The sequence below is a fragment of the Rhodoferax sp. SPJ21 genome (assembly GCF_058216335.1).
Genome location: NZ_JBYZMO010000001.1, coordinates 740,120 through 850,191, shown reverse-complemented (window position 1 = coordinate 850,191; position 110,072 = coordinate 740,120). Strand labels below are relative to the sequence as shown.

Genomic DNA, 110,072 nt, shown 5'->3' with positions numbered 1-110,072 from the left:
GGACGGTGCCAGCTTTTGTAATACCGCCCAGATGCTACAGTTTCGAGAGCTGCTTGCGCAGAGTCTGCTTGCGGCGTGGCCCGATTTGGTGTTTAACGCCGAGTGGGGCAATACGCTGCCAACCACGCTGAATTTCTCCGTTCCCGGCCTGCCCAGCAGCCTGGTGGTGGACTTGCTGGATGCCGCTGGCGTGCGCGTCAGCGCGGGCAGCGCCTGCTCGGCCAAGAAGGCTGCACCCAGCTATGTGCTGCAGGCCATGGGGGTGCCGGAGTGGCAGGCGGCATCGGCGGTGCGGATGTCGTTCGGGGCGCTGGCCGACGCGGCCTTCATTGCGGAGGCCTGTGCCCGCATCCATCGTTGTGGTGACGCATTGCGTGCCCAGCGCCCGCCGGTGGACGCGCTGCCAGAAGACGACCTGGAGCCCTTGCGTCTGGGCGCAGCCCTGGCGGACAACCCTGCCAGCCATTTGCCGCCTGCTGCTGTGGCGGATTTTTGGCAGCGCTACCCAGATGCCCTGCTGGTCGATGTGCGCGAGGCCCATGAACATGCCGCAGACCTGCACCCGCAGCGCTTTGGCCGTGCGGCCTGCAATATTCCTTTGGGGGAGTTGGGCGCGACTTTGGCAGATTGGCTGCAGCGGCCGCGACCGGTGCTGCTGTTTTGCCGCACCGGCCAGCGCAGCGGCCAGGCTTTGCAGCGCATGCGCCAGCTGGGCTATGCCCAGGTCTGGCAGGTCGCCGGAGGTGTGGTCGCCGCTGCCAGCGAAGTGCTCTAGTATTTATAGCTGCTAGCGCAGGTAATACCTGCGCTAGAGGGTAGTTAGAACGGGTAAAGCTGGCCGTTGCTCATGCGCACGCGGTCGCCAATACGCAGCTGCGTCTGGGCCGGCACTTCGAATTGGCGGTAGGTGCCGTTGTCCGCCTGCACGGTGACGCGGTAGCTGATGCGCACCTGGGCCGCCTGGTTATTGCTCTCGACCTGGTTGCCGGCTACGGCGCCGCCCACCGCACCCAGTACGGTGGCCAGGTCTTTGCCCGAGCCACCGCCGATCTGGTGGCCCAGGACTGCGCCCGCTATGCCACCGATGACCGCGCCTGCGCCACTGGGGCCCTGGCGTTGCGGGGTTTGCATTTGCTCGATATTGGTGACCCGACCCACCTCAGAGTGCGGTACCTGCTGCGCGACTGGGTAGGGGGCCGGTTGCTGCTGCACGGGGTAGGCTGCGGGCTGCGCCTGCTGGTAGGGCGCGACCACGCAGGCTGTGAGGCTGCTGGCCAGCACGACAGCGGAAAAAACGTAGGCAGCGGAGGCAATGGAGCGCATGGGAACCTTGTAAATGTGAAACATGGTCATCCTAAGACGCGCTCGGCCCCTGCATGGTTGACAGCGCGCCAGTGCCATTGGGCCCGGCTTCACCATTTGTCACACAAAACTTGGACAATAAGGACTTCCCCCGATTCTGACCAATCAGCCTGCCCATTGCCCTGCAGGCTGTACTTTTTTGTGCGCCCGTACCGTGAAACTCAAAGACTTTCTCTCCAGCATTCCCTACCTGGCGTGGGTGGTGATCTACACCGCTTTCTGCGCCGGCATTTTTGCCGCCATCCTGGGCGCGGTGACACCCGAGTTGCGCGAGGAACTGGACAACTACCAGCAGCTGGGCGTGTTGATGATGGTCTGGTCGGCCGGCGGCGTGCTGGGCGCTTTGCAGGGCGGGCGCATGGCCCAGCGCTATGCGCCGCGGCTGCTGTTTTTGTCGTACACCGGCCTGGCCCTGGTGTCGATCTCGCTGATCGTGCTGTCGCCCAACTTCACGGTGCTGATGGCGGGTTTCTTTTGTGTGGCGCTGTGTGAGACCGCGCTGTTCACCCTGGCCCACAGCATTTTGGCGGACATCCACCCCCAGGCCGAGGTGCGCGCGCGCATGCTGAGCATGGTGGACGTGGCTTTCAGCCTGGGCAACCTGGTGTCGCCCATGGCGGTGATTGGTATCCAGCAGTTCAGCGGCAGCTGGCGCATGCCGTATGCGCTGTACCTGCTGCCGCTGCTGACGGTGCTGTTCGCCTTCTGGCCGCGCCGCCATTTTGAACATCTGGCGCCGCCGCACCATGCAGAGGAGCAGGGCACGTCCATGTCCTATCTGGCGCTACTGCGCCGCCCGGTGGTGTGCTGGGCCGTGGTGGGCGGGGTGCTCAGCGGCTTTCTGGAATGGGGGCAGAACTTCTGGTACGTGAGCTACGGCATCAACGCCCAGCAGCTAAGCCCGAATGCGGCACGCTTTGGCCTGCAGTTCTTTGTGGCGGGCATGGTGGGGGCGCGGCTGTGGCAGGCCTTTTGGCACAGCCACTGGCCGCTGCGGCAAAAGCTGTGGCGCCTGAATTTGCTGGCGTTGGCCGGCATGGCGATGAACGTGGTGCTGGCCGGCCAGGGCGGCTGGCTGGCGGCCGGGCTGGGCAACTTCTTGTTCGGCGTGGGGGTGGGCGTGGTGTTCCCGGTGCTGCTGGCCATCATGATCGACGACATGCCGGCGCAGGCGTCCAAGCTGTCGGCCCTGCTGATGATTGGCTACAGCGTGGGCTCGCAGCTGGCGGGCCTGCTGGTGGGTAGCTTGTCGGACGTGGTTGGCGTGCGCTGGGCCTATTCCAGCATGCTGCTTGTGGTGCTGGCCTTTACCGCCGTGGTCTGGCGCATCGTGGGTTTTGCCCAGCCGGCGGTGCTGAAGCCCCAGGCCTGATTTAAATAAAAAAGGCCGCTTGCGCAGATGTCATCTGCGCTAATAGCTATTCAAATGATAGCAGTGGGCTAGGTCGGGCATCGGGCGCCGGCATCGGCATCCAGCGCCGCCAGGGCGGTTGCCATGCTTTTCGCGGCACGCGCGGTCAGACGTTGTGCACCCTGGGCCAGGGCCTCGGTGCCCAGGCCCACGGGTTCGGACTGGCTCCACTGGCAGGCCAGGTTGCGGGCGTCGTCAGATCGGCGGATGGTCCAGCTGAAGCTGGCCTCAATACGGCTGTTTTCCACCGCCTCCCATTGGCGCAGCTGCACGGCGATGCGGTACACCGGCTGACCGGCCAGCCGGCCGCCGTTGGACACGTCAATGGCGCCCAGTGGCTGCGTGATGCCAGCGGCCAGCGCGTCGCGCAGCTCGGTGTTGAACGGTGCCGACCAGCGGTGCTGGTCCAGTATCTCCAGCTGCCCGCTGGCTGTGCGCACCACCATCTGCGGGCGCACCAGACGTTCGGGCAGGGCCAGCGGTGGCAGCTCGACCAGCAGCGGGCTGGTGCGGGCAACGGCCTGGGCGGGCAGGGCGGTGCTCAGGCTGTAGTAGCGCACTGGGGGGGCGCTGGCGCAGCCTGCCAGGGTGGTAGATAGCGCTGCTGCTATGGCCATCGGGGCCAGCAGGGTGGTCGTTTTCATTTCTTTTCCTCGGATTTGCCACGCAGCAGCGACTCGGGGTGGCGCTCCAGGTAGTCGGTCAGCACTTTCACGGATGCGGCGGCGCGGTTCACCTCCCGCAGGGTCTGGCGCAGGTCTTGTTGCAGCGGTGCGTCGTCGGACAGCGCGCGGTCGGCCGAGCCCAGCGCCTTGTTGGCGGTGGCCAGGGTGCTGCGCACGTCCTTCATGGCGGCGGTGATCTCGGGGGCCACGTCCTGGTTCAGGTTTTTCACCAGCTGCTCGGCATTGCGCAGCGTGCCGTCCAGGCTGGTCAGGGTTTTGTGCAGGTCGTTGCTCAGCTGCTCGAATGGCACTTTGTTGATCTTGGCGACGATTTCCGCGATCTGGGTCTGCAGTTCGTCCAGGCTGTTGGGCTGGGTCGGCAGTTCTACCGTGCCATCCACCACCCGCAGTCGGGCCGGCGCGGCCTTGGGGAAGAAGTCCAGCGCCACAAAGACCTGGCCGGTCAGCAGGTTGCCAGTGCGCAACTGGGCGCGCAGGCCTTTGTCCACCAATTCCTGCAGGCGCTTCTGGGAGTCGACCTGGGCGTCGGTGCGCAGCCGGTCGGGGTAGATTTCAATCAACACCGGCATGCTGAATTCGCGCTGGGCCTTGTTGAATTCCACACCTATGGACTTGACCTCGCCCAGCACTACGCCCCGGAAGTCCACCGTCGCGCCAGGAGCAAGGCCGCGCAACGACTGGTTGAAGTGCAGCAGCAGGGTTTGCGCCGGGCCGTCTGGTGCCTTCATGGCGTGGGTTTCGTCCTCGGCCAGGGCGAAGCTGGTGTTTTCGCTGGCCTGCGGGCCGGGTTGGTCGTCGGGCGCTTGCATGGCGATGCCGCCCGTCACCACCGTGGCCAGGGACTGGGTGCGCAGCTTGAAGCCGCTGGAGTTCACTTCCACATCCACACCGCTGGCATGCCAGAAGCGGGTGTTGGCGCCCACAAACTTTTCATACGGCGTATTCACAAACACCCGCAGCGTCACGCCTTTGCCGTCGGCGTCCAGTGCGTAGGCCGCCACCTGGCCGACCTTGATACGCCGGAAGTACAGCGGCGAGCCGACATCCAGCGAGCCGATGTTGCTGGCATGCAGCTCGAACTGCCGGCCCGCCGAGTCGCGGGTCACGATGGGCGCGGTTTCCAGCCCGGTGAACTTGCTGCTGGTGTCGTCGGAGGCCCCCGCATCTGCGCGGATATAGGCGCCTGACAAGAGTGTGCCCAGGCCGCTCACGCCAGCCGCATCCAGGCGCGGGCGTATTACCCAGAACCGCGTGTCGGTGGCGGTGAAGCTCTTGGCTTCTTTCTGCAGCTGCACGGTAACGAGGACCCGCGAGCGGTCTTCGGCCAGGCTGATGGCGGTAACAGCGCCGATGTCCACGTCTTTGTACTTGACCTTGGTTTTGCCGGCCACCAGACCCTCGGCGGTGTTGAAGCTGATTTCGATTTGTGGCCCACGGGCCAGGACGGTCTTGACCACCAGGGTCAAGCCGACCAGCGCGGCCACGATGGGGATCAGCCAGATCAGTGAGGGGAGCCAGTCGCGGCGGCGGCGGATCTCGGGCTTGGGCAGGTCGGGCGGTGTATCAGGACTCGGAGTGTTGGCCATGCGGTGGATTGTCTGCGGGGATTGGTTCTGAAATGTGTATCGCCGGGGCGTCCGTACCGTCCCAGATCAGGCGAGGGTCGAAGCTGAGTGCCGCCAGCATGGTGAGCACCACCACGGCGGCAAATGCAGCAATGCCTATGCCAGCTGTGACCTCGGCAAAGCCGTCGATGCGCACCACGCCGGCCATGAGTGTGACTACGAAAACGTCCAGCATGGACCAGCGGCCAATCAGTTCTACGATGCGGTACAGCTTGGTGCGCTCGTTGCGGCGCCAGCCGCTGCGGCGCTGTGCGCTGACTACCAGCAGCAGCAAGGCCACCAGTTTGAACAGCGGCACCATGAAACTCGCCACGAAGACCACCACCGCCAATCCCCAGGCTCCGGTAACCCAGAAGTAAATCACGCCGCTGAGGATGGTGTCGGTCTGGGTTTTGATCAGGCTGCTGCTGACCATCACCGGCAGCATGTTTGCCGGGATGTACATCACCAGCGCGGCCAGCAGCAGGGCCCAGGTGCGCTGCAGGCTATGGGCTTGGCGCCGGTGCAGAGCGGTGCCGCAGTGGCTGCAGCGGCTGCCGTCGCTGGCGTCCTTCCACACAGTACCGCAATGGTGGCAGGCGGTCAGGCCCAGGCTGCTGCCGGTGGGTGGTGTGCTGGGTGCGCTCATGCGTCCGGCTCCGGTGCTGCAGCAAAAGCCATATGCCAGAGATTGCGCGGCTGGAACGACAGCAGGGCGGTGAGCAGCACGGTCAGCGCCACAAACGCGCCCAGCGCCGGGCCGACGATCACCTCGGCCGAGCTGCTGAGCTTGACGATGGCTACCAGCACCCCGAGCATGAACACCTCGACCATGCCCCAGGGCTGTAGCGACTGCAGCACGCGCACCAGCCAGGCAAAGCCCAGGGGCTTGCGCTGCGCCGCCAGTGGCACCAGCACATAAATCAGGATCAGCAATTGCAGCAGCGGAAACAACATGGTGGTGGCCAGCACCAGCAGGGCCACGCTGGTCATTCCTTCGCCGGTGAGCACGGTGACTGCACCCAGCAGGGTGGTTTCGCTGTGTTGGCCGGCCAGCACCATTTCGACGATGGGAAACAGATTGGCAACGGCAAACATCACCAGCCCGGCAATCGCCAGGGGCAGCAGCCGCTGCGACTGGCTACCGGTATGGCGGTCCAGCTCGGTGCCACAGCGCGGGCAGTTGGCGATTTGCTGCGGCAGCAGCCGGGGATGGGGGTACGCAGCATCGCAGCCTTCGCATAGAACTACGTGGGGAACTTCATGCATGGCCTGTACTTTAGTCGGTTTGATTTGGCCCATCGTGAACACGCTCTTGGAACAATCCAGGTCTTTGGATAGGAGCAAGCAAGACCTTACAAACTGCGATGATCTTCCCTTTTGTATGACTCCCGCCTTTCTTCCGCCCTCCATCGCGAAGACACCTCGTTGCTCTCGCGCTGCAAGGGTGTTTGCACTCCTGCCTGCAGTGTGGACCAGGTTCTCAGTAAACTAGAGCGTTACCGCAAGATGGGTATCCGGGCATTTATTTTCCTGGGTTACCCGCACCGGGACGAACGTGAAATCTTCGGCCAGAAGGTCTTGCCCCAACTGAACACGCTTTCGCTGCCGCAATATTACGGGCGCATTCCACCATCCACACCGAAAACGCCCCTCGGGCTCGGAGAACGTCGTTAATGCAACGCATTGCCTTGGGGGCTTCGGGCCCCGAACTTAGCCGCCTGGTCTATGGCGTATGGCGCCTGGCCGATAGCGCCGATACCTCGGTGCAGGCCACCTTACGCAAGGTCCACGCCTGTCTGGACCAGGGCATCACCAGCTTTGACCATGCCGACATCTATGGCGACTACCAGTGCGAAGCCCTGTTTGGCGCCGCGCTGAAGGCCGCGCCCGAGCTGAAAGCCCGGCTGCAGACGGTTACCAAGTGCGGCATCATGCTGACCTCGGCCAAGTACCCGCAGCGCCGGGTGAAGCACTACGACAGCTCGGCCGCGCACATTCGCGCCTCGGTTGACGCGTCGCTCAGCCACATAGGCGTGGACGTGATCGACCTACTCCTGCTGCACCGCCCCGACCCCTTCATGGACGCGGCTGAAACCGGCGCCTGCCTGGACCAGCTGGTGCAGTCCGGCAAGGTGCGCGCGGTGGGCGTGTCCAACTTCCAGCCCTGGGACTGCGAGTTGCTGCAATCGGCCATGCAGACCCCGCTGGCCACGAACCAGATTGAACTCAGCCTGCTAGCGCAAAGCCCATTTACCAACGGCCAGCTGGCTTACCACCAGCAACGTCAGCAGCCGGTCATGGCCTGGTCGCCGCTGGCGGGTGGTGCTCTGTTTGGCGACGGTGCCGCCGCCCAGCGTGTGCGGCCTCTGCTGCAAAGCCTGGCCAGCCAGTACGGCGTGGGCCTGGACGCGGTGGCCGTGGCCTGGCTGCTGGCGCATCCGGCGCGCATCGTGCCGGTGCTGGGCACCAACGACCTGGGCCGCGTGCAGGCCCTGGGCGATGCCTTCAAGGTCCAGATCGACCGCGAGACCTGGTATCAGCTGTACAGCCTGGCCGCAGGCGTGGAAGTGCCATGAGCGCCGCCGCTACAGACCGCGCATTGCGCGACGCATTTGGCTGCTTTGCCACTGGCGTGACCCTGGTCACCACCCATTGGAACGGGCAAGACTGGGGCATGACCTGCAGCTCGTTCAACGCCGTGTCGTTGGACCCAGCCCTGGTGCTGTGGAACATCCGGCACAACGCGACCAGCCACCAGGCTTTTGTGCATGGCGGCGGCTACACCGTGAGTGTGCTGGGCAGCGAGCACCAGGAATTAGCCCAGGCTTTTGCCCGAGGCACGCAGGCCGATCGTTTTGCGGCGGGTGAATTTGTGCGGCTGGACAGCCAGCGCCTGAAGCTGGCGTCTGCCCTGGCCTGGTTCGACTGCAAGCTGTACCAGACCGTGCAGGCGGGCGACCACGACATTTTGCTGGGCCAGATCGAGCACTATGGCTCACGGCCCGGCAAAGGCCTGGTGTTTGAGCGCGGCCAGTTTGCGGTGGACACGCTGGAGACCGGTGCAGCCTCCACCTCGCCGTTTTAACTTCTAGATTTCGCCGGAGTGTGGTCCGGCTTAGAAATTGAAGATGAGAGAGGCGGCTTACAAAACCTCTTCTTCGGCTTCAGTTTTAGGCACGAACACCATGCGGGTCTTGGCGTTGCAGTCCATCAGGCCGGCGTAGCGGCCCCAGGCGATCATGGTCTGGAAGATGCGCTCGGGGTTGTCATAGGGCAGGGCGCTGCCGATGTCCTTGATCACCCGTTCGGCTTCTACTTCTTCGTATTCGTGCAGCAGCGCGATGATGATGTGGAACAACCGCAGCTTGAATACCTGCTCCGCAAAAATGGCACGTCGAGCGACGGGGTCCGCCGCCACAAAGCGCCGACCCAGTTCGGTGAACACCACCTTGTCTTTCGGCGTGTCGATCAGCTCCAGGATTTCCGCCGCCTTGACCAGTGCAATCGTTTCGCCAAACTCTCTGCCGATCTCGTCCGAGATGTCGTAGATGTTGGACAGCTCTGGCGAGTCGTTCAGGATGCTCAGCAAGCCCAGGATCTGGCCCACCGGCACCAGCGGGATCGACTCCATGCGGCTGCGTGCGCGCGAAATTGGCTGGCCCGCTACCTGCACCTCGGCCGGAATGTCTGGCAGCGTGGTGGTGGTGATGCACTCGTGGATCAGGCTGACCAGGCGCTGGAATTCGGGGCTCTTGGTGTCGCGCGGATACGGCAGCGGGTTCTCCAGCACCAGGCCCAAGCGGCCAGGGCGCGGGAACAGCACCACGATGCGGGTCGCCATCTCCACCGCTTCCTCGATGTTGTGCGTCACCATGAAGATAGAGCTCAGGCCGGTGCCGGGCGTGCGCCACAGGCTGATGAGCTCTTGGCGTAGATTCTCAGCGGTCAGCACGTCAAGTGCGCTGAAGGCTTCGTCCAGGCACAGCAGCCGGGGCTGCGACACCAGCGCCCGCGCAATGCCCACGCGCTGGCGCATGCCGCCCGACAGCTCGCGCGGATAGGCCGCGTGGTAGTTGCCCAGGCCGATCAGCTCGATGGCACGGTTTACGGCGGCGTCGCGCTCTGCGCGGCCGATGCTGCGCGCCATCAGGCCCACGGCCACGTTCTGCTCCACCGTCAGCCAGGGGTAAAGCGCGAAGGTCTGGAACACCACCGAGGCTTCATCGTTGATGCCATGCAGGCCTTCGCCCTTGTGCAGCACCCGGCCTGAGGTGGGCTCGATCAGCCCAGTCAGGCAGCGCAGGATGGTGGATTTGCCCGAGCCGGATTGGCCCAGCAGCGCCAGCAATTCGCCTTCGTGTACGGCCACGTCAATCTGGTCCAGCACCTTGAGCGCGTGCCCGCCCGCGGTGGTGAAGGATTTGGTGACGCCGCGCAGCTCGGCAATCGGCGGCTTGGTGCTGGTGGAAGTGTTTGGGGTGTGCATATCGAAGATCAATCGAGTCGGAAGCGGCGTTCTGCAAAGCCATACAGCCGGCGCCACACCAGCTTGTTCATGGCCACGACGAAGAGCGACATCACACCGATGCTGGCGATGATGAGCGGGGTGTCACCGGTTTTGGTGACTTCGGCAATGAAGGCGCCCAGGCCATCGGCCTTCAGCGTGGTGTCGCCCCAGGTGGCCAGTTCGGCGACGATGCTGGCGTTCCAGGCGCCGCCGGCAGCGGTGCAGGCACCGGTGACCCAGAACGGAAAGATGGCGGGCAAGATCAGCGTACGCCACAGCTTCCACTGGCGCAGGCCGTAGATGCGGGCCACTTCCTTCATTTCGTTGGGGATGGCCATGGCGCCGGCGATCACGTTGAACAGGATGTACCACTGCGTGCCCATGGCGATCAGCAGGATGCTGCCCCAGTTCATGGGCGTGCTGGTGGCGACAAACAGGCCGACCACGATGGGAAAGGTCATGTTGACCGGGAATGAGGCACCAATCTGCGCCAGCGGCTGGGCGAACCGCGCCACGCGGGGGTGAAAGCCGATCCATACGCCGATGGGTGTCCACACCAGGGTTGCCAGTACCGTCATGGCCAGCACCCGCAGAAGTGTCAGAAAGCCTAGCCAGACGATGTGTGCAAAGGTGCTCACCGTCAGCGCTCCGTGCAGCGCCGCAATCGCGGCAAACGCGCCGAGGATGGCCTCGTAGCCCAGCCATAGCGCTAGCACGATCCCGGCGATGCGCATGGGCCAGCCCACGGCATCGGGCCGCAGGCGCTTGCGTGCCGGCCGCCGGCGGTGCAGGCTGGCGTCCAGCGCATCACCCAGGGGCTGCCAGATGTGCTGATCCAGCCAGGTGAAGACGTAAGTGCCGCGCAACAGGTTGTAGACCCAGGAGGTGGGCGGAAGGGCCGACTCGGTGAGTTCGATCTTGAACTTGTCGGCCCAGACCAGCAGCGGCCGCCAGACCAGCTGGTCGCTGGCCAGGATCAGCACCAGCATGGCGACCACGGCCCATACTGCGGCTTGGTTGTCGCCTTTTTCAATTGCCGTCGCCATGTACGAGCCTAGCCCGGGCAGCTTGATGTCTTTGTTCATCACGCTGATGGCCTCGCTCTGCGCCACGAAGAACCAGCCGCCGCCGAACGACATCATCGAGTTCCAGATCAGGCTGTGCGCGGAGGCCGGCAGCTCTACCGTGCGAAAGCGCTGCCAGCGGCTCAGGCCGTAGGTGGACGCGGCCTCCTGCATGTCGGTGGGTACGGTGACCATCGAATGGTAGAAGCCAAAGGCCATGTTCCAGACCTGGCCGGTGAAGATGGCAAAGATGGCCGCACATTCCACGCCCAGCAGGCTGCCGGGGAACAGCGCCATAAAGCCCGCCACGGTGGCCGACAAAAAGCCCAGCACCGGCACCGACTGCAAGATGTCCAGCGCCGGCAGGATCACCGCCCGCGCGGCCTTGTTCTTGGCCGCCAGATAGCCCAGCGAGATGGCAAAAAACAGAGAGAAGCCGAAGGCAATCCACATCCGCAGCAGGGTTCGGCCGGCGTAATAGGGGATCTGGCTGACGGAGAAATCCAGCTCCGGCACGCTTCCCGGGTCGAAAGCCACCAGCATGCCGTGGCCGAAGTGCATCACGCTCCACAGCAGACCGAATACGCTTAGCAGTACCAGGCCATCGATCCAGCTGAAACCGCGCCGCTGTGTATCTACCTTCAATTGGGGCGCGGTGTTTTTCATCGAGGGGACGCAGTGGGCTGACGGGTAAACAGAGGCGGCGAAGCGGGTCGGCCCGCTTCTGTGTAAGGCCGCAATTCTCGTAACGCTGTGTGTAAATTAGATGAATTGATGTGTCAGTGGTGTGTAAATTTTTTATAAAGATGCCTCTGCAACTCGCAACTCGCAGGTCGATGGGGATATCCCTCTCTTGCAGGCAGGCAGGCAGGCAGGCAGGCAGGCAGGCAGGCAGGCAGGCAGGCAGGCAGGCAGGCCGGGCAGGCCGGGCAGGCGGCGTGCTGCAGCTAGGTATGGCACATAAAAATGAGAAAAAGTGCCTCTGGCGCCCACGTTATCTGCGCAAGTAGCTATTGAAAATATAGCAATACGGGCTGTGAAAGCTGGATTTGGAGCGACTGCAATGTATGCTTGGCGGCACCTACTTTCACGGCGTACGATCTTGAAACCTGAGACCCTTCCCAGCGACTGGCTGCTGCCCGATTGGCCCGCCCCCCGTTCCGTGCACGCGGTGTTCACCAGCCGTGCTGGCGGTGTGTCGGATGCGCCTTTTGATGCCATGAACCTGGGTGACCATGTGGGCGACGCGTTGCACGATGTGCAGCGCAATCGTGCTTTGTTGGGTGAGTTGCTGCAGGCGCAGCCTACGTTTTTGCAGCAGGTGCATGGCCGTGTCGTGGCACGCCTTCCTGCTACGGTGCCGGCGCCCATCGTGGCCGACGCCAGCGTGAGCAACCAGCCCGGCCAGGCTTGTACCGTGATGGTGGCCGACTGCCTGCCGGTGCTGTTCACCGACACCCAGGGCCGTGCCGTGGCCGCAGCCCATGCGGGTTGGCGCGGTTTGCTGGGCCAGGACGGGCAGGGCGTGCTGGAGGCTACTTATAAGGAAATAAGTGCTCTGGCGCAGGCAGGGTCTTCGCAAGAAGCTACAGAAATAATAGCGTGGCTGGGCCCATGCATAGGCCCGCAGAAGTTTGAGGTGGGGCCCGAGGTGCCGGCCGCCTTCATGGCCCAGCAGCCCGAGGCGGCTGCCTGCTTTGTGCCCCATGGGCCGGGAAAGTGGTTGGCCGATCTGCCTGGGCTGGCGCGTTTGCGCTTGCAGGCTTCGGGCGTGCGCGGCATTTATGGCAACGACGGCAGCCCCGCTTGGTGCACTGTTAGCAATTCGTTACGATTTTTCTCCTACCGGCGTAGCCCCATTTGTGGACGAATGGCTGCCAGTATCTGGCTGGGCAATTGACGCATCTGAAGAGGCTTGCGCCCGCTGCGCAGCTAGCTCTGACGCGGCTTGCGCCTTGATGGTACGGCGCCTGGCCGGGGCTCCCATGAGGTAAACCACCAACGCGACCGGCACCACGCCATAGAGTACAAACGTGAACACGGCACCGAGTACAGTGCCATTAGTATTGGTGGCCTCAGCCACTGCCATCATGAGGGCCACGTAAAGCCAGCCAATCGGAACGATGTACATAAAGATAGTGCTCTGTAGAGGGCGAGTTTTAGCCAATTGTTATTGCAGTCAATAACAAGCTTTGTGAGGAAGCACTATGCATTCTGAACCGGACTGGGCGCAAGCCGCCCGGCAATTCCAGCAATCCCTGGGCGACGGTTGGACCCGTGCCTGGGCCGATGCGATCAAGCCTCTGCAAGGCCTGGACATGGGCCAGGTCAACGGCGGTGCAACTCCCCCCAAGATTGCGTTTTCGCCCGACAAGCTGCAAGAGCTGCAGCAGCAGTATCTGCAAGAGGCTGCCGCCCTGTGGAACCAGAGCATGGACGCCGCCACCATCCGCAAGGACCGGCGCTTTGCCTCCGAGGCCTGGACCGAAAACCCCTTCACCACCTATTCCGCCGCCGCTTACCTGCTGACCAGCCGCACCCTGATGGGCCTGGCCGATGCGGTGGAGACCGACGAGAAAACCCGTGCCCGCATCCGCTTCGCGGTGGAGCAGTGGATGGCCGCGTCGGCGCCCAGCAACTTTTTGGCGCTGAATGCCGAAGCCCAGAAGCGCGCGCTGGAAACCCAGGGCGAAAGCATTGCCAAGGGCTTGAAGAACCTGGTGCATGACATGCAGCAGGGCCATGTGTCCATGACCGACGAGAGCCTGTTCGAAGTTGGCAAGAACGTGGCCACCACCGAAGGCGCGGTGGTGTTCGAGAACGAGCTGTTCCAGCTGATCGAATACAAGCCGCTGACGGCCAAGGTCTACGAGCGCCCTTTACTGCTGGTGCCGCCCTGCATCAACAAATACTACATCCTGGACCTGCAGCCCGAGAATTCGCTGATCCGCTATGCGGTAGAGCAGGGCTACCGCACCTTTGTGGTCAGCTGGCGCAACCCGGACGCATCGCTGGGCCACAAGACCTGGGACGATTACATCGAACAAGCCGCTATCAAAGCCATAGCGGTAACCCAAGAGATCACAGGCGCCAAGCAGATCAACGCCCTGGGCTTCTGCGTGGGCGGCACCATCCTCAGCACGGCGCTGGCGGTGCTGGCTGCGCGCGGTGAAAAGCCGGTGGCCAGCCTGACCCTGCTGACCACGCTGCTGGACTTTGCCGACACCGGCATCATCGACATCTTCGTGGACGAGGCCATGGTCAAGTACCGCGAGATGCAGCTGGGCAAGGGTGGTTTGTTGCCGGGCGGTGACCTGTCCAGCACCTTCAGCTTTTTGCGGCCGAACGACCTGGTGTGGAACTACGTGGTGGGCAACTATCTCAAGGGCGAAACCCCGCCCCCGTTCGACCTGCTGTACTGGAACAGCGACTCCACCAACCTGCCTGGCCCGTTCTATTGCTGGTACTTGCGCAACACCTACCTGGAAAACAAGCTGGTGAAGCCGGGCAAGGCGGTGGTTTGCGGCCAGAAGATCGATCTGGGCAAACTGGATATGCCGGCCTACATTTACGGCTCGCGTGAAGACCATATCGTGCCAATCGGTGGGGCCTATGCGTCCACCCAGGTACTGCCGGGCAAGAAGCGTTTTGTGATGGGGGCTTCCGGCCACATCGCTGGCGTGATCAACCCGCCGGCCAAGAAGAAGCGCAGCCACTGGACCAGCGAGTCCAGCCAGTTCCCGGCCAAGCCGGCGGACTGGATCGCCGGTGCCACTGAGCAGCCAGGCAGCTGGTGGACCGACTGGTCGGCCTGGCTTCAGGGCCACGCGGGCAAGCAGGTGGCTGCGCCCAAGGCCTATGGCAAGGGCGCCTACAAGGCCACCGAGCCCGCGCCAGGCCGCTACGTGAAAACCCGTGCCTCGTAGTTTTGCGTATGCAGAACTGCCATCAGCACCCCCTACACTGACATTCAACACGTAACAAATCAATAAACCAGGAGCTCAAAAATGGAAGACATCGTCATCGTTTCCGCCGCACGTACGGCAGTTGGCAAGTTTGGCGGCAGCCTTGCCAAAATCCCTGCGACCGAACTGGGCGCACACGTCATCAAGGAAGTGCTGGCACGCAGCGGCCTGAGCGCCGAGCAGATCGGCGAAGTCATCATGGGCCAGGTTCTGGCCGCAGGTGCCGGCCAGAACCCGGCCCGCCAATCCGTCATCAAGGGCGGCTTTAACCAGGGCACGCCCGGTCTGACCATCAACGCCGTGTGCGGCTCCGGTTTGAAGGCCGTGATGCTGGCGGCCCAGGCTGTGGCCTATGGCGACAGCGAGATCGTGGTTGCCGGTGGCCAGGAAAACATGAGCGCATCGCCCCACGTGCTGCTGGGCAGCCGCGACGGCCAGCGCATGGGCGACTGGAAGATGACCGACACCATGATCGTGGACGGCCTGTGGGACGTGTACAACCAGTACCACATGGGTATCACCGCCGAAAACGTGGCCAAGAAGTACGGCATCACCCGCGAGATGCAAGACGCCCTGGCCCTGGCCAGCCAGCAAAAAGCCGCCGCCGCCCAGGAAGCCGGCAAGTTCAAGGACGAAATCACCCCCTTCACCATTCCGCAGAAAAAGGGTGACCCCATCGTCTTCGCGGCTGACGAATTCATCAACAAGAAGACCACCGCCGAAGCCCTGGCCGGCCTGCGCCCCGCCTTCGACAAGGCCGGTGGCGTGACCGCAGGCAATGCCTCCGGCATCAACGACGGTGCTGCCGCCGTGATGGTGATGACGGCCAAGAAGGCTGCCGCCCTGGGCCTGAAACCCCTGGGCCGCATCGCCAGCTTTGCCACCAGTGGCCTGGACCCCGCCTACATGGGTATGGGCCCGGTGCCTGCGTCGCAAAAGGCGCTGGCCCGCGCGGGCTGGAAGGCCCAGGACCTGGACCTGCTGGAAATCAACGAAGCCTTCGCGGCCCAGGCTTGCGCGGTCAATAACGAAATGGGCTGGGACACCAGCAAGGTCAACGTGAACGGCGGCGCCATTGCCATCGGCCACCCTATCGGCGCGTCCGGCTGCCGCATTCTGGTGACCCTGCTGCACGAGATGGCCCGCCGCGATGCGAAGAAGGGCATTGCATCGCTGTGCATTGGCGGTGGCATGGGAGTTGCTCTGACCATCGAACGCTAAGCAATAGCGTATTTTTTTAACAAACTTAACCGTTCACAATCTACGCATCAGCTAGAACGTAAATCTTCCAGGGCATCCGTGGAACTGGCTTTGCCAGGCCACTGGATGCGCCCCCTGCAAGGGGGTGGGCGAAAGCGCTTGCGCTGTAGCCTGGGGGTGTACCAAGTAACAACGAACAGGAGATAAAAATGAGTCAAAAAGTAGCGTACGTCACCGGCGGCATGGGTGGCATCGGGACCGCCATCTGCCAACGCCTGCACACCGAGGGCTTTAAGGTTATCGCCGGTTGCGGCCCTACGCGCGACCACGCCAAATGGCTGGCCGAGCAGGCTGCACTGGGCTTCACCTTTTACGCGTCGGTGGGCAATGTGGGCTCGTGGGATTCCACGGTCGAAGCCTTCACCAAGACCAAGGCCGAGCACGGCACCATCGACGTGCTGGTGAACAACGCCGGCATCACCAAGGACCGCATGTTCCTGAAGATGTCGCGTGAAGACTGGGATTCGGTGATCGAAACCAACCTGAACAGCATGTTCAACGTCACCAAGCAAGTGGTGGCCGACATGGTGGAAAAGGGCTGGGGCCGCATCATCAACATCAGTAGCGTGAACGGCGAAAAAGGCCAGGCCGGCCAGACCAACTACTCGGCTGCCAAGGCCGGTATGCACGGTTTCTCCATGGCTTTGGCGCAAGAGCTGGCCACCAAGGGCGTGACGGTCAACACCGTGAGCCCTGGCTACATCGGCACCGACATGGTCAACGCCATCCGTGAAGACGTGCTGGCCAAGATCGTCGCCACCGTGCCGGTCAAGCGCCTGGGCAAGCCCAGCGAAATCGCCTCCATCATCGCCTGGCTGGCGTCGGAAGAAGGTGGCTACGCTACCGGCGCCGACTTCTCGGTCAACGGCGGCCTGCACATGGGCTAATGCCTTTGTGCTCCAGAAAAGCCCGCTTCGGCGGGCTTTTTTGCGCCCTCATGCCGGACTCGGGCGGTTGACAATGCCCGGCATGCAGAAACCCGTTCTACGCCCGTCCTTACTTTTCTCCGTGTTTCTAGCCATGGCCTTGGCGGCTGTGGCATGCAGCAGCCTGGCGGAAAGCGCGGCCGATGCCGGCCCCGTAGCGGGCCCCGTATTGGCCAAGCGTTTGCGTGTGGGCCTGGTGCTGGGCGGCGGCGGTGCCCGGGGTGCTGCGCACGTGGGCGTGCTGGAGGTGTTGAACGAATTGCGGGTGCCGGTGGACTGTATTGCCGGTACCAGCATGGGCGCGCTGGTGGCTGGGGCCTTCGCAGCCGGGCTGCCGCCGGATGCAATGCGCCGTGCTCTGGCCAAGGCCGATTGGAACGATCTGTTCCAGGACGACACGGCCTACCCCGAGACTAATTACCGCAACAAGATGCTGGTGCAGCGCTACCTGCCCGGTCTGGAGCTGGGCTTGGGGGCATCTGGCGTGGTGGCGCCGCCGGGGGTGTTGGCCGGCCAGAAGATCAAGTTGTTCTTCAACCGTCTGGTGCGCGCCGACCTGTCGGAACGCATGATCGAAAGCCTGTCGCTGCCGGTATCCATCATCGCCACCGACATCGGCACCGGCGAGCGCGTGGTGCTGCGCGACGGCAGCCTGACCCAGGCCATGCGCGCCAGCATGTCGGTACCGGCCCTGATGGCGCCAGTGCTCTACCGCTACCGCAAGCTGGTGGACGGCGGCCTGGTGGACAACTTGCCGGTGCGCGAGGTGCGCGCCCTGTGCCACCCCGACGTGGTGATTGCCGTGAACGTGGGTTCACCCCTGCTGGCGCCGGAGCAGATTGGCTCTGCGCTGAGCGTGTCGGCGCAGATGATCAATATCCTGACCGAGCAAAACGTCAGTCAGTCCATGGCCGAACTCACACCGGCCGACATCTACATCCGCCCTGCTCTGGAGGGCATTACCTCTGGCGACTTCGACCGCAATGCCGATGCGGTGGAGCGAGGCTACCAGGCTGCTGCGGCCTTGACGGACCAGCTGCAGACGCTGTCCATGCAGCCCGATGCCTACGCCGCCTGGACCCAGGCCTTGGCCGGCGCGCAGCGGAAAACCGCCATCGTCGATGCCATCGACATCGTGGGCCCCAAGCTGACCGATCCGCAAATGGTGGCCCAGCACATCAGCCAGCGCACCGGTAGTTTGCTGGACGCGGATGCGCTGTACCGCGACTTGGAGCGTGTCTATGGCGACGGCTACTACCAGAGCGTGGACTACACCCTGCTGAGCGAGCGCGGCCGCAACATTCTGCGCGTGACCCCGATGGAAAAGCCCTGGGGGCCAGACTATCTGCGCTTCGCTGTGGCACTGGAGAGCGACCGCAAAAACGGCTCGGACTTCAGCCTGCGCGCCGCCTACCAGCGCACGGCGCTGAACCGGCTGGGCGGGCAACTGCTGGTGAATGGGCAGATTGGCAGCGAACCCGGGGTGGACGCCGAGTACTACCAGCCGCTGGACCCCCGGCAGAACTGGTTCATCGAGCCCAGCGTGCACTATGCGTCGCGGTCGGCCCCGGCCTACCAGAACAACCGCAAGGTGGCGGAATACGACGTCAGCACCGTGCGCCTGGAGCTGGCCGGCGGTGCCAACCTGGGAAGCCTGGGGCAGGTGCGCTTGGGCGTATCCAACACCTTGGGACGGGCGACATTGCAGACCGGTTCTGCTGTGCTTGCAGACCAGTCGCAGCAGGTGCAAGGCAGCTTTGCCAGCCTGGATCTGGACCAGCTGGACCGGCTGTACTTTCCCACCCATGGCTGGGCGCTGCACAGCCGCTACTTCACCTCGCCTGAGCGTGGCTACAGCAAGCTGGATGCGCAGCTGCAGGGTAGTTTTTCATTGGAGCGTTTTGTCGTCAGCAGCCAGCTGGCCTACACCGGTTCCACCCGTGGCGCGCTGCCGGTGTTCGACGCGGCTTCACTGGGCGGTTTTCTCAAGCTGTCAGGCTATGCCCGTGGCCAGTTGCTGGGCGACGATATGCGCTACGGACGCGTCGGTGTAGAGCGCATTCTGGGTAACCTGCCTTTGGGCCTGCGTGGAGACATGCGTGCAGGCCTGGCGCTGGAGGCCGCACGCATGGGTACGCGCTATACCGAAACGCAGCGCACCGGCACGCTGGAGTCGGCCACGGTCTACCTGGGCGGCGAGACGCCGCTGGGCCCGGTCTACATCGGCTACGGCCTGGCCAGTGGCCACAGCAGCAATGTGTATCTGTTCCTGGGTGTGCCGTGATGCTATTGAATTGAGAGCTGCTGGCGCAGCTAGTGTCTACGCCAGAGGCATTTTTTATCTGTAAGTTGTGGCGGTGGCCGTGCTACAGTAAATCATGCACTCCCCCTCATTTTTTGCCCCTCGTTTGCGCCCACAGCCGCGGCGGTCACCGCAGCACTCCGCCTGAGCACCGCCATGGGTATCAAAAGCCTGGCCCAGGACCTGGGCCTGTCCATCGCCACCGTGTCGCGGGCGCTGAACGACCACCCCGAAGTCAGCGCCCAGACCCGCCTGCGCGTGCAAGCCGCCGCCCAGGCCCGTGCCTATGCGCCCAACCAGTCGGGCCGCAGCCTGCGCAAGGGCCGGCACAACACCATCGGCCTGATGCTGCCGCCCAAAAGCAGCCATGAAAACTACACCTGGTCGCTGTTCCTGACCCTGGCCGAGGGCATACAGACCCGCATTGCCTCCGAAGACCTGGAGCTGGTGCTGTTCCAGAACCGCGACGACGCCGACGAGCTGGCGCGCCTCAAGCGCGTGGTCGAGCGGCGCCTGGTGGACGGCCTGGTGCTGGCCGGCACGCGCCGCAAGGACGAGCGCCTGGACTACATCGCTGCGCAAGGCTTCCCCTACGTGGCGCTGGGCCGCAGCAGCTCGGGCGGCGAGCATGCCTGGATGGACCTGGACTTTGAGCTGGGCGTGGCCCAGGTGGTGGGCAGCCTGGTGGCGCGGGGCCACCAGCGCATCGCACTGTGCACGCCGCAAGACGACGCCATGCAAGGCCATCTGATGCGCAAGGGCTACCGCAGCGCCATGCGCCGCCACGGCCTGGTGGTGGGCGATGGCCTGATTGGCCGGGAAGAGCTTTCCGAGCGCGGGGGCCACCGCGAAATCCACCGCCTGCTGGCCTTGCCCGAGCCGCCCACTGCCGTGATTCTGCAAAGCGACTGCATGGCCATAGGGGCTTACGGCGGCCTGCACGAGCGTGGCCTGCAGCCGGGCCGGGACATGGCGATTTTTGGCGGGGTGCTAACGGGCGAATTGGCGCAGTACCTGTCGCCCCGGCTCAGCGGCTTCTCGGTAGACCTGCGCCCCCTGGGTGCGCGCCTTGCCGAGGCGCTGCTGGTGCGCATGGCGGCGGCAGACGCTGGTACGCCGGTTGCCGGCTTTCAGCAGCTGTGGCCGCTGAACATCCTGCAGGGTGGCAGCGACGTTGCTGGCTAGTACCGTGGTCTAGACGATGGCAGGGTAGCTGCCGTAGCCATCGGGCCAGGGCGTCAAGACTTCGAAGCCGGTTTCGGTCACCGCGACCATGTGCTCCCACTGGGCGGACAGCGAGTGGTCTTTGGTCACTACGGTCCAGCCGTCGGCCAGCTCCTTGGTTTCACGCCGCCCGGCGTTGACCATGGGCTCGATGGTGAAGATCATGCCGGGCTCCAGTTTCAGCCCCTCGCCACGCCGGCCGTAGTGCAGCACCTGGGGCGTGTCGTGGTAGATCTGGCCTATGCCATGGCCGCAGTATTCCCGGACCACGCTGAAGTTCTCGCGGTGCGCGACAGTCTGGATCGCATGGCCAACATCGCCCAGCGTCGCGCCGGGCTTGACCTGCAGAATGCCGGCGCGCATAGCCTCGTAGGTGGTGTCCACCAGGCGCTTCGCCAGCGGGCTGGGCTCGCCCACAAAGTACATGCGGCTGCAGTCGCCAAACCAGCCGTCCTTGATGACGGCCACGTCGATGTTGATGATGTCACCGCGCTTGAGCACCTTGGGCCCAGGGATGCCGTGGCAGATCACATGGTTGACTGAGGTGCACAGCGTCTTGGGGTAGCCGTGGTAGCCGATGTTGGCGGGTATGGCCTCCAGCACATCGACGATGTAGTCGTGGCATAGCTTGTCCAGCGCGTCGGTGGTCACGCCGGCCTGTACGTGCTCGCCGATCATGCGCAGCACGTCGGCAGCCAGATGGCCGGCGCGGCGGGCAAGGGCGACTTCCGCCGGTGTGCGGATGGTGACGGTTGCGCTCTTCATGCCTGGGCCTTTCGGGGGAGCTCCATCACCTGCGCTTCGGCGCGGATTTCGTCCTGGATCAGCAGCCGGCACAGCTCTCCGTAGTTCAGCTCGGGGTTCAGCTCACCCATCATGCCGATGCGCATCCAGTGTTCCGCCTGCGCGTTGATAGAACGGCCCAAGGCGGCGCTGGCAACCCGCAGGTTGTCGTGCATAGGTTCCGAGATTTTGACGAGGCCCAAGTGGATGTACTCCTGTATATGAAACGACTATGTTACGTATATTGCAATAACCTGGCGTGACGCTGGGGCTTGCTGGCGTGCTGGTTCGCGTGTTGTGTACGGCAGACCAAGGGTTTTCATGGGTTTCTTCTCGCTTGACGCACTTAGTTCGAGCATTGAATAATATGTTTCCGTAAACGTTTCCGGTAATGCAAATTACAGGAGACAACGGGCGATAAGAACGACGTGGCGCAAGGACGCGGGCGCTGGGCGCCCAGCCGCTGCACCACCGCAGGCCGGGCAACCCGCCTGGATGTGCCAACTACAAGGAGACAAAACCATGCATCGACGATTTGCCCTGCAATGGGCTACCGCGGCCATAGCCGCACTCAGCATCGGCGTCGGCGCCGCCCAGGCCGAGACCCTGAAGATATGGAGCTTTGGCGAGCAGGACAACTACACCGAAGCCATGGTGAAGGAGTTCCAGGCCAAGAACCCTGACCTGACCATTGAGGTGCGCCGCGTCGCGTTCTCCGACGTGAACGACGAGGCCTTGCGCGCCATCCGCTCCGGCACCGGGCCAGACATCATGCCCATAGACAACCCCAACGTCGCCTTCTTCGCCGCCAAGAAGGCGCTGCTGGAGCTGGACGACATGGTCAAGCAGTCCAAGGTCATCAGCGCCGACAAGATCTTCCCCGGCCCGCGCCTCAACTCCAGCTGGAAGGGCAAGCTGGTGGGCATACCGCGCGGTGCCAACACCATTGCGCTGTACATCAACGACGATATGTTCCGCGAAGCCGGCCTGGACCCCGACAAGCCACCACGCACCTGGGCCGAGCTGCACGACGCGGCAGCCAAGCTGAACAACCCGGCCAAGAACATCTACGGCTTTGCCTTCTCGGCGCGCGGCAACGAGGAGGGCACCTTCCAGTTCCTGCCCTACATCCAGAGCACCGGCGCCGACTGGGACAAGCTGAACAGCCCTGGCGCCATCCGCGCGGTGGAGTTCTGGCAAAAGCTGCTGGACGAAAAGCTGGCCTCGCGCGATACGCTGAACCGCGGCCAGTCGGATTCCACTGCCACCTTTGTCAACGGCAACGCGGCCATGGTGGTGTCCGGCCCCTGGGAGATTCCGGGCATCGACAAGAACGCCAAGTTCAAGTGGCGCGTGGCCTTGCTGCCGGGTGAGAAGGCCGACAGCCCACGCACCTCGGCCCTGGGCGAGCAAAGCTATGTGATCCCTAAGACGGCGGCCAACCCCAAGGCGGCCTTCCGCTTTCTGGAATATGTGATCTCGCAGCAGGGGCGGAACTGGAATGACTTCGGCATACTGCCCGCGACATCGGATGCGGTGTCCAAAGACCCGAAATGGCCGCAGGCCTACCAGGCTTTTGCCGAACAGATGAAGTACGCCCGCCCGCGCGGCCCCAACCCCGAGTGGCCGCAGATTTCCAAGGCGATTTCGGGTGCCATGCAGCAGGTGCTGACGCACCAGTCTGACGCCAAGACCGCCATGGCCGCCGCCGCAGCCCAGGTGCAGCGTGTCAGCAAAAACTAAGAGCGCGATGGCTCTACCATCCCTGCGGCCTGGCCGCGGAGATGGCGCCCTGCATCTGCCTCAACGCAGCTACGGCAGCTTCGAGCAATGGCTGCTGGTGTTGGGCCTGGCCTATCTGCTGGTGTTTGCCGGCATTCCACTGTTCTACAACCTGCTGATGTCTTTCCAGGAGGTGGATGCCATGGCGCCGGGCGCTTGGTGGTCGCGTCCCTGGGTGGGGCTGGACAACTACATCGACGTCCTGCAGCGCCCCGAGGCGCGTGGCGTGTGGCTGAACACCGGGCTGTTCATTGCGCTTTCGCTGCTGTTCCAGGTGGTGCTGGGCTTTGGTCTGGCCCTGCTGTTCCAGGAGGCGTTTCTGGGCGCCACGGTGATGCGTGGCCTGTTCCTGGCTGGCTGGATCATGCCCGGCCTGGTGGCCGGGGTGGTCTGGAAGCTGCTGTTTGCGGGCGACTACGGCGTGCTGAACCATGTGCTGCTGCAGCTGGGCCTGGTGCGCGAGTCCATCTACTGGCTGTCGGATGCGCGCTATGCGCTGTACGCCATCATCATCGCCAATGTCTGGCTGGGCGTGCCCTTCAACATGCTGCTGCTGTCGGCCGGGCTGGCGCAGATTCCGCGCGACCTGTACGAGGCTGCCGAGCTGGACGGCGCGAATGCCTGGCAGCGTTTCACCTCCATCACCTTGCCGATGATGGCCTCCACACTGGGGGCGGTGATTGCGCTGGGCGTCATCATGACCATCCAGCAGTTCGACCTGGTGGCGGCCCTGACCCAGGGCGGCCCGGCGAATGCGTCGCAGCTGGCGCAGCATTGGTCGTGGCAGCTGTCGTTCCAGACCTTCGAGGTGGCGTCGGGCAGTGCCATCGCCTCGCTGATGCTGGTCGTGGTGGTGGCCACGGCGGTGGTCTATGTGCGCGCCACCCGCCGCGAGCGGCTGGTGTAGAGGCAGGCCATGCGACGCAAGCTGCTGTTCTGCCTGGCGCTGGCACTGACCGCGCTGTACCTGTTCCCGCTGTACTGGATGTTCATTACGGCGTTCAAGAGCAACCCCGAGCTGTTCCGCCTGCCGCCCACCTTCTGGCCGGAGGCCGCGCAGTCGAATATCGCCCGCGTGTTCCACGACTACGCCATGGGCCGCAACCTGTGGAATTCGCTGGTGATTGCCAGCGGCGTGACGGCGGCCACGGTGCTGCTGGGCACCGGCGCGGCCTACGCCCTGGCCCAGGCGCGCAGCCGCTGGATCGAGACGGCGCTGTTCGCTGTGCTGGTGCTGCAGGCCCTGCCGCCCGCGCTGATGGTGACGCCCATCTTTGCGGCGTTTCAGGAGCTGGGCCTGCTGGGCTTTCCGCGCCTGTCGGTCACGCTGGCACAGATCAGCAAGACCCTGCCTTTCTACATGGTGCTGATGCGCTCGGCCTTTGTGCAGGTGCCGCGCGAGCTGCGCGAGGCTGCGCTGGTGGACGGCGCCACGCCGCGCCAGGCCTTCATCAACGTGGTGCTGCCGCTGGTGCGCAACAGCGTGCTGGTGACCGGCATCCTGGTCTTCTTGCAGACCTTGGGTGAATACGTGTTTTCGCGCTCGCTGATCCTGGACGACAAGTACACCACCACCACCGTGGCGCTGGCGGCTTTTGTGGGCGACACCAAGACCGACTGGGTCGGCATCATGACCTACGCGGCCATCTACACCACGCCGATTCTCATCACCTTCATGCTGCTGCAGCGGCGCATTGTCAGCGGCCTGACGGCTGGCGCACTCAAGTAGGTTCCCCATGAATACCATCGAAATCCAGGGCCTGGTGAAGGCCTTTGGCAGCACCGCCATCCTGCGCGAGATTGACCTCAACATCGCGCGTGGCAGCTTTGTGGCGCTGGTTGGCCCCTCGGGCTGCGGCAAGTCCACACTGCTGCGCACCATCGCCGGGCTGGAGGACATCACCGCCGGCACGCTGCGCATCGACGGCGCGGTGGTCAACCACAAACCGCCGCGCGAACGCGACGTGGCCATGGTGTTCCAGTCGTATGCGCTGTACCCGCATATGGACGTGGCGCGCAATATGAGCTATTCGCTGCGCCTGAAGAAGGCCACGACCGAGACGATAGGCAAGGCCCTGGACGGCGTGGCCAGCACCCTGGGCCTGCAGACCCTGCTGCAGCGCATGCCGCGCGAACTGTCGGGCGGCCAGCGCCAGCGCGTGGCCATGGGCCGGGCCATCGTGCGCCAGCCCAAGGTGTTTTTGTTTGACGAACCCCTGTCCAACCTGGACGCTGCTCTGCGCGTGCATATGCGCAGCGAGATCCGCAAGCTGCATCAGCGCCTGCAGGCCACCTCCGTCTACGTCACGCACGACCAGATCGAGGCCATGACCATGGCCGACCAGGTGGTGGTAATGCGCGCTGGCCGTATCGAGCAGGTGGGCACGCCGCTGGAGCTGTATGACAAGCCCAGCAACCGTTTCGTGGCGGGCTTCATTGGCTCGCCAGCTATGAACTTTGTAGCGGGCGTGGTGGGCGGCGATGGCCTGCAGGTGGCCGTCACCGGCGCTGCGGGCAGCGTGCTGGCGCTGGACCGCAAACGCCCCGCAGGCCGCGCGGTGTGGGTGGGCCTGCGACCCGAGCATCTGCGCATCCAGCAAGGCAGCAGCCTGCTGGGCCGGGTGGATGCGGTGGAGTCCACCGGCAGCATGACCTTCATCACTTTCGACCTGGCGGGTTGCAGCGTCACGCTGGCCCAGACCGGCCGGGTCTCTTTTGTTCCGGGCGACTGGGTGCCGCTGGGGATAGACCCGGCCCAGGTCCATGTTTTTGACCACTCCACCGAAGCCGCGCTGTGACCGCAAGGCCGTATTTCTGAACCACCTTTATGAAGATCAACGACGGTAACTGGCTCATCCGCAAGGGCCTGCAAGTGATGTACCCGGTGCATGTGCACGAGGTGCAGCAGCGCGGCAATGAACTGCTGGTGCACGCCGCGCCCAAGGACGTGTCGCAGCGCGCCTACCAGCTGGACACGGCGCTGTTCACCCTGCGCCTGTTTGCGCCGCGCCCCGGCATCATCGGCGTGCGCATGGAGCACTTCCAGGGAGGCGGCATTGCCAACCCGGCCTTCACGCTGTATGCCGATCAGGGCAGTGCGGCCAAGCTGGAGATGGGGCCCGAGCACGCCACGCTCAGCAGCGGCACGCTGTCGGTCCGCATTCCGCGCAGCGGCCCCTGGGCGCTGGACTTCTTCCACGGCGCGCAGCGCCTGACCGGCAGCGGCCTGCGCAGCGGCGGCCAGGCGCTGGAGGAGGCCACGGGCCGCAGCCATATGTTCGAGCGCCTGGACCTGGGAGTGGGCGAGAACATCTACGGCCTGGGCGAGCGCTTCACACCCTTTGTGCGCAACGGCCAGGTGGTGGACATCTGGAACCAGGATGGCGGCACCAGCTCCGAGCAGTCGTACAAGAACATTCCGTTCTACCTCAGCTCGCGCGGCTACGGCGTGTTCGTCAACACGCCGCGCCTGGTGTCTTTCGAAGTGGGTTCGGAGAAGGTCGCCAAGGTGCAGTTCAGCACCGAAGGCGAGGCGCTGGAGTACTTCGTCATCGACGGCCCCGGCCCCAAGGACGTGCTGGACCGCTACGCCCAGCTCACCGGCCGCCCGCCGCTGCCACCGCAGTGGTCGTTTGGCCTGTGGCTGACGACATCCTTCACCACCGACTACAACGAAGAGACCGTCAACCATTTCATCGACGGCATGGCCGAGCGTGGTTTGCCGCTGCATGTGTTCCATTTCGACTGCTTCTGGATGAAGGCCTTCCACTGGTGCGACTTTGAGTGGAACCGCGAGAACTTCCCCGACCCGGTGGGCATGCTGGCCCGGCTGAAGGCGCGCGGTTTGAAGATCTGCCTCTGGATCAACCCCTACATCGCCCAGCCTTCGCCCTTGTTCCAGGAGGGCATGGCCAAGGGTTACTTGCTGCGCCGGTCTGATGGCAACGTCTGGCAATGGGACCGCTGGCAGCCCGGCCAGGCGCTGGTGGACTTCACCAACCCCGCCGCCTGCGACTGGTATGCCGACCATTTGCGTCGCCTGATCGACATGGGTGTGGACTGCTTCAAGACCGACTTTGGCGAGCGCATCCCTACCGACGTGGTCTACCACGATGGTTCCGACCCGCAGGGCATGCACAACTACTACAGCTTCATCTACAACCAGCTGGTCTACCGCGTGCTGCAGGAGAAGCTGGGCGAAACCGAGGCGGTGCTGTTCGCCCGCGCCGCTACGGTGGGCGGCCAGCAGTTCCCGGTGCACTGGGGTGGCGACTGCAGCTCCAGCTACGAGTCTATGGCCGAGAGCTTGCGTGGTGGTTTGTCGCTGGGCTTGTCGGGCTTTGGCTACTGGAGCCATGACATCGGCGGTTTCGAGAACACCGCGCCTGCCGACGTGTACAAGCGCTGGTGCGCGTTCGGCCTGCTGTCCAGCCACAGCCGGCTGCACGGCAGCAAGTCCTACCGTGTGCCATGGCTGTTTGATGAAGAGGCGGTGGACGTGCTGCGCCACTTCACGCAGTGGAAGTGCCGCCTCATGCCCTATCTGTGGGACGCCGCCGTGCAGGCGTGCGACCACGGCACGCCCATGGTGCGGCCGCTGCTGCTGGAGTTTCCGCAGGACCTGAACACCCACACGCTGGACCGCCAGTACCTACTGGGCAGTCAGCTGCTGGTAGCACCCGTGCTGCGCAGCGATTCAGAGGTGGACGTGTACCTGCCCGAGGGCCGCTGGACCCACTTGTTCACCGGCGAGGTGGTGGACGGCGGCCGCTGGCGCCATGAGCGGCACGGCATGCTGAGCCTGCCCTTGTACGTACGCCCCGGCAGCCTGCTGGCCCTGGGCGCCCGTAACGACCGGCCCGACTACGACTACCGCGATGGCCTGGAGCTGCACCTGTTCGAGCTGGCCGACGGCCAGACCAGCAGCGTGCGGGTGCCCGATGCCCATGGCAACGCCGCATTGCAGATGCATGTGCGCCGTGACGGCCAGCACCTGCACCTGCGTTGGCAAGGCCAGCTGTGGTCGGCCGTGCTGGTGCTGCGCGGCCTGCATGCTTTGCAGCCCCCGTCGGCCGGGGTGCGGGTGGAGGCCAGCGCGCAAGGTCTGCGGGTGCATCTGCCGGACGAAGGGCAGACCCTGGACCTGCGGCTGGCATAGCGATATTTGCTATTAAATATGTAGCTGCTTGCGCAGGTATTACCTGCGCCAGAGGCCTATTTTCTGATTACGTACAGGTCTCAGAACTCAACCACGTCCCTGAAAAACCCCGTTCGCCCTGAGCTTGTCGAAGGGCTTGCAAACTGAGCCCTTCGACAAGCTCAGGGCGAACGGTTGTGGTGGTGTGTCTGAGGCATGTAGCTAACCAGGCTATTTTTTTATAAATGGCTTGCGCGCGTGCCAGCGTACCCAGCCTGGCCATGGCGGCCTCCATGCGCGCATCCCAGGGGTGGCCGTAGTTCAGCCGTATGCAGTTACGCAGGCCCTGGCGTGCGGAGAAGATCGGCCCTGGCGCGATGCCTATGCCTTGCGCCAGCGCCTGCTGGTGCAGGGCCAGAGTGTCGAAGCTAGGCGCAAAGGAAAGCCACACAAAATACCCGCCGCCCGGCTGCGATAGCTGCACATCGGCGGGGAAGTGGCGGGCTATGGCCGCGACCAGGCTGGCGTGCTGCGACTCCAGCGTGTGGCGCAGCCGGCGCAGGTGCTTGTCGTAGCCACCGCGCTGCAGATAGTCGGCCAGCGCGGCCTGGGCCGGCAGGCTGGCGCCCAGCGTGGTCATCAGCTTCAGCCGCTGTATGCGCTGGCCGAAGCGGCCGGGCGCCACCCAGCCCACGCGGTAGCCCGGCGCCAGGGTTTTGCTGAACGAGCTGCAGTGCATCACGAGGCCCTGTTGGTCATAGGCCTTGGCGGGCAGCGGTGCCTGGTGGCCGAAGTACAGCTCGGCGTACACATCGTCTTCTACCAGCGGTATCTGCCGGGCCGCCAGCAGCGCCACCAGGCGTTGCTTGTTGGCGGCCGACAGGCTGGCGCCGGTGGGGTTCTGGAAGCTGGTCATGAACCAGCAGGCCTTCACCGGGTGGCGCTTCAAGGCCTGCTCCAGCGCGTCGAGGTCCTGGCCGTGCTGCGGGTGTACCGGGATTTCCAGCGCGCGCATTTTTAGCCGCTCCAGCGCCTGCAGGCTGGCGTAGAAGCCGGGCGACTCCACCGCCACCAGGTCGCCGGGCTGGGCGACGGCGCTCAGGCACAGGTTCAGCGCCTCCAGCGCGCCGCTGGTCACGATGAGTTCTTCGGCCGGCTGCGCCATGCCCAGGGCCAGGTAGCGCAGCGCAATCTGCTGGCGCAGGTTGGCGCTGCCCTGCGGCAGGTGCTGCACGGTTTGCCAGGGTTGCGTTTGGCGGTTGCCGGCGGTCAGGGATTGGGCCAGGCGCTGCAGCGGAAACAGCTCGGGCGAGGGGAAGGCCGAACCCAGCGGCACGATGTCGCGCTGCTGCGCCGCGTCCAGCACCGAAAACACCAGCTCGCTGATGTCTACCTTGGCGGCAACCCGCGCAGGCGTCGGCTTGGCGGCGGCGAGCGCTGGGGTGTTGCTGGGGGCTGCCGTCACAAAGTAGCCGGAGCGTTCACGCGCCCGCACCAGGCCTTTTTCTTCCAGGCGGTAATAGGCCTGGAAGGCGGTAGACGGGCTGATGCCGTGCTGCGCCGTGAGCGTGCGGATGGACGGCATGCGGCTGCCCGGTGCGCGCAGGCCAGAGCGAATGTCGGCGGCCAGCAGCTCGGCCAGCTGTTCGTAACGTTTCATGCTGATTCCAACTGGTCCGTAGATTTTTGCATTTTTGGCATCTGGTATGGTTTTTTACACGCCAACTGCTGCTGTCCCTGGCGCGGCAAGTCCGGCATGATTGCCGCACTGTGAAAACTATTCTCCGCACCCTTGCCTTGCCCTTGCTGTGGGCCGCTGGCACCTGCCTGGCCGCACCGCCCGTGTTCGAGGACAGCATGGCCCAGCGCACCCTGGCCTGTGTGGCCTGCCATGGCAAAGAGGGCCGGGCGGCCAGCGACGGCTATTACCCGCGCATCGCCGGCAAGCCGGCCGGCTATCTGTACCACCAGCTGCTGAACTTCCGCGACAACCGGCGCCACTACGGCCTGATGACGCAGATGGTGGACCCGCTGAGCGATACCTATCTAATGGAGATCGCCCAGTACTTCGCAGCCTTGGACCTGCCATACCCCGCGCCCCAGCCCGCCAAGGAGTCGGCGGCGGTGTTGCGTCGAGGCCAGCAACTGGTGAGCCAAGGCGACTCCACCCGGCAGATACCCGCCTGCGCCCAATGCCATGGCACTGCTCTGACCGGCGTGGCACCGAACATCCCCGGCCTGCTGGGCCTGCCGCGCGACTACCTGAATGCCCAGCTGGGCGCCTGGCGCACCGGCCAGCGCCGCGCCCATGTACCCGATTGCATGGGCGACGTGGCACGCAAGCTGCCACCGGAAGACGTGTCCGCCGTCACCGCCTGGCTGGCCGCGCAGCCGCTGCCAGCCGATACCCACGCGGTGGCCGCTTTGCCTGCGCCCTTGCCAGGCGCCAAGGCCATCGTTTGCGGAAGTGCCCCTACGCCATGAAGAAGATCGCCTTCGGACTGCTGGCTGCCCTGGCTCTGTGCGCCCTGGTGTGGGCCTTGAATGTGCGTGATGAATCTGACGATGCTTCCGCTGCACCCACGGTCACGCCCGAGCTGCTGCAGCGCGGCGCCTATCTGGCGCGCCTGGGCAACTGCGCGGCTTGCCACACCACGCGCGGCGGCACGCCCTATGCCGGTGGGCGCGGCATAGACACGCCGTTTGGCACGGTCTACAGCAGCAATCTCACGCCGGATGCTGCAACCGGCATCGGCCGCTGGTCGGCCGGTGACTTCTGGCGCGCGCTGCACAACGGCCGATCCAAGGACGGGCGCTTGCTGTACCCGGCCTTCCCATACACCAGCTACACGGCGGTGACGCGTGCCGACTCCGACGCGCTGTACGCCTATCTGCACAGCCTGCCGCCCACCGCGCAGGCCGCTACGCCGCATGCGCTGCGCTGGCCCTTCAGCACCCAGCCGGCGCTGGCGGTGTGGCGGGCTCTGTACTTTCAGCCGGGTGTGCTGCAGCCCGACCCGCAGCAGTCGGCCGAATGGAACCGGGGCGCCTACCTGGTGCGCGGCCTGGGCCACTGCGGCGCCTGCCACACGGCGCGCAATGCGCTGGGTGCCAGCAGCGGCGAGCTGGACCTGGCCGGCGGCCTGATCCCGATGCAGAACTGGTACGCGCCCGCGCTGACCTCTCCGCACGAGGCGGGCGTCGCCGGCTGGCCGCGCGACGACGTGGTGCGCCTGCTGCAGACCGGCGTGGCTCCGGGCGCGCTGGTGCAAGGCCCCATGGCCGAGGTGGTGCGGCAGAGCACGCAGCACTGGTCGGCTGCCGACCTGGGGGCGGTCGCCACCTATTTGCAGGCCCTGCCACAAACCACGGCTGCGCCGCCGGTGCGTGACCAGCCACCCACACCGGGCCGCATGCTGGAGCGCGGCGCGCAGCTGTACGACAAACACTGCGCCCAGTGCCATGGTGCACAAGGCCAGGGTGTGGCCGGCGCCTACCCGGCATTGGCCGGCAACCGCAGTGTCACCATGGCCAGCACGGCGAATCTGGTGCAGACCGTGCTGAACGGCGGGTTTGCGCCCGCTACCGCCGGCAACCCGCGCCCCTTTGGCATGCCGCCCTTTGTGCTGGTGCTTGATGACGCCGACATAGCAGCCGTGCTGACGCATATCCGCAGCGCCTGGGGCAACCAGGCGTTGGGCGTCACCGAGCTGGATGTGAACCGGGTGCGCGCCAACCAGGGCCGTTGAGGGACTGGGCACATCCTACACATAGGGGATGTTCTTTCAGGGGTTAGAGGTTCACAATGCTTGCCCGACACACCCGCTGTCGAGAGGAGCACACCATGGGCATGCTTTGGGTTCGGGGTTACCAGGGGCCGGAGATTCCGGCGTTGCGTAAGGCGCTGGTCGCGGTCTTGGGCAGCGATGCCCAGGCATTTCCCAGCCTGGCCAAAGGTGCGCCGCCCGATGTGGTGGATGCAGATGTGGAGGCTGCGGCCCGGCGCTGGCAGTCGGGCGTAGGCCTGGTGGCAGATGGTGTGGTGGGGCCATACTGCCAGCAGCAGCTGGGTCTGGCCAAGGCCCCGGCAATGGAGATTGCGCTGACGCCGGACGCCGTGCGCCAGCTCTTCCCCGCGACCAAGCCCGCCAATATCTCCCGCTACCTGCCCTATGTGGCGGCGGCCCTGGGCGCGCTGGGCCTGACGGACCGGCCCATCATTTGTGCCGCGCTGGGCACTATCCGCGCCGAGACCGAGGGCTTTCTACCGATTTCCGAATTCGTGTCGCAGTTCAACACCGCACCCGGCGGTACGCCGTTCGGCCTGTACGACGGGCGCAAGGCGCTGGGCAATACCCAGCCCGGCGATGGCGCTCGCTTCAAGGGGCGCGGCTTTGTGCAGCTGACCGGCCGCAACAACTACCAGGTCTACGGCAAGGCCCTGGGCTTTGACCTGGCGGCCAACCCGGACCTGGCGAATGCGCCCGAGGTGGCGGCCCTGTTGCTGGCCCGCTTCATTGCCGACAAGGCCGATGCCATGCGGCAGGCTTTGGCCACGGGCGGCTACGCGGTGGCGCGCAAGCTGGTCAACGGCGGCGCGCATGGTTTGGACCGGTTCAAGGATGTGTTCATGCTGGCCGACACGGTCTGGCCTGTGGGTGCTGTGGCAGCCAAGGCGGGCGCTGCGGCTAAACGGAGCAAGAGCGCCAAGGCCAAGTCAGGGCCGGTGCAGCGCAAGCTGACCGTACGCAAGGACCCGACCGACCTGAATGACCGGCCCTACCAGCCGCCACCGCTGGGGCTGGACGATGTGTACCCCAGTGACGACGCCATCCGTAGCTTTTTGCCCGCCTATACCCAGGCAGGCCTGATCCTGGACCAGGGCAGCGAGGGTGCCTGCACCGGCTTTGGCCTGGCCTGCGTGGTCAACTACCTGCGCTGGCGCAAGGCTAGCAGCCCGGCCCAGATGGCGTCGGTCAGTCCGCGCATGCTGTACAACTTTGCGCGGCGTTATGACGAATACGCTGGCGAAAACTATAGCGGCTCCAGCTGCCGCGGCGCGCTCAAAGGCTGGTTCAACCATGGCGTTTGCATGGCCGATGACTGGCCCTATACGCAGCAGCAGCCGCGCTATGGCTATGCCAAGAAGGCGGTGCAGACCACGCTGGGCGTCTACTACCGCATCGACTTGAAGTCCATCACCGACCTGCAGGCGGCGATCCAGGCGGTGGGGGCGGTGTATGCATCGGCCTTCACCCACGAAGGCTGGCACAGCCTGCCGGCGCGCAAAAAGAACCCCAAAGGGCATGCCGATATTCCGCTGATTCCGTTCAATGGCCGTCCGTCGGAAGACAACGGCCATGCCTTCGCACTGGTCGGCTTCAACAACCAGGGTTTTGTGGTGCAGAACTCCTGGGGCGAGGGCTGGGGCGTGGGCGGCTTCGGGGTGATCGGCTATGCCGACTGGCTGGCCAATGGCATGGATGCCTGGGTGGTCGCCATGGGGGTGCCGGGCGTGGTGGTGGGGCGCGTCAGCGTGGTGGCATCGCAGGCCAACGCCGCAGTGGGCGATACCAATACCAGCCAGTGGTGGAGCGAGGACCAGGCCTACCAGCACAGCGTGGTGTTGGGCAATGATGGCCGCGTCAAGCGCTACCTGACCGAAGACGAGCTCAGTCGAACCCTGGGCCACCAGGTGTGTGACCTGCCTGACCAATGGTTCCGCAGCCCGGCCAGTGGTGAGGTCAAGCGCTTGGTGATTTACGCCCACGGCGGACTGAACAGCGAGGACGACGCCATCCAACGCGCCCGCGCCATGGGGCGGCACTTCATGGGCAACGGCTGCTACCCCTTGTTTCTGGTGTGGAAGACGGGCTTGCGCGAGTCGATTGGCGACATCATCAGCGATGCCTTTCATAAGCAGCCCACCTTGGCTGGTGGCTTGGCCGAGTGGATTACCGACAAGACCGATCTGGCGATAGAGAAGACCATAGGCCGCCCACTGGCCCGCCCCATCTGGAGCGAGATGAAGGAAAACGCCGAGCTGGCCTTTGGCGCCGGGCGCGGTGGCGAGTTGCTGATCAAGGCGCTGCAAAAGTTGATGGTCACCTGGGGTGACAAGCTGGAGATCCACCTTATGGGGCATTCGGCCGGCTCCATCATCCTGGGCCATATGCTGACTGCGCTGGCAAGCCGGGGCGTGCCGGTGCCAGCCATCAGCTCGATCCACTTGTACGCGCCGGCGTGCACTGTCGCGTTTGCCAACAAGCACTACGCCATGGACCCTGCTGTGATGGCGCGGCTACACCTGAGCGTGCTGTCCGACCGGGTGGAGCGCAACGACAACGTGGCGTCCATCTACCGCAAGTCCTTGCTGTACTTTGTGTCCAACGCGCTGGAGGTGGATCTGCGCACGCCCATCCTGGGCATGGACAACGTCTACAAAGAGGACTACACCGGCTGGGACGGCAGCTCCAGCACCGGCGATGTACTCAAGGACTGGCGGCGCGCGGTGGCCCAGGCGGGCCTGCAGCGGGATGGGCGACTTCAGATACTGGACCGCGACAAGGTCACTACGGCCCTGCAGGCCGATGGCAAGACGCCTTTGCAGCAAGTGCCGGCCAGCCATGGCGGCTTTGACAACGATGTGGACGTGGTTGGTCAAACATTGGGTTTGATACGGCAGGGCCTACTGCTGCAGCCGGTGGACGACTTGCGCGGCTTTTGACGTTGCAGCCCAAAGGGTTGTGGCAAAGCTTGTACAGTTCCTCGACCGTGTTTGCGATCTCTTCGTTTCAGGCTGCCCATGTCTACTCCTTTGCTCCAGGCCAATGGCCGCGCTTTTGCGCATATCGCGCAGTTTCACCCCGAGCTCACGGCCTTGCGCCGCGACTTGCACGCCCATCCCGAGCTGGGCTTTGAAGAGGTTTACACCGCTGCGCGGGTGACGCAGGCGCTCGAGTTGTGTGGTGTGGACGAGGTGCATACCGGCATTGGCAAAACCGGCGTGGTCGGCGTCATCCATGGCCGCACCGGCAAGTCTGGCAGCGGCAAGATGGTCGGACTGCGCGCCGATATGGATGCCTTGCCCATGACCGAGATGAGTGACATCGCCTGGAAGTCGTCCAAGAACGGGTTGATGCACGGCTGCGGCCATGATGGCCACACCGCCATGCTGGTCGGCGCCGCGCGTTACCTGGCCGAGACCCGCAATTTCGATGGCACCGTGGCTTTGATTTTTCAGCCCGGAGAAGAGGGCTATGCGGGCGCTAGAGCCATGATCCAGGACGGCTTGTTTGACCGTTTTCCGGTGCAAGCGGTGTTTGGCATGCACAACTGGCCGCAACTGCGCCCCGGCAGTATTGGTCTGAATCCGGGCCCAATGATGGCGGCCTCTGACCGCGTCACCATAGAGATCACGGGCCGAGGCGGCCATGGAGCGCACCCCTACCAAAATATCGATCCGGTGCTGGTGGCGGCGCACACCATCACAGCGCTGCAGAGTGTGGTGTCGCGCAACATCCGCGCTATTGACAGCGGGGTGGTCAGCATCTGCGCGGTACAGGCTGGCGACCTGAATGCCATGAGCGTAACCCCAGGTAAAGCCACGCTGGTGGGCACGGTGCGCACTTTCAACCCAGCGGTGCAGGACTTGATCGAGCGGCGCATCACCGAACTGTGCAGTGCGGTGGCTTTGGGCTTTGGTGCCACGGCCTCGGTGCACTATGAACGCATGTACCCGCCCACCATCAACTCGCGCTCAGAAGCCTTGTTTGCGATGCGGGTGGCTGAGGATCTGGTGGGGGCCGCCCAGGTGGTGCGTGACCTGGACCCGAGCATGGGTTCGGAAGACTTTTCCTTCATGCTGCAGGCCAAGCCCGGCGCTTACATGCGTATAGGGCAGGGCAGTGAGAATGGCCCGGGCAGTTGCGCACTGCACAACAACCGGTATGACTTCAACGATGCGATCCTGCCACTGGGTGGCGCCTTGTATGCCAGCCTGGCCGAGCAGTACATGCCAGTGGCCTGATTTTCCACCCGCTTGTCGCTAGGGATTAGATAGCTGCCTGTGCAGGTAGAACCTGCGCTAGAGGCTCATTTTCTTTGGAGGTTTTGGGCTGCCAGGCTCAGGCTGCGTAGAGATCGTCGATGTCGGCTTGCGGTGTTCTGCTGCGCCGGGCATTGGCCCTTTGCAGCAAGATGGTGACCAGCACAGCGGCGGCCGCAGAGCCAGTCACGACAGGCGAGGCTTTCAGCAGATGCGCCAGGTTGTCCACCACCTCCACGCTGACTTGCTGCACGTGGTCGACCAGCGCAACTACGTCGCTGGTATGTACTTTTTGCACGTCTTCCAGCCGTGGCTGTATGTCTTGCCAGCCATCACGAAAGCGCAGCTTGGCGAAGATGCCATTGGCCACTGCCACCAGTGATAGCAAGCCCAGCGGGCGTATCAGGTGGGCCAGCAGGCGGCGTTTCTCAGGCGCGGGTGCGGCCTCGAATACCTGGCCCACGAGCTCGGCGATGGCTGCGTCGGAAGCGGCAACCCGGGCCGTGGTGGTCAGAGTGGCTGGCTCTGTAGCGGATGTCTGTGGATGCATGGTGTTTGTCCCCATATTGGTCACTGTTTCCCCGGTGCGGGCCGCGCTTTTAGCGTAGTGCACATGCAGCAATTTCAGGTGGCTGCATCACATGGAAAATCGTAATCGGGCGGTATGTCCGCATGATGAACCGGTGGGTTGAGTGCGTAAAGGTCGCTTAACCAATTGTTACGAATTAACCATAATTTTGCGCTGCAACATGAGCCTGCAAGCTGTGCGTTGCCATGCCCAGGGTGGTAGATATTCAGCCTCGCAGCGCGCGGCACAGTTGCAGGTTGAATGCGTCGCCTGGCTGCAGCGTCAGCGTGTAGCCGCGGCAGACTTCACCCATGATGGCCGTGACCTGGTAGGTCCCAGCGGGCAGGTCCAGCACCAACTGCGGACCTGCATCGGCCACCGTGGCGACACGCTTGCCTTGCAGGTCGTCCACATGCAGCCGCAGCGTCGGCTTGGTTTGCGCCTGGCCCGTGCCCGGCAGGCGGCACCACTCGCGCAGGCGTTGCAAGGCATGGTGGTACTTGTCTTCTGTCGAGTTACAGACGATCAATTGGGCATCGGTGTCAGGGCTGGTGTCCCGGGGGCGCTCGGTGTTCTGCATGTACGCTGTGCTTTCAGGTAGACCGTGGGATGCGGGCGTTGCTAGTCGCGCGACGAGAAAACGCGGATACGGCTGTACACATTGCCTACACCCGCGACCTGACTGGCGACGGCACGGGCCTTGGCTTCCTGGTGCGGGCGCTGGGTCCAACCGTGCAGCGTGACATCGCTGTTGTGCACCGTTGCACTGAGGTCCTTGGCTTCATTGCCCATGCTGGCGGACAAGGCTGATTCGACAGCGGTGCCCAGTGCAGCGTCGGTGGCGCCTGCGGCGGCAGGCAGGCTGGTCATGAGGAGCAGCGGACCCGCAACGAGGGCGAGCACTGCAATTCGGCGATGGAGTCGGGTGGTCATGGTGGTTCCTTGGCGGCAGTCACAGCTTGGGGTGCTTCTGCAGTGCTTTGATCTTCTCGCCAGCCTTCTGCGACTTGATGACGTGACCCGCTGGCTCTATGACAGATGTAATCTTCACTTCCCTTCATCTGGTATTTATCTGGGCTTAACCCAGGGCTAACACCTACTTACAGAAGCGATTGCATCTGTCACGGGAGGGTGGATGCGCTGTCATGCGTGCGCGAAAGCCTACCTGCACCATGGTGTTGCAGGCATGTTGTTCCAGGGCTGGAATGGCGTGAGACCCGCATAGCTTTCCATACGTACAAGAGGTAGACCATCATGCAAAGCACATTTAACTCCCGGACATCCCGCACACTTCTGGCCGCAGGTTTGCTGTTCGGCGTGGCCGCTGCTCAGGCCGCCACGGGTTTCACGGTGGGCCAGCAGGACGAAGCCCAGATCAAGGTTGGCATGGACGCCGCTTCAGTGCAGCAAGCCCTGGGCCAGCCTGAGCGCGTAATACGTTATGGCAATGAGCCGGGCCCTACATGGGAGTACCGGGTACAGGGCTCTAATGCGACCTTGTTTGAGGTGGACTTCAGTGCTGACGGTAAGGTCGCTTCGGTAGACCAGCGCGACATCAATTTCAATTCCAACTGAGCCAACTGAACGCTTTTCAAAAGGGCTTGTCGATCAGCCAAGCAGGCTGATCGACAAGCCCTTTTTCCTTAGAACACCTTCTTAGCGCACCAACTCCGACAAGGCACGGGCCAGGTCGGCGCGTTGCAGCGGCTTGGTCAGCAGCCGGGATACGCCCGCTTCGGTAGCTCTTTGGGCCAGCAGTGCGCCGCCGTAGCCGCTAACCATCAGGATGGGAAGCTGGGGTGCGAACTGGCGCACAGCTTCTGTGAGCTGGATACCGGTCAGTGCGGGCATGACTTCGTCTGTCATCAGGGCCGAGAAACGCTCTGGCTCGTCGCGCAGAGCTTGCAACGCGGCCATCGGGTCGGTAAAGCCTACCGTGCGGTAGCCCAGGTTACCGAGTATCTCTTCGGCCATGGCGACCAGGCCGGGCTCGTCGTCCACCACCAGCAGCGTCTGCCCCGCACCGCAGGGGGCTGATGGCAGCAAGGGGGCGGCGCTGGCCAGCACATCGGTGCATTCCGGAAAGTACAGCGTGAAACGGGCCCCTTGCAGGGGTTTGCTTTTGACGTCGATCGCACCGTTAAATTCCGCCACCACGCCGTGCACCACAGCCAGCCCCAGGCCGGTGCCAGAGTCTGCGCTGCGGGTGGTGAAGAAAGGCTCAAACAGGCGTTCCATCACCTCCGGGCTGATGCCCTTCCCCTGGTCGGACACCGTCAACGCCAGGTAGTTGCCAGCGGGTAGTTGGGTGTGTGATAGCACCTGGGGCATGGTGACGGTCTTGCGCACCAGCTGCACACTGACCATGCCGCCTTGGGGCATGGCCTGGATGGCATTGGTGCACAGATTCATCACGGCCTCGAAGGCCTGGGTCGGGTCGCCGCGCAGCAGGGCGCCATGCGCCTCAAGGCCGCGCTGCAGCACCACGCCAGGGCGCAGGGTTGCGGCCAGCAGGGTCAGCACTTCTTCAATGATGGGTTCGAGTTCGAACACGGTCGAAGTGCAGCCGCCACCACGGCCAAATGACAGGATGCGCTCCACCAGGGATTTGCCGCGCAGAGCGGCTTGCAACACCTTGTCGAGATGCCGGGCCTGGGCGCTGCCGGGCGCGGCTGCGTCCTGCGCCATTTCGCCAAAGCCGACGATGGCCGCCAGCGCATTGTTGAAATCGTGCGCCACGCTGCCGGCCATCACGCCCAGCGACTCCAGCTTGCTGGCGCGCGACACCTGGGCCTGCAAAGCCTGTTGGGCGGCAATGCGGCGCTGGTCGGCGCGCTCGACCAGGAACACCGCGATACCCATGATGGCGAGCAGCAGCACAATGCCGGCCAGGGTAATTTTCACGGTGTCGCGCCATGGGGCCAATATGACATCCAGGTCCCGGGTAATGACCACGTCCAGCCCATAGTTGGGCAGTCGCCGTAAGGCCACCAAATACTTGCGCCCGTCCGGAAATTCGTGGATGGCTGTGCGTTGGTGGCTGGCCAGGCGCTGGGCAATTTCTTGCTCACTCAACGAGGTTTGCCGTACGTAGGATGCAGCCAGCAGCACGCCATCCTGGCGGAACACGGACATGTGTGCGTCTGGCGCCTGGGATGCCACAGTGAAGGCCCCCAGCAGGGCGTTCGATGGCAGGGCTGCATAAATCCAGCCGTGGTGCTGGGGGGTGGTGAATTGCGCGGCCAACGTGACTGCTGTAGTGCTGCGGTTCTGTTCGGGGTGGGACCGGCCTATGGCGGTCGTCTCGGTATCCAGTTTGTTCAAGGGCGGCGAGAAATCGGGCTGCTCCGGTAGCGGCATGTCGGTGGACGCCGCCAGTATCCGTCCATCATGGCTGACCAGCCAGAGCGAGCGCACCATGGTCATCAGCTCCGTGCGGGTGCGTAAGGCCTCTTCGGCATCGGGGCCGGTGAGCGGCACGCGGTTGTAGCGCAACTCGTCCTGCATGGCATGCATGCCACTTTGGATGCCTTGCAGCGTGCGGTGCATTTCGTCGCTCAGGGCCAGCGACAAGGTGTTCAGCTCCCGCGTCTGGCTGTCTATGGTTTCGCTGCGCAAATGCCACAGTGCAACACCCGCCACCAGGAGTATCGGCAAGCCCAGGCCTAGTGCCCAGGCCCAAATACGTGGTGCTATGGCTTTGCGGGTGTTTTCGGTCTCTTGCATCTGATGGAAACTCCTGTGGGCGGTGCTGGCCATAATCCCGCATACTCTGTAAAGATTTCCATCTTTTGATTTATGCAAACCTCGACTGCCCCACACATTCTAGTGATCGACGACGATCCCAACATCCGTGAACTAGTGGTGGAATACCTGGGGGATAACGATTTGCGCGTCAGTGCCGGGGCCTCGGGCCGGGAGCTGTTCGAGATGGTAGACCGCGAGGCTATTGACCTGGTGCTGTTGGATCTGAAGCTGCCTGGCGAGGACGGCATGCAACTGGCCCGTACTCTGCGCGAACGCGCCACCATCCCCATCATCCTGCTGACCGGCCGCGCCGAGGAGGCCGACCGCGTGATGGGGCTGGAACTGGGGGCGGATGACTACGTGACCAAGCCCTTCAGCCCGCGCGAGCTGCTGGCGCGAGTGCGTGCGGTGCTGCGCCGCTACCAGGTACAAGCCACTCTGCCGGAGCGAGACAACAGCCGCCGTGCGTTCCGCTTTGCGGGCTGGGAGTTGAACCTGCGTACACGCCGCCTGGTGTCGCCGGGCGGCGAGTCGGTGGAGCTGTCGAATGGCGAGTTCAGCCTGTTGTCCGCACTGTGCCGGGCGCCGCAGCGGGTGCTGTCGCGTGACCAACTCTTGTCGATGTCACGTCTGCATGAGGCAGAGGTCTACGACCGGACCATCGATGTGCAAATCCGCCGCCTGCGCATCAAGGTCGAGCTGGACGCCGCCAACCCACAGTTGATCGTTACCGAGCGGGGCGCTGGCTACTTGCTGGCCAGTGAGGTCGAGACTTTGTATTGACCCCGTGCAGTAAAAAAGCGGCTGGAGCTTGAGGCTTCAGCCGCTTTTTCAAAACAAGCTGGTTTTACTTATGGTCTGTAGACCAGATGCGCACCCGGCTGTAGACCTTCTTGGCGCCAGGCACCTTGGCTGCGACTTCGCGTGCTTGTGTGGATAGGTCTGAGTTGTTGATCCAACCACGAAGGGTCACAACCCCCTTTTTGGACGACACAGTGAGTTTGGCCGCATCGTCGCCCAGCGAAGTTTTCAATGCATCCATGACAGTCGTATTGAGTTCTTTGTCGGCAGTTGCGGCGGCCATGGTCGGTTTGTCGGTGGCGGCCATGCTTGGCGCCACCATGGCGGTGCCTGCAGCGAGTGCGAGAACGATGTTTGCGGCGAGGCGGTGGAATGCGATAGCCATGCTGACTCTCCTTCGGGTAATAGTTGTAGTGAACAAAGGAATGGGTCACATAGGTAGCCGGCCCACACGGCATAAAAAATCTATGTCGCGGTTCATGGTAGTCCGGATAAACACGTAAGCACCAGCGATATGCCAAGGAATTCCGGGTATTCCAACAAGAACAAACAACTGTTACTTCTAGCGGGGGATTGCTTGTTTGTCGGGAAACGTGGGTTGTTTGCGTCGCTTGCGCCGCTGGCTGTGTAGGGCCTGCAAGCTGTAACTCACTTGTTTCGGTGTACTCTTGATTAGCTATATAAATGATAGCTTGCTGCGTATATGTAGAAAGCGCTTGGGCCTTATTTTTTGTATAGGTGCGCAGTGTCTTTTGTGGTGACTCCACGGGTTATCATGGGTCGACAAACCTGCACTTTTGTTTAAGGAACCTGCGCGCAATGCAAACATCTACCCGTACCGTTTCCATCGAACGTACCGAACGCCCCTGGGGTTGGTATGAAAACATGCACGAAGCACCCGGCCACAAGGTCAAGCGCATTGGCGTTCATCCTGGCCAGCAGCTGAGTTTGCAAAAGCACCACCAGCGTGCCGAGCATTGGGTGGTGGTGGTCGGCACCGCCATCGTCACGGTGGGTGACAAGGTGGTCGAATTGCAGCCCGGACAACACGTGGACATCGCCATCGGCGAAGTGCACCGCCTGGCGAACAAGACCACAGGCCCGGTAGAGATCATGGAAGTGCAGTACGGCAGCTACCTGGGCGAAGACGACATCGTTAGATTACAAGACGACTACGGCAGGGAATAAGTACACCCCCAGGCTGCAGCGCTTCGCGTCTTTCGCCAACCCCCTTGCAGGGGGCGAACCCATCGGCCCGGCGAAGCCGGTTCCGCGGGTTCTCTGGAACGGGCTTCGCTGCGCTTGCCTCGAGGCTGCAGGGTTAAGTTAGCGGCGTTCAGCCAGTGGCCGCAGGTTCTTCAGCATGTCCTGCACCATCCCATCCAGATCGTATTCCGCCTTCCAGCCCCAGTCATTGCGGGCTGCGTGGTCGTCGATCGAGCGGGGCCAGCTGTCGGCTATCGCCTGGCGGAAGTCGGGTACGCATTCCAGGCTGAAGCCGGGTACGTAGCGGGCAATCGCCTCGGCGATGTGCACCGGGGTGAAGCTGGTGCCGGCCAGGTTGTAGGAGCCGCGTTCGCGTATTTTTTCTGCCGGTGCTTCCATCAGTTCCAGCGTGGCGCGGATGGCGTCGGGCATGTACATCATGGGCAGGGCGGTATCGGCGGCCAGGAAGCTGGTGTAGCGGCCGTGCTTTAAAGCGGCGTGGAAGATTTCTACCGCGTAGTCGGTCGTGCCGCCGCCGGGTGCGGTCTTCCAGCTGATCAAGCCCGGGTAGCGCAGGCTGCGTACGTCCACACCGTGGTTGCGGTGGTACCAGTTACACCAGCCTTCACCGGCCAGCTTCGAGATTCCGTACACCGTGCTCGGGTCCATCACCGTGTGCTGCGGGGTTTGGTCGCGCGGCGTGCTGGGGCCAAAGGCGGCGATGGAGCTGGGCCAGAACACCTTGTGCAGCTTGTGGGTGCGCGCCAGTTCCAGCACGTTCAGCAGGCTTTTCATGTTCAGGTCCCAGGCCCATTGCGGGTGCTGTTCGCCACGTGCCGACAGGGCTGCGGCCAGCAGGTAGATCTGGGTGATCTGGTTGCGCTCCACCACCTCGGTAAGGGCGCTGTTTTCGGTGGCGTCCAGCGTTTCGTGGTGCACGCTGGGCAGGCGGCCCAGCGGCGCCAGGTCGCTGGTCACGACAGCCTCCTTGCCATGGCGCTGCACCAGGGCTTGGGCGAGTTCGGTGCCTATTTGTCCGTTGGCACCGATGATGAGTATCCGGGTATCCATGCAAATTTCTCTCAAGGGATCAATCCAAGTTCCTTGCCCGCCTGGCAGAAGGCCTCTACTGCCCGCTCCAGGTCGGCCCGGGTATGGGACGCGCTGAGCTGCACGCGGATGCGTGCCTGTCCTTTGGGGACCACCGGAAAGAAGAATCCCACCACGTACACACCCAGCTCCAGCAGGCGCGCTGCCAGCTTTTGCGCCACCACTGCGTCATAGACCATGATGGGCACGATGGGGTGTTCGCCCGGCTTGATGTCGAACCCGGCCAGGGCGATTGCGTTGCGGAAGTAGGCGGTATTGTCAGCCAGGACATCGCGCAATTCGGTGGACGCCTCGAGTAAAGACAGCACCGCAATCGATGCGCCCACGATGCTGGGCGCCACGGTGTTGGAGAACAGATAGGGCCGCGAGCGCTGGCGCAGCAGCTCGATGACTTCGCGCCGCGCGCTGGTGAAGCCGCCGGAGGCTCCGCCCAGTGCCTTGCCCAAGGTGCCGGTGATGATGTCCACTTTACCGAACACGCCTCGGTACTCGTGCGTGCCGCGTCCCGTCGCGCCGATGAAGCCGCTGGCGTGGCATTCGTCAATGCCCAGCAGTGCGCCGTACTGGTCGCACAACTGGCGCATCACATCCAGCTGGGCAATGGTGCCGTCCATGGAGAACACGCCGTCGGTGAACACCAGCACATGGCGTGCGCCGTCGGCGCGGGCTTGCTGTAGCTGCAACTCCAGGTCGGCCATATTGTTGTGCGCATAGCGGTAGCGCTTGGCCTTGCACAGGCGGATGCCGTCGATGATGGAGGCGTGGTTCAGTGTGTCGCTGATGATGGCGTCCTGCTCGCCCAGCAGGGGTTCGAACAGGCCGCCGTTGGCATCGAAGGCCGCCGCGTACAGGATGGTGTCTTCGGTACCCAGGAACTTTGAAAGCCGGGCTTCCAGCGTCTTGTGCAAGTCTTGTGTGCCGCAGATGAAGCGTACCGAGCTCAGGCCGTAGCCCCGGTTTTGCAGTGCCTCTGCCGCTGCAGCCACCACCGCCGGGTGGCTTGACAGGCCCAGGTAGTTGTTGGCACACAGGTTGAGCACCTCGCGCGTGGAGCCATCGGCTGCCTGCGTCTTCACCCGCGCGCCCTGGGCGCTGGCGATAACCCGCTCGGACTTGTACAGGCCGGCAGCGCGGATGCCGTCCAGCTCTTGCTGGAGGTGGGCGTAAAACGGGGCAGTGGTGGTGCTCATGGCGATCCTTCCGGGTGGGTAGGGTATGGGTCGGGCACAATGGTGTGTGCAGTAAATTGAAATTGTGCTGTATATCGAACAAAAAATCAATATATTGGATTAGCGAAGAGACTGACCATGGCGCAACGCTCCCCTAAAACCACCCCTGCGCCGGCCGTTGCGGCCAACGCAGAGCCGCCCCGCGTGGGGGAAACCTTGGCTGCGCTGCGCCAGGCGCAGGCCTTGTCGCTGGATGCCTTGTCGCGCAAGGCCGGGGTTTCCAAATCCATGCTGTCGCAAATCGAGCGTGCCCAGGCCAACCCCACGGTGGCTGTGGTCTGGCGACTGGCGAATGCGCTGGGCGTGCCTCTGGGTGATTTGCTGGGCACCGCGCCGCCCCCGGCCGAGCCGGCCATCACCGTGGTGCCGGCGCATGCCACGCCGTCGCTGCGCAATCCGGATGGGGCATGCGAGCTGCGCATCCTGGGTCCTATCGAGTTGGCAGGTCAGTTTGAGTGGTATGCGCTGTCTTTACAAGCGGGAGGCGCGCTGGAGTCGCAGGCGCACGAGGCGGGTACGCGCGAGCATCTCACCGTGCTGACGGGAGCAGTGGAGGTGGTGTCGGGCGACGAGCGCCAGCGCCTGAAACCTGGCGAAACCGCCCGCTATGCGGTAGACCGGCCCCATGCCATCCGCAACCTGGGCAAGGGCGAGGCCACCGCCTGGCTGGTGGTGGTACATGCCGGATAAGCTATTAAAAGAGTAGCTTCTTGTGCAGACAATACCTGGGCTAGAGGCCTATTTCTATGTGGACAAATAGGGTCTAAGCGCCTATGTGCCGTGCGCTAGTAGCTGTAAGGATATAGCCAACCATCGCATCGCCAGCCAGGTACCCGATGCGCCCGTTGCCAGCCTCCGTTAATACCCGCGCGACAAGTCGATGCAGTCCGGCAGCATGCCCGTCTCGCGGTATCGGCGGATGTTTGCCGCAACAAGGGCAGAGGCGGTGCGCCTGTCCGTCGGGGCGGAGCAGTGCGGCAGCACGGTGACGCGCGGGTGCTGCCACTGCCATTGCGCGACCGGCAAGGGTTCGACCTCGAATACGTCCAGCACTGCGTGGTTCAAGCGCCCGCTGTCGAGTTCGGCGCGCAAAGCGGCATCGTCCATGATCGGCCCGCGTGCAAAATTAACCACCGCAGCGCCGTTTGGCAAGCAGGCGAGTTGCTCTGCATCCAGCAAGCCTCGGGTTGCAGCGGTCAGCGGCAACAGGCACACCAAAATGTCTGCCTTGGCCAGCATGGGTTTCAATCCGCCTCTGCCCGAAAACGCATCCACACCCGCAATGGCTTTGGCGCTTCGGCTCCAGCCGCAGACCTTGAAATCGGCCGCCAAAAGGCGTTGCGCCGCCGCTTCACCCAAGGTGCCGAGGCCAAGGATCCCCACGGTTCTATCCTCCGCACGCACGTACTCCAACGGTTTCCAGATGCGCAGCCGTTGTTGCTGGGCGTAGGCGGGCATATCGCGGTGCAAATACAGCGTCCACGCGAGTACGGCCTCAGCCATCGTCTGTGCCAGTTGCGGGTCTACCAGTCGGGCGATTTGCAGCTGTGTTTGCCCCAGATCCGCCACCAGCCGCTCCACGCCCGCCCACACGCTATGCACCCAGCGCAGTTTGGGCAAGCTCCGCAAATCTACTGGGTCGGGGTTGGCCACAATGGCCATGCTGCAAACGGCTTTGCTGGCTGCGTCCATTTGGTGGAATGGCACGATGGTTTCGTCCGGCATCGCCTTCTGCAAGGCCTGAACCCAGGCAGCCGTCAGCGGGTAATCCATGGCAGCGATGAAAGGGATGGGTGTTTTATGCATGTTACTTGGCCGTGTAGTTTTCGAGTGGCTTGTCGCTCGGGTTGGCCCAAGCTGCCTTGGTGAGTGCGAGCGCCACCGCACACAGCGCAGCGGCTTTCAATGGGTTGGTGTGGCTCATCGCAGATTCAAGTCGTGTTACTTGGCGAACAAGTTCTCGAGCGTTGCAAAAGCCTTGAATTCCAGGGCGTTGCCCGAGGGGTCCAAGAGGAACATGGTGGCTTGCTCGCCCGGCTCGCCCTTGAAGCGAATGTAGGGCTCGATCACGAAGCGGGTAGCTGCAGCGGTCAACTTATCGGCCAGCGCCTGCCATTGCGGCATGGGCAGCACAGCCCCGAAATGGCGCGTGGGAACGTCATGTCCATCGACTGCGCTGGTTTGCGTGTGGCCGCATTCGTCCGGTGCGAGGTGGGCCACGATCTGGTGTCCATAAAAATTAAAGTCCACCCATTCCGCTGCACTGCGGCCTTCGGGGCAACCCAGCAAATCGCCATAAAACTGGCGCGCCTGCGCGATGTCGTTCACAGGAAATGCCAGGTGAAACGGTGGAATGGCAGCGTGGGGTGTCGTCATGGTGCGTCCTTCAAGGCAGGCGTTTGTGAAAAGAGGCCCGACTATAGGAGTGCTTAAACATTTTAAAAAACGATATATATTTGACCTGAGTAGCCAAATAATCAATCATTCAAAGATGATTACAGAACTACGCACCTTTGTCGCCGTCACCCGCCACGGCACGTTTGCAGCAGCGGGCGAGCGCACTGGCCTGACCCAGTCCGCCGTCAGCAGCCAGATCAAGCGCCTAGAGGAGTCGCTGGGCTTTGCACTGTTTGACCGCACCCGGCGCACTGCTACCCTGAACGCAGCCGGGGCCACGACATTGGCGCGCGCCGAAGAAATCATCGCCCTGTTCGCGCAACTCGGCGACCTGCCGGAGGACGCCAGTGCCGATGGTCATCTGCGTATCGGGGCCGTTGCCTCGGTGCAATCTGCGCTGCTACCGCGCGCGCTAGGGCCGATGCGGCGCAAATATCCTAAGCTGCGCCTGAGCCTCGTGCCGGGCGTGTCCATGCATCTCATGAACCAGCTCGACGCTGGTGAAATTGATGTAGCCATCACCATCCGGCCACCGTTTGGCATGCTGCCTGAATTCAGCTGGCAGGCGCTGGTGAATGAGCCCTTCAAACTGCTAGTACACGCTGACCTGCCGGGCGATGACTGGCGCTCGCTGCTGCAAAGCCAGCCTTTCCTGCGCTATGACCGCAGGTCTTTTGGTGGGCGCATGGTGGAACGGTTTTTGCGCGACATGCAGCTGGTCGTGGCGGACTCTATAGAGCTTGACGAGATACAAGGCCTCATTCAGCTGGTATCAAATGGCCTGGGCGTTGCCCTGGTGCCGATGGTTGAAGCACATCTGCCCTTGCCCTTGAACGTACGGGCCATCGCACTTGGAGAAGATACTTTTTACCGCGAAGTGGGCATCCTCCAGGGCAGAGCCAAAGCCGTCCACCCACATGCCAGCCAGCTAGTGCAGTGCCTACGCGATGCTGCGGTGGTAACGCCTGCCTGATCGGAGTGTTGCGGCGTTTTTGTTTTAAACGGCTAAGGCCATGGAGCCTTAAATGCCCAGTTCCTTGAACACCTCCTTTGCGGTGCGGAAGCTGTCGATGGCGGCGGGCGCGCCGCAGTAGACGGCGGTTTGCAGAAAAACCTCCTTGATCTCGTCCTTGCTGACGCCATTGGTCAGCGCGCCGCGCAGGTGCAGCTTGAGTTCGTGCGGGCGGTTCAGTGCGGTCAGCATGGCCAGGTTGAGCAGGCTGCGCGTCTTGCGGTCCAGACCCGGGCGGTTCCAGATGTCGCCCCAGGCGTACTGGGTGACCAGCTCCTGCATGTCGCGGTTGAAGTCGTCGGCGTTCTGGATCGCGGCGTCCACATACTCGGCACCCAGCACCTCGCGGCGGGTTTTCAGGCCTTGGTCAAACAGCTCTTGGTTCATGGATGCTCCATTCAAAAGGGGAAGCTCCACTCTACGCGATGTGCTGCTGTAACCCCTCCACCAGCGCGTCAACGTTGTCGCGGTTGAACACGCCCTGTAAGGACTTGCCGACGCGGCGGATGAACGGGGTTTCGGTGTCGAAGCCGATCAGCGCGTGCTGCGCCAGGTCGGCCAGGCTGTGCGGAGTGCCGTGCTGCTGCATGTAGCTTTGGTGCGCGTGCAGGCCTAGCCCGACTGCTCCCATGCGGCGGGCGACCAGCAGCGCCTGCTGGGGGCGCAGCGGGCGCTCGGCGACGTCGGGCTCGGGGTGCAGCAGCTCAATCTTGAGTTCGGGGTACTGCGCGCCCAAGCGGGTAAGGATGGGCGGCAGCACCTCCACACCAATGATCTCGCGGGCTGTGGTCCGAACCGTTCCCAGTACCCCGGCGCCCTGGCTGGTAGCAGGGTGCTGCAGGGGGGGGGGCTGTGTTGGCCATGGCTTCGGCATCGCTATGCAAGGCCAGCAGGGCGCGCGGGTGCTGGTCAAGCCGGGGCGGGTGGCGCGCAGCGTCAGCAACCCAGGGCGCGTCGGCGTGGGCCACCAATGGGCCTATCTACCGGACGTGGCCCGCACCATGGTCGCCTTGCTGGCACGGCGAGACCCCTTGGACGCGTTTGCCACATTCCATTTCGGCGGCAACTGGGATGTCGGCGGTAGCCGGATGGCCCAGGCGATCTGTTGTGTGGTGGCCCGGCGCAGCGGCAAGACGCCGAGCATCGCCGCATTTCCTTGGTGGCTGATGCGGCTGGCTGACCCCTTCGTGGAAACGCTGCGCGAGCTGCAAGAGATGCGTTACCTGTGGCAGCAGCCGGTGCGCCTGGACAACGCCAAGCAGGTGGCTGTGCTGGGCCGCGAGCCGCATACCGGGCTGGATGCAGCGGTGGAGGCGACGCTGGAGGGTTTGGGCTGCCTGCCAGCGCAGCTGGTTCAACCCGTTTTGCTATTGAATCAGTAGCTGCCTGTGCAGGTAGATTCTGCGCTAGAGCCTGATTTCTTATAAATGCATGAAAGCGCTTGTTGAGCGCTTGCTGAGCGCTAGGTATAGCGTTTGTTGCGCAGATTGTTCTTGATCTCCTGCAGCTTGGGCTGCAGGTGTTCGCTGCCTATGCGCAGGGCCACGCAGGTGGCCAGGATGTCGACGATCATCAGGTGCAGCAGGCGCGACACCATGGGGCTGTAGCGCTCGAAGCCCTCGGGGTGGTTGGCGGCCAGGTGCACGTGGCCGGCCGATGCTAGCGGGGAGCCGCTGGTGGTGATGACGATGGTGGTGGCGCCGTTCTTGCGCGCGATGTCGCAGGCATCCATCAGGTCGCGGGTGCGGCCCGAGTTGGAGATGATCACCACGCAGTCGCCCGTGCCCAGCATGGATGCGCTCATGACTTGCATATGGCCGTCGCTGTAGGCGATGGCGTTCACGCCCAGGCGGAAGAACTTGTGCTGCGCGTCCTGCGCCACGATGCCAGAGTTGCCTGCGCCGTAGAACTCAATGCGTCTGCCGGTCTGGTAGGTGGCAGCCAGGATCTCGGCCGCCTTTTCCAGTGCGCTGGTGCTGGCTTCGTTGCGGTACTTCAGAAAGGCAGCGACGGTGTTGTCGATCACTTTGACCATCACGTCGCTGGTCTTGTCGTCGGTATCCACGCTGCGGTGGATAAAGGGCACGCCCTCACTCACACTGCCGGCCAGCTTCAGCTTGAAGTCGCTAAGCCCGTCATAGCCCATGCTGCGGCAGAAGCGCACCACGGTGGGCTTGCTGACGTGTGCCCGGTCGGACAGTTCGCTCACCGGCAGGTTGGCGAATGCACGTGGGTCGGTCAGCACCAGCTTGCCCACGCGCTGCTCGGCGGGGGCAAGGGAGGACAACGAGGCTCGGATGCGGTCAAGCATGGTGGTTCATTTCTACGACTCTTCGCTCCAGCAGAAGCCATCGCGCGCGATCATGGCGCTGGAGGCGCTGGGGCCCCAGGTGCCAGCGTTGTAGGGGCGCGGGCCGGCGGCGTCGTTCTTCCAGTGTTCGATGATGGGCTCTACCCAGCGCCAGGCTTCCTCTTGTTCATCACTGCGGACGAACAGGTTCAGGCGGCCGTCCAGCACGTCCAGCAGCAGGCGTTCGTAAGCGCCCACGCGTTCCGAGCCGAAGCGTTTGTCAAAGTCCAGGTCCAGCTGCACCGGCGCCAGCGACTGGCTGGCAGATCGGCTGCGGTTGCCTTGGGCCTGGGCCAACAGGTGCAGCTCTAGTCCATCCTTGGGCTGTAGATTGATGACCAGCTGGTTGGCTGCGCCCACTGGAGCGTTGAAGATGGGGTGCGGCGTGGGCTGGAAGTTCACCACGATATGCGCATCACGGCCGTGCAGGCGTTTGCCGGTGCGGATGTAGAAAGGCACGCCGGCCCAACGCCAGTTGGCGATCTCGGTGCGCAGGGCGACAAAGGTTTCGGTCTGGCTGTCGGGGCTGACGCCCACTTCTTCGCGGTAGCCTGGAACCGATACGCCGCCCGACGAGCCTGCGGCGTACTGTCCACGGATCACATGCTGGGACAAGGTCTCGGGCGTCCAAGGCTTGAGCGAGCGCAGCACCTTGAGCTTTTCATCGCGGATGGCATCGGCGCCAGAGTTGATGGGCGGCTCCATGCCGATCGCGCACAGCAGTTGCAGCGCGTGGTTTTGCACCATGTCGCGCAGGGCGCCGGTGTTTTCATAGAAGGCGCCGCGCTTTTCCACGCCCAGGTCTTCCGCAATGGTGATCTGGATGTTGGCGATGTGCGCGCGCTTCCACAGCGGTTCGAACAAGGCATTGCCAAAACGCATGGCAAACAGGTTCTGTACCGAGGGCTTGCCCAGGTAGTGGTCGATACGGAAAACCTGGTTTTCCTTGAAGCAGCGGCCCACGGTTTCGTTGATGGCGCGGTTCGAGGCCAGGTCGTGGCCCAGCGGCTTTTCCAGCACGATGCGGGTCTTGTCGCTGTTCAGCCCGGCGGCGGCGAGTTGCTCGCAGACCGTGGTGAACAAGGCTGGCGCGGTGGCGACATACATCACCACCGAGTCAGCGTTGCGGTCTTGCAGCACCTGGGCCAGGGTGGCGTAGTCGTCGGGCTTGGACAAGTCCATGCGCTGGAATTCCAGCAGGGCCGCGAAGCGTGCGAACTCTTCGGCGTTCGGGCGCTTGGCGCCTTCCACGCTGTTGAAGCGGGACTGGATCAGCTCGCGGTACTTGGCATGGCTCAAGTCATCGCGGCCTACGCCAATAATGCGGCCGCCTTCAGGCAGGGTGCCGTGGCGGAAGGACTGGAACAGGGCGGGCATCAGTTTGCGCCAGGCAAGGTCGCCGGTGCCGCCAAAAAGGACTAGGTCAAAGCTCATGGGGTTGCATCCAAAATGATTTCCGCAATGTAACTTAGTTTCATGTTTCTGCAAATGCGGATCTGAAAAATACTTTTCTGGGTGTTGCTGCTTGGTATTTTCCCGGTTGCGCAGCAGATAAACTGGGGTCTAAGCTAAGTTCGTAACCTTGTTACTCCACCTGGGCCGGGATTTGCCTGCCGCGTGGGTAAGCTCATGGGTAAGGTTTGGTAACTTAAAAGATGTCCCTGGCGGGCGCTGGGGGCGGTTTTGTTTGTACCATTCGGCTGTTGGCGTCGGCTGCGGCGCCCGCTGGTTCAGCGAATAGAGCCTGTTACCCGCAGGCACTGGCAATCGACGCGCATGCCTGGCCGGTACGCGTGCATTTCACCTTTAACGGCAACACATTCTTATGTCCCAACTCGATTCCCTCAAACAGTTCACTACCGTGGTGGCCGATACCGGCGACTTCAAGCAACTCGGCGTATTCCTGCCGACCGACGCGACCACCAACCCGTCGCTGATCCTCAAGGCCGTGCAAAAGGCCGACTACCAGCCGCTACTGGCCGAGGCTGTGGCCAAGTACCGTGGCCGTCCGCTGGACGAGATCACCGACCGCCTGATCGTGCGCTTTGGCTGCGAAATCTTGTCCATCGTGCCCGGCCGTGTGTCCACCGAAGTGGATGCGCGCCTGAGCTTTGACACCGCCGCCACCGTGGCCCGTGGCAAGCGCCTGATCGACATGTATGCGTCTGAGGGCATTGCCAAGGAACGCATCCTGATCAAGGTCGCGTCCACCTGGGAAGGCATCCAGGCCGCTGCCGAGCTGGAAAAAGCCGGCATCCGCACCAACCTCACGCTGCTGTTCAGCTTTGCCCAGGCTGTGGCCTGCGGCCAGGCCAAGGTGCAATTGATCTCGCCCTTTGTTGGCCGTATTTACGACTGGTACAAGAAGACCGCTGGCGCTGCCTGGGTGGAAGCCGACAACGCCGAAGCTAAAGACCCTGGCGTGATTTCGGTGCGCAATATCTACAACTACTACAAGCGCTTCGGCATCAAGACCGAGGTCATGGGTGCAAGCTTCCGCAACGTCGGCCAGATCACGGCGCTGGCCGGTTGCGACCTGCTGACTATCAGCCCCGATTTGCTGGCCCAGCTGGCCCAGGCCGACGCGCCACTGAGCCGCGCGCTGGACGCCCAAGCCGCCCAGGCTATGGACCTGCAGGAAGTGAAGCTGGACGAAGCGGCTTTCCGTTTCGCCCTGAACCAGGACGCCATGGCCACCGAAAAGCTGGCCGAAGGCATTCGCGGTTTTGTGACCGACGCCATCAAGCTCGACCAACTGCTGCAAGCCGCCTGAGCCTAGAAAGCCCCGAACATGGACGCATTGAACCGCCCCCGCTGTGACGCCGTGCCCGCCTGGACCCAGCTCCAGGCCCAGTTTGAAAAGTCTGGTGCTGCGCTGGACCTGCGCCAGGCATTTGCTGCTGACCCGCAGCGATTCGAGGCGTTCAGCCAGGACGCGCCCTATGTGTTTGCCGATCTGTCGAAGAACCGCATCGACTACGTGACGCAGAACCTGCTGTTCAACCTGGCGCGCCAGTGCGGGGTGGAGCAGTACCGCGACGCCATGTTTGCGGGCGAAAAAATCAACACCACCGAAGGCCGGGCGGTGATGCACTTTTTATTAAGAAAAAGTGCTCTAGCTCAGGGAGAGTCTGCGCCAGCTGCTATCAAAAATGATCTAGCCGAGGTGCACGCCACGCTAGACGCCATGCTGGGCTTTGCCGAACAAGTGCGGGCCGACGCGGCGATCACCGACGTGGTCAACATCGGCATTGGCGGCTCCGACCTGGGGCCGCTGATGGCCACGCTGGCGCTGGACTCCTTTGCCACGCCCACCAAGCGCATGCACTTTGTGTCCAACGTAGATGGCCACGAGCTGGCCGCGCTGCTGCCGCGCCTCAAGGTGGAGAGCACGCTGTTCCTCATCGCGTCCAAGACCTTCACTACCACCGAGACCATGACCAATGCCCGTTCGGCCAAGGCCTGGTTCGAGGCGCAGGGCGGGACCGACACAGCGCGCCACTTTGCGGCCCTGACCACCAATGTGGCGGCGGCCAACAGCTTTGGCATCAGCACCACCTTTGGCTTCTGGGACTGGGTGGGTGGCCGCTATTCCATGTGGTCGGCGATCGGCTTGCCGATTGCCATCGCCATTGGCGCGGGCAACTTCCGCGACTTTCTGGCCGGCGCACAGGCTATGGACGAGCATTTCCGCACCGCCCCGATGGAGCAGAACCTGCCCATCCGTTTGGGCTTGCTGGATGTGTGGTACCGCAACTTCCACGGCTTCACCAGCCGTAGCATCGCGCCGTACCACAGTGCGCTGCGCCGTTTGCCGGCCTATCTGCAACAGTTGGAGATGGAGAGCAACGGCAAGCAGGTCGATGTGCAGGGCCGTAAGCTGCCGTTTGACACCTGCCCGGTGCTATGGGGCGAGCCCGGTACCAATGGCCAGCATGCCTACTTCCAGATGCTGCACCAGGGTACCGACGTGGTGCCGGTGGAATTTGTCGCCGTGAAGAAGCCGCGCCACAGCCTACCGGGCCACCACAACATCTTGCTTGCCAATGTGGTTGCGCAGGCCCAGGCCTTGATGGTGGGCAAGGAAGATGCGGGCGGCCACCGCAACTTCCCGGGCAACCGCCCCAGCACCTTCTTGCTGCTGGACGACCTGACGCCCGCCAGCTTGGGCGCTCTGATTGCGCTGCAAGAGCACCGCGTGTTCGTCAGCGGCGCGCTGTGGGGCATCAACAGCTTCGACCAGTGGGGCGTGGAGCTGGGCAAGGTGCTGGCCAAGGACATCGAGCCTCGGCTGCTTTCGGGCGACGTGGCGGGGCTGGACAGCTCTACCGCCGGTCTGTTGAGCAAGCTGCGCTGAAGCTTCTGCCGTTAAGGCGTTCTAGACGCCTATGCCCTTGGCTGTTCCGGGCGCCCATGGCTTCAGGTTAGCTGTGTGAAATAGGCGATGGTCTTCTGTAGGCCTTCATTCAGCGGGATCGTGGGCGACCAGTCCAGCATCTGGCGGGCCAGCGTCAGGTCGGGTTTGCGCTGGCGCGGGTCGTCGGCGGGCATGGGCAGGTGGACGATCTTGGATTTGGTGCCTGTCAGGGCGATGACTTGTTCGGCCAGTTCGCGCATGCTGAACTCTCCGGGGTTGCCAATGTTCACCGGACCAGTGAATTCGTCCGGGCTGTCCATCATGCGGATCATGGCTTCCAGCAAGTCGTCTACATAGCAGAAGCTGCGCGTCTGGCCGCCGTCGCCATACAACGTGATGTCCTTGCCCTGCAGGGCTTGCATGATGAAGTTACTGACCACGCGGCCATCGTCCGGGTGCATGCGGGGGCCGTAGGTATTGAAGATGCGCACCACCTTGATGCGCAGCTGGTGCTGGCGGTGGTAGTCGAAGAACAGGGTTTCTGCGCAACGCTTGCCTTCGTCGTAGCAACTGCGGATGCCGATCGGGTTCACCCGGCCCCAGTACGACTCCTGCTGCGGATGTACTTCGGGGTCGCCATACACCTCGGAGGTGGAGGCCTGCAGAATCTTGGCTTTGCAGCGCTTGGCCAGCCCCAGCATATTGATGGCGCCATGCACACTGGTCTTGGTGGTCTGCACCGGATCGTGCTGGTAGTGCACCGGACTGGCAGGACAGGCCAGGTTGTAGATCTCGTCCACCTCCACATACAGCGGAAAGGTCACGTCGTGGCGCATCAGCTCGAAGTTGCTCTTGTTCAGCAGATGGGCCACATTGCTCCTGCTGCCGGTGTAGAAGTTGTCCACACACAGCACATCGTCGCCGCGCGCTACCAGGCGGTCACACAAATGGCTGCCTAGAAAGCCTGCGCCACCGGTTACCAAAATTCTCTTTTTCGACTTTTCACGCATGGCGTCTCCTTGATGGGGGTTCACGGACCCGATAGGCTACCTCTCTGGCGCCAGCATAAGGCGTATAGGTGGTAAACGGCACATAAGCCGGGCCTGGTGGGTTACCCGCGCTGATTTTTATTACATCGGCTTTACCGCGCCTGTACCGGGCAGACAGTTCGGGGCGCTTCAATGGCGTTGTGCAGGTGCTGCCGGTCTTGTGCCCGGTACGCAATTCGTTTTTCAGCATCTCCCCGCTGCCTGTGCAAGCGGGCATGCGGAGCCCTTGTAGCGCAATGCGCGTGGCGGCTCCATCACCAAGGAATAGGTATGAAATTGAACGCTGTATTTGCCACTTTGGCGCCGTTGGGTCTGGTCTTAGCCGTGCCCCTGGCCTACGCGGCCGACCCGTCGGGCGATGTGTATGTGGGCGGTGGCTTATCCATGAGCCGTGCATCGGGCCTGGGCGGAAAGATCGATTCGGCGCTGGCCAACCAGGGCGTGACCAGCAGCAGCTCTGCCGATGGCAGCAGCACCAACCCGAATTTCCGCCTGGGCTACCGCGTCAGTCCGAACGTGGCCGTGGAAGCCAGCTATGACCGGGTGGGCAAGATGGACGTGCAGTCTGGCGTTTCGTCCCCTTCGGCCGATAGCGCGGCGGGCTCTTGGAAGGCCCACGGCCTGGGCCTGCACGTACTGGGCATTGCGCCTATTGACAACAAATGGTCGCTCTATGGCCGCCTTGGGGTTGAGCGCTGGAAGACCAACCTGGACCTGTCATCCACCAGCGGCTCCACCAACTATTCGGGCAGCAGCACGCACACCTCGCTGGCCCTGGGTGCAGGTGCGGCCTATGCCATCACGCCGAACGTGGACGTCACGGGGGAACTGGTGCACTACACCCATGTGGGGGACGACACCAACACCGGTCGCACCGGCCTGAACCAGTTCAACCTGGGTCTGCGCTACCACTTCATGTGATGTCTGCTGGTGGTGGTTGGATGTGCGGCGTGATGACCTGCGCCAGCCAGTCCATCACGGTGCGCACCCGCTTGGACAGGTTGCGCCTGTGGGCGTAGAGCAAGGTGAGTGGCATCGGCCGGGGCACAAAGTCGGGCAGCACCTCGACCAGCAAGCCCTGACTTAGCAGCTTCTTGAGTCCCGTGTCCGGCACCTGGATCAGCCCCAGTCCCGCAAGGCAGGCAGAGGTATAGGCTTCTCCGTTGTTGACGGTCACGGCGCCGGCCATGGGCAGATAGTGGTCTTGCGCACCGATGGCGTATTCAAAGCCCATGGGCTTGGCACCCAGTGTGCTGGCGTAATGCACCAGTTGGTGTCCGGCCAGGTCTTCCAGAGATTGCGGGTGTCCGTAGCGCTGCAGATAGGCTGGGCTGGCGCAGTTGCGCATGCGCATGGCGCCCAATGGCCGGGCGACCAGGCTAGGGTCCAGCACAGGGCCGCCACGCAGCACGCAGTCAAAACCTTCGCGCACTAAGTCCACCCGGCGCTCGGTACTGCTCAGCTCTACTTCCAGCAGGGGGTGGGCCTGCAGCAGCTCGGGCAGGCGGGGGATGACGATGTCACGCGCCATGCCCGTGGCCATGTCCACCCGCACGCGCCCGCGCAAAGCCTGCACGCCAGGCTGTTGGAACATGGTTTGTAGGTCCTCCATATCGGCCAGCAGGTCTTTGCTGCGCTCGTAAAAGGTTTGCCCATCTTGGGTCAGCTGCACGCGGCGCGTGGTGCGGTGCAGCAGGCGTGTGCCCAGCTGGTTCTCCAGCTGTTGCACTGCCGTGGAGACGCTGGCTTTGGGCAGGCCCAGGGCGTCAGCGGCCTGGGTGAAGCTGGCCAGCTCCGCTACCCGGGTGAAGATGTGCATGCGGTCTACAGGGTTCATTGTTCAATTATGGCGAACAAACAAATCATATTCTTTGTATTTATCTAAATTGGAGCGATCAATAAACTTGCGCCCATCCTCAACTACTCTGAACGGACACAGCATGCCATCCTCTACCAACACCCCCATTGCCATCGTCACCGGCGGCAGCCGCGGCCTGGGTAAAAACGCCGCCCTGCACATTGCCCAAACCGGCAGTGACGTCATCCTGACCTACCGCAGCCAGGCCGCCGAAGCCGCTGCCGTGGTCGCTGAAATCGAAGCGCTGGGCCGCCGCGCTGTTGCCCTGCAGCTGGACGTAGGCGACAGCAGCAGCTTTGCCGCATTTGGGGCAAAGGTGAAGCAGGTGCTGGCCGAGCAGTGGCAGCGCGACAGCTTCAACTTCCTGGTCAACAACGCCGGTGTGGGTATCCACGCCAGCCTGATGGAGACCACCGAGGCCCAGTTCGACACGCTGGTCAATATCCACCTCAAGGGCGTTTTCTTCTTGACGCAAAAGCTGCTGCCACTGATGGCCGATGGGGGCCGCATCGTGAATGTGTCTTCCGGCCTGGCCCGGTTTGCACTGCCCGGCTATGCCGCGTATGGCGCGATGAAGGGCGGCATCGAGGTGCTGACCCGCTACATGGCCAAGGAGCTGGGTGCACGCGGCATTGCGGTGAACGTGGTGGCGCCTGGCGCCATCGAGACCGACTTCGGTGGTGGCGCGGTGCGTGACAACGCGCAACTGAATGCCTTCGTGGCGTCGCAAACCGCACTCGGCCGCGCGGGTGTGCCGGACGACATCGGCGGTGTGATCGCCTCCTTGCTGACACCGGCGAACCGCTGGGTGAATGGGCAGCGCATCGAGGCCTCGGGCGGCATGTTCCTGTAAATCAGACTGGCCGCGCCTGCGAGGGCGCGCCGCTCAGCCCCAGCTGGTGCCAGGCCCGGCGCAGCTGGGTGTCAGAGCTAAAGCCCGCCACCTCGGCCGCCTGGTTTACGCTGTGGCCGGACTGCAGCGCGGTCTGCGCCACCGCCAGGCGGATGCGGCGCAGGTACTGCAGCGGCGCGATCTGCGTGTATTCCACGAACAGGCGGGTCAGGTGCCGTGGCGATGTATGGGCGATCTCGGCCATGCGCGGCACTGTCCAGCCGTGGCGCGGGTCCAGGCTCACGGCGTCTTGCACCCGGTGCAGGGCAGGGTGCATGTGGTTGCGGTAGCTCAGGAAGGGCGATAGCTCGGGGTCGTGCGGGCCGCGCCGCAGTGCCACCACCATGGTCTGCGCCACCTGGGCGGCGATCGGCTCGCCGCAAGTATCGGCTATGCGCTGCAGCACCAGGTCGATGCCGGTGGTGACGCCCGCGCTGCTGTACACGGGTGCGTCTTCCACAAACACCCGGTTGGCTACCACCTCGCAGTGCGGCTCCACGCCGCGCAGCTCGTCCAGATGCTGGTGGTGCGTGGTTACGCGCCGGCCCGCCAGCAGGCCCGCATGGGCGGCCAGCAGGGTGCCCGCACACACAGTGACCAGTTCCAGCTGCTGCCGCTGCAGGCGCAAGCCGCGTAGCCAGTGCAGCACGGTGCGGGCCGGCGCGTTGTCTACGGCTATGGTGCTGCCCGGCAGGCCCACTAACACCACCCAACTTGGCGCGGGCAGCACGGCTGGCAGTGGCTGCAGGCCGGTCAGCAGGGCGCCTACGGAAGACACGTTGTCCGCCTCCGGCCCGACGAACTGCAAGGCAAAGCGCTCGGGCTGGCCCTGGGCCCGCAGGCACTGGTTGGCAATGCGCAACGCCTCGGCCGGGCCCGCCCAGTCGAGTATCAGGCTGTTCGGCATCAGCACGAACAGTACCTGGATCACGGCTGGGGCTGCCACGCGTAGTCCATTTGGCGGGCGGTGCGCACTGCCAGGCCGTGGCTGGCCAGCTTGGCCACCAGGTGCAGGCACATATCGATGCCGGCGCTGATGCCGGCCGATGTAATGGTGTGTCCGCAATCTACCCAGCGTGGGCCGGTCTGCACTTCCAGTGCCGGGAACAGGCGCTGCAGGTCGGCCACATCTTCCCAGTGCGTGGTGACCGGGCCGCCTTGGATCACGCCGCTCTGCGCCAGCAAAAAGGCGCCGGTGCAGACCGAGGCCACCGTGCTGGCCGTGCCTGCGGTGGCAGCGATCCAGTCAATCGTCGGCTTGCAGGCCATCGCCGCATCGACCACGCCACCGGGGATGACCAGCAGGTCGGTCGCGGTGCAACTGGCGAAGGTGGCATCGGGAATAATGCGTAATCCGGCTCTGGCGCATACTGTATCTGCGCTACGTGCTACGCATTGTGTAGCAAAAAGAGGTGCGTCGTGGGGGTGGCTGCGGGCGTGCACCCGGCTGGCGGTGGTGAACACCTCATAGGGGCCGGCGAAGTCCAGCGCCTCTACATTGTCAAACACCAGGATGGCGACTTGGATGCTCATGCCACGGCCCCGGCCAGGGCTTGTTCCACGGTGCAGATGCGGGCGAAGCGGTCTGTCAGCACGGCGGCGGTGCGGGCTTTGATGTCGGCGGCGGCCAGCACCGAGCCGTCCAGGTGCTGCATGTCCCAGGTTAGCGTGGCGTCCAGGCAGTAGTCCACTGACCAGCCCAGGTCGGACGCGTGGCGGGTGGTGGTTTCGCAGCACTGCTCTGTGCGGATGCCGCTGATGATGAGCTTGCGGATGCCGTTTTCGGTCAGCCAAACGCCCAGCCCGGTATCCACCAGTGCGCTATGGCGGCTTTTGGTGAAAGTGGCGGCGGCTTCAAACGGCGCCAGGCCTTGAATTGGCTGGATATGGCCAGACTCGACGGCGAATGCGTTGTCGGCGGTCTTGGGGCCGTCCACATGGAAGATGCGCACGATGGGAATGCCACGGGCCATGCAGCCGTCGATCAACGCGTTTTGCTCTGCCAGGTAGCCGGGCAAGGTGGCCGGCGTGAAGTAAGGGCGGTACCGGAAGGATTCCTGGGCGTCGATCAGAATGAGACAGGTTTTCATGGTGCACTGCTTTCAAATGGGTTGTTGTATGCGTACTATTTTTGTGCGGCAGCGCATGGAAAGCCATTTGAAGTACGACCAGTATCGATCATTTTGAGACATTCGGCCGGTATGTCGTCCATGGCTGCAGGACGGATGGTTCAAAATGGCGCATGGACTCTTTACCGACCTCTACCGACAGCCCGCAGCCGCAGCGCTGCTTCTGGTGCGACAGCTCCGACATCTACCGCAACTACCATGACCGTGAATGGGGCTTCCCGGTGGGCAACGACACCCGGTTGTTTGAAAAGATCTGCCTGGAAGGCTTCCAGTCGGGTCTGAGTTGGCTCACCATCCTGCGCAAGCGCGAGAGCTTCCGTGCCGGCTTTGCCGGGTTTGACATCGCCACCGTGGCGCGTTTCGGCCCGAAAGATGTAGAGCGCCTGCTGGTTGATGCCGGTATCGTGCGCCACCGCGGCAAGATCGAAGCGGCGATCCACAACGCCCAGTGCGCCGAGAAGCTGCTGGAAAAAGAGGCCTCGCTGGCCAGCTATTTTTGGCGCTTCGAGCCCAGCGCCGCGTCACGCCCCAGCCGCTTGACGGTGGATGCGCTGCGCGCCATGGGCCAGTCGCCTGAGTCTGTGGCCCTGTCCAAAGAGCTGAAGCGCCATGGCTGGAAGTTCGTCGGCCCCACCACCGTCTACGCCTTCATGCAGGCCATGGGCCTGGTCAACGACCACCAGGAAGGCTGCCACGTGCGCCAGGCCGCACTGGATGCCCGCAAGGCGTTCAACCCCGCATAGTCTTTCCCAGCGCCCATGAAAAAACCCCGCAGAGCTCGCACTCTGCGGGGTTTTTTCATGGTCTTTTCGACGTACGTCGAATGGGACGGATTTCGTTGCGCAACGGGTCGTCCGCTAGGCGCCAAGTCGCAGACAGTGGCATCGCCACGGCAAGACTTGGTAACGACGCGGGCGGCCCGTTTCGCGGCGAAATTACATGCCCATGTCGCCCATGCCGCCCATTCCGCCCATTCCACCAGGCATGCCGCCGCCAGCACCGGCTTCGTCTTTTGGAGACTCAGCGATCATGGCTTCGGTCGTCAGCATCAAGGATGCGACAGAGGCTGCGTTTTGCAGTGCGGTGCGGGTCACCTTCGTTGGGTCCAGGATACCCATTTCGATCATGTCGCCGTATTCGCCGTTGGCAGCGTTGTAGCCGAAGTTGCCCTTGCCGGCCAACACAGCTGCCACCACCACGGAGGCTTCTTCGCCAGCGTTGAACACGATTTCGCGCAGAGGCGCTTCGATGGCCTTCAACACCAGCTTGATGCCGGCGTCTTGGTCGGCGTTAGCGCCTTCGATCTTGCCAGCAGCTTGCTTGGCGCGCAGCAGAGCCACGCCGCCGCCAGCCACAATGCCTTCTTCCACAGCAGCGCGGGTAGCGTGCAGGGCGTCTTCAACGCGGGCCTTCTTTTCCTTCATTTCGATTTCGGTGGTAGCGCCAACCTTGATCACGGCAACACCGCCAGCCAGCTTGGCCACGCGTTCTTGCAGTTTTTCACGGTCGTAGTCGCTGGTCGCTTCTTCGATTTGAACGCGCACTTGCTTGACGCGGGCTTCGATGTCGGCAGCTGCACCGGCGCCATCAATGATGGTGGTGTTTTCTTTGCCCACTTCGATGCGCTTGGCTTGGCCGAGGTCAGCCAGGGTGACCTTTTCCAGGGTCAGGCCGACTTCTTCAGCGATAACCTTGCCGCCCGTCAGGATGGCGATGTCTTCCAGCATGGCCTTGCGGCGGTCGCCGAAGCCAGGAGCCTTCACAGCCACAACCTTCAAGATGCCACGGATGGTGTTGACCACCAGGGTCGCCAGTGCTTCGCCATCGACTTCTTCAGCGATGATCAGCAGAGGACGGCCAGACTTGGCAACTTGTTCCAGGGTAGGCAGCAGGTCACGGATGTTGCTGATCTTCTTGTCGAACAACAGAACAAACGGGTTGTCCAGCAAAGCGGCTTGCTTTTCTGGGTTGTTGATGAAGTAGGGCGACAGGTAGCCACGGTCGAATTGCATGCCTTCAACCACGTCCAGCTCGTTAGCCAGCGACTTGCCGTCTTCCACGGTGATCACGCCTTCCTTGCCGACCTTGTCCATGGCGCTGGCGATGATGTCACCAATGCTGGAGTCAGAGTTGGCGGAAATCGAGCCGACTTGGGCGATTTCCTTGGAGGTGGTGGTGGGCTTGGAAGCATTCTTCAGCTCGACAACCAGGGCTGCAACAGCCTTGTCGATACCGCGCTTCAGGTCCATCGGGTTCATGCCGGCGGCCACGTACTTCATGCCTTCGCGGATGATGGCTTGGGCCAGCACGGTTGCGGTGGTGGTGCCGTCACCAGCCAGGTCGGAGGTCTTGGAAGCAACTTCCTTGACCATCTGCGCGCCCATGTTTTGCAGCTTGTCTTTGAGTTCGATTTCCTTGGCCACGGACACACCGTCCTTGGTCACGGTAGGGGCGCCGAACGAGCGCTCCAGAACCACGTTACGGCCTTTAGGGCCCAGGGTCACCTTGACTGCGTTAGCCAGGATGTTCACGCCTTCAACCATGCGTGCGCGGGCTTCGCCGCCGAAAACTACGTCTTTTGCTGCCATGAGAATTTCTCCTGAAAAATTTAACTAGTTGGGGACAGAGCGACTGGGCGCTACGCGCGTCAGCCGGTCAGTCCCACAAAATTACTTGGATTCGACAACTGCGAACAGGTCGTCTTCTTTCATCACCAGCAGTTCGTCGCCAGATACCTTGACGGTTTGGCCGCTGTACTTGCCAAACAGAACGCGGTCACCGACCTTGACGGTCAGGGCGGAGATTTCACCCTTGTCGTTCTTCTTGCCTGGGCCGACAGCCAGCACTTCGCCTTGATCTGGCTTTTCAGCAGCAGAGTCAGGAATCACGATGCCAGAAGCGGTCTTGGTTTCGCTGTCAATACGCTTAACGATCACGCGATCGCCGAGAGGACGTAGGTTCATGGAATCTCCTAAAGATGAAATGTTGCGAAAAAAGGATGAAGCGGAAGTGTTAGCACTCATTGCCTTCGAGTGCTAATGATAAGGGCTTCTTGTGTCAATTCAAGGTCAGCGGCCGCAAATTTGGCAAATTCGACGTCGACCTGCGGGTGTGTAGTCTGCGTGTTGGGGATCGGGTTGCCCGGCAGCGGGGTGTTTCTTCGCTGCCAAAACCCGCTGTTGCGCTAGCGCAGCATGCGTCCCAGGCTATCAATAAAGGAGCGACCTTGGCCTGCTTCGTCGGGCTTGTTGTGCGCGCCCAGTGGGTCGGAGTCGTCGCCCAGGCCTTCTTGTATTTGCAGGTGCCGGATGAAGGCCGCCAGCGGCATGGGCTTGGCGAAGTGGTAGCCCTGGCCGTAGCGCACGCCCATGGCCTGTAGCTTGTCGGCCTGGCCCTGGGTTTCAATGCCTTCGGCCACTACTTTGCTGTTGACGGCCTTGGCGATAGCGATGATTTCGGGGATCAGGCTGGAGCGCAGGGTCAGGTCCTCCATTTCGAATACAAAGGACTTGTCTATTTTCAGGTAGTCGGGAGCGACTTTCTTCACCATGCCCAGGTTGGAGTAGCCGGTGCCGAAGTCGTCGATGGAGATCAGAAAGCCGTCGGCCTGCAGGCGCTGCAGCTCCGGCATGATGGCTGGCGCGAAGTTGTATTCGGTCACCTCCAGCTCGACCTGCAGGTCGTTGCGGTTCAGTGCTTGCAGCACCTGCTTCAGATGGGGTGACAGCGTGGCGTGGCGCAGGTTTTGTGGAAAGAAGTTGAGGGCCACCTTGAAGCCCTGGGCTTGCGGCGGTAGGGCATCGCCCAGCTCACACAGGCCGCGCGCGCTGATGGCGGCGTCCAGCACCCAGTCCAGCTTTTTGCTCTGTACGGCGGGGATGAACTGGTCGGGGAAGAGCAGCGTGTCGCCGTCGTTTAGCCGTGCCAGTACCTCGCAGCCTACGGTGCGGCCGGTGGCTAGTTCAATGATGGGCTGGTAGTGGCAGACCAGTTTGTCGGTTACGCACAGGAAGCGGATGCGGTGCTCCATGGACTGGAAGTACCGGCAGCGCCGCGTGATGAAGTCGGTCACTAAAAAGGCCAGCAGCAGGCACACGGCACCCCCGCCCAGGCTGAGCAACAGGTGTTTTTGGAAGAACGCTTGCGGCCACAGAATCGTCTGGATCGTGATCGGGCTGACCCCGGGCATCGTGGTGGTGACCAGGATCAGCGCGTTCTTCCAGTCCAGGCGAACATGCGGGGTGGTGGGACTGGTGAGCATGTCGGTATAGCCGGCCCACTTGCTTTTGAATATCTTGGTGCGCTGCCGCGCGTTACCGGCCCAGACGGCGTCGGTGTATTGCTGAAAGCTCTCCGTTACCCGGTCGGAACCTATGGCCACCTGGAATGGCCCCCGTTCCACCACGGTGGTGCGGACTTCTCCTTTGGCGAGCTGTATAGATGCACCCAGGAAGTAGTGCCCGATCGAGCCATCGATGCCGCCTACCCTGGGCGCTCTTGGCGCGTTAAGCAAGCCCAGCTCGGTAGTGCAGTACACCCGGTGCTGGCTGTCCAGCAGCTGGATGCTGCGGATGAAGTGGTAGTCAAACAGCAGGCTGCGCAGCGCGTTGAGGTTGCTGGTGCTGCAATCGGGGCTGTAGCCGTTATTGAGCTGGGTCAGCATCTGTCCGGCATCGAATTGCAGGGCCTGCATATTGCGCAAAACAATGGCTTGCCCGCTTTCTACCTCCCCTAGCTGGGACTGGAATACCAATCCGCACGCTGCCAGGGCCAGCGTAATGGCCAGCGAGTAGCCACACACCATGCCGACCAGCCGGGGGTATCGGCTCAGCGTGCGGGTGATGGCGACCAGACAGTCGCTTTGGCGCGGGCTCAGCCTCATGCCTGCTGTGCAGCGGGTTGGCTATACGCGGCAGGCGCTTCGCAAGGTGCGTGGTCCGGAGTTGGCAAGAGCCCTTGCATGTGTGGTCCCGTGGCAGAGTGGCTGGCTAATGGTGGGGCGCCCGCACTTCGGCGCACCGCGTCGGACTTTTGATGATTATGGGGTGGTTTTGCCGGTTTTCTGCGGCCCATGGGTACGGAGCTTGCGTGTAGATAGCGCCTGGTGTGGGTGAGGCAGGCAGGTGCCGGTCCGCTACCATGCAAAGCCTCTTTCCTCTCCGTTGCCCTGCGCCGAGAGTGTCGGCGCCACCATTTCCCGTTTCTCCTATCTTCCATGACCCGTTCTGTGACTGCACCCCCTGCTGCGCCTTTGGCGCGGCACCGTTTTTATGAAGACGCTTTGGCCCTGGCCATCGGCACCTTGTTCCTGGCTTTGGGTGTGGTGATGTTTGGCCACGCGGGCCTGCTCACTGGCGGCACGGCGGGGCTGGCATTTTTGATCCGTTACGCCACGGGCACTGAGTTCAGCGTGGCCTTCTTTCTGCTGAACCTGCCGTTCTACCTGTTTGCCTGGTGGCGCATGGGTCTGCAGTTCACGGTGAAGACCTTTTGTGCCGTGGCCCTGTTGTCGCTGTTTGCGCACTATCTGCCGTATGGCCTGGTGTTTGCGCAGCTGTGGTCGCCGCTGGCTGCCGTGCTGGGCGGGCTGCTGTGCGGCTGCGGCATGCTGATCCTGTTTCGCCACCGGGCCAGCCTGGGTGGCATCGGCGTCGTGGTGCTGTACCTGCAAGACCGCTTTGGCTGGCGCGCCGGCCATGTGCAGATGGGCATCGACGGGCTGATACTGCTGGGCGCCTTCTGGACCACCGACTGGCAGCGCGCGCTGCTGTCGGTACTGGGCGCGCTGGCCATGAACATGACCCTGGCCATCAACCACCGGCCAGGCCGCTACTTAGCGGTATAAATCGGCCTCTGGCGCAGGTTCTGCCTGCACCGGCTGCTATCAAAACTGATATTCAGGAGATCAGCCCTGCGGCTTCTTTGGCGCGCATCTTGGCGCCTATGTATTCGCCATGGGTGACGTGCAGCAGGCCGGCGATCTTGCTGATGGCGTGGTGCTCGTAGGCATCCACCTGGGCATCGGCATAGGCCACCTGCCACATGGATTCGACGATCTGGATCTTCTGCTCCTGGCTGCAGCTGTCGTTGATGCTGGCTGTGAAGTGGTGGTAGTCGTAGGCGTTTTCGGCGGCTTGCTCGGCCCGGGCCAGCAGCTGGGCCAGTGCCGCGTCGTCCAGTGCAAAGCGCTGGCGCAGGGCGGCGGCCACGGGCTGGCGCTCGCGCGAGGTTTTGCTGCTGTCGGCCCGCATTACCTCCACCAGCAAAACGGCCGTGGCCAGTTGCAGGGCTTGCTGGCGCTCTTCGGGCGTGGGCTCGGTGCTGACCAGGTTGTCAAAAATATCTTTCAGGGCACGCAGCATGGGGAGTCGTCGGGAAGTCGTTGTGGGTGTGAAGTAACGGAGCCTGCTACGGGGCAGTTGGTTCCCGGGCCTGCAGGGCCAGCAGCGCGTCCTCGCGCCAAAAACCGGCAGCCGCCAGAAAGCCCTCCCACACGCAGCCGTTGCAGCCACGGCCACAGCAGCTGGTGGGCTCGGGCGGTGGCGGGCGCAGTGTGGTGCCGCGCAACTGAGCCTCTTGCTGCAGCAGCTGGAACATATGCGCTGCCGCATCGCGGTCGGTGGGTGGGGGTGGGACGGCCAGGGGCATGGGCGGGCAAATCCAAGTCTTCGGAGGCATTATGACCTGTAGCGCATGTGTAGTATGCGCAAGCTGCTATGAAAAGAATAGTAAAGAGGGTGTTTGGTACGTGCCGACATCGCACGGTTTACCACCCGGGGCCACCGGCACTTTGAACACGTTCTAAGCCGCAATAAACAGCGCCGGGTCCACCATGGCCCGGTTCAGGCAGACAGACCAGTGCAGGTGCGGGCCGGTGACGCGGCCGGTGGCACCTACCGCGCCCAGGCGTTGCCCGGTGCGCAGTTGTTCGCCGGGTTGCACATCGATCGCGCTCAGATGGCAGAACATGCCCAGCAGGCCGCCGCCATGGTCCAGCCACACCGTATTACCGTTGAAGAAATAGTCGCCGGTGTCCAGCACCCGGCCGGGCAGCGGTGCCAGCACCGGCGTGCCCGTGGCGGCGGCGATGTCCATGCCGCTGTGCGGGTTGCGGGCCTGGCCGTTGAATACGCGGCGCAGCCCGAACGAGCTGGAGCGCCGCCCCGGCACCGGCACCCGCATGGCGAAAGACTCCGGCAGCGGTTCGCTGAAGCGGGCCATGACTTCGGCCAAGTGGCTGTGCTCGCGCCCGTAACGGGCCTCGTCGGCTGGCGACAGGTCCACGGTGCCGGGCGCCACCTTCAGCCGTTGCTCGCGGTACTGCTTGGGGCCTACGCGGTACGCCACTTGCCGGCTGGCGCCGTCGGCGTCGCGCACGGTGATGGCGGCCTCACCCACCGGGGCTGCCAGCGGAATGCCGACCAGCGCCGTCCACTCGATCGCGTCACCCAGCACCAGCAAAGGCAGGTCGGCGGCGAAAGCCGTGGGCCGCTGCGCCGCCGGCCCGAGCGACAGGCGGGCCACGCCGCCGGGTACGCGCTGGTCTTGCGGCCAGATGGTGGGGGCAGGTGGTGCGGCGTGCAGGCGAGGGCTTAGCAGGCCTAGGGTCGCGAGCAGAGTGATCCGGCGGGTAAGCGGGCAGTTGCCGAAGGCGAGCGGGTTGGGTGAGGGCATAGGCAATCGGCTTGTCAGTAGTTTGGTGGATGGGCTGTAGCGTTTCCGGGGTAGTCGTACGTGAAAACTGGGCCGCGATCGTTACAATTTTTCACAAAGGGAGAGAGTCCATTGAGCCAAGTACAAGCAACTGCGTGGTCCGCACAGGATTGCGCGCGCCTCGCGCAAACGATCGTCAGTAACGTAGAGAAAGTTCTGCAGGGCAAGCACCAGCAGGTGGAGTTGGCCTTGGCTGCCGTGGTGGCCGGCGGGCATCTGCTGATCGAAGACGTGCCAGGCCTGGGCAAAACCATGTTGGCACGGGCGCTGGCTGTGTCTGTGGGGTTGTCGTTCAAGCGCATCCAGTTTACCGCCGACCTGATGCCGTCGGACATCGTGGGTGGGCCGGTCTACAACCCCAAGGACGGCAGCTTTCTGTTGCGCCCAGGCCCGGTGTTTGCCAACATCGTGCTGGCCGATGAAATCAATCGGGCCAATCCGCGAGCCCAGTCGGCGCTGCTGGAATGCATGGAAGAAGGCCAGATCACGCTGGATGGGCAGACCGTGCCACTGCCCGCGCCGTTTGCAGTGCTGGCCACGCAAAATCCTATCGACATGGCGGGCACTTACCCGCTGCCAGAGGCGCAGCTCGACCGCTTTCTGATCCGCCTGTCTCTGGGCTATCCCGATGCGGAAACCGAGGCTAGCCTGATTACCACCCAGCAGTTCGCGCATCCCATCAGCAGCCTGCAGCCGGTGTGTGAGGCGGACGGTTTCGCCCGGCTGGTGGCCGGCGCGCGGGACGTGACCATCACCCCCGAGGTCGCCAATTTCATCACCGCCATCGTGACGGCTACGCGCAAGCACCCGGCTATCCGCTTTGGCGCCAGCCCGCGCGGCACCCTGGGCCTGGCCCGCATGGCGCGGGCACTGAGCTGCATCCGCGGTCGGGCCTATGTCGATCCTGCCGTGGTGCGGGAGCTGGCCGTACCCGTGCTTGCGCACCGCATCATTGTGCAAACCCAGGGCGGGCAGTCGCAGTCTGCGGCTGCCTTGGTGCAGGGCATCCTGCAGACGCTGCGCACGCCGCAATAGCTTGCGATAGGGCTTAAAACGATGGAACGCTGGCTGTCCAAGTCCCGGGTGCTGCTCGGGCTGTGTGCGGTGCTGCTGATGGCCGCGCTGAACCGGCAGGACCCCATGGTCTACGGCATGTTTCTGTTCCTCGTGGTAGTGAGTTTCCTTGGTTTTGTATTGCCCTGGCTGTCGTTGCGCTCTATGACCGTGCGTTTGCAATCCACGGGCAGCAGCGAAGTGGTGGAGGGCGCCGCGTGTGACCTGAGCCTGTGGATAGAACGCAGCGTGCCCTGGCCGGCCTTCATGGTGGATGTAGAGACCGAGTGGGAATGGGCGTCTCAGCACATTGTGCTGCGCCAGACTGTGCCCGTGGTGCGTGCCGGTCAGATGCCCGAGTTGGGGCGGCGGGTGCTGTTTCCCTGCCGGGGCAGCTACGAACTGGTGGCGGTCCGTTTGTCCAGCGGATTCCCTTTGGGCCTGGTACGTGCCCAGCACAGCATGGCGCGGCCCGCGATTGCGCTGCATGTGCTGCCGCAGGCCCAGCCAGTGCACTGGCCGCTGCCCTGGGATGTGACGGAAGACCCGCTGGGTGAGCTGACTACCCGCAAGATGGGGCAGTCGTTTGAACTTGGCATGCTGCGGCCTTACCAACAGGGCGAGTCGGTTGGCCGGGTCAGCTGGCGTGCGTCTGCGCGGGTGGGCGAGCTGGTCATTCAGCACTTTCAGCATAGTGGGTCGGTGCGTTTACGGGTTGTCGTCGATGTCCCGCGGGTGCCGGCACTGGGGTCACCGGATAGCGCCGGTGAGCAGGCGGTGCGCCTGGCGGCAGGCGTGTGCGATGCCGCGCTGGCCAACGCTACACAAGTGTTTCTTTACCTGCATCCCTACGCAGCGGCTGTGCAAGACCGGTCTTTGCTGTACCGGGCATTGGCCGAGGCCTTGCCAACCGACGGCGGCTTGCAGCCTATCGTGACGCGGGTGGCAGGCGATGCGGCGCCCGGCGAGCAGATTGCGGTCGTGGTGGCGGGGTCGATGGCGCAGGATGCTTTGCTATCTGCTTTGTCTCCTCTGGTGGGGCAAGCTTGCGCTGTGGTGGTCTGTATTGCCATGGGGCGCCACCGAACGCCACAGGATGCTGCTCAGGCCGATGCGTTGCAGCGTGCGGTGGCGCTGGCCGGTTTTGCCACTTTTATGGAGGCACCATGAAGACTGCATCCGTAGCAACTACACCGGCTGCCGTATCGCCACGTCTGGAGAGCCGTGCGGTGCTCGTTCTGACCGGGCTGAGCTATCTTTTTGTGGGCCTCGGGTTCTCCTATCTTGATCGGCAATTCAGGTCATTTGGGGTTGAAAGCCTTCTGTGGTTGGTGTGGGCGTTACTGGGTTTTGGTGCCGGTGCTTTGCATGTCCACAAACCCGGCTCCAACGGTCAAACCCTGTGGATCGTGCTGGGTACCACGGGATTTGTGTTGGCCTTGTTTCCTGGTTTTGCGCTGTACGCTTTTGCCCGATGGATCTGCCTGGTTCTGATGGTCATCATGGGTGCCCGCGCAGCCATGCTCACCACACAACGCGACTTCTATCTAACGCTGACTGTCATTTTCAGCGTCAGCTTCATGGTTGCCACCCATTCCAGGGCGGACTGGAGTTTGTGGTTCTATCTAGGGCCTGCATGGGTCGCCGGCGGATTGGCGCTGGCCTGGCAGCATGCGTCGAGCACGCGGCTGTCGCGTTGGACCCGCTTATCCATGACGCTGGGGTTTATCGGCGTTTCATTTGCGGTGACGGCGCTGCTGTTCTTGTTTATGCCCCGACCCGCAACCCTGGGGTTTGGCTTTCTTCCGCCTGGCACAGATACCCCCGGGATGTTCTCGCAGCCTGCAGGCGAGGGGGGAAAGCAGTCGGTCCAGGCCTCTGGCGGTGTGTCCGGCGGGCAGGCATCTGGCGCAGGCTTGGGCGGGAGTAGTACAGTCCCGCAAGGTTCGTGGAGGCAGCAATGGGGTTCGATGCTGGGCGGTATGCGCAGCACTTTGAAGGACCCCTTCATTCCCCAGTGGCAGCGTGGCCTGATCGAAAGCCTGCTGGATGGCGCGCAGACTTCGCTGGACAGCCTAGCGGGCGGTTCAGCCCAGCCGCCGGATGGTGTGGCGGGCGAAGGCACCGAGTCCCAGTCTTCGTTCGAGACCTACACCATCACGATCCATTGGCTGCGCTGGTTGCTGTTTCTGCTGGCCGCTTATTTCTTGTGGCGGTACAGGTACCGCATGGGCCTGGGTCTCGCATTGGGGGGCTCGTGGTTGTTGGCGTCCCATTTCCCGGCGCAGTCCATGCGCTTGTCGGCGCAGGCCATGGGCTGGTGCCTGCATGTGCACGGCCACAAAAGACAAGTGGGCCAATCGGTGCGCGAGCACTGGGGGGCAGCGGCTACGGCCCCGCTGGCGCGGCGCTGGATGGGCCAGGCGCTGGAAATCTATGGTGAGACACGGTTTGGCGGCGTTGCAGCCAGTCCACAACGCGCACGCCATATGCGCAAAGCGACCCAGGGTGCGTGCGACATCATCATGGGCTTGGCGCCCGAGTTGGCCAGGTGATTGAACCGAGGAAGAAAAAGAATGAACCGAGATCTGCCCAAGTGGCTACAAGTTGTTGGTATTGCGGTGTTGGTATCGCTGGCGCTGCTGGTGTTCTTGAACCGCCACCGGATGGATGTGTATGGCACCTATATCCGCGAGACATCGCCGGCGGTGACGGTCCGCCTGGCAGAGCTTTCGCAGGACATGGATGAGGCGGCGGTACTCAAACATTTTGACGGTGTGCCACTGCGCTGCGTGGCGCAAGCGCCGGGTGCAGACACCCTGGGGGAGCGGGTCTGCTATGCCCAGATCGACAAGGCCGATGGAGATGCAGCGCTGATGCTCGCAACGTTTTTCAACCAGGGAAAGCTCGTGCGTGCCATGGTGCAAGTACCCTGGTGGGTCCATGGCGCATGGCTGCAGCGGTTCAACACCCAGCTCGGTCAACCGCAGCGCTTGGGTGGGATGCTACGCTGGAAGATGCCCAACGGGCAGCTGGAGTTCAGCCGCAGCCGCAGCTGGAATCCCTTGGAGTGGAATGTGATTCTGTGGACTGCGCAAAATTCGTAGTGAAAAGTGCTTTCTGCGGAAGGTAAGTAAGCGCCAGTAGCTATACAAATAATAGCGTTGCTTGCTACTTCAGCACCCCGAACAGGTTGTTGAAATCATCGGTCCAGAGACGCAGGCCGGGTATCGCCGTGATCGCGCTGCTGGCGGTCCTGATCAGCAGAGTCTGCAGGCGCTGGGCGCTGCGGCTGACCAGTATCCAGTCGGTGCGGCGCAGGTCGCTGTCTTCGGCCTCGTCATGTACAAAGGCCACCTGCAGGCCCTGGGCCAGGGCGATTTTTTCGACCACCGGGGCCAGGTTGAGGAAGCGGTTGGTGACGTGGAAGGCGATGATGCCCTCTGGCTGCAAGTGGCGCAAATACACCTGCATGGCCTCGGCGGTGATCAGGTGGATGGGCACCGAGTCGCCCGAGAACGCGTCCACCGCCAGCACGTCAAAGCGTTGCGGCGCTTCGCGCTCCAGCGCCAGGCGTGCGTCGCCCAGCACACGCTCGATCTGCGCTGGGCTGTCTTTCAAGAAGCTGAATTCGCTGTCGGCAAAGTCGAACACCTGGGGGTTGATCTCATACACGCGGTATACGTCGCCGGCGCGGCCATAGCTGGCCAGGGTGCCCGCGCCCAGGCCGATTAGGCCCACCCGGCGCGGTGTGGCCGGTGCCGACAGAATGGCCCGGCCCACGCCCGAGGTCTTGCCGTAGTAGGCCGTGGCCTCGCGGCGGCGGTCGGCCGCCAGGTACTGCTCGCCGTGTTTCACCGAGCCGTGGTAGAGCTGGCGCACGCTGCTCGCGGGCTCGTCTGCGTCGATGCTGTCCAGGCTGCTTAGCGTGCCGTAGAAGTTGCGCGCCATGCGCCGCGTGCCGTCCTGCTCGTCACGCACTTGCTGCCAGACGAAATAGCTGCAAGCCAGCACCAGCAGCATGCAGACACCGGCGCGCAGCCGCTGGCGGCGGAACACCACCGCACCCAGCACGGCCACCAGCACCAGGCCTATGCCCATCTCGTAGTAGGCCGGCAGCACATGCGGCGCCACCAGGCCCACCGTGACCCCACCCAGTGCGCCGCCTAGCGACAGCATCAGGTAGAAGCGCGTCAGGTAGGCATGGCCAGGGCGCATGCTGGCCATTTCGCCGTGCAGAAACATGCACAACACCAGCAGGCCGCCAACATACAGCGGTACGCCGGTTTGCAGGCCGTAGCCTATGCCGTCTTGCAGGCCATAGGCGCACAGCAGCAGCGCTACGGCGGTGGCGGGCAGCAGCAGGCTGCGGCGGTACCAGCGGTCGCTTTCAAAGGTCAGCACAAAGCTCAGCAGGTAGACCGACAAGGGCAGCACCCACAGGAACGGAATGGCGGCTACGTTCTGCGTGATGTGGTTGGTCACGGCCAGCAGCAGCCAGGATGCCAGGGCCGGTAGTGCCAGCCACAGCCCATAGGTGCCCAGGCTGGGGGCGGCTTGCGGCAGGCCCGCGCTGGCTGTCGGTCTGCTGTGTGGATCAGGCGCATAGGGTTTCAAGCCCGCCGCATGCAGGCTGGCGGCACCGCACATCAGCACAAAACCCGCATAGCCCCAGGACCAGCCCATGGCTTGTTCCCGCAGCGCGGTATACGGCTCAATCAGCACCGGGTAGGCCAGCAGCGACGCCAGCGACGCCAGGTTGGACAGCGAAAAGTAGCGGTACACCTGCATACCCCAGGGCGTGCGCGCCAGCCATGACTGCACCAGTGGCCCGGTGGTAGACAGCAAAAAATACGGCAGGCCAATGGTGCCCAGCAGCAGGCCCAGGATGCGCAGCGACGGGTCCTCCGCGCCGGTAGGCTTCCAGTGCGCGGCGGTGATGATGGGCAGAAACACCAGGCTGCACAGCAGCAGCGTGCAGTGCACAGCCGCCTGCACGCGCACCGGCCGGCGGGTCAGCCAGTCGGCATAGGCATAGCCGGCCAGCAGCACCACCTGGAAGAACACCATGCACACCGACCACACGGCCGCCGAGCCGCCAAACCAGGGCAGGATCTGCTTGGCGATCAGCGGCTGCACCAGAAACAGCAGAAAGGCGCTGCTGAAAATCGTACCGGCGAACAGACTTTTCAAAAGAGCAGGGGGCATGGGCTGGTTCCTGGTGGTCGGCAGTGGCAGCCGTGAGTGGCCGCTGCCTGTCGCAGTGAATGCAACAATCAAGCCAGAAAACGCTGCTGGCGCTTGCACTGTGTGCGCAAGCTGCTATTTATTCAATAGCGCTCAATCCGAGCTGGCGGACTTGGCTGGAGGCACCAGCTGAGGCTTGGAGGGCAGGGCGGCGAAGGACTGCACCTGGTTTCTGCCGGTCTGCTTGGCTTTGTACAGCGCCTTGTCGGCGTGGTTCAGCAGCTGCTCAAACGACTCACCTCCGGGGCCCAGCGTGGCCACACCAATGCTGACGGTGAACGGCACGCGGTCGCCGTCGTCGTTGACAACCTGCTGTTCCTGTACGGACTGGCGCAGCGACTCGGCCACCAGGCGGGCGTTGGCTAAGCTGGTTTCGGGCAGCACCACCACAAATTCCTCGCCACCCAGTCGGGCTACGGTGTCCAGGTCTTCGCGCATGCGCTGGCGGCAGGCGTCGGCGACGGCGCAAATCACCCGGTCACCCACCGAATGGCCCCAGTTGTCGTTCACCGCCTTGAAGGAGTCGATGTCCACCATCAGCACCGACAGCGGGTGCTGGAAGCGCTCGGCGCGTATGCATTCCTTGGCGCCCAGCTCCAGCAGCGTGCGGCGGTTGGCCAGGCCGGTGAGCGAGTCGCTGGCGGCCAGCAGCTCCAGCGCGGTGTTCATGCTTTGCAACAAGGCGTTCTGCTCGGCCAACTGGCGGTTGATCAGGGCGATCTCGTCTTCCTTGCGCTTGCGGCCATCGATGTTGAAGGTCACGCCAATGAAGCGCTGGCCGCGCTGCAAGTCGGCGGCGTCCATGACCCGGCCATAGTTGGCGTACCACACCCAGCTGCCGTTCTTGGCCAGCAGGCGGAACTCGCAGCGGTACTGTGGCGTGCGGCCTTCCAGGTGGTCGCCCACCGCCGTCTGGATCATGCTCCGGTCTTCAGGGTGGACAAACTCAAACAGGCGATCCACGTTGAGCAGCACCTCGTTGTCGTCGTAGCCCAGCTCGCGGAAGGTCTTTAGCGCCTTGCGGGTGACCTCGCCTGTCAGCAGGTTGTTTTCCCACAAGTCCAGGCCGGCTGCCTCCAGCGCCAGCTCCAAGCGCTCTTTGTTGAGGTCTTTTTCGTCCATGGGAGTATTTCAGTACGAGGGCATGGCACCGGCATGACCGATGCTGCGCAGCAGGCCGGCAAACGATGCCAACATGCCCGGCGTGGCGTACAGCTGGGGCGCGGTGCTTGGCTGGATGCTGCTGACCACCTTGCCCGCGCTCTTGCCCGTGCTGGCGTCGAAATACGCCGCCAGATCGTCGCTTGCCTTGGAGACGCGCAGTCCAGTGCTTTCCGAGCGGCAGCAGATCGAGTCCGGCGCGATGATCACCGGTGCCGCACTTTGGCCGGAATACATGATGAGGTTTTCATTCATATTATGAATACTGAGCGTCTGTGTACTTTCTGCGGGGTCCTGCGTGTTGTCAAGGCGGATCACCCCAGCATCCAGCGACGCCGCCGTGGTGGCCTGGGTCACGCTGGTGATGTAGAAATTGCCCACGGCGACGCTGGCATTGCGCCCGGTCAGCTTATCCACCTGGGCGGCGGTAGGGGCGATCAGCAGTGCCGATGCGGCCGTGCTGTAGCCAGCCACATCGGTGGCCCGGGCGTAGGGGCTGACGGGCAAATTGGCTCCGCCAACGAAGGTGGTCTGCGGCAGCGCGGGCACGGTCCGGCCCGCGCCGTCAACGTCTACGACCCACAGGCTGCCCGCCGAGTTCTGGATATCGGCTAGTGTGAGCTGGTCACCCGCAGCGGGGGAGCCCATCGTCGCGACGACATCGCTGTTGGTGGCGCCGTCATCGGGCTTGACCGTGACTGCACCTGCTGCAATGCATTCAAAATCGGCAAACCCATCGTTATACGAAGTCATCATTTCCTTTGCATGGCTGGCTGGGCGCAGCCGTCCGTCCAGCAGCAGTCTCAAAATGTAACAGGACGTTTATGCACTGGTGTGACTTTTTCAAGCACAGAGTGTTCCACATGCGTCAGGTCACGCACGCAGCTGCCATGGAAATGATGGGTGAAATATGCCTCTAGCGCTTATTTATACTGCGCTAGGCGCTATTGAAAATATAGCTATTTGGCGGTTAATTCGCTGTGTAAATTGGGGCTTATTTGCCTGCGGCGCATGGGTTTGCTGGCGCCGGCAGCGATACAAACACTAACGTTTCAGCGCAATTTTCTGGTCGCGCAGGTATTCCTGGAACTGCGTCAGCGGGATGGCTGTCAGCCCGGCCACGCCGTTGTCGGCGGTCCAGCTCAGGGTGGCGCTGTCGGGAGACAGCTCGATTTCCACCATGCCCTTGGGAATGGTGATGGGTGCGCCGTCGCCGGGTGTATAGGTTACGTGGCCGATGATGGTGGCGTACTGGGTCATGGGGGTTCCTTTCTCGGTTAGGCACGCATGTTCTGCAGTGCGACCGCTTTATTACAGCCGCCATCGCCGCCCGTGACTGTCAGACAAATTCCCGTATGCATGCCGCACGGCGTGCCGAATCGCCGCTGTGCACGCACAAGGTATGTCCGGTCTGGCGGGAAAACCGTCTTTTGCAAGACCTGTCGCCAGTCCAGCACCATCAAAAATGAAAAAAGCGGCCGAAGCCGCTTTGGGGTGGGTAGACGCTCAGTGCGTTACAAACTGGTAGCGCACGTCTTCGCTTTCAATCATGTCCAGCACGTCGTTCAGCACATCGTCGTCGTCGGTGCTGCTCCAGGTTTCTTCCGGGTCGCTGGCAAACAGCGGCTCGATGGCGATGTCCATGAACTGCCCGTTTGGCAGCTTCAGCACCTGGCCGCCCTCTGAGGTCTTGGCCAGTTCCCAGTCGTCGGGTACGGACAATTCCATCTGGATGGTGATGTTGAGTTTTTTCATGAGGATTTCCTTGGTTTGAATGGGCCAAGGGTAACCGAATCGGGGCCGGGCGGGCAGCCCAGGTTCTAAGCCATTCAGGCCTCTGGCGCAGTGCATACCTGCGCCAGAAGCTCTTAAAACCGTAGCAGCCCGGTGCCGTTCTTACAGCGTGGGGTAGTCGGTGTAGCCCTTGGCGCCCGGGCTGTAGAAGGTGCTTTGGTCGGGCGTGTTCAGCGGAGCCTTGAGCTGGATGCGGGCGGGCAGGTCCGGGTTGGCCAGGAAGCTGGTGCCAAAGGCCACGGCGTCGAGCTTGCCGGCGCTGATGGCTTCCTCGGCCTCTTCGGCGGTGTAGCCCATGTTGCCGACCAGCACACCCTTGTACTTCTCGCGGGCGATGGTCAGCACATCGCCTTTTTGTGCGCCAAAGAAGTCGGTACGCATCACGTGCAGGTAGGCCAGGTTGTAGGCGTTGAGCTTGTCGGCCAGGAAGCCGATCAGCGCCAGCGGGTCGCTGTCCTTCATGCTGTTGTAGCTGTTCAGTGGCGACAGGCGCAGGCCCACTTTGTCTGAGCCAATCGCGGCGGTCACGGCGGTCAGCACTTCGAACAGGAAGCGCGCGCGGTTCTCCAGCGAGCCGCCGTAGCCGTCGGTACGCTGGTTGGGCGTGTCGCGCAGGAACTGGTCGATCAAATAGCCATTCGCGCCGTGCACTTCCACGCCGTCAAAGCCGGCAGCGATGGCGTTCTTGGCGCCCTGGGCGAAGGCGGCGACGATGGCTGGAATCTCTTCAGCCGTCAGCGCGCGCGGCACGGCGTGCGGCACCTTGCCATTCGGCGTGTGGATGTCGCCCTCCACCGCTGTAGCGCTGCTGGACACGATGGGCACACCGTTGTTGATGTCCGGGTGCGCGGCGCGGCCGGCGTGCCAGATCTGCATGAAGATGCGGCCGCCCTTGGCGTGCACGGCTGCTGTGACCTTCTTCCAGGCGGCAATTTGCGCTTCGTTGTAGATGCCGGGTTCGTTGATGAAGGCCGAGGTGCCGGGCTCCACCATGGTGCATTCGGTGATCAGCAGGCCGCCGGTGGCGCGCTGGCTGTAGTACTCCGTCATCAGGTCATTGGGCAGATGGCCTGCGTCGGCGCGCGTGCGCGTCAGCGGGGCCAGCAAGATGCGGTTAGGCAGGGTAAGGGCGCCGACTTTCAGTGGGTTAAATAGCATGGTGTGGAACCTGAGTGGGTGGATGGAATAAAAAGAAGTGGAAGGTACCAGCCGCGCAATATCGGTGCCGCTGCGGGTAAATGCAAATTGGTGTATTTGCGCTGGGCGCTTCAGCGCGGGCTGTGCTGCTGCACCCAGCGCAGGATGTCGGCCGCACCCATGGCACCGGCTTGGCGGGCCACCTCGCGGCCGCCGACAAACAGCGCCAGCGTGGGGATGCTGCGGATTTGGTAGCGCGCGCCCAGCTCTTGGTGGGCCTCGGTGTCTACCTTGGCCACGCGGATGCGTGGCTCCAGCTGGCCTGCGGCCTGCACATAGGCGGGCGCCATCTGCCGGCACGGGCCACACCATGGTGCCCAGAAGTCCACCAGCAGCGGAATCTGGTTGCGTTGCAGGTGCTTGTCAAACGCGGCCACGTCCAGGTCTACCGGCTTGCCGGTGAACAGGGGCTTTTTGCAGCTCCCACAATCTGGCGCGCTGCCGAGCAGGTCGGTACGTACGCGGTTGGTGGTGTGGCAATGGGGGCAGACGATGTGCAGGGATTCGCTCATCCCATTTAATTGGTGGCGCAGGTCCAGGATTGCAAGGGCTGCATGCTGCCGGCCACGGCGAACCCGATAATTCCCCGTCACTTTTTTTAAAGCCAAGGCCCCATGAGCACCCCCTATTTCTACCCCATCGGCATCCCCGGCCAGCCATGGGGCGTTGCCGAACTCGCCCAGTGGCGCGCACGCCAGGTGCGCCAGCGCAGCTATGCCGACGATGTGCTGACGGCAGTGGACCGCCTGCGTGACCGCTTCGACGTGGAGGGCTATGCCGAAGTCGTGTATGGCGACGAGCGCTTTGCGCTGCAGGCCATCCGCAGCCGCAACTGGAACAGGGCCTTGCCCAGCGTGCTGGTCACCGGCGGTGTGCACGGCTATGAAACCAGCGGCGTGCAGGGCGCGCTGCGCTTTGTGGACGCGCATGCCGAGAGCTATGCCGGCCGGGTCAACCTGCTGGTCGTGCCCTGCGTCAGCCCCTGGGCGTACGAGCGCATCCAGCGTTGGAACTTTGACGCCATCGACCCCAACCGCTCGTTCCGCGCGGGCAGCCCGGCGCAGGAGTCCGCAGCCCTGATGCGCCTGGTGGCGCCGCTGCGCGGCCAGTTCGCCGCCCACATCGACCTGCACGAAACCACGGATACCGACGGCTCTGAATACCTGCCCGCCGTGGCCGCGCGCGACGGCAAGCCGTTCGAGCCCCATGGCATCCCCGACGGCTTCTACCTGGTGGACGACATGGCCAACCCCCAGCCTGCGTTCCAGCAGGCCATCATCGAAGCGGTGGAGCAGGTGACCCATATCGCCCCAGCCGACGAGCAGGGCGGCATCATCGGTTCACCCCTGGTGGCCCATGGCGTGATCCACTACGCGATGGAATCGCTGGGCCTGTGTGCCGGCATCAGCGGCGCCCGCTACACCACCACCACCGAGGTCTACCCCGACAGCCCCCGCGCCACGCCCGAGCAATGCATTGCTGCGCAGGTGGCTGCGGTTTGCGCGGCTGTGGATTTTGTGGCTTGAATGGGCCTGGTTAGATACATGCCTGAGATAGCAGCCTCGCACATCAAAACCCCGTTCGCCCTGAGCTTGTCGAAGGGCCTGCTGATGGAGCCCTTCGACAAGCTCAGGACGGGCTCCTTCGACAAGCTCAGGACGAACGGTTGTGGTGGTCCGTCTGAGGTATGTATCTCATGAGATGAATGTGTTTCTAGAGCACGGGTAATCTGCGCAAACAGCTACGAAAAGTGTAGTGAACTAGATGCCTGATCCGCGCTCCAGATCGCGGATCAAACTGACGACTTTGGTGGTGATGATGTCTACCGCCGGCCCGTTGGCGCCGTGCGGCAAGATCACATCGGCGCGGCGCTTGGTGGGCTCGATGAACTGCTTGTGCATGGGTCGCACGGTTTCCAGGTACTGGTTGATCACGCTCTCGGCGCTGCGCCCGCGTTCGGCCATGTCGCGCTGCAGGCGGCGGATGAAGCGCACATCGGCGGCGGTATCGACAAAGATTTTGAGCGACATCATCTTGCGCAAGTCCGCGTCAAACAGCGCAAACAGGCCTTCGATCACGATCACCGGCGCCGGGTTCACGACCACGGTGGTGGGCGCGCGGTTGTGCGTCACAAAGTCGTAGGTGGGCATGTCGATGGACTCACCCCGGCGCAGGGCCTGCATGTGCTTCACCATCAGCGGCCAGTCAAAGGCGTCGGGGTGGTCGTAATTGGTTTTGACGCGCTCATCCATCGAGAGGTGCGTCTGGTCGCAGTAGTAGTCGTCCTGGTACACCACCGAGGCCATCTCCGGCCCGATGGACGACAGCACCTGGCGCGTCACCGTCGATTTACCGCTGCCACTGCCGCCTGCAACGCCGATCACGAAGGGTTTGTAGTGGTTGTCAGGTTTACTCATGCGATCTCCGTACCCAGGCAGGCAAAGCCCGCGAGTTTACAAGCCTGTTCAGGCCTGCCACACCCCAAACCCTGCCGAGCGCAGGTCGATGCCCACCTCGATCTCCTTGTCCACCGCGTCGTCATAGCCCATGGGGTTGAAGCCCTCGTACAGGTCCGGCAGCAGGCGCATGCCGTACTGTTGCACAAAACGGTTGGCCTGGATACCAGCCTTGTGCTTGTCAAAGCGTACATCCGGGTCCAGTCCGGTCATACCCACATACACGCAGGGCTTGCCGTCCACATAGCCCGGGTTGCCCTTGCGAAAGCGCGGCTCCAGCAGCACGTCTTTGGAGAGTTCGACCACGTAGACGTGGTGGTGTTTGCGGGGCATGGGCCCAACGCTTAAAGAGTTACTGCTTCATTGAGAACCTGATCGCGAAAGCTCGCGGGCAGGCTATTGGGGGTGAGCACATCCACCTCCATGCCCAGTAACTGCTTCAGTTCAAAGCGGATGGCGCCAATGTCCATCAACGTAGTGTGTGCCCTGGGTTCCACCAGCAGGTCCAGATCGCTATCGACGGTGTCATCACCATGCAGGGCCGAGCCAAATACCCGCACGCCGCTGACGCGGTGGCGCAGTGCAATCTCGCGGATTTGCGTGTGGTGCAGGGTGATGGCTTCGGAGGGGCGCATGGATGGGAGTTTAGGGGCGCTGCAGGTTTAAATAAGTTCAAACAACCTCTAGGGACGCTCTGCAAAACTCCTAGCGGGCTGTGGCAGCACGGCCTCGGGCGGTCTGCGGCGTTGCTTTTCTTGCCAATAGCTACGGCTATTGGCTGCAAAAAGCGCCTTGCATCCCATCCCGATCCGCACTACCTCATCCTCGCTTGAGTTTTGCAGAGCATCCCTAGCGCCCGTGGAGTCAGCACAAGCCGCTATAAAAATGTAGTTTCTCAACCCGAATGCGACACGCTGTGAGGCACTTTGGGTTTGAGGCCGGGCACTTTCACACCAAAAGCATCGGCCAAGCGCTGCGCCTGCTGTGCCGACTGTTGCAAAGCTTTTTGCAGTGCTTTGGGCGAGGGGGTCAGACGGTTTTGCGGGGTTTTTGGAGCTTGCGCCATGTGGTGGGTTCCATAACAGTCAGTTGGTCTGCAGCGAAGGCGGCAACCGTTTGCGCCTGGGGTGGTGTTGAATTATCAAACAGAGTCCACTCATCGGCCAGCGTCGCGTACAGCGCAAAGAAGTTGTCGAGACTGCGTCCGAAGCGTCTACGTATCACGTCAGCTGGCACATCGTGCCCGCCCAGAGCTACACGCAACTTCACCCTGCGCACCGCCATCTGCGGGTTGGCCAGTGCAAAGTAGTACACCGCCACGGAGTAGCCTTGCGCCTTGAGCGAGCGTAAGAAGGGCGCAAAGCTGCGGCTGGATAAGGTGGACTCGAACGCGAAGTCTGCTTGCGCATCACCCAACTGGCGCAAGCGCTTGAGCATAATGCGGCCCGCTTCAAATGCGACTGCATCGGTGTTGCGTCCCGACAAGCCTCTGGCGATGTAGTCCGCGTTGACAAACACTTCGATGCCCAGTGCTGCCAGGATGGCATCAGCGTGGGTAGACTTGCCCGCCCCATTGGGGCCTGCAAAGACGACTACGCGCGGGGCTGGTTTGGCTTGGACGGGCATGGGCAAGAGTTTAGTGGCCCCTAGATTTTTGTGTGAAATAGGTGGCTGGTGCAGGTGCAATATGCGCAAGCAGCTACCAAAAGCGTAGCAAATCCAAGGCGTAAGGCTAGAACGAAGACCCGGGTTCGCTCAAGAAAACCAGGTCTTGCGCCGTAGAGTTGCGGCCTGGGCGAGCACCAGCGCAGCTAATCTCTAATGCAGTTCGTCCAACAATGCCTGCACTGCCCCAAGCAACGAGGGCAGTGCGTTCTGCGCAATGTTCCACACCGTGCCCACGTTCACTGTGGCGTAGCCGTGGATCAGTTGGTTGCGAAATGCCACGATCTGCGGCAGGTCTGGGATGCGTGCGGCCAAGGCAGCATCCAACTTGGCCAACTGGTTGAGGGCTTCGCCGATGATTTCAAACTTGCGCTCTACCCCCGCCTGTGCCATCGCGTTGTCCGCGTAGGCTGTTGCGTCCATGCCTGCGGTAAACGACTGAATCGCCAAGGCCGATTCGCGCACGTCCCACAGTTATTCCATTTCCAGATCAATCCGAATATGTCGTTGCTTCGCCTTGCCGTGGCAAACCACTGTCTGCGGCTTCGCGCCTAATCTCGTATTGATCTGGAAATGGAATTAGGCACGCGGGTCACGCTGCATAGACGGCTTCGCGGTTGCGGTTGATGCTGGCCAGCACGTAGGGGTTGCGCACCGCGCCGGGCTCTACCAGGTCTACCCCACGGCCCAGCAAGGTTTCCAGCGCCGCTTTGGCTCCAAATAGGGAATCCAGCCCGGGCTGCACGCCGGGGGCAAACTCCACCAAAAAGTCTGCGTCGCTGTTGGCTGGGTCAAAGTCATCTGCCCGCGCCGCCGAGCCAAACACCTCCAGCCGCTGGATGCGGTAGCGCTGGCAGATGGCGGTGATGCCGGCACGGTGTTGGGCGATGGCAGGGTGCATGGCGGGAGTTTACTGGAGCGTAACGGTTTCCCGTTAAATCGGCCTCTGCCGCAGATAAAACCTGCGCAAGCAGCTACCAAAAGCGTAGCAAGTCCAAGGGGCAAGCCTAGAACGAAGACCCGGGTTCGCTCAAGTAAACCAGCTCTTCCGCCGTAGAGCTGCGGCCCAGCACGGCGTTGCGGTGGGGGTAGCGGCCAAAGCGGTCGATGATGGCTTTGTGGCGCAGCTCGTAGTCCAGGTTGTCCTCCATACCCGGCTGTGCAAACAGGGCCACGGCCTGGGTGTGCACCAGCGCGGACTCGCTGTGCATACAGGGCATGTAGGCAAAGATGCGCTGCGCCGTGGGCAGGTGGTGGTCTTGCCCGCTGGCCACCAGCTCTTGTGCCAGCGCCAGGGCCAAGGCGTCCTGTGCAAAGGCGCGGGGTGTGTCGCGGTACACATTGCGCGAGAACTGGTCCAGCACCACTATCTCCGCCAGCCGCCCCTCGGGTGTGGCGCGCCAGGCAAACAGCTCACATTGGGCAGCGGCCTCCAGCGTGGCGCCGAAGCGGCTGCGGATGGTTTCGTCCAGGGCAGCGTCTTTGGTGAAGTGCTGCTTGGGGGTTAGCTCTTCGAACCAGAAGTGGAGGATGGGTTGGGGCTGCATGGCTTAGTTCAGCCTGTTTTTCCAATACCCGGGCTTGCGGTGTTGGTGCGCAATGGCTAGGACAAGAATGTCCACGCCGTCCTGGGTATAGACCACGCTGTAAGGAAAGCGGCGCAAGCGGCAGCGGCGAATGTGGGGTGTGAGCGGGTGCCAAGCCTGCGGAAACTGCTCTATGAGCTGCAGCGTCTTGAGCGTTTCAATCAAGAAGGTATCGCCCAAGCCCGGGGCCTGCTCTGCGTACCAGGTGATGGCCTCGTCCAGTTCAGCCTGGGCCGGTGCCAGCAAGCGGATGCTCATGCGTGCTTGCGGGTAACTTGGTATTTGGCGATCACATCCGACAAGGCCACTGCCTTGATTTCCCCGCGCCGGTAAGCTGCCAGCCGGTCGTCTGCTTCTTGGGCCCATAGTGCGTCTAGCGCGGCGTCGGGTTCGTCCAAGCTATCGAGAATGCGCTCCACCACTTCCATCCGTTCTGCGGGTGGCAGCTGGGCGGCTTGGGCACTCAGGGCTTCGGCGGCGGTGGTCATGGCGGGCTCCAGTGGCGAAGGGGTGATGCGTCACTATAGCGCTGTCAGCGGTGGTTGGTGTCGCATGGCTCGTTCATCAATCAAATAGGCCGCCGGAGTAGATGCTAGCTGCACACGTAGCTATTAAATATGACGTTTCCACCACAAGAGACGCATGCCGTCTTTACTCCTCGGTAGGATGCCGAAAGTACAGGGAGAGCACCATGGCCACCAACAACAACCAAAAACTCGCCGTCTTGATTGACGCCGACAACGCACAGGCATCCGTTATCCAGGAGCTGCTGGCCGAGGTGTCGCGCTACGGCACAGCCACCATCAAGCGCGCCTATGGCGACTGGACCACCACCAACCTCAAGGGCTGGAAGGATGTGCTGCACACCATGGCCATCCAGCCTATACAGCAGTTCAGCTACACCAGCGGTAAAAACGCTACCGACTCCGCATTGATCATCGACGCCATGGACGTTTTGCATGCCGGCAGCGTGGATGGCTTTTGCCTAGTCAGCAGCGACAGCGACTTCACCCGCCTGGCTACCCGCATCCGGGAGGCGGGACTGGTGGTCTATGGCTTTGGCGAACGCAAAACGCCGGAGCCCTTTGTGGCCGCATGTGACAAGTTCATCTATACCGAAATCTTGCGCACTCAACCTGAAGAAGCAAAGCCCGGCCAAGAGCCGGTGGCTGAACTGCCCAAGCTCAAGCCTATGTTGCTCAACGCTCTGAATGCCACCGCCCGAGAAGATGGATGGACCACACTCGCGGCGCTAGGAGGGCAGATCACCCGCAGCAACCCGTCATTTGACCCGCGCAACTATGGTGTTGCCAAGCTGGGCGAACTCATTCGCCAGCAGGCCGCGTATCTGGAGGTGAAAGAGGTGAAGAGTGGCGAGGGAGATGCGGTGCAGACGCATCTGCATGTACGACGCAAGGCCAACAACGTATCGAAGGCGTGAAAGCAATGGCGTTCTTGAAATTTTTAGATAAGTTGGTTTACGGGCGCAAGCTGCCAAAAGAGCAAGTCCGTGACGTCAAGCGGCCATATTACGAGGATCCTGCTGGCTATTACACCGTTTGTGGTGAAGGTTTCGACAACGCTTATTCAGAATGGCTCGGTACCAGGATTCTTTCGCGTGAGCAGGTTCTGGCACTTGGTTCCCAAGCGCTCATTGCCAATCTAGACAACAGAAGCGGCTACGTCCGAGAGTTTTGCTTAAAAGCCTTGGCGCTTCTTGATGGGACGGAGGCATTTAAACCCACCATCCAAAGGTTAAATGACTACGTTCCCAGCAACCGTGAATTGGCCCTGCAACTGACGCTGAAGTGGTTGAGCGACCTACCGTTTGCCATCCTGATTGACACTCTGCCTGAACTCGAAGCCCTGCAAGAGCAGAGCCGGGTTAACCATGCGGCAGTAAGCGATGCCTTGGCGCAAAGGCTGGGTACCGATGAAGGGCGAGTGGCATTGGTGAACGGACTCATGCATTGCCGTGCGACAGTGAGGCTGGCGTGTTGGACGCGGTGCAATCAAGCTCTGGCATGGTCAGGTGCTGAGCGCGTCCAATTCGCCATGCGCTGTGGCGATCCCTCCATCGCCAGGCAGGTTGAGCAAGATGTGTTTGGATTGCCGGATGGCGACCTGATCGAACGGTTTCACACGCTGCGTCAAGTACGCACCATGCCGTTGCGGCGGGCATTTCTGGTGGCTTTGCGGCGCAAAAACTTGGTGGACGTACAGGCGCTTATCGACTTTGCGCTGTGGGATGACTCGTTTTCCATACGTTGGCTCGGGCGGCATTGGGGTAAGAGCGAGCCTGAAAACTTGTTGCAGCTCTACGTGGCTGTATTGCTAAGCGAGGGCAGTACACGCCGAAAACGCTATGCGCTGGCAGGCCTGGCGCAGCTAAAGCTTCCTGCTGGGTTGCATGCCTGCCAAGTGGCTTTGCAGGATGCAGTCCCCGCCATCCGCAAAGCCGCTTTGGCGACTGCTTGCACCATAGACACTGAGAATCAGTCGAGCTATGTGGCCGAGGCGATACAGGATGCGGATTTGACGGTTGTGCGTGAGGCGCTCAGGCTACTTGTTGCATTGGGCTTGCCCTTGCCGATAGATGCCATCGCGGTTGCTGCCAAAGCTCGGCACAACGAATTGCCTTTTTTTGCGTTGATGCTGGCATGTGCCAGTGGCATGTCCATCTGGCAGGCGCTGCATCTAGCGACTTTCACCTCACTTGCGGCTCCAGCGCTACAACTCCAGTTGGCGCCAACCATTGGTAATTTTCTAAATGGACTTGGCGTGGCCGAGGTTTACGTGGCACCTACCAAGCTTCAGTGGCAAGCCATCTGCGCATGGATGCCCATGCATGTACTGCCTTCGAATTCTGGCCTTCGTTTTGTGATGGATATCTATACCAAGCGGATGGATGTGTAGCTGTATTGGGGGCTCTAGCGCCCGCGAATCGAGCGAAAGAAGCTACTAAAAGCGTAGCTAACTAGATTTGAAACAAAGACAAACCGTTCTGGACGATCCAGCCCATGGTGGCAAGGTTTACCGCAAACTGGCCATGCGCTAGGGCGTTGCCCATTTCATGCGTATGCCAAGGTCGCTGCCTTCGAGGTCTTCCCCGCGCAAGGCAGAGCTAAACACCCGAGGATTCGCCACCCGGTAGCGGGCTGCGGCAAGGCAGACGGCATCACGGTGTCGGTTGAGGGCAATGGAAGGGCGCATGGATCGGAGGTCACCGGGGCTGCATGTCTGTGTGTCAAATGGGCTGCTGGCGCAGATAAATACTGCGCCAGCAGCTATGAAACTAGGAGCGGATGCGTTCTACCGTGTCGCCAGCATAGCCAGCCGCGACTTGCAGCGGGGGTAGTTGGCGCAGCCCCAAAATGCTGCGCCGCCTTTGCTGGGTGTGCGCTCCAGCATCTTTACGCCGCAGCTCGCGCAGGTGGGCTCCCAGTATTCGCCTTCATGGGCCACGGCCAGCAGCGCTTGCTGCTGTTCGGGTGTGAGTTTGGCGATTTTGACTAGCAGGGCGGTGCCGTCCAATGTGGCGATGCCATTGGCTGTAGCGAACTGCTGGGCGTCGGCCGTGTAGGTGGAGGTGGTGGCGTAGATGCCGCGCTTGAGCTTGTGCGAGGCCATCACACCAAAGAATTCGCGGATTTCCTTGACGCCCACTTGCTTGCCTTGCCAGTGTTTGCACTGCACCACGGCCACCGGGCCATCTGTGCTGGACGCGTTGGCAGCATGCAGCCAGATATCCACTCCGCCATCGGCTCCGTGTGATTGCGAGCGGGTGGTGTAGCCGGATTGGGCAAACAGCGCCTCACACACCGCCTCAAATCTGCGCCATTCGATGGCGGCGAACACCGCCGGGCTCCAGGTACTGGCGGGTTCTGGGCTGGAGGCTGGTGCGATAGTTTGTGCTGCCGGCGTGAACGTGGGCTCTACCAGCGTTGGCCGTGCGCGTGCGGGCGTGTCGAGTGCACTGGTGGCCGTGGTGTTAGCCGCCTTGTCGGCTATGCGCCTCGCGATGGCATAGGTTGCCAGGAACAACATGCCCACTCCCACGGCAAACCAGGCCGGTGTGCGTAGCCCGGTGGCAACCGTCTTGAGTACCGGTGAGTTGGCGAACAGCGGCGGAACCAGCAGCATGGCCCCGCCGAGAAAGACGGCCTGCATGCCCTTTTGCTTCAGGATGGCGATGCCTTGCTTTTGCCGGCGACGAGAGGGTTGTGTGGCCATGTGCGTATGTTTTTGTGTAGCGGTGTGCGCCCAAAATTATGTGCGTGCATCGCCCTCGGGTTGGCTGCTGGCGGCTGCCAACACTACCGTTTCTTAGCCCGAATGGGGTACGTTGCCTGGCGCTTTGGGCCAGTGCAATCACCTCGTTGGCGTAAAAGCTGCGGTCCGGCCTGCAGTACAGTACCGCCAGCACCCGCTGGCGGACGCGTGGGATAAGGGCGTCGGCCAGGCTGGCTGTGGCATGCAGGGGCGTGAGGTGCGTACCCAGAATGGGGTGCGTCATACCAAATTAAGGTTTGGGTGTTGCCAGCAGCACCGAATTGGCGAGACTGTTAACTTGTATGCGGAATATGCCGTTGGTGCCGATAAATACTGCGTAAGAAGCTACCAAAAGTGTAGCAAATCCAAGGCACAAGGCTAGAACGGAAACCCTGAATGGTTCAGAAAGCCAGACCTGTCGTGCCGGAACTGCACCCCTGTACGGACTTAGGTAGCAGCTGCGATGTCGTTAAGTCCATTCCCACAAGGCACTCCTGAAAATTGCTAATTGCGTGCACGAGGGCTACAGGCAGTCCACTATCCGCAGCAGGTGTCGGAAAGTTAGTCTAAGAATTCTTCGGGTTGTGGCTTTGTACTATTCTCTAGTATTAGAAGAATTCGTCTTATGTCGAATCTCTTGGGTAATAAATCTTGAATAAATATCTTGCATGATTTATGCAAGAAAAATAATCCCGTACTTATTAATATGGAGCCAATTGCTATATCAAGAATATTGCCAAAATAAGAAATAACCAGGAAAATAATACCTGCAACAATGCATGTTTGCGAATTCGATGCTAACTTCTCCATTTGTTCCCTGGTTTTATTGAAGTCGCTAACCAACGATTCAAAAACTGCTCGATCAATTTTTTCTTTTTTCTCGGTTTTGTTATTTATCAGTTCTTCTAGTGGTTGGCGAATTCTAGGGAGATTTGCTATGTATCTAATATAATTTTCTGTGATTTTTTGACAAGAATTAAAAACTGCATAAATTATTGAAAATAGTACGGTGTATATATAGATGGGAATATTCGTTAAACCATTTTCGCCGGAAACGGCGGAATTTGGATTTAATGCGAGAGTGCCAATTAATGCACTCTTGTAAGATCCATTTGTAGCCCCCCAATATAGGAGGAGGCCTAGAAGTAAGCACAGTGCATAACGTAAAGGAAATTTATTTTTTATTTCCTCAGTGTAGGAGTCTATTAGGTCTTCAGTCGACTTGGAGATCATCAAGTACCCCTAGGAATGCGATTACGACAACATCGCCAGCTTTTGGGTCCCAAGCATCATATTCATAGACTGGACATGCCACAACTTGGAGGCGTTTCCTCTTGACTTTTCGTAGATGATTAGAGAGTTTGCCAAATACTTTAGGATCGGGAATATGCATGACGCATTCTTTGCCACTAGCTAGGTTTTTAGCCTTGCCATGAGCGGGGGTTCCAGCTTTTCCTGCATCCAACGACCTAAGTTCTATCTCCAGTACTAATGGCTTACCTATCCGTCTTTCGGAAACTACCCGATGGAATCTAGTGGCTCTCTCTTGATCAAAAGTAAATTTTGGTCCTTGTTTGGAGTCAAATAAGCTAATTTCAAATACGCTGCCGTTATTTTTTTCATTTCTTATCAAGCTGAGAATTTGATCAATTTCTTTGTTTATGCTTCGTTCGCCAAATGCTTGGGATAGTTGGTTAATCTCTTGCGCTACAAAGTCGTCGTATGTTTGTGCCGATTTTGTTGTATTGAATACTTGTTGACGCTGTGTTGCTTGATCTTTTATTGAGATTGACTCACTGCCAATCGGCGCATTTGTTTTCTCGTAAGCATTAGTCAGTGCATTATTAAGTCTAGTAATAATTCCTTTGCTTGTTGCATTTGATATTTTTGCAATCGCCTCTTGAATATAGCTGCCTTCTTCAGGAGGCATAACGATGAATTCAACTTCTTGATACTCTGCTTCCTTAAGTTTTTGATATTTAAAGACGTCCTTGTATTTGACGTCCAAATATGCTCTATCAATTGCACTTTGCAGGTGATCTATTGTTTTTCCCAGTGTTCGCAGGGAAACCTTATTGTTGTCTGTTATGGGACCATCGAATCGAAACCACACCGACGGCCCAGCGGCTGGATATGTGGTTTTGCTTTCGATTGTTTTTGAATCCATTGCTGCTCCCTATTTGCTCAACTACTTAGACGTTTTAGTTATCTACTTCCCCCAAGAATCCTTCAACCCCACCGCCAAGTTAAACACCGGCTTCTACCCCACCACATGGTCCACGCGGTCGGCGGCGAAGTAGCCCTGACGTTCCAACTGGAACTTCTGGTCGAGTAGGGGCGGGCTAGCGAGGGTTTAATGCTAGCGGTTGAAGCCTAAGCAGCAGGGTGCTTAACAGCCGACCCTACCCAGTTTTGGGTAGGAAGTTTGAGCCCTTGCGCGGCGAGCTGTTTTTTAGCCTGCTTGGAGGCTTGTTTCAGGGCGGTTTCTACCCTGTGCTGCATGGACTCGGCGGGCTTGGGTGTGGCGCGCTTTACTGCCCGAGTTGTTTGAGATTCAGCCATTTGTCCGGGTCCTCAACATAAGTGCGGCGGGCGGCGCCGTGTGCGATGGTTGTTAGCGTGCCAGATGCATTGTTGAGCACGTTTCGGTGGTCGACCAGCGGCAAGTACAGCGCCAATAAACGGAGTGCTGCATCAAGCCGCCTTTTTCAAGGACATCTTCACCGTATACCCCAATTGCGCAGCCACATTCACCAGCGCATCCAGCGTGAATTTTTGCGTCCGCCCCTTCACCAGATCATTCATGCGTGGCTGGGTGATGCCGGCGCGTTTGGCGGCTTCGGCTTGGGTGAGGTCGAGTTTGGCTATGACTTTGCGGATGTGCACGACGAGGTCGGTGCGCAGCAGCAGGTTTTGCGCTTCGGCTTCGGGGAAGCCCAGGTCGCGGAAGACGTTGTCGCTGCCTACAACGCGGTTCAATTTGGCGGTCATTTCTTCTTCTCCTTTCGCTCGGCCAGTAGTGCGGTGTATCGGGCTTGGGCCAGGTCCAGATCGGCTGGGGCGGTCTTTGGCGTTTTCTTGACGAAAGAGTGCAGCACGTACACGGCTTCTGCAAACTTGGCCACATAGACGACCCGGTACTGGTTGCCTGCGCGCACCCTGATTTCATACGCCCCGGCTCCCACGGTGGGCATGGGTTTGAAGTCGCTGGGCATCAAACCGCTTTGCACCGTGCGGAGCTCTTGGCCTATCAGAGCCCGCGCATCCTCTGGGAATTCGCGTACCGCGTTCAGCGAGCTTCCCAGCCATTGGATGCGCTTCATTTTATATCAGTTCTGATAATTTTTAGGAGCGGATATTTTCAGTAGAAGCTTACTTCCCCCAAGAATCCTTCAACCCCACAGCCAAGTTAAACACCGGCTTCTGCCCCACCACATGGTCCACGCGGTCGGCGACGAAGTAGCCGTGGCGTTCGAACTGGAACTTCTGGTCGGGCTGCGCATTCGCTAGCGATGGCTCGACGATGGCGGTGATGACTTTGAGGCTGTTGGGGTTCAGGCTCTCGATGAAGTCTTTGCCGCCGGCGTCGGGCTGGGCGTCGCTGAACAGGCGGTCGTACATGCGGACTTCGGCGCTGACGCCGTTGGCTACGCCGACCCAGGTGATGGCGGCTTTGACCTTGACGCTGTCTGCGCCGGGGGTGCCGCTCTTGGTATCGGGCACCACGGTGGCTTGCACTTCGGTGATAACGCCGGCGTCGTCTTTGACGCAGCCGGTGCATTCGATGACGTAGCCGCCTTTGAGGCGCACCTTGTTGCCGGGGAACAGACGCTTGTAGCCCTTGGGCGGCACTTCTTCAAAGTCTTCGCGCTCTATCCACACCTCTTTGCCGATGGTGAACAGGCGGGGCGGCGGGGGCTGGGTGCCTTCGACGACGTGGGGTAGGGCGGGGAGGATGCAGGGTTCCAGGTGGCCGGCGCCCATCACCTCATCCCAGTTGGTGAGCACCAGCTTGACGGGGTTGAGCACGGCCATGCCGCGGTGGGCCTTGGTTTCCAGGTCTTCGCGCAGGCAGCCCTCTAAGGTGCTGTAGTCGATCCAGCTGTCGCTCTTGGTTACGCCGATGCGCTCGGCGAAGAGTTGCAGGCTTTCAGGGGTGTAGCCACGGCGGCGCAGGCCGACGATGGTGGGCATGCGCGGGTCGTCCCAGCCGCTGACCTTGTGGTCGTACACCAGCTGGGCGAGTTTGCGTTTGCTGGTGATGACGTAGGTGAGGTTGAGCCGGGCAAATTCGTACTGCTTGGGTGGCGGGCTGGCCAGCAGGCCGCCGTCGCACAGGCGGGCCATCAGCCAGTCGTAGAAGGGGCGTTGGTCTTCAAATTCCAGCGTGCAGATGCTGTGGGTGATTTGCTCCAGCGCGTCTTCGATGGGGTGGGCGAAGGTGTACATCGGGTAGATGCACCAGGTGTCGCCGGTGTGGTGGTGGGTGGCGCGGCGTATGCGGTAGATGGCCGGGTCGCGCAGGTTGATGTTGGGGCTGGCCATGTCGATCTTGGCGCGCAGCACCATGGAGCCATCTTCGTGCTTGCCGTCGCGCATTTCGCGGAAGCGGGCCAGGTTCTCGTCGGGCGTGCGGGTGCGGAAGGGGCTGTCTACGCCGGGCTTGCTGAAGTCGCCACGGTTGACGCGCATTTGCTCTACGGTTTGCTCGTCCACATAGGCGTGGCCGGCTTGCACTAGGTATTCGGCGGCGCGGTACATGAAGTCGAAGTAGTCGCTGGCCTGGTAGGGGGGCGCGCTGTAGTCGCCTTGGCTGCCGTTCCAGTCGAAGCCCAGCCATTTGACCGAGTCGATGATGCTGTTGACGTATTCGGTGTCTTCTTTTTCGGGGTTGGTGTCGTCAAAGCGCAGGTGGCACACACCGCCGTAGTCGCGCGCCAGGCCGAAGTTCAGGCAGATGCTTTTGGCGTGGCCTATGTGCAGGTAGCCATTGGGTTCGGGCGGGAAGCGGGTGCGGATTTTGGCCGGGTCGGGCTGGCCTGCGGCATGGTGGGCACCATCGCCCGGGCTACCGGCCCAGCGGCGGCTGGCGTAGGTGCCAGCGGCCAGGTCGGACTCGATGATTTGTCGCAAGAAGTTGCTGGGCTTGGTGGACTCGGCTGCTGCGGTGGCGGATGCGGGGGAGGGGGTGGGTGCGCTCATATTCCAATTCTAGGCGTCCAGAGGCGTGGTTACGTTTGGCAACCCTTTTCTGGGCGGCTGTGTCCACCGCTTGCGCTCTGCTGCGTTGTCATGTGTACGGGGTGCTAGCCCCAGGACTTGCAACAAGGAGATCTGTATGAAGTTCCACCGTTCGATTTTTGCCGCTGTGTTGACCGTTGCCGCTTTGGGAGCCGCCAGCGTGGCCCAGGCGCGTGGCGATGTGTCCTGGAGCATAGGCGTAGGGGCCCCCGGCGCCCAGGTGGTGGTGGGCAACGCCCCTGTGTATGTGCAGCCCGCACCCGTGTACTACCAACCTGCCCCGGTGTACTACCAACCTCCGCCACCCGTTTACGTGCGGCCAGCACCCGTGTACTACCAGCCGCAGCCGGTGTATGTGCGCCCAGAGCCGGTGTACTACCAGCCACAGGTGGTCTACCCAGGCTGGGGCCGCCATCACGGCCACCACCGCGACTGGGACGGCGACGGCCGCTGGAACCGGTAATTTAGTAAGTAAAAGTAGCCTGTAGCGCAGATATTACCTGCGCAGGAAGCTACTGAAAACATAGCAAAAAGGCCCCGTGTGGGCCCTTTTTATTTGCCCTTGGCATTCAGGCCACGAACGCCAGCGACTGCTGGTAGACCCGTGGCGTTACGGCATGCCGCCGTTTGAAGTGCCGCTGGAAGTGGCTTTGGTCGGCAAAGCCCAGGCTATGGGCTACGTCGGCCAGGCTGCCGCCGCGCTTGAGCAGTTGTTTGCCCTGGTTGATGCGCTGGTCCAGCTGGAAGGCGTGGGGCGTCTGGCCGTAGGCCTGTTTGAAGCTGCGCAGCAGGTGGTAGCGGCTGAGGCCGGCGGTGTGGGCCAGGTCGTCCAGCGTGAGGTTGTTGGCCAGCTGGTCAAGTATGCAGTCGCGGGTGCGCTGCAGTGCGCCGGTGGGCTGGGCCTGGGCAGCGCGGGGTTGGGCAAAGCAGTGGGTCCGTAAAAAGTCTGCCAACTGGGCGTCGGCGGCGGCTGCGCTGTGGTCTTGCTCCAGGGTATTGAATAGCTGGTCAAACTGCTGGTAGACCCGAGGTGCGTTGCTGTGCCGTAGGGCGAAGGGCGCGTAGTCACCGCCGCCGTGCCACGCGCTTTCGGCCTGCAGGCGGGCAACCCAGGCGGTGTCGACAAACAGCATGCGGTACGACCAGGGTTGGCCGGGGCGCGGGTTGCAGGCATGGGCGTCGCCGGGGTTGAAGAACACCGCCATGCCCTGGTGGATGGCGGCCTGGTGCCGGTGGTTGCTGTAGGTGGCGTGTCCTGCGTCCACCACGCCAAACGAAAATTCATCGTGCGAATGGGTGTCGTAGCAGGTGGTGCCCTGTGTGACACGGCGCATTTCTACATGGGGCAGCAGGGCGCTGCGGCGCAACTGTTGCATAAGCCTACCTTTCAGGGTCTAGGCCAGCATGGCTGCCACGGCGGCAACCAGCATCAAAGCCATGGCGCGATTAAACAGCAACTGGTGCCGTGCGGGCGCCAGCCAGCGGCGCAGCACGGTGCCTAGCGCAGCCCAGGCGCCCACCGACACACAGCAGACCCCACCCGACATGGCACAAAAGACGCGCAGCAGCGCCGGGCTGTCTGGCCCGGCCGCCACAAACAGGCCCACGCCCGATAGCGCCACTATCCAGGCCTTGGGGTTCAGGCTTTGCGACAGCACGCCTTGCAGCCAGGCGCTGCGGGCCTCGGGCGCGGGGGCTTCGGCACTGCGAGGGGGCGCAGTGGCGATGCGGGCCGACAGGTACAGCAGATAGGCCGCGCCCAGGTACTGCAGCCCCTGCGCCAGCGCCGGGTAGGCCTGCAGCACGCCGCCCAGGCCACTGCCCACCAGCCAGACGATGGCCGCGTAGCTGAGGCTGGCACCCAGCACATGCGGCAGGGCGCGCACAAAGCCCTGGCGGGCACCCAGGTGGGCGGCGATCACATTCACCGGCCCAGGCGAGATGGCGCCGGCCAGGCAAAACAGAAACATGGGCAACAGTATCGACAGCATGGCACTCCGGGGTGGGGATGGATGCCGTGCAGTGTCGGGCGCCTGCAGCCGCAGGTATTGAACGAAATTGCTGAATGACACGCACAAATGAAAATAGCTTCCAGCGCAGGTGGTGCCTGCGCTGGAAGCTATGGATTCAGTAGCGGTCTGGCCGCCAGCTAGCTTACATCTTGGGCACTAGCTGGCCACGGATTTCGCCGCCCTTGTTGATGGCGGTGTGCACATTGGCGTACCACTTGCCGGCCAGCAGGTCGGCTACCTGGGCGGGGGTCAGCGTGGCCTGGCCTTCCAGCGGGCTGGTGCTGCTGCTGAAGGGGATGACCACGCCTGCATTAGCGCCCGCAGCGGCAGGGCCGTGGAAGTGTGCCGCCGTGGCCGGGCCGGTGAGGCCGGAGAAGGTGATCTTCCAGTTCAACACATTGGTGCTTTTGTCCAGCCAGGCTTCGGCCAGGCCGGTGCCGGTGGACGCGTTGGCAGGCACCTCATTGGCGCTGCTCATGGCGCCGGTCAGGGTGACCTTGTTAGAGGGCTGCATGGAGCTGCATGCGCCCAGGCCCGCGACCAGGGCTGCGGCTACGAGTAAAGACTGGGGGAAGGTACGGCGTGAACCCATCATGTTGATCTCCGGTTGGAATTTTTATGGGGTGGCAGGGCGGCAGAGCGTGCCTGCGTCGAAAAATCAGTCTAGCACCGCACCCCTAAGATAGCGAGCCTAGATCCTTTGCCCCGATACGCCACCCGGGTACAGCGGATTTACACACCCATGGGTTTGCCAGCTAAATGGGCCCGCAGTGCGCATAATGCCTGCGCACGCTGCTCTGGATTCAGGAGCATGCGGACCCCACCCAGCGGCCCCCGCACCCTAGAATGAAACGATGATCTTTCTTCACCCCTTTCTCCGCCGACTGGCCCTGTGCTGCGCCGCGCTGGGCTGCCATACGGCATTTGCGCAGACCCCTGCGGCCGTACCCGCGCCGGCGCACCAGGACGCGGTGTCGCGCGACGCCCAGCGTGCCTACCAAAGCGCCCGCGAAAAGCTGGTGCAGATACGCACCTTGGTGCGCGATACGAACACCCAGTCCAGCGTAGGCTCGGGCTTTTTCGTGTCGGTGGATGGCCTGGTGATGACCAACTTCCACGTGGCCAGCCAGCTGGCGCTGGAGCCCGAGCGCTACCGTGGCGTGATGGTGTCGGTAGACGGCAAGCAGGCCGAGGTAGACCTGCTGGCTTTTGACGTGCTGCACGACCTGGCTCTGCTGCGCGTGCGCGACGCTGCGGGTGAGCGGCCTGCGCTGGACTTCCGGCCTGCCGCCCGCCCGCTGGAGCGCGGCGAGCGCCTGTATTCGCTGGGCAATCCGCTGGACATCGGCTTTGCGGTGACCGAGGGCACCTACAACGGCACGGTGCAGCGCAGCTTCTACCCGCGCATCTTTTTCAGCGGGGCCATCAACCCCGGCATGAGCGGCGGCCCGGTGCTGGACGACGCGGGCGAGGTGATCGGCGTGAACGTGTCCAAGCGGCTGGATGGCGAGCTGGTCAGCTTTCTGGTGCCGGCCGAGTTCGCCCAGGCGCTGGTGGCGCGTGCGGCCATGCTGCCGCCTATCGGCAAGGCCGGGCAGGCCGAGGTCACGCGCCAGCTGCTGCTGCACCAGGACGCGCTGGCCAAGCGCTTCATCGCCACGCCTTTCAAGGCGCAGATGCACCAGGGCTACAGCGTGCCGGTGCCAGACGACGCCATGGCCCGCTGCTGGGGCCGGGCCAGCGATGCCAGCTTCAAGTCGTACGCGGTAGAGGCGACGGATTGCCAGGTGGACAGCCAGCTGTTTGCCGGCCAGATCACCACCGGTTTCATCAAGGTGCACCACGAGGCCTATGACGCGCCCAAGCTGGGGGCGCTGCGCTTTGCCACGCTGTTCGGCGGGCGCATGGAGTCGGAGCGTTTTATGGCCCAGTCCAACGCGCAGAAAACAGCGGCCGAATGCACCGAGCGCTATGTGGACCGGGGCGGCATGGCCTTGCGTGCGGTCATCTGCATGAATGCCTTTCGTAAGCTGCGTGGCCTGTACGACATGTCGGTGGTGGTGACGTCGGTGAACCAGCCCACACAGGGTGTGCGCGCCCGCATGGACGCCTATGGCGTGGGCTTTGACAACGGGCTGGCGCTGGCCGCCCATTACGTGAACGCTTTCAAATGGGTGGGCGCGCAATGAGTACCCTGGAACACGCCATGGCTGCCGCCAACCTTCCACCTGCAGGGCCCGCATCCGTGTCGGCACCTGCGCCTGCATCTGCATCTGCCGAAGCGCACACCGTGCTGGGCTTGCTGGAGGTGCTGGACCGCAGCAGTGCCATCCTGCAGCGGCTGCCCATCGTGCGCTGGCCGGTCACCGTGGGGCGCGCCCTGCATGCCGACCTGGTGCTGGACGACCTGCACGTAGCGCCTGAGCATGTGCGCATCGAGGCTACCGCCCCCGGTGCCCTGGCCGTGCATGTGCTGGACACCGTGAACGGCGTGCAGCAGGCTGGCAAGCACTACCCCCGAGACACCCAGTTCAACTGGCTGCACGGCCAGGAACTGGGCGTGGGCCGCCTGCGCCTGCGCCTGCGTTTGGCCGAGCAGCCGCTGGCGCCTGAGGTAGCGATGCCGCGCTTCGACTGGCACAACCTGGTAGCAACCCTGGCGCTGCTGGCACTGGTGCTGGGGCTGACGTGGGGTGAGGTCTGGCTGGCCGTGCCCGAGTCGTCGCAGTTCATGCAGAAGCTGGGCTTCTCCGTGGGGCTGCTGATGGGCGTGGCATTGCTGTGGGCGGGCGTGTGGGCACTGGCCACCAAGCTCTTCACCGGGCTGCCGCAGTTCTGGCGCCATGTGCGCATCGTGCTGGGCAGCATGGTGGCGGTAGACGCGCTGATGTACCTGGCCACCTTCCTGGGCTTTTCTCTGGGGTGGGATGGGGTGTCGCGCTTCCACAGCCTGTCGTATGTGCTGGCTATGGCCGGCGGCCTGTACCTGCAGTTGCGCATCGTGGCCGAGCACCGCCGTACCTCGATGGCCGTGCTGGTGCTGTTCCTGGCGGTGGCCTGCGGTGCTGCCATGGTCTGGAAGGACCGCAACCAGAGCGCGCCCTACATGGCGGCTTTGTACCCGCCCAGTTGGCGCCTGGCCCAGCCTGTGCCGGTGGCGCAGTGGCTGCAAGAGGCTGGATCGTTGCGCCAGCGCCTGGACGCGCGTTTACAGAACGACGAAGACGACGATACGCCCGGCCCTGACGACGACACGGAAGAATAAATGCATCAAATTGGCCTGCAGTGCAGATAAAACCTGCGCTGCCAGCTATTATTTCTGTAGCGACGCCGAATACCACCGGCCGGCGGGTGATTGGCAGGGGTGGGCCAGCAAACCGGCGGGGAAGGCCGTAGACTCTCGCCTCTTTCACCCTCACTGGAATTTCTTATGTCTCTCTCCGTCTACCAAGCCTCCGTCCCTCTGTTCGTGCAAATCCTGGGTGGTCTGAGCAGCGTGTTGCACAAGGCCGAAGCCCACGCCACCGAAAAGAAGATTGACCCCAACGCCCTGCTGCAGGCCCGCCTGTTCCCCGACATGTTCGCGCTGACCCGCCAGGTGCAGATCGCCGCCGACTTCGCCAAGGGCGCCGTGGCCCGCCTGGCCGGTGTGGATGTGCCTGCCTACGAAGACACGGAAGTGAGCTTTGCCGACCTGCAGGCCCGCATCGCCAAGACCCTGGCGTTCATCCAGAGCGTGCCAGCTTTGTCCATCGACGGCGGCAGCGAACGCACCATCGTGCTGCGTCCCGGTACGCCTAACGAGAAGACCCTGCAAGGCAACGCCTACCTGCTGCACTACACCTTGCCGCACTTCTTCTTCCACACCACCACGGCCTACGACATCCTGCGCCACAACGGCGTGGAAGTTGGCAAGAAGGATTTCGTAGGCAGTTTCTAAGTACACCCCCAGGCTACGCACTTCGTGTCTTCGCCAACCCCCTTGAAGGGGGCGATACCAGTGGCCCGGCGGAGCCGGTTCCACGGTATCCCTGGGCGGGGCCGCCCATGCGCGTGGTGGTGCCCCTTGAACCCATGTTGAATCGCCTCTGATGCAGCTCCTCCTTGCGCCTATGGAGGGGCTTTTGGACTTTGTGCTGCGCGACATCCTGACCCGGGTGGGCGGGGTGGACCGCTGCGTGTCCGAGTTCATCCGCATCACCAGCACCCTGCTGCCCGAGCGGGTGTTTGTGCGCTATGTGCCTGAGCTGCAGAACGGCGGGCGCACGCTGGCCGGTGTGCCGGTGCGGGCGCAGCTGCTGGGCTCGGACCCGGCTTGCCTGGCCGAGAACGCGGCGCGCCTGGCCGGCATGGGCACCATGGGGATTGACCTGAACTTTGGCTGCCCGGCCAAGGTGGTGAACCGCCACGGTGGCGGCGCGGCCCTGTTGGACGAGCCCGAGCTGGTGGCGCGCATCGTAGCCGCCGTGCGGCGTGCCGTGCCGGCGGATCAGCCGGTATCGGCCAAGATGCGCCTGGGCTTCAATGACGACAGCCGGGCCGTGGAATGCGCCCTGGCGATTGCAGATGCCGGGGCCGACGAGCTGGTGGTGCACGCGCGCACCAAGGCCGACGGCTACCGCCCGCCGGCCTACTGGCACCGCATCCAGGACATCCGCGCCGCAGTGCGGATTCCGGTGGTGGCCAATGGCGAGATATGGACCGTGGAGGACGCCCGGCGCTGCCGCGCTGAGTCCGGCTGCGACACGCTGATGCTGGGCCGGGGCATGGTGGCCGACCCGGGCTTGGGCTGGGCCATCCGTGCGGATTCGGGGGCTGATGGGGACGGCCTGACGCCGCATGTGCCCTGGAGTGAAATACGGCCACAGATCATGGCTTTTTGGCAGCTGGTGTGCAGCCAGCTGGAGCCGCGCCAGCGCGCCGGCCGGCTCAAGCAATGGCTGAATTTTTTACGCCGCCGCTACCCCGAGGCCGAGCTGGCTTTCATGGCGCTGCGCACCCTGACCGACCAGGCCCAGGTCAGCGCCTGGCTGCAGGCGAATGTGGATAAATAGGCCTGATTAGCTACTTGGCTCGGGGCGAACGGGGTTTTGAATGCCCGTGGTCACGATCTGAGGCAAGTGGATTATTAGGCAAATAGCGCTCTGGCGCAGGTGCATCCTGCGCAAGCAGCTATGAAAAGAGTAGCGGTTTTGAAGGCTGGTGGCCAGCCGTTTCGGCGCAGGCCGACAGCAGCCCGTCCAGCTGCTGGGCGAAGCTGGCCTGCAGTTGTTGCAGCCGGGGCAGTTGGGCCTTGGCCTCGGCGCTGGCGCCGGTGATCTGCAGGCGCAGCACTTCCAGGCCGGCGCTGCGCAGCGACTGCAGATGGGTTCCCACGGCGGCAAACTCGCTTTGGTGGCCGTATTCCGCCTGGCCGCGTTGCAGATACCAATTGCTGAAGCGCTCGGGGTAGCTGGCGGTTTGCTCGCTTTGACCTTCGGTCGATGCGATGTCGGCGATCTGTTGCACCCAGGCCTGGTGGTCGTGTGCGGCCAGCAGCAGGGGGAAGTCGCCCGGAGCCCAGGGCATTGCGCCCCATACGCGCCAGGCCTCGGGCGAGGTGAAGCGGCTGGCCCAATCGGCCACGGCCTCGGCCGGCATGGGGCGGGCAATGCCATAGCCCTGGGCCCAGTCGCAGCCCAGTTGCAGTAGCAACAGACCGTGGGCGATGGTTTCCACGCCCTCGGCGATCACACCCCGGTCAAAGGCCTTGGCCAGGCCGACGATGGCGTCTACCAGGGTCAGGTCGTCCGGGTCGTCCAGCATGTCTCGCACAAAGGACTGGTCGATCTTCAAGGTGTTGGCGGGCAGTCGCTTCAGGTAGGCCAGCGACGAGTAGCCGGTGCCGAAGTCGTCCAGCGCAAACTGCACGCCCAGCTTTTGGCACGAGGCCATCACATTGCGCATGTGCTGCACGTCTTCCAGGGCAGCCGATTCCAGAATTTCCAGCTCCAGCATTTGCGGCGAGACCTCGGGCACGCGCGCCAGGATGCTGGCCAGCCGCTCCACAAAGTCGGGCTGCTGAAAGTGCCGGGCCGCGATGTTCACGCTGACCACCCACTGCTGCCCTTGGGCTGCCCAGCGCTGCATTTGTTGCAGCGCCTCCAGCAGCACCCATTCGCCGATGTCGATGATGACGTCGGTGTTTTCCACCAGGGGAAGGAAGTGGTAGGGGCCGAGCAGGCCATCCTGCGGGTGCTGCCAGCGCAGCAGGGCTTCCATGCCGAAGACCTGGCCACTGCGCATATTCACCTTGGGCTGGTAGTACAGGCGCAGCTCGCCGTCCAGCATGGCCTGGCGCACGCGGGTGCGCTGCTGGTGGTGGGTGTGCACTTCCTGGTCCAGCTGGGCGTCAAACACATGGAAACGGTTGCGCCCGGTCTGCTTGGCCTGCACCATGGCCTGGTCGGCGTGGCGCAGCAGGATGTCGAGGTTGGTGTCCAGCGGGGCTTCGTCCTGCGGGTAGATGGCAATGCCGATGCTGGAGGTAAGGTTGATGGTGTGGCCATCCAGCACATAGGGGGCAGACAGCAATGCCTGCACCTTGGCGACCTGCTGCAGCACCTCGGCCTGGTCGTTCTGGTCTTTCAGCAGCAGCACGAACTCGTCACCACCCAGGCGGGCCAGGCCGTGGTCGTCGCCGGCGTACTGGGTCAGGCGGCTGGCCACGGCCTGCAGCAGGCGGTCGCCGTAGTTGCTACCGTAGCGCTCGTTGACGGGCTGGAAGTGGTCCAGGTCCAGCAGGCAGATGGCCAGCTGTTTGCGGTGGTGGCGGGCCTGCAGTATGGCCAGGCTGAACAGCTCTTGCATGGCCGGCCGGTTGTGCAGGCCGGTGAGCACGTCGTGGCCGATTTGCCAGGAGATTTCCTGGATCAGCTGGCTCTTCTCGCTGACGTCGCGGAACACCAGCACGCAGCCGACCGCGCCGCCATCGGCTTGGCGGATGGGGGCGGCGGTGTACTCGATGGCGCAGCGCTCGCCGGAGGGGTGCAGCAGGATCTGGTTGGTGGCGTGCACCACGGTTTCGGTCAGGTACAGGGGCGGGGCGGCCTCGAAGGCGCTGGTTTCCATGGCGTCGTTCAGCAGCTCGAACACCAGGCCCAGGCTGTTGCCATGCGCTTGCTCGTAGCTCCAGCCCGTGAGCTGCTGGGCCAGGGCGTTGAGGGTTTCGATGCGGCCCTCCATGTCGGTGGTGATGACCGCGTCGCCGATGGACGCCAGCGTCACCTCGGCGCGCTCTTTCTCGTTCATCAGCGCGGTCTGGGCTTGGGTCAGTGAGGCCACCAGGGACTGCACTTCGTTGGCCATATTGTTGAAGGTCAGCGCCAGCGCACGGGACTCGAACGGGCCGGTGACTTCCATGCGGGCGTTGTGGTCGCCGCGCTTGAAGCGGTTGGTGGCGCTGACCAGGCGGCGCACCATGCGGCTGTTGGTGCCGGCCACCCAGCCCATCAGCAGCAGTATGGAGAGCCCGGTCAGGCCGGCGGCCCACAGTTGGGCGCGCAGCTTTGTCCAGGCGCTGTTGAGCGAGGGCACGGGGCTGACCTGGATCGTCAGCACGCCGGCGCTGGTAGCGCTATCCGCTGCACCAGGCACTTCGAAGTGCGCGGTATGCGGGTGGATGGGCACCAGGCGGGTGAGCCAGGACGGATATTGGGCCGGTATGGCGGCCGTGCTGCGTTGCGTAACAGATGAAGATGGAGCCTGGCTAGCGGGCTGCCAGACCAGGCTATCCCATTCGGGGTTGGCTTGCGACTGGCTTCTGAGCAGGCTTTCCAGCCGGCCCGGAGTGGGGTGGGTGAGTGCATCGGCCAGCGCCGGCACCAGCAGCAGCGGAACCTGGCGCAACGCCAGCTGAAACCGCTCCTGGGCGGCCACGGCTTCGTTCTTGACCATCAGCTCGTAGCGCACCGAACCCGCGATCGCGAACAGCACCAGTATCGGAATAAACATCCGAGTGGTGGTGTTCAACGTCAGCCAGGGACGTATGACTTTGATCTTGGGCATGGGCTTGTGGAGACAAGTAAACGGCGTTCGGCTGGCGTGGTGCGTTGTTCAATGCCTGGATGTTACTTTATGTAAGTTGCAACAAAAAACTATGAACTATCTGCCACGGTGCATGGCCTGCATCTTGCCAAAAACTAGCGCGGTTTTGATCTGAAATTTGTAAAGTGTGCCGAGACGAAAATTGTCTTGGCGCTTGTCTGTGCTGCAGTTGCAGCTATGGATTAAATAGCTTCCTGGCTTCGGTTCAGGCTTGGCTCTGTGCCGGCGTGCCCCCGGTGGGAGGCTATGGAGACCCCGAAAAATTGTATTTTTATGGTTTACAAAATGCACCCAAACAGGTCAAAAAAGAGCCTCAGGGTGCGGTGCTGAGCCGCAAGAATCATTCAAAGCAGCTGGTACATGTAAGTATCATATTTGCGATTTTTTTCACGTTGCCGTGCCGTCAAAAGCCCATGTATTCTCTGCGTAGTGTGATCTATTGGCTATTATTTGATTAAAAACCTCTTTTTGCAAATCATTTGTATTAAATTTGGCATTTTTAAATAGAATTAAGCCATCAGTTTCCACTTTCAGGTATCGCCATGACTGTTACAAGTTTGCCATCTGTTTCTACTGCCGCCGTGCAAGCCGGCCCCACGCTGGAATACCTGTCGTTTCGGCTGGGTAGCGTGGAGTACGGCATTGATATCCTGAAGGTGCAGGAAATACGTGGCTACGAGCCACCCACCCGCATCGCCAGCGCGCCGGCCCACATCCGGGGGGTGCTGAACTTGCGCGGTGTGATCGTGCCCATCGTGGATTTGCGGTTGCGCCTGGGCCTGGTGGAGGCCGGGTTTGACCGGCTGACCGTCACCATCGTGCTGCACCTGGCCCAAGGCTTGGTGGGCGCCGTGGTGGATGCGGTCAGTGATGTGACCTTGCTCACGCAAGAGCAGATACGGTCTGCGCCGCAATTCGATAACTCTGTGGACGCCGACTACATCACCGGTATTGGCACGCTGGGAGATGCGGATCGCCCACGCATGTTGGTCTTGCTGGACATTGAAAAATTAATGGCAAACGCTGTTGCGGGAAGCGGCGCCGAAGCGCTAGAGTCAACCGATACAACTGCAGGGATATTGCTATGAAGAACGTCAAGATTTCTACGCGTCTTATTGGCGCCTTCGCGCTAATGGTCGTGATCATGCTGGCAATTTCTGCGGCTGCACTGCTGCAAATGGCCACCATGTGGAAGAGCACACATGAAATCACCGCCAATTGGCTGCCTTCTGTAGAGAAGATCAACCAGATGAACACCAACACGTCGGACCTGCGCGTTGCTGAGATGCAGCACGTGTTGAACACCAACGATGCTGCAATGGCCACCATAGAGAAAGACATGGCCGACGTGCTGGCTAACTTATCCAAGAATGAAAAAGTCTATGTGCCCATGATCAGCAGCCCCGAAGAGCAAAAGCTCTACGACAGCTATTCGTCGGCATTTAAACAATACATGCAAATCCACGACAAAGTCATCGCCTTGTCGCGCAAGAACGAAAACGACGCCGCCAAAGCCCTGCTGGAAGGTGAGTCCCGAAAGCTGTACGACAACTTCAGCGGCACACTGGATAAGCTGGTGGAGCTCAACAGCATTGGGGGCAAAAACGAAAGCGTCACTGCCGAAAATGCTTACGGCACGGCGCGGTCCATATTGATTGGCTTTTGCTTGGTTGGTCTGGCATTGGCCATCGCGATTTCAACGTTTCTGATTCGATCCATCACCCGTCCGCTGGCAGTTGCGGTGGATGCCATTGAGCGCGTCGCGGCAGGCAACCTGAGCATACGCATCGAATCTGACTCTCAGGACGAAACCGGCAAGTTGTTGCAAGCACTTCAAGGAATGCAGGAAAGCCTGGTCCATGTGGTTTCTACCGTGCGCCAAGGCTCAGACAGCGTAGCCACCGCCAGCGCCGAAATCGCCCAGGGCAATAGCGACCTGTCCGGCCGCACCGAGCAACAGGCCAGCGCGCTGGAAGAAACTGCGGCATCGATGGAAGAGCTGTCCAGCACTGTCAAGCACAACGCCGACAACGCGCGCCAGGCCAACCAGTTGGCGGTGAGTGCCTCCAGCGTGGCGGTGCAGGGCGGCGACGTGGTGGGCCAGGTGGTGGACACCATGAAGGGCATCAACGACAGCTCGAAGAAGATCAGCGACATCATCAGCGTCATCGACGGCATTGCCTTCCAAACCAACATCCTGGCGCTGAACGCCGCCGTGGAAGCGGCCCGTGCAGGCGAGCAAGGCCGAGGCTTTGCCGTGGTAGCCAGCGAGGTGCGCAGCCTGGCCCAGCGCAGCGCGACTGCTGCGAAGGAGATCAAGATACTGATCGACAACAGCGTGAACCAGGTAGACCTGGGCACGACCCTCGTGGCCAGGGCTGGCAGCACCATGACCGAGGTGGTCAATGCCATCCGCCGTGTGTCAGACATCATTGGCGAGGTCAGCGCGGCCAGCACCGAGCAAAGCCAGGGCGTAGCCCAGGTGGGCGAGGCCATTACCCAGATGGACCAGGTGACGCAGCAGAATGCCGCCCTGGTGGAAGAAAGCGCCGCCGCCGCCAGCAGCCTGAATTCGCAGGCCCAGCTGTTGCTGCAGAGTGTGGCGGCGTTCAAGCTCGCTTAGGGCGACGCGGAATAAGTCTCCGCGAGACTGCGTGCCCTGGATCGGGATGGGATGCTAGGCGCAAACCGCAGACATAGCTTGGGCTATGGCGAGGATTTGCAACGCCGCAGACCGCCCGAGGCCAGGGGTGAGCAGACCGCGAGGGACTTGTTCAGCGTTGCCTTGGGTGAAATGGGTCGATAGCGCAGGTACTATCTGCACTGGGTGCTCTTAAAAATATAGCGTATCCTATGTGTTGCTTGTTGTTGGCGACATAAAACGACACAAACCGATACGGCGCCGAGAAGACCCGCCGGCCACCGCCCGGCACCATGGAGACCTTGATTAACCACGGGGTCACACCATGAAATTTCGCTTCCATAGAAACCTGAAACGCACCTTGTTTGGCCTGATGGGCGCCGGCATCCTGGCTGGCGGCCTCAGCGCCTGCATGGGCCACCGAGAGCATGGCTTTGGCGGTCCGATGACCGAAGAGCGCAGCGCCGAGATGCGCGGCAAGATGATCGAGAAAGTCGGCAAGAAGCTGGAGCTGAACGATGCGCAGAAACAGCTGCTAGGCGTGCTAGGCGACAAGCTGCAAGAACAGCGCAAGGCCTTGATGGCCGGCGGCGACCCGCGTGCCGACATGCTTGACCTGGTCAACGGCGCCAAGTTCAACCGCAGCCGCGCCCAGGCCATAGTGGAGGAAAAGACCACCGCCCTGCGCAGCAAGAGCCCCGATGTGATTGCCGCCGCTGGCGACTTCTATGACGCGCTAAACCCCACGCAGCAGCAACAGGTGCGCGACTTCCTGCAGCGCCGGGGCGGCATGTGGCGCCACGGTTGAAGTAGTGACTCATCCCCAGGCTGCAGCCTGAGGTGAGAATCCAGCATGCCGAAAATCCTCCTGATCGATGACGACGCCCAGCTGGGCGGGCCGCTGGCCCAGTACTTCCAGCGCTTTGGGCTGGAGCTGGTCTGCGCGCTGACGCCTAGCGCCGGGCTGGCCCTGCTGCGCCAGGGCGGGCTGGATGCCGCCATCCTGGACGTCATGCTGCCCGAGATGGACGGCTTTGCCCTGTGCCGCACCATCCGCAAGGACAGCGACATCCCCCTCATCATGCTCACCGCGCGTGGCGAGGTGATGGACCGGGTGGTTGGCCTGGAGCTGGGGGCGGACGATTACCTGCCCAAGCCGTTCGAGCCGCGTGAGCTGGTCGCCCGGTTGCTGACCGTGCTGCGTCGCCAGCGCCAGCCCGGTGCGCTGCAGCAATTGCTGTTCGATGGCTTGGCGATCGACCTGGACACCCGCAGTGTGCGGCGCCAAGGCCAGGCGGTGGAGCTGACCAGCACCGAATTCGAACTGCTGGCCCTGCTAGCGCGCGAGCCTGGCAAGGTCTTCAGCCGTGACGACATCCTGAACCGCCTGCGCGGCCACGAGGCCGAGCTGCAAACCCGGGCGGTGGACCTGCTGGTCAGCCGCCTGCGCAAGAAGCTGGAGCCCTTGGACTGCATCAAAACCTGGCGTAACGCCGGTTACTCGTTGGCGGTAGGTCGTGCGTAGCCGCCCGGCCCGCTGGCGCAGGGCGCGCCATGCTTTCAAACACTCGTTGCGCTGGCGCTTGGTGGGCTTGTTCCTGGCGCTGGCGTTGGCCATGTCGGTTGCTTTTGTGGGCGGCATGCAGCAGGCTTTTTCCGGGGGCTGGCGTGCTGCGGCACGGCCGCTGCTGGCCGACTATGTGGACCACTTGGTGGCCGACCTGGGCAGTCCGCCCAGCATCGAACGGGCCCAGGCCCTGGTGCAGCGCCTGCCTTTGTCGGTGCGCCTGGATGGTCCGCAAGTGCATTGGGATTCGCATCCCGGCAAGTTCGAGCGCCGCTGGGGCCGCAGACATGGTGACGATGGCGAGCCTGGCCTGCTGTCGCGCACCACCGCCGACGGTACGCGCGTGGTGCTGGGCCTGGGCCTGAGCGACACGGAGGATTGGCCGCAGTCGCGCCACTTCATCGTATGGGGCACGCTGGGTGTTTTGCTGCTGCTGACCGCCGTGGCGTATGCCGTGGTGCGCCGCTTGCTACGCCCGTTGGACGATATACGCCTGGGTGCGCAGCGCTATGGCTCTGGCAATTTCAGCCAGCCGATACCGCTGCGCCGCCGGGACGAGCTGGGCGACCTGGCCCAGCGCATCAACACCATGGCGCAAGACATCCACCAGATGCTGGAGGCCAAACGCGGCCTGCTGCTGGCCATCAGCCATGAGCTGCGCTCACCTCTGACCCGTGCCCGCCTGAACACCGAGCTGCTGCCCGAAACCACCGAGCTGCAACCCTTGCGCGAGCCCCTGCTGCGCGACCTGGCGTTGATGCGCGACCTGGTTAGCGACCTATTGGAAAGCGAGCGCCTGGCCAGCCCGCATGCGGCCCTGTACCTGGAGCCCACCGACCTGGCCGAGCTGGTGCGAGAGGTGGTAACCGACCCGGCCGTGCAGCTGCACTTGCAGCCCGGTCTGCCCGTCTGGCCGCTGGACCGCGCACGTCTACGCCTGCTGCTGCGCAACCTGGTGCACAACGCCCAGCTGCACGGCCAGGGGCCGGTGGAGGTGCATCTGGAGCGGTTGGGGCAGGGCGTACAACTGCGCGTGCGTGACCACGGGCCCGGCGTGGCCGACGCGCAATGGGCCCAACTGGCCGAGCCCTTTTACCGGGCCGATACGGCGCGCCAGCGTGGCACCGGTGGTGTGGGGCTGGGGCTGTACCTGTGCCGTCTGGTGGCGCAGGCCCACGGCGGACAGCTCATCTTGCGACCCGCGCAGCCGGGCCTGGAGGCGGTGCTGGATCTGCCATTGCCTGCGGCCACATAGGTAGTACGGAGCACACACGGGCATTTGCTATCTTGGATAATTACCGGCACTTGTGAGCCCTTTGAATACGTTCTTTGGCGCACTTCCTTTCATCCAACAGGGCCGCCATGGATACCCCATTTATTGATGTCAGCTACGCCCCTTGGGTGGTGGTGGTTTCCTATTTGATCGCCAGTTTTGCGTCTTATGTGGCGCTGGACTTGGCCAAGCGCGTGCGCGTGCAGGACCGCTTGCTGAGCATTGGCTGGTGGGCCGGTGGTTCGCTGGCCCTGGGCACCGGCATCTGGTCCATGCACTTTGTGGGGATGCTGGCCATGAGTCTGCCGTTTGCCGTGGGCTATGGCTACGTGGTGACGGCG

General features: G+C 62.6%; 110 protein-coding genes and 1 pseudogene (2 of these 111 running past the window's edge). 51 read left to right on the top strand and 60 right to left on the bottom strand.

Features of this window, described 5'->3' with window-relative positions:
* Positions 1 to 775, top strand: partial view of an aminotransferase class V-fold PLP-dependent enzyme gene (locus AC4BBN_RS03770; RefSeq protein WP_490590609.1) — the 3' end only. 797 nt of this gene lie to the left of the window's left edge; 775 of the gene's 1,572 nt are visible here — the last part of the coding sequence; its start codon lies off the left edge, out of view; it ends in the stop codon at positions 773 to 775.
* Between the two features lie 44 nt (positions 776 to 819).
* On the opposite strand, the gene AC4BBN_RS03765 is transcribed toward AC4BBN_RS03770, so the two are convergent.
* On the bottom strand, positions 820 to 1,323 hold the full coding sequence (locus tag AC4BBN_RS03765) for an outer membrane lipoprotein (protein ID WP_490590608.1): 504 nt from the start codon (positions 1,321 to 1,323) through the stop codon (positions 820 to 822).
* 178 nt (positions 1,324 to 1,501) lie between these two features.
* Here AC4BBN_RS03765 and AC4BBN_RS03760 point away from each other — a divergent pair, with 178 nt between their 5' ends.
* On the top strand, positions 1,502 to 2,734 hold the full coding sequence (locus tag AC4BBN_RS03760; RefSeq protein ID WP_490590607.1) for an MFS transporter: 1,233 nt from the start codon (positions 1,502 to 1,504) through the stop codon (positions 2,732 to 2,734).
* Between the two features lie 68 nt (positions 2,735 to 2,802).
* Here the strand turns inward: AC4BBN_RS03760 and AC4BBN_RS03755 are convergent, their stop codons facing one another.
* From AC4BBN_RS03755 to AC4BBN_RS03740, 4 genes are read right to left on the bottom strand one after another with little or no spacing between them, the layout of a single operon-like run.
* Entirely contained in the window at positions 2,803 to 3,417 is a 615-nt protein-coding gene (locus tag AC4BBN_RS03755) for a PqiC family protein (protein ID WP_490590606.1), read from the bottom strand.
* On the bottom strand, positions 3,414 to 5,045 hold the full coding sequence (locus AC4BBN_RS03750) for a PqiB family protein (RefSeq protein WP_490590605.1): 1,632 nt from the start codon (positions 5,043 to 5,045) through the stop codon (positions 3,414 to 3,416). Before AC4BBN_RS03750 ends, AC4BBN_RS03755 begins: the two co-directional genes overlap by 4 nt.
* Positions 5,023 to 5,712, bottom strand: coding sequence for a paraquat-inducible protein A (locus AC4BBN_RS03745; RefSeq protein WP_490590604.1), 690 nt, complete (start codon positions 5,710 to 5,712; stop codon positions 5,023 to 5,025). Before AC4BBN_RS03745 ends, AC4BBN_RS03750 begins: the two co-directional genes overlap by 23 nt.
* A complete protein-coding gene (locus AC4BBN_RS03740) occupies positions 5,709 to 6,332 on the bottom strand; it encodes a paraquat-inducible protein A (RefSeq protein ID WP_490590603.1) in 624 nt (207 codons plus the stop codon). The genes AC4BBN_RS03745 and AC4BBN_RS03740 overlap by 4 nt, the downstream gene beginning before the upstream one ends.
* 201 nt (positions 6,333 to 6,533) lie before the next feature.
* On the opposite strand from AC4BBN_RS03740, the gene AC4BBN_RS03735 reads away from it, so the two are divergent.
* From AC4BBN_RS03735 to AC4BBN_RS03725, 3 genes are read left to right on the top strand one after another with little or no spacing between them, the layout of a single operon-like run.
* Positions 6,534 to 6,740, top strand: coding sequence for a hypothetical protein (locus AC4BBN_RS03735; RefSeq protein ID WP_490590602.1), 207 nt, complete (start codon positions 6,534 to 6,536; stop codon positions 6,738 to 6,740).
* Complete coding sequence (locus AC4BBN_RS03730; RefSeq protein WP_490590601.1) at positions 6,740 to 7,642, top strand: aldo/keto reductase; 903 nt, start codon at positions 6,740 to 6,742, stop codon at positions 7,640 to 7,642. The genes AC4BBN_RS03735 and AC4BBN_RS03730 overlap by 1 nt, the downstream gene beginning before the upstream one ends.
* The gene (locus tag AC4BBN_RS03725; RefSeq protein WP_490590600.1) at positions 7,639 to 8,151 is read left to right on the top strand and encodes a flavin reductase family protein; all 513 of its coding nucleotides are present in this window, start codon (positions 7,639 to 7,641) and stop codon (positions 8,149 to 8,151) included. Before AC4BBN_RS03730 ends, AC4BBN_RS03725 begins: the two co-directional genes overlap by 4 nt.
* Before the next feature lie 57 nt (positions 8,152 to 8,208).
* Here AC4BBN_RS03725 and AC4BBN_RS03720 read toward each other — a convergent pair whose 3' ends face one another.
* Both AC4BBN_RS03720 and AC4BBN_RS03715 read right to left on the bottom strand, forming a co-directional pair.
* Positions 8,209 to 9,552, bottom strand: a complete 1,344-nt coding sequence (locus tag AC4BBN_RS03720; protein ID WP_490590599.1) for an ABC transporter ATP-binding protein — start codon at positions 9,550 to 9,552, stop codon at positions 8,209 to 8,211.
* An 8-nt stretch (positions 9,553 to 9,560) separates the two neighbouring features.
* A complete protein-coding gene (locus tag AC4BBN_RS03715) occupies positions 9,561 to 11,303 on the bottom strand; it encodes an ABC transporter permease (RefSeq protein WP_490590598.1) in 1,743 nt (580 codons plus the stop codon).
* Between the two features lie 436 nt (positions 11,304 to 11,739).
* Between AC4BBN_RS03715 and pgeF the strand changes: the two genes are divergently transcribed.
* The 6 genes from pgeF (at position 11,740) to AC4BBN_RS03685 (ending at position 20,275) form a co-directional block, all read left to right on the top strand.
* A complete protein-coding gene (gene pgeF / locus AC4BBN_RS03710) occupies positions 11,740 to 12,537 on the top strand; it encodes a peptidoglycan editing factor PgeF (protein WP_490590597.1) in 798 nt (265 codons plus the stop codon).
* A gap of 307 nt (positions 12,538 to 12,844) precedes the next feature.
* Complete coding sequence (gene phaC, locus AC4BBN_RS03705; RefSeq protein ID WP_490590596.1) at positions 12,845 to 14,563, top strand: class I poly(R)-hydroxyalkanoic acid synthase; 1,719 nt, start codon at positions 12,845 to 12,847, stop codon at positions 14,561 to 14,563.
* Positions 14,564 to 14,644: 81 nt separating this feature from the next.
* Positions 14,645 to 15,823, top strand: coding sequence for an acetyl-CoA C-acetyltransferase (locus AC4BBN_RS03700; RefSeq protein ID WP_490590595.1), 1,179 nt, complete (start codon positions 14,645 to 14,647; stop codon positions 15,821 to 15,823).
* Positions 15,824 to 16,011: 188 nt separating this feature from the next.
* Entirely contained in the window at positions 16,012 to 16,749 is a 738-nt protein-coding gene (gene phbB / locus AC4BBN_RS03695) for an acetoacetyl-CoA reductase (protein WP_490590594.1), read from the top strand.
* 82 nt (positions 16,750 to 16,831) lie between these two features.
* Positions 16,832 to 19,072 carry a patatin-like phospholipase family protein gene (locus AC4BBN_RS03690; RefSeq protein ID WP_490590593.1) on the top strand — a complete coding sequence of 747 codons (2,241 nt, stop codon included), beginning with the start codon at positions 16,832 to 16,834 and terminating at the stop codon, positions 19,070 to 19,072.
* Positions 19,073 to 19,246: 174 nt separating this feature from the next.
* Positions 19,247 to 20,275: a substrate-binding domain-containing protein gene (locus AC4BBN_RS03685; protein ID WP_490590592.1), complete on the top strand. Its 1,029-nt coding sequence runs from the start codon at positions 19,247 to 19,249 to the stop codon at positions 20,273 to 20,275.
* Between the two features lie 9 nt (positions 20,276 to 20,284).
* On the opposite strand, the gene map is transcribed toward AC4BBN_RS03685, so the two are convergent.
* Positions 20,285 to 21,079 (bottom strand): type I methionyl aminopeptidase, encoded by a 795-nt coding sequence (gene map, locus AC4BBN_RS03680; protein ID WP_490590591.1) that lies wholly within the window; start codon positions 21,077 to 21,079, stop codon positions 20,285 to 20,287.
* Positions 21,076 to 21,300 carry a ParD-like family protein gene (locus AC4BBN_RS03675; protein WP_490590590.1) on the bottom strand — a complete coding sequence of 75 codons (225 nt, stop codon included), beginning with the start codon at positions 21,298 to 21,300 and terminating at the stop codon, positions 21,076 to 21,078. Before AC4BBN_RS03675 ends, map begins: the two co-directional genes overlap by 4 nt.
* A gap of 319 nt (positions 21,301 to 21,619) precedes the next feature.
* On the opposite strand from AC4BBN_RS03675, the gene AC4BBN_RS03670 reads away from it, so the two are divergent.
* The 5 genes from AC4BBN_RS03670 to yicI are packed head-to-tail and all read left to right on the top strand — an operon-like array spanning position 21,620 to position 28,037.
* Positions 21,620 to 22,840, top strand: coding sequence for an ABC transporter substrate-binding protein (locus tag AC4BBN_RS03670; protein WP_490590589.1), 1,221 nt, complete (start codon positions 21,620 to 21,622; stop codon positions 22,838 to 22,840).
* Positions 22,841 to 22,847: 7 nt separating this feature from the next.
* Positions 22,848 to 23,786 (top strand): carbohydrate ABC transporter permease, encoded by a 939-nt coding sequence (locus AC4BBN_RS03665; RefSeq protein WP_490590588.1) that lies wholly within the window; start codon positions 22,848 to 22,850, stop codon positions 23,784 to 23,786.
* A gap of 9 nt (positions 23,787 to 23,795) precedes the next feature.
* On the top strand, positions 23,796 to 24,608 hold the full coding sequence (locus tag AC4BBN_RS03660) for a carbohydrate ABC transporter permease (RefSeq protein ID WP_490590587.1): 813 nt from the start codon (positions 23,796 to 23,798) through the stop codon (positions 24,606 to 24,608).
* Between the two features lie 7 nt (positions 24,609 to 24,615).
* A complete protein-coding gene (locus AC4BBN_RS03655) occupies positions 24,616 to 25,677 on the top strand; it encodes an ABC transporter ATP-binding protein (RefSeq protein WP_490590586.1) in 1,062 nt (353 codons plus the stop codon).
* Between the two features lie 29 nt (positions 25,678 to 25,706).
* Entirely contained in the window at positions 25,707 to 28,037 is a 2,331-nt protein-coding gene (gene yicI / locus AC4BBN_RS03650) for an alpha-xylosidase (protein ID WP_490590585.1), read from the top strand.
* A 67-nt stretch (positions 28,038 to 28,104) separates the two neighbouring features.
* Here the strand turns inward: yicI and AC4BBN_RS03645 are convergent, their stop codons facing one another.
* Positions 28,105 to 29,676: an aminotransferase-like domain-containing protein gene (locus tag AC4BBN_RS03645; protein WP_490590584.1), complete on the bottom strand. Its 1,572-nt coding sequence runs from the start codon at positions 29,674 to 29,676 to the stop codon at positions 28,105 to 28,107.
* A gap of 110 nt (positions 29,677 to 29,786) precedes the next feature.
* Between AC4BBN_RS03645 and AC4BBN_RS03640 the strand changes: the two genes are divergently transcribed.
* From AC4BBN_RS03640 to AC4BBN_RS03625, 4 genes are all read left to right on the top strand, one after another.
* Entirely contained in the window at positions 29,787 to 30,500 is a 714-nt protein-coding gene (locus AC4BBN_RS03640) for a c-type cytochrome (RefSeq protein WP_490590583.1), read from the top strand.
* The gene (locus AC4BBN_RS03635) at positions 30,497 to 31,765 is read left to right on the top strand and encodes a c-type cytochrome (protein ID WP_490590582.1); all 1,269 of its coding nucleotides are present in this window, start codon (positions 30,497 to 30,499) and stop codon (positions 31,763 to 31,765) included. The genes AC4BBN_RS03640 and AC4BBN_RS03635 overlap by 4 nt, the downstream gene beginning before the upstream one ends.
* A 95-nt stretch (positions 31,766 to 31,860) precedes the next feature.
* Positions 31,861 to 34,743 (top strand): C1 family peptidase, encoded by a 2,883-nt coding sequence (locus AC4BBN_RS03630; protein ID WP_490590581.1) that lies wholly within the window; start codon positions 31,861 to 31,863, stop codon positions 34,741 to 34,743.
* 78 nt (positions 34,744 to 34,821) lie between these two features.
* Entirely contained in the window at positions 34,822 to 36,045 is a 1,224-nt protein-coding gene (locus AC4BBN_RS03625) for a M20 aminoacylase family protein (protein WP_490590580.1), read from the top strand.
* 97 nt (positions 36,046 to 36,142) lie between these two features.
* On the opposite strand, the gene AC4BBN_RS03620 is transcribed toward AC4BBN_RS03625, so the two are convergent.
* From AC4BBN_RS03620 to AC4BBN_RS03610, 3 genes are all read right to left on the bottom strand, one after another.
* Positions 36,143 to 36,613: a hypothetical protein gene (locus AC4BBN_RS03620; protein ID WP_490590579.1), complete on the bottom strand. Its 471-nt coding sequence runs from the start codon at positions 36,611 to 36,613 to the stop codon at positions 36,143 to 36,145.
* A gap of 244 nt (positions 36,614 to 36,857) precedes the next feature.
* On the bottom strand, positions 36,858 to 37,211 hold the full coding sequence (locus AC4BBN_RS03615) for a hypothetical protein (protein WP_490590578.1): 354 nt from the start codon (positions 37,209 to 37,211) through the stop codon (positions 36,858 to 36,860).
* Positions 37,212 to 37,252: 41 nt separating this feature from the next.
* Positions 37,253 to 37,564 carry a BON domain-containing protein gene (locus AC4BBN_RS03610; RefSeq protein ID WP_490590577.1) on the bottom strand — a complete coding sequence of 104 codons (312 nt, stop codon included), beginning with the start codon at positions 37,562 to 37,564 and terminating at the stop codon, positions 37,253 to 37,255.
* A gap of 321 nt (positions 37,565 to 37,885) precedes the next feature.
* Between AC4BBN_RS03610 and AC4BBN_RS03605 the strand changes: the two genes are divergently transcribed.
* Positions 37,886 to 38,206: a hypothetical protein gene (locus AC4BBN_RS03605; RefSeq protein ID WP_490590576.1), complete on the top strand. Its 321-nt coding sequence runs from the start codon at positions 37,886 to 37,888 to the stop codon at positions 38,204 to 38,206.
* Between the two features lie 81 nt (positions 38,207 to 38,287).
* Here the strand turns inward: AC4BBN_RS03605 and AC4BBN_RS03600 are convergent, their stop codons facing one another.
* A complete protein-coding gene (locus AC4BBN_RS03600; protein ID WP_490590575.1) occupies positions 38,288 to 40,357 on the bottom strand; it encodes an ATP-binding protein in 2,070 nt (689 codons plus the stop codon).
* A gap of 72 nt (positions 40,358 to 40,429) precedes the next feature.
* Between AC4BBN_RS03600 and AC4BBN_RS03595 the strand changes: the two genes are divergently transcribed.
* Positions 40,430 to 41,161, top strand: a complete 732-nt coding sequence (locus tag AC4BBN_RS03595) for a response regulator (RefSeq protein ID WP_490590574.1) — start codon at positions 40,430 to 40,432, stop codon at positions 41,159 to 41,161.
* 64 nt (positions 41,162 to 41,225) lie between these two features.
* On the opposite strand, the gene AC4BBN_RS03590 is transcribed toward AC4BBN_RS03595, so the two are convergent.
* Positions 41,226 to 41,564 carry a BON domain-containing protein gene (locus AC4BBN_RS03590; protein ID WP_490590573.1) on the bottom strand — a complete coding sequence of 113 codons (339 nt, stop codon included), beginning with the start codon at positions 41,562 to 41,564 and terminating at the stop codon, positions 41,226 to 41,228.
* A 434-nt stretch (positions 41,565 to 41,998) separates the two neighbouring features.
* On the opposite strand from AC4BBN_RS03590, the gene AC4BBN_RS03585 reads away from it, so the two are divergent.
* Positions 41,999 to 42,367 (top strand): phosphomannose isomerase type II C-terminal cupin domain, encoded by a 369-nt coding sequence (locus AC4BBN_RS03585; protein ID WP_490590572.1) that lies wholly within the window; start codon positions 41,999 to 42,001, stop codon positions 42,365 to 42,367.
* 138 nt (positions 42,368 to 42,505) lie between these two features.
* Here the strand turns inward: AC4BBN_RS03585 and AC4BBN_RS03580 are convergent, their stop codons facing one another.
* Positions 42,506 to 43,456, bottom strand: a complete 951-nt coding sequence (locus AC4BBN_RS03580; RefSeq protein WP_490590571.1) for an NAD-dependent epimerase/dehydratase family protein — start codon at positions 43,454 to 43,456, stop codon at positions 42,506 to 42,508.
* A gap of 11 nt (positions 43,457 to 43,467) precedes the next feature.
* Positions 43,468 to 44,685, bottom strand: a complete 1,218-nt coding sequence (gene kbl, locus AC4BBN_RS03575) for a glycine C-acetyltransferase (RefSeq protein ID WP_490590570.1) — start codon at positions 44,683 to 44,685, stop codon at positions 43,468 to 43,470.
* 117 nt (positions 44,686 to 44,802) lie between these two features.
* Between kbl and AC4BBN_RS03570 the strand changes: the two genes are divergently transcribed.
* Complete coding sequence (locus AC4BBN_RS03570) at positions 44,803 to 45,414, top strand: helix-turn-helix domain-containing protein (protein WP_490590569.1); 612 nt, start codon at positions 44,803 to 44,805, stop codon at positions 45,412 to 45,414.
* A gap of 168 nt (positions 45,415 to 45,582) precedes the next feature.
* Here the strand turns inward: AC4BBN_RS03570 and AC4BBN_RS03565 are convergent, their stop codons facing one another.
* Positions 45,583 to 46,530, bottom strand: coding sequence for a 2-hydroxyacid dehydrogenase (locus AC4BBN_RS03565; protein WP_490590568.1), 948 nt, complete (start codon positions 46,528 to 46,530; stop codon positions 45,583 to 45,585).
* 135 nt (positions 46,531 to 46,665) lie between these two features.
* Positions 46,666 to 47,100 (bottom strand): VOC family protein, encoded by a 435-nt coding sequence (locus AC4BBN_RS03560; protein WP_490590567.1) that lies wholly within the window; start codon positions 47,098 to 47,100, stop codon positions 46,666 to 46,668.
* 115 nt (positions 47,101 to 47,215) lie between these two features.
* Between AC4BBN_RS03560 and AC4BBN_RS03555 the strand changes: the two genes are divergently transcribed.
* The gene (locus AC4BBN_RS03555; protein WP_490590566.1) at positions 47,216 to 48,094 is read left to right on the top strand and encodes a LysR family transcriptional regulator; all 879 of its coding nucleotides are present in this window, start codon (positions 47,216 to 47,218) and stop codon (positions 48,092 to 48,094) included.
* Positions 48,095 to 48,142: 48 nt separating this feature from the next.
* Here the strand turns inward: AC4BBN_RS03555 and pcaC are convergent, their stop codons facing one another.
* Positions 48,143 to 48,520, bottom strand: a complete 378-nt coding sequence (gene pcaC, locus AC4BBN_RS03550) for a 4-carboxymuconolactone decarboxylase (protein WP_490590565.1) — start codon at positions 48,518 to 48,520, stop codon at positions 48,143 to 48,145.
* Between the two features lie 31 nt (positions 48,521 to 48,551).
* Positions 48,552 to 49,007 (bottom strand): LysR substrate-binding domain-containing protein, encoded by a 456-nt coding sequence (locus AC4BBN_RS03545; RefSeq protein ID WP_490591410.1) that lies wholly within the window; start codon positions 49,005 to 49,007, stop codon positions 48,552 to 48,554.
* Between AC4BBN_RS03545 and AC4BBN_RS03540 the strand changes: the two are divergent.
* A pseudogene (locus tag AC4BBN_RS03540) lies at positions 48,991 to 49,515 on the top strand (Rossmann-fold NAD(P)-binding domain-containing protein); the annotation flags it as partial. The gene AC4BBN_RS03545 and the pseudogene AC4BBN_RS03540 sit on opposite strands and share 17 nt — an antisense overlap.
* A gap of 80 nt (positions 49,516 to 49,595) precedes the next feature.
* Here AC4BBN_RS03540 and AC4BBN_RS03535 read toward each other — a convergent pair.
* Both AC4BBN_RS03535 and zwf read right to left on the bottom strand, forming a co-directional pair.
* Positions 49,596 to 50,444, bottom strand: coding sequence for a MurR/RpiR family transcriptional regulator (locus tag AC4BBN_RS03535; RefSeq protein WP_490590564.1), 849 nt, complete (start codon positions 50,442 to 50,444; stop codon positions 49,596 to 49,598).
* A 12-nt stretch (positions 50,445 to 50,456) separates the two neighbouring features.
* Entirely contained in the window at positions 50,457 to 51,917 is a 1,461-nt protein-coding gene (zwf, locus tag AC4BBN_RS03530; protein ID WP_490590563.1) for a glucose-6-phosphate dehydrogenase, read from the bottom strand.
* 391 nt (positions 51,918 to 52,308) lie between these two features.
* Here zwf and tal point away from each other — a divergent pair, with 391 nt between their 5' ends.
* Both tal and pgi read left to right on the top strand, forming a co-directional pair.
* A complete protein-coding gene (gene tal / locus AC4BBN_RS03525; protein WP_490590562.1) occupies positions 52,309 to 53,256 on the top strand; it encodes a transaldolase in 948 nt (315 codons plus the stop codon).
* Between the two features lie 18 nt (positions 53,257 to 53,274).
* On the top strand, positions 53,275 to 54,840 hold the full coding sequence (gene pgi, locus AC4BBN_RS03520) for a glucose-6-phosphate isomerase (RefSeq protein WP_490590561.1): 1,566 nt from the start codon (positions 53,275 to 53,277) through the stop codon (positions 54,838 to 54,840).
* A 62-nt stretch (positions 54,841 to 54,902) separates the two neighbouring features.
* On the opposite strand, the gene AC4BBN_RS03515 is transcribed toward pgi, so the two are convergent.
* Complete coding sequence (locus AC4BBN_RS03515; RefSeq protein ID WP_490590560.1) at positions 54,903 to 55,850, bottom strand: UDP-glucuronic acid decarboxylase family protein; 948 nt, start codon at positions 55,848 to 55,850, stop codon at positions 54,903 to 54,905.
* Positions 55,851 to 56,159: 309 nt separating this feature from the next.
* Between AC4BBN_RS03515 and AC4BBN_RS03510 the strand changes: the two genes are divergently transcribed.
* Complete coding sequence (locus AC4BBN_RS03510) at positions 56,160 to 56,810, top strand: outer membrane beta-barrel protein (protein WP_490590559.1); 651 nt, start codon at positions 56,160 to 56,162, stop codon at positions 56,808 to 56,810.
* Here AC4BBN_RS03510 and AC4BBN_RS03505 read toward each other — a convergent pair.
* The gene (locus tag AC4BBN_RS03505) at positions 56,803 to 57,726 is read right to left on the bottom strand and encodes a LysR family transcriptional regulator (RefSeq protein ID WP_490590558.1); all 924 of its coding nucleotides are present in this window, start codon (positions 57,724 to 57,726) and stop codon (positions 56,803 to 56,805) included. The two genes, AC4BBN_RS03510 and AC4BBN_RS03505, sit on opposite strands and share 8 nt — an antisense overlap.
* A 103-nt stretch (positions 57,727 to 57,829) precedes the next feature.
* Here AC4BBN_RS03505 and AC4BBN_RS03500 point away from each other — a divergent pair, with 103 nt between their 5' ends.
* A complete protein-coding gene (locus AC4BBN_RS03500; protein WP_490590557.1) occupies positions 57,830 to 58,600 on the top strand; it encodes an SDR family NAD(P)-dependent oxidoreductase in 771 nt (256 codons plus the stop codon).
* Position 58,601: 1 nt separating this feature from the next.
* Here the strand turns inward: AC4BBN_RS03500 and AC4BBN_RS03495 are convergent, their stop codons facing one another.
* Genes AC4BBN_RS03495 through AC4BBN_RS03485 form a run of 3 tightly spaced genes read right to left on the bottom strand, consistent with a single transcriptional unit; the run spans position 58,602 to position 60,729 of the window.
* The gene (locus AC4BBN_RS03495; protein WP_490591384.1) at positions 58,602 to 59,546 is read right to left on the bottom strand and encodes a GlxA family transcriptional regulator; all 945 of its coding nucleotides are present in this window, start codon (positions 59,544 to 59,546) and stop codon (positions 58,602 to 58,604) included.
* A gap of 20 nt (positions 59,547 to 59,566) precedes the next feature.
* On the bottom strand, positions 59,567 to 60,172 hold the full coding sequence (locus tag AC4BBN_RS03490) for a DJ-1/PfpI family protein (protein WP_490590556.1): 606 nt from the start codon (positions 60,170 to 60,172) through the stop codon (positions 59,567 to 59,569).
* Entirely contained in the window at positions 60,169 to 60,729 is a 561-nt protein-coding gene (locus AC4BBN_RS03485; RefSeq protein WP_490590555.1) for an isochorismatase family protein, read from the bottom strand. Before AC4BBN_RS03485 ends, AC4BBN_RS03490 begins: the two co-directional genes overlap by 4 nt.
* A gap of 152 nt (positions 60,730 to 60,881) precedes the next feature.
* Between AC4BBN_RS03485 and AC4BBN_RS03480 the strand changes: the two genes are divergently transcribed.
* A complete protein-coding gene (locus AC4BBN_RS03480) occupies positions 60,882 to 61,511 on the top strand; it encodes a DNA-3-methyladenine glycosylase I (RefSeq protein ID WP_490590554.1) in 630 nt (209 codons plus the stop codon).
* 192 nt (positions 61,512 to 61,703) lie between these two features.
* On the opposite strand, the gene groL is transcribed toward AC4BBN_RS03480, so the two are convergent.
* From groL to AC4BBN_RS03465, 3 genes are all read right to left on the bottom strand, one after another.
* Positions 61,704 to 63,356, bottom strand: coding sequence for a chaperonin GroEL (groL, locus tag AC4BBN_RS03475; protein WP_490590553.1), 1,653 nt, complete (start codon positions 63,354 to 63,356; stop codon positions 61,704 to 61,706).
* Positions 63,357 to 63,437: 81 nt separating this feature from the next.
* Positions 63,438 to 63,731 carry a co-chaperone GroES gene (locus tag AC4BBN_RS03470; RefSeq protein WP_490590552.1) on the bottom strand — a complete coding sequence of 98 codons (294 nt, stop codon included), beginning with the start codon at positions 63,729 to 63,731 and terminating at the stop codon, positions 63,438 to 63,440.
* Positions 63,732 to 63,952: 221 nt separating this feature from the next.
* Positions 63,953 to 65,650, bottom strand: a complete 1,698-nt coding sequence (locus AC4BBN_RS03465; protein ID WP_490590551.1) for an EAL domain-containing protein — start codon at positions 65,648 to 65,650, stop codon at positions 63,953 to 63,955.
* A gap of 333 nt (positions 65,651 to 65,983) precedes the next feature.
* Between AC4BBN_RS03465 and AC4BBN_RS03460 the strand changes: the two genes are divergently transcribed.
* Positions 65,984 to 66,613 carry a YitT family protein gene (locus tag AC4BBN_RS03460; protein WP_490590550.1) on the top strand — a complete coding sequence of 210 codons (630 nt, stop codon included), beginning with the start codon at positions 65,984 to 65,986 and terminating at the stop codon, positions 66,611 to 66,613.
* A gap of 52 nt (positions 66,614 to 66,665) precedes the next feature.
* Here the strand turns inward: AC4BBN_RS03460 and AC4BBN_RS03455 are convergent, their stop codons facing one another.
* From AC4BBN_RS03455 to AC4BBN_RS03445, 3 genes are all read right to left on the bottom strand, one after another.
* Positions 66,666 to 67,130: a tellurite resistance TerB family protein gene (locus tag AC4BBN_RS03455; RefSeq protein ID WP_490590549.1), complete on the bottom strand. Its 465-nt coding sequence runs from the start codon at positions 67,128 to 67,130 to the stop codon at positions 66,666 to 66,668.
* Positions 67,131 to 67,176: 46 nt separating this feature from the next.
* Positions 67,177 to 67,416 (bottom strand): oxidoreductase-like domain-containing protein, encoded by a 240-nt coding sequence (locus AC4BBN_RS03450; protein ID WP_490590548.1) that lies wholly within the window; start codon positions 67,414 to 67,416, stop codon positions 67,177 to 67,179.
* Between the two features lie 153 nt (positions 67,417 to 67,569).
* Complete coding sequence (locus tag AC4BBN_RS03445; RefSeq protein WP_490590547.1) at positions 67,570 to 68,442, bottom strand: peptidoglycan DD-metalloendopeptidase family protein; 873 nt, start codon at positions 68,440 to 68,442, stop codon at positions 67,570 to 67,572.
* Positions 68,443 to 68,553: 111 nt separating this feature from the next.
* On the opposite strand from AC4BBN_RS03445, the gene AC4BBN_RS03440 reads away from it, so the two are divergent.
* From AC4BBN_RS03440 to AC4BBN_RS03425, 4 genes are read left to right on the top strand one after another with little or no spacing between them, the layout of a single operon-like run.
* On the top strand, positions 68,554 to 69,516 hold the full coding sequence (locus AC4BBN_RS03440; protein ID WP_490590546.1) for an AAA family ATPase: 963 nt from the start codon (positions 68,554 to 68,556) through the stop codon (positions 69,514 to 69,516).
* A 21-nt stretch (positions 69,517 to 69,537) separates the two neighbouring features.
* On the top strand, positions 69,538 to 70,704 hold the full coding sequence (locus AC4BBN_RS03435) for a DUF58 domain-containing protein (RefSeq protein WP_490590545.1): 1,167 nt from the start codon (positions 69,538 to 69,540) through the stop codon (positions 70,702 to 70,704).
* A complete protein-coding gene (locus AC4BBN_RS03430) occupies positions 70,701 to 72,089 on the top strand; it encodes a TgpA N-terminal domain-containing protein (protein WP_490590544.1) in 1,389 nt (462 codons plus the stop codon). The genes AC4BBN_RS03435 and AC4BBN_RS03430 overlap by 4 nt, the downstream gene beginning before the upstream one ends.
* Before the next feature lie 21 nt (positions 72,090 to 72,110).
* Positions 72,111 to 72,641 (top strand): hypothetical protein, encoded by a 531-nt coding sequence (locus AC4BBN_RS03425; RefSeq protein WP_490590543.1) that lies wholly within the window; start codon positions 72,111 to 72,113, stop codon positions 72,639 to 72,641.
* Between the two features lie 64 nt (positions 72,642 to 72,705).
* On the opposite strand, the gene AC4BBN_RS03420 is transcribed toward AC4BBN_RS03425, so the two are convergent.
* From AC4BBN_RS03420 to trxC, 7 genes are all read right to left on the bottom strand, one after another.
* Positions 72,706 to 74,742, bottom strand: a complete 2,037-nt coding sequence (locus tag AC4BBN_RS03420) for a spermidine synthase (RefSeq protein ID WP_490590542.1) — start codon at positions 74,740 to 74,742, stop codon at positions 72,706 to 72,708.
* Positions 74,743 to 74,874: 132 nt separating this feature from the next.
* Positions 74,875 to 75,903: a sensor domain-containing diguanylate cyclase gene (locus AC4BBN_RS03415; protein ID WP_490590541.1), complete on the bottom strand. Its 1,029-nt coding sequence runs from the start codon at positions 75,901 to 75,903 to the stop codon at positions 74,875 to 74,877.
* A 9-nt stretch (positions 75,904 to 75,912) separates the two neighbouring features.
* Positions 75,913 to 76,695 (bottom strand): hypothetical protein, encoded by a 783-nt coding sequence (locus tag AC4BBN_RS03410; protein ID WP_490590540.1) that lies wholly within the window; start codon positions 76,693 to 76,695, stop codon positions 75,913 to 75,915.
* 291 nt (positions 76,696 to 76,986) lie between these two features.
* Complete coding sequence (locus AC4BBN_RS03405) at positions 76,987 to 77,202, bottom strand: hypothetical protein (protein ID WP_490590539.1); 216 nt, start codon at positions 77,200 to 77,202, stop codon at positions 76,987 to 76,989.
* A 246-nt stretch (positions 77,203 to 77,448) separates the two neighbouring features.
* Positions 77,449 to 77,697 (bottom strand): hypothetical protein, encoded by a 249-nt coding sequence (locus AC4BBN_RS03400; RefSeq protein ID WP_490590538.1) that lies wholly within the window; start codon positions 77,695 to 77,697, stop codon positions 77,449 to 77,451.
* A 141-nt stretch (positions 77,698 to 77,838) separates the two neighbouring features.
* Positions 77,839 to 78,894, bottom strand: coding sequence for an alkene reductase (locus tag AC4BBN_RS03395; RefSeq protein ID WP_490590537.1), 1,056 nt, complete (start codon positions 78,892 to 78,894; stop codon positions 77,839 to 77,841).
* A gap of 110 nt (positions 78,895 to 79,004) precedes the next feature.
* Entirely contained in the window at positions 79,005 to 79,445 is a 441-nt protein-coding gene (gene trxC / locus AC4BBN_RS03390; RefSeq protein ID WP_490590536.1) for a thioredoxin TrxC, read from the bottom strand.
* A gap of 102 nt (positions 79,446 to 79,547) precedes the next feature.
* On the opposite strand from trxC, the gene AC4BBN_RS03385 reads away from it, so the two are divergent.
* Positions 79,548 to 80,459, top strand: a complete 912-nt coding sequence (locus AC4BBN_RS03385; protein ID WP_490590535.1) for a M14 family metallopeptidase — start codon at positions 79,548 to 79,550, stop codon at positions 80,457 to 80,459.
* An 18-nt stretch (positions 80,460 to 80,477) separates the two neighbouring features.
* Positions 80,478 to 80,633, top strand: a complete 156-nt coding sequence (locus AC4BBN_RS03380; RefSeq protein WP_490590534.1) for a hypothetical protein — start codon at positions 80,478 to 80,480, stop codon at positions 80,631 to 80,633.
* A gap of 60 nt (positions 80,634 to 80,693) precedes the next feature.
* Here AC4BBN_RS03380 and udk read toward each other — a convergent pair whose 3' ends face one another.
* From udk to AC4BBN_RS03335, 9 genes are all read right to left on the bottom strand, one after another.
* Entirely contained in the window at positions 80,694 to 81,350 is a 657-nt protein-coding gene (gene udk, locus AC4BBN_RS03375) for a uridine kinase (RefSeq protein WP_490590533.1), read from the bottom strand.
* 48 nt (positions 81,351 to 81,398) lie between these two features.
* Positions 81,399 to 81,722: a hypothetical protein gene (locus AC4BBN_RS03370; RefSeq protein WP_490590532.1), complete on the bottom strand. Its 324-nt coding sequence runs from the start codon at positions 81,720 to 81,722 to the stop codon at positions 81,399 to 81,401.
* Positions 81,723 to 81,733: 11 nt separating this feature from the next.
* Complete coding sequence (locus AC4BBN_RS03365) at positions 81,734 to 82,024, bottom strand: nucleotidyltransferase family protein (RefSeq protein WP_490590531.1); 291 nt, start codon at positions 82,022 to 82,024, stop codon at positions 81,734 to 81,736.
* Between the two features lie 394 nt (positions 82,025 to 82,418).
* Positions 82,419 to 83,015, bottom strand: coding sequence for an ATPase (locus AC4BBN_RS03360; protein WP_490590530.1), 597 nt, complete (start codon positions 83,013 to 83,015; stop codon positions 82,419 to 82,421).
* A gap of 192 nt (positions 83,016 to 83,207) precedes the next feature.
* Positions 83,208 to 83,519 carry a HepT-like ribonuclease domain-containing protein gene (locus tag AC4BBN_RS03355; protein WP_490590529.1) on the bottom strand — a complete coding sequence of 104 codons (312 nt, stop codon included), beginning with the start codon at positions 83,517 to 83,519 and terminating at the stop codon, positions 83,208 to 83,210.
* Between the two features lie 127 nt (positions 83,520 to 83,646).
* The gene (locus AC4BBN_RS03350; RefSeq protein WP_490590528.1) at positions 83,647 to 83,955 is read right to left on the bottom strand and encodes a nucleotidyltransferase family protein; all 309 of its coding nucleotides are present in this window, start codon (positions 83,953 to 83,955) and stop codon (positions 83,647 to 83,649) included.
* A 106-nt stretch (positions 83,956 to 84,061) separates the two neighbouring features.
* Positions 84,062 to 84,601 (bottom strand): DUF924 family protein, encoded by a 540-nt coding sequence (locus tag AC4BBN_RS03345; protein ID WP_490590527.1) that lies wholly within the window; start codon positions 84,599 to 84,601, stop codon positions 84,062 to 84,064.
* Between the two features lie 3 nt (positions 84,602 to 84,604).
* Entirely contained in the window at positions 84,605 to 84,898 is a 294-nt protein-coding gene (locus AC4BBN_RS03340; protein WP_490590526.1) for a type II toxin-antitoxin system RelE/ParE family toxin, read from the bottom strand.
* Positions 84,895 to 85,128, bottom strand: coding sequence for an addiction module protein (locus AC4BBN_RS03335; protein ID WP_490590525.1), 234 nt, complete (start codon positions 85,126 to 85,128; stop codon positions 84,895 to 84,897). The genes AC4BBN_RS03340 and AC4BBN_RS03335 overlap by 4 nt, the downstream gene beginning before the upstream one ends.
* Before the next feature lie 203 nt (positions 85,129 to 85,331).
* Between AC4BBN_RS03335 and AC4BBN_RS03330 the strand changes: the two genes are divergently transcribed.
* Entirely contained in the window at positions 85,332 to 86,081 is a 750-nt protein-coding gene (locus AC4BBN_RS03330; RefSeq protein WP_490590524.1) for an NYN domain-containing protein, read from the top strand.
* Between the two features lie 5 nt (positions 86,082 to 86,086).
* Entirely contained in the window at positions 86,087 to 87,556 is a 1,470-nt protein-coding gene (locus AC4BBN_RS03325) for a HEAT repeat domain-containing protein (protein ID WP_490590523.1), read from the top strand.
* Positions 87,557 to 87,952: 396 nt separating this feature from the next.
* Here AC4BBN_RS03325 and AC4BBN_RS03320 read toward each other — a convergent pair whose 3' ends face one another.
* The 6 genes from AC4BBN_RS03320 to AC4BBN_RS03295 all read right to left on the bottom strand — a co-directional run bounded on the left by AC4BBN_RS03320 (position 87,953) and on the right by AC4BBN_RS03295 (position 94,114).
* Positions 87,953 to 88,873, bottom strand: a complete 921-nt coding sequence (locus AC4BBN_RS03320; RefSeq protein ID WP_490590522.1) for a restriction endonuclease — start codon at positions 88,871 to 88,873, stop codon at positions 87,953 to 87,955.
* A gap of 600 nt (positions 88,874 to 89,473) precedes the next feature.
* The gene (locus AC4BBN_RS03315; RefSeq protein WP_490590521.1) at positions 89,474 to 90,145 is read right to left on the bottom strand and encodes a hypothetical protein; all 672 of its coding nucleotides are present in this window, start codon (positions 90,143 to 90,145) and stop codon (positions 89,474 to 89,476) included.
* The gene (locus AC4BBN_RS03310; protein WP_490590520.1) at positions 90,126 to 91,079 is read right to left on the bottom strand and encodes a hypothetical protein; all 954 of its coding nucleotides are present in this window, start codon (positions 91,077 to 91,079) and stop codon (positions 90,126 to 90,128) included. The genes AC4BBN_RS03315 and AC4BBN_RS03310 overlap by 20 nt, the downstream gene beginning before the upstream one ends.
* 527 nt (positions 91,080 to 91,606) lie before the next feature.
* A complete protein-coding gene (locus tag AC4BBN_RS03305; protein WP_490590519.1) occupies positions 91,607 to 91,903 on the bottom strand; it encodes a helix-turn-helix domain-containing protein in 297 nt (98 codons plus the stop codon).
* The gene (locus AC4BBN_RS03300; protein WP_490590518.1) at positions 91,900 to 92,235 is read right to left on the bottom strand and encodes a type II toxin-antitoxin system RelE/ParE family toxin; all 336 of its coding nucleotides are present in this window, start codon (positions 92,233 to 92,235) and stop codon (positions 91,900 to 91,902) included. Before AC4BBN_RS03300 ends, AC4BBN_RS03305 begins: the two co-directional genes overlap by 4 nt.
* Before the next feature lie 49 nt (positions 92,236 to 92,284).
* Positions 92,285 to 94,114: a glutamine--tRNA ligase/YqeY domain fusion protein gene (locus AC4BBN_RS03295; RefSeq protein ID WP_490590517.1), complete on the bottom strand. Its 1,830-nt coding sequence runs from the start codon at positions 94,112 to 94,114 to the stop codon at positions 92,285 to 92,287.
* A gap of 136 nt (positions 94,115 to 94,250) precedes the next feature.
* On the opposite strand from AC4BBN_RS03295, the gene AC4BBN_RS03290 reads away from it, so the two are divergent.
* Positions 94,251 to 94,616, top strand: a complete 366-nt coding sequence (locus tag AC4BBN_RS03290; RefSeq protein ID WP_490590516.1) for a hypothetical protein — start codon at positions 94,251 to 94,253, stop codon at positions 94,614 to 94,616.
* 106 nt (positions 94,617 to 94,722) lie between these two features.
* Here AC4BBN_RS03290 and AC4BBN_RS03285 read toward each other — a convergent pair whose 3' ends face one another.
* The 3 genes from AC4BBN_RS03285 to AC4BBN_RS03275 form a co-directional block, all read right to left on the bottom strand.
* On the bottom strand, positions 94,723 to 95,529 hold the full coding sequence (locus tag AC4BBN_RS03285) for a helix-turn-helix transcriptional regulator (RefSeq protein WP_490590515.1): 807 nt from the start codon (positions 95,527 to 95,529) through the stop codon (positions 94,723 to 94,725).
* Positions 95,530 to 95,547: 18 nt separating this feature from the next.
* On the bottom strand, positions 95,548 to 96,144 hold the full coding sequence (locus tag AC4BBN_RS03280; RefSeq protein ID WP_490590514.1) for a LysE family translocator: 597 nt from the start codon (positions 96,142 to 96,144) through the stop codon (positions 95,548 to 95,550).
* A 163-nt stretch (positions 96,145 to 96,307) separates the two neighbouring features.
* A complete protein-coding gene (locus AC4BBN_RS03275) occupies positions 96,308 to 96,757 on the bottom strand; it encodes a CHRD domain-containing protein (RefSeq protein ID WP_490591383.1) in 450 nt (149 codons plus the stop codon).
* Between the two features lie 262 nt (positions 96,758 to 97,019).
* On the opposite strand from AC4BBN_RS03275, the gene AC4BBN_RS03270 reads away from it, so the two are divergent.
* The 4 genes from AC4BBN_RS03270 to AC4BBN_RS03255 all read left to right on the top strand — a co-directional run bounded on the left by AC4BBN_RS03270 (position 97,020) and on the right by AC4BBN_RS03255 (position 101,219).
* A complete protein-coding gene (locus AC4BBN_RS03270; protein ID WP_490590513.1) occupies positions 97,020 to 98,354 on the top strand; it encodes a S1 family peptidase in 1,335 nt (444 codons plus the stop codon).
* The gene (locus AC4BBN_RS03265; RefSeq protein WP_490590512.1) at positions 98,351 to 99,430 is read left to right on the top strand and encodes an FHA domain-containing protein; all 1,080 of its coding nucleotides are present in this window, start codon (positions 98,351 to 98,353) and stop codon (positions 99,428 to 99,430) included. Before AC4BBN_RS03270 ends, AC4BBN_RS03265 begins: the two co-directional genes overlap by 4 nt.
* Positions 99,431 to 99,595: 165 nt before the next feature.
* Positions 99,596 to 100,105 (top strand): DUF1993 domain-containing protein, encoded by a 510-nt coding sequence (locus AC4BBN_RS03260; RefSeq protein ID WP_490590511.1) that lies wholly within the window; start codon positions 99,596 to 99,598, stop codon positions 100,103 to 100,105.
* Positions 100,106 to 100,256: 151 nt separating this feature from the next.
* Positions 100,257 to 101,219 (top strand): tRNA dihydrouridine synthase, encoded by a 963-nt coding sequence (locus AC4BBN_RS03255; RefSeq protein WP_490590510.1) that lies wholly within the window; start codon positions 100,257 to 100,259, stop codon positions 101,217 to 101,219.
* A 118-nt stretch (positions 101,220 to 101,337) separates the two neighbouring features.
* Here the strand turns inward: AC4BBN_RS03255 and AC4BBN_RS03250 are convergent, their stop codons facing one another.
* A complete protein-coding gene (locus tag AC4BBN_RS03250; protein ID WP_490590509.1) occupies positions 101,338 to 104,211 on the bottom strand; it encodes a putative bifunctional diguanylate cyclase/phosphodiesterase in 2,874 nt (957 codons plus the stop codon).
* Positions 104,212 to 104,792: 581 nt separating this feature from the next.
* On the opposite strand from AC4BBN_RS03250, the gene AC4BBN_RS03245 reads away from it, so the two are divergent.
* From AC4BBN_RS03245 to AC4BBN_RS03220, 6 genes are all read left to right on the top strand, one after another.
* On the top strand, positions 104,793 to 105,338 hold the full coding sequence (locus AC4BBN_RS03245; protein ID WP_490590508.1) for a chemotaxis protein CheW: 546 nt from the start codon (positions 104,793 to 104,795) through the stop codon (positions 105,336 to 105,338).
* The gene (locus AC4BBN_RS03240) at positions 105,335 to 106,873 is read left to right on the top strand and encodes a methyl-accepting chemotaxis protein (protein WP_490590507.1); all 1,539 of its coding nucleotides are present in this window, start codon (positions 105,335 to 105,337) and stop codon (positions 106,871 to 106,873) included. Before AC4BBN_RS03245 ends, AC4BBN_RS03240 begins: the two co-directional genes overlap by 4 nt.
* Before the next feature lie 343 nt (positions 106,874 to 107,216).
* A complete protein-coding gene (locus AC4BBN_RS03235; RefSeq protein WP_490590506.1) occupies positions 107,217 to 107,699 on the top strand; it encodes a Spy/CpxP family protein refolding chaperone in 483 nt (160 codons plus the stop codon).
* Positions 107,700 to 107,744: 45 nt separating this feature from the next.
* A complete protein-coding gene (locus tag AC4BBN_RS03230) occupies positions 107,745 to 108,416 on the top strand; it encodes a response regulator transcription factor (RefSeq protein ID WP_490590505.1) in 672 nt (223 codons plus the stop codon).
* Positions 108,409 to 109,713 carry a sensor histidine kinase gene (locus AC4BBN_RS03225; RefSeq protein WP_490590504.1) on the top strand — a complete coding sequence of 435 codons (1,305 nt, stop codon included), beginning with the start codon at positions 108,409 to 108,411 and terminating at the stop codon, positions 109,711 to 109,713. The genes AC4BBN_RS03230 and AC4BBN_RS03225 overlap by 8 nt, the downstream gene beginning before the upstream one ends.
* Positions 109,714 to 109,820: 107 nt before the next feature.
* A protein-coding gene (locus tag AC4BBN_RS03220; RefSeq protein WP_490590503.1) for a putative bifunctional diguanylate cyclase/phosphodiesterase crosses the window boundary here: on the top strand, positions 109,821 to 110,072 show its 5' portion. Its footprint extends 1,869 nt past the window's final position; the window shows 252 of its 2,121 coding nt (coding positions 1-252); its start codon is at positions 109,821 to 109,823; its stop codon lies beyond the right edge, outside the window.

Coding starts and splice junctions, on each gene's coding strand:
- AC4BBN_RS03765 (WP_490590608.1), bottom strand. CDS start 1,323: ATGCGCTCCATTGCCTCCGCTGCCTACGTTTTTTCCGCTGTCGTGCTG.
- AC4BBN_RS03755 (WP_490590606.1), bottom strand. CDS start 3,417: ATGAAAACGACCACCCTGCTGGCCCCGATGGCCATAGCAGCAGCGCTA.
- AC4BBN_RS03750 (WP_490590605.1), bottom strand. CDS start 5,045: ATGGCCAACACTCCGAGTCCTGATACACCGCCCGACCTGCCCAAGCCC.
- AC4BBN_RS03745 (WP_490590604.1), bottom strand. CDS start 5,712: ATGAGCGCACCCAGCACACCACCCACCGGCAGCAGCCTGGGCCTGACC.
- AC4BBN_RS03740 (WP_490590603.1), bottom strand. CDS start 6,332: ATGCATGAAGTTCCCCACGTAGTTCTATGCGAAGGCTGCGATGCTGCG.
- AC4BBN_RS03730 (WP_490590601.1), top strand. CDS start 6,740: ATGCAACGCATTGCCTTGGGGGCTTCGGGCCCCGAACTTAGCCGCCTG.
- AC4BBN_RS03725 (WP_490590600.1), top strand. CDS start 7,639: ATGAGCGCCGCCGCTACAGACCGCGCATTGCGCGACGCATTTGGCTGC.
- AC4BBN_RS03720 (WP_490590599.1), bottom strand. CDS start 9,552: ATGCACACCCCAAACACTTCCACCAGCACCAAGCCGCCGATTGCCGAG.
- AC4BBN_RS03715 (WP_490590598.1), bottom strand. CDS start 11,303: ATGAAAAACACCGCGCCCCAATTGAAGGTAGATACACAGCGGCGCGGT.
- phaC (WP_490590596.1), top strand. CDS start 12,845: ATGCATTCTGAACCGGACTGGGCGCAAGCCGCCCGGCAATTCCAGCAA.
- AC4BBN_RS03700 (WP_490590595.1), top strand. CDS start 14,645: ATGGAAGACATCGTCATCGTTTCCGCCGCACGTACGGCAGTTGGCAAG.
- phbB (WP_490590594.1), top strand. CDS start 16,012: ATGAGTCAAAAAGTAGCGTACGTCACCGGCGGCATGGGTGGCATCGGG.
- AC4BBN_RS03690 (WP_490590593.1), top strand. CDS start 16,832: ATGCAGAAACCCGTTCTACGCCCGTCCTTACTTTTCTCCGTGTTTCTA.
- AC4BBN_RS03685 (WP_490590592.1), top strand. CDS start 19,247: ATGGGTATCAAAAGCCTGGCCCAGGACCTGGGCCTGTCCATCGCCACC.
- map (WP_490590591.1), bottom strand. CDS start 21,079: ATGAAGAGCGCAACCGTCACCATCCGCACACCGGCGGAAGTCGCCCTT.
- AC4BBN_RS03670 (WP_490590589.1), top strand. CDS start 21,620: ATGCATCGACGATTTGCCCTGCAATGGGCTACCGCGGCCATAGCCGCA.
- AC4BBN_RS03665 (WP_490590588.1), top strand. CDS start 22,848: ATGGCTCTACCATCCCTGCGGCCTGGCCGCGGAGATGGCGCCCTGCAT.
- AC4BBN_RS03660 (WP_490590587.1), top strand. CDS start 23,796: ATGCGACGCAAGCTGCTGTTCTGCCTGGCGCTGGCACTGACCGCGCTG.
- AC4BBN_RS03655 (WP_490590586.1), top strand. CDS start 24,616: ATGAATACCATCGAAATCCAGGGCCTGGTGAAGGCCTTTGGCAGCACC.
- yicI (WP_490590585.1), top strand. CDS start 25,707: ATGAAGATCAACGACGGTAACTGGCTCATCCGCAAGGGCCTGCAAGTG.
- AC4BBN_RS03645 (WP_490590584.1), bottom strand. CDS start 29,676: ATGAAACGTTACGAACAGCTGGCCGAGCTGCTGGCCGCCGACATTCGC.
- AC4BBN_RS03635 (WP_490590582.1), top strand. CDS start 30,497: ATGAAGAAGATCGCCTTCGGACTGCTGGCTGCCCTGGCTCTGTGCGCC.
- AC4BBN_RS03630 (WP_490590581.1), top strand. CDS start 31,861: ATGGGCATGCTTTGGGTTCGGGGTTACCAGGGGCCGGAGATTCCGGCG.
- AC4BBN_RS03625 (WP_490590580.1), top strand. CDS start 34,822: ATGTCTACTCCTTTGCTCCAGGCCAATGGCCGCGCTTTTGCGCATATC.
- AC4BBN_RS03620 (WP_490590579.1), bottom strand. CDS start 36,613: ATGCATCCACAGACATCCGCTACAGAGCCAGCCACTCTGACCACCACG.
- AC4BBN_RS03615 (WP_490590578.1), bottom strand. CDS start 37,211: ATGCAGAACACCGAGCGCCCCCGGGACACCAGCCCTGACACCGATGCC.
- AC4BBN_RS03610 (WP_490590577.1), bottom strand. CDS start 37,564: ATGACCACCCGACTCCATCGCCGAATTGCAGTGCTCGCCCTCGTTGCG.
- AC4BBN_RS03605 (WP_490590576.1), top strand. CDS start 37,886: ATGCAAAGCACATTTAACTCCCGGACATCCCGCACACTTCTGGCCGCA.
- AC4BBN_RS03600 (WP_490590575.1), bottom strand. CDS start 40,357: ATGCAAGAGACCGAAAACACCCGCAAAGCCATAGCACCACGTATTTGG.
- AC4BBN_RS03595 (WP_490590574.1), top strand. CDS start 40,430: ATGCAAACCTCGACTGCCCCACACATTCTAGTGATCGACGACGATCCC.
- AC4BBN_RS03590 (WP_490590573.1), bottom strand. CDS start 41,564: ATGGCTATCGCATTCCACCGCCTCGCCGCAAACATCGTTCTCGCACTC.
- AC4BBN_RS03585 (WP_490590572.1), top strand. CDS start 41,999: ATGCAAACATCTACCCGTACCGTTTCCATCGAACGTACCGAACGCCCC.
- AC4BBN_RS03580 (WP_490590571.1), bottom strand. CDS start 43,456: ATGGATACCCGGATACTCATCATCGGTGCCAACGGACAAATAGGCACC.
- kbl (WP_490590570.1), bottom strand. CDS start 44,685: ATGAGCACCACCACTGCCCCGTTTTACGCCCACCTCCAGCAAGAGCTG.
- AC4BBN_RS03570 (WP_490590569.1), top strand. CDS start 44,803: ATGGCGCAACGCTCCCCTAAAACCACCCCTGCGCCGGCCGTTGCGGCC.
- AC4BBN_RS03565 (WP_490590568.1), bottom strand. CDS start 46,530: ATGCATAAAACACCCATCCCTTTCATCGCTGCCATGGATTACCCGCTG.
- AC4BBN_RS03560 (WP_490590567.1), bottom strand. CDS start 47,100: ATGACGACACCCCACGCTGCCATTCCACCGTTTCACCTGGCATTTCCT.
- AC4BBN_RS03555 (WP_490590566.1), top strand. CDS start 47,216: ATGATTACAGAACTACGCACCTTTGTCGCCGTCACCCGCCACGGCACG.
- pcaC (WP_490590565.1), bottom strand. CDS start 48,520: ATGAACCAAGAGCTGTTTGACCAAGGCCTGAAAACCCGCCGCGAGGTG.
- AC4BBN_RS03545 (WP_490591410.1), bottom strand. CDS start 49,007: ATGCCGAAGCCATGGCCAACACAGCCCCCCCCCCTGCAGCACCCTGCT.
- AC4BBN_RS03535 (WP_490590564.1), bottom strand. CDS start 50,444: ATGCTTGACCGCATCCGAGCCTCGTTGTCCTCCCTTGCCCCCGCCGAG.
- zwf (WP_490590563.1), bottom strand. CDS start 51,917: ATGAGCTTTGACCTAGTCCTTTTTGGCGGCACCGGCGACCTTGCCTGG.
- tal (WP_490590562.1), top strand. CDS start 52,309: ATGTCCCAACTCGATTCCCTCAAACAGTTCACTACCGTGGTGGCCGAT.
- pgi (WP_490590561.1), top strand. CDS start 53,275: ATGGACGCATTGAACCGCCCCCGCTGTGACGCCGTGCCCGCCTGGACC.
- AC4BBN_RS03515 (WP_490590560.1), bottom strand. CDS start 55,850: ATGCGTGAAAAGTCGAAAAAGAGAATTTTGGTAACCGGTGGCGCAGGC.
- AC4BBN_RS03510 (WP_490590559.1), top strand. CDS start 56,160: ATGAAATTGAACGCTGTATTTGCCACTTTGGCGCCGTTGGGTCTGGTC.
- AC4BBN_RS03505 (WP_490590558.1), bottom strand. CDS start 57,726: ATGAACCCTGTAGACCGCATGCACATCTTCACCCGGGTAGCGGAGCTG.
- AC4BBN_RS03500 (WP_490590557.1), top strand. CDS start 57,830: ATGCCATCCTCTACCAACACCCCCATTGCCATCGTCACCGGCGGCAGC.
- AC4BBN_RS03495 (WP_490591384.1), bottom strand. CDS start 59,546: ATGCCGAACAGCCTGATACTCGACTGGGCGGGCCCGGCCGAGGCGTTG.
- AC4BBN_RS03490 (WP_490590556.1), bottom strand. CDS start 60,172: ATGAGCATCCAAGTCGCCATCCTGGTGTTTGACAATGTAGAGGCGCTG.
- AC4BBN_RS03485 (WP_490590555.1), bottom strand. CDS start 60,729: ATGAAAACCTGTCTCATTCTGATCGACGCCCAGGAATCCTTCCGGTAC.
- AC4BBN_RS03480 (WP_490590554.1), top strand. CDS start 60,882: ATGGACTCTTTACCGACCTCTACCGACAGCCCGCAGCCGCAGCGCTGC.
- groL (WP_490590553.1), bottom strand. CDS start 63,356: ATGGCAGCAAAAGACGTAGTTTTCGGCGGCGAAGCCCGCGCACGCATG.
- AC4BBN_RS03470 (WP_490590552.1), bottom strand. CDS start 63,731: ATGAACCTACGTCCTCTCGGCGATCGCGTGATCGTTAAGCGTATTGAC.
- AC4BBN_RS03465 (WP_490590551.1), bottom strand. CDS start 65,650: ATGAGGCTGAGCCCGCGCCAAAGCGACTGTCTGGTCGCCATCACCCGC.
- AC4BBN_RS03460 (WP_490590550.1), top strand. CDS start 65,984: ATGACCCGTTCTGTGACTGCACCCCCTGCTGCGCCTTTGGCGCGGCAC.
- AC4BBN_RS03455 (WP_490590549.1), bottom strand. CDS start 67,130: ATGCTGCGTGCCCTGAAAGATATTTTTGACAACCTGGTCAGCACCGAG.
- AC4BBN_RS03450 (WP_490590548.1), bottom strand. CDS start 67,416: ATGCCCCTGGCCGTCCCACCCCCACCCACCGACCGCGATGCGGCAGCG.
- AC4BBN_RS03445 (WP_490590547.1), bottom strand. CDS start 68,442: ATGCCCTCACCCAACCCGCTCGCCTTCGGCAACTGCCCGCTTACCCGC.
- AC4BBN_RS03435 (WP_490590545.1), top strand. CDS start 69,538: ATGGAACGCTGGCTGTCCAAGTCCCGGGTGCTGCTCGGGCTGTGTGCG.
- AC4BBN_RS03430 (WP_490590544.1), top strand. CDS start 70,701: ATGAAGACTGCATCCGTAGCAACTACACCGGCTGCCGTATCGCCACGT.
- AC4BBN_RS03425 (WP_490590543.1), top strand. CDS start 72,111: ATGAACCGAGATCTGCCCAAGTGGCTACAAGTTGTTGGTATTGCGGTG.
- AC4BBN_RS03420 (WP_490590542.1), bottom strand. CDS start 74,742: ATGCCCCCTGCTCTTTTGAAAAGTCTGTTCGCCGGTACGATTTTCAGC.
- AC4BBN_RS03415 (WP_490590541.1), bottom strand. CDS start 75,903: ATGGACGAAAAAGACCTCAACAAAGAGCGCTTGGAGCTGGCGCTGGAG.
- AC4BBN_RS03410 (WP_490590540.1), bottom strand. CDS start 76,695: ATGACTTCGTATAACGATGGGTTTGCCGATTTTGAATGCATTGCAGCA.
- AC4BBN_RS03405 (WP_490590539.1), bottom strand. CDS start 77,202: ATGACCCAGTACGCCACCATCATCGGCCACGTAACCTATACACCCGGC.
- AC4BBN_RS03400 (WP_490590538.1), bottom strand. CDS start 77,697: ATGAAAAAACTCAACATCACCATCCAGATGGAATTGTCCGTACCCGAC.
- AC4BBN_RS03395 (WP_490590537.1), bottom strand. CDS start 78,894: ATGCTATTTAACCCACTGAAAGTCGGCGCCCTTACCCTGCCTAACCGC.
- trxC (WP_490590536.1), bottom strand. CDS start 79,445: ATGAGCGAATCCCTGCACATCGTCTGCCCCCATTGCCACACCACCAAC.
- AC4BBN_RS03385 (WP_490590535.1), top strand. CDS start 79,548: ATGAGCACCCCCTATTTCTACCCCATCGGCATCCCCGGCCAGCCATGG.
- AC4BBN_RS03380 (WP_490590534.1), top strand. CDS start 80,478: ATGCCTGAGATAGCAGCCTCGCACATCAAAACCCCGTTCGCCCTGAGC.
- udk (WP_490590533.1), bottom strand. CDS start 81,350: ATGAGTAAACCTGACAACCACTACAAACCCTTCGTGATCGGCGTTGCA.
- AC4BBN_RS03370 (WP_490590532.1), bottom strand. CDS start 81,722: ATGCCCCGCAAACACCACCACGTCTACGTGGTCGAACTCTCCAAAGAC.
- AC4BBN_RS03365 (WP_490590531.1), bottom strand. CDS start 82,024: ATGCGCCCCTCCGAAGCCATCACCCTGCACCACACGCAAATCCGCGAG.
- AC4BBN_RS03360 (WP_490590530.1), bottom strand. CDS start 83,015: ATGCCCGTCCAAGCCAAACCAGCCCCGCGCGTAGTCGTCTTTGCAGGC.
- AC4BBN_RS03350 (WP_490590528.1), bottom strand. CDS start 83,955: ATGCACCCTGCCATCGCCCAACACCGTGCCGGCATCACCGCCATCTGC.
- AC4BBN_RS03345 (WP_490590527.1), bottom strand. CDS start 84,601: ATGCAGCCCCAACCCATCCTCCACTTCTGGTTCGAAGAGCTAACCCCC.
- AC4BBN_RS03340 (WP_490590526.1), bottom strand. CDS start 84,898: ATGAGCATCCGCTTGCTGGCACCGGCCCAGGCTGAACTGGACGAGGCC.
- AC4BBN_RS03335 (WP_490590525.1), bottom strand. CDS start 85,128: ATGACCACCGCCGCCGAAGCCCTGAGTGCCCAAGCCGCCCAGCTGCCA.
- AC4BBN_RS03330 (WP_490590524.1), top strand. CDS start 85,332: ATGGCCACCAACAACAACCAAAAACTCGCCGTCTTGATTGACGCCGAC.
- AC4BBN_RS03325 (WP_490590523.1), top strand. CDS start 86,087: ATGGCGTTCTTGAAATTTTTAGATAAGTTGGTTTACGGGCGCAAGCTG.
- AC4BBN_RS03320 (WP_490590522.1), bottom strand. CDS start 88,873: ATGGCCACACAACCCTCTCGTCGCCGGCAAAAGCAAGGCATCGCCATC.
- AC4BBN_RS03315 (WP_490590521.1), bottom strand. CDS start 90,145: ATGATCTCCAAGTCGACTGAAGACCTAATAGACTCCTACACTGAGGAA.
- AC4BBN_RS03310 (WP_490590520.1), bottom strand. CDS start 91,079: ATGGATTCAAAAACAATCGAAAGCAAAACCACATATCCAGCCGCTGGG.
- AC4BBN_RS03305 (WP_490590519.1), bottom strand. CDS start 91,903: ATGACCGCCAAATTGAACCGCGTTGTAGGCAGCGACAACGTCTTCCGC.
- AC4BBN_RS03300 (WP_490590518.1), bottom strand. CDS start 92,235: ATGAAGCGCATCCAATGGCTGGGAAGCTCGCTGAACGCGGTACGCGAA.
- AC4BBN_RS03295 (WP_490590517.1), bottom strand. CDS start 94,114: ATGAGCGCACCCACCCCCTCCCCCGCATCCGCCACCGCAGCAGCCGAG.
- AC4BBN_RS03290 (WP_490590516.1), top strand. CDS start 94,251: ATGAAGTTCCACCGTTCGATTTTTGCCGCTGTGTTGACCGTTGCCGCT.
- AC4BBN_RS03285 (WP_490590515.1), bottom strand. CDS start 95,529: ATGCAACAGTTGCGCCGCAGCGCCCTGCTGCCCCATGTAGAAATGCGC.
- AC4BBN_RS03280 (WP_490590514.1), bottom strand. CDS start 96,144: ATGCTGTCGATACTGTTGCCCATGTTTCTGTTTTGCCTGGCCGGCGCC.
- AC4BBN_RS03275 (WP_490591383.1), bottom strand. CDS start 96,757: ATGGGTTCACGCCGTACCTTCCCCCAGTCTTTACTCGTAGCCGCAGCC.
- AC4BBN_RS03270 (WP_490590513.1), top strand. CDS start 97,020: ATGATCTTTCTTCACCCCTTTCTCCGCCGACTGGCCCTGTGCTGCGCC.
- AC4BBN_RS03265 (WP_490590512.1), top strand. CDS start 98,351: ATGAGTACCCTGGAACACGCCATGGCTGCCGCCAACCTTCCACCTGCA.
- AC4BBN_RS03260 (WP_490590511.1), top strand. CDS start 99,596: ATGTCTCTCTCCGTCTACCAAGCCTCCGTCCCTCTGTTCGTGCAAATC.
- AC4BBN_RS03255 (WP_490590510.1), top strand. CDS start 100,257: ATGCAGCTCCTCCTTGCGCCTATGGAGGGGCTTTTGGACTTTGTGCTG.
- AC4BBN_RS03250 (WP_490590509.1), bottom strand. CDS start 104,211: ATGCCCAAGATCAAAGTCATACGTCCCTGGCTGACGTTGAACACCACC.
- AC4BBN_RS03245 (WP_490590508.1), top strand. CDS start 104,793: ATGACTGTTACAAGTTTGCCATCTGTTTCTACTGCCGCCGTGCAAGCC.
- AC4BBN_RS03240 (WP_490590507.1), top strand. CDS start 105,335: ATGAAGAACGTCAAGATTTCTACGCGTCTTATTGGCGCCTTCGCGCTA.
- AC4BBN_RS03235 (WP_490590506.1), top strand. CDS start 107,217: ATGAAATTTCGCTTCCATAGAAACCTGAAACGCACCTTGTTTGGCCTG.
- AC4BBN_RS03230 (WP_490590505.1), top strand. CDS start 107,745: ATGCCGAAAATCCTCCTGATCGATGACGACGCCCAGCTGGGCGGGCCG.